Consider the following 115,343-nt stretch of genomic DNA (forward strand, 5'->3'; position numbering starts at 1 on the left):
CGTTTTCACTTTTTCGTTTTCACTTTTTCGTTTTCACTTTTTCGTTTTCACTTTTTCGTTTTCACTTTTTCGTTTTCACTTTTTCGTTTTCTACTTCTTCTTTTCAATCATTTTCTTAGCTAATTCAGCGCCAATTAATGATTGTAGCAAATTCCCACTGTTCTTATTCCCTGTACTTCCTTCTATGTAGGTAGTCGGAAGTTTTAAGTCTTTCAATTCTTTAGCAACTCCCACTGCGGTTTTGTATTCCCATTCTGCTTTTTCTTGAGGTGTAAGTCCTGCGCTTACTAATTTTTGATTTTCATAGGCTTGAGCATCTGCGGCTAACTTTTTACTTTTTGCTTTGTATTGCTCAACTTCATATTGTTTCTTTTCTTTTGTTAAATTAAACTCAGCAACTTTTGCTTCTGTTTCAGCTGCAATGGTCTGTTGTATTTGTGCTTTTTCTAATCTAGCTCTTTCTTTTGCTTTTTCTGCTTCTCCTTTTGCTTTTTCTTTTTGTGCACGATAAAATTCTCTTTCAGCTTGTTGTTTTTCTAATTGTGTTTGTGCAACTTCTTCTTTTTGTAATTGTAATCTGTTGTCAAAAGTCTCTTCCCAATCAATTTCTGTAACCACAGCTTGTACTACAGTCAAACCGTATGATTTTAATGAGTTTCCTTTTACTCTTACAGGTTCGCCATTTTCCATTTTTATTCTGAATCTTTTTTGGCGTGATTCTTTATTAGGAATAGTTCTAGTTACAGTGCTGTCACCAATAATTTCTGGTTTTTGGTTTTCAGCATATTCTTCTAAAACATACATTCCATTTTCTAATTGATCCTGAAAATATCTATCGAAATCTGCAGCCTGACCGGAAATATAATCTTGAGCAGCCATAAGCTTACAAGTATTCTTTATAGATTGATCGATATTAGGTATAATTCTAGATCGTATTAAATTCTTTTCTGTTTTGTTTCTATCAGCAACTGATAAAAACTGTTTTTCATCTGAAATATCAATGCTTATCACAATTGATGTAGCAATCTTCCCCTTTACAGCGTCGTTAAATTCCCATTGACGTGATTTATCTACATAGGCATACTGACTTTGATCTCCTAATTGTCCCTTTTTATTTGGTATTACATATTTTACTGGGATTTCAAATTGTATAGGGATTAATCTTCCCCACATTTTAGTTTTTAAACCTTGTTGAAATACTGCTTTTTGTCCACCCCATGGATATTGAACAGCGTAAGCAGTTCCAGGTTCAGCATAAAAGAATATCCCAGAGGTTATACTTAATAATACACCTGTAATAATCACAGTAATACTTTTCTGTGTTGTTAACCATTCTAAATCTTTTGTTTGTTTAAAGAAGGGTTTTATTACTATAGATGTAAATCCTAATAGGATTAATAAAATTCCGAAAAATGTTAGCATAGTTAGTTTAATGTTTTAAATAGTTGTTATTAAAAAATAGTTTGAATTACACTTGATATAAGTTCAATAAAAGCTACTGTTAATTTTAATATGATAGTTATCATTTTTTAAGTTGTTTTTTAGTTAGTAATTAGATCAATTTCGAAATTGTTTGATGAATATATGACGAACGAAATATCATTACCAAATTTTTGAAATAGATTTAATCTAATTGAATTTACATATGAAGTCAAAAAAACAATAAAAGTTATAATTTGTAACTCTGTTTACTTGTGCAATGTTTTTAATTAAAACTTAAAATATCGATACTGTTTATTTATGTAATGAAATAAAGGGTGTTTTTTGGTTGTACTTTAAAAGCAAAGGAAAAATGATGTTTTAAAGAAGGAGAAAACTTGATTTTATCTTTTTGAGTAAATAAATCATTCAAATTTTCAAGATTAAAATTTGATGTTTTTTTGTTGTTGAAAATTGAAATTTAAACAACGTATAATTGTCTATATTCGCAATAAAAATTTTTAATTATATGAGTATTTTATATGTTCTTGTAGGGTTGGTGTTGCTAGTTTTTGGAGGTGATTTTTTAGTGAAAGCTTCAGTTGGGCTTTCTTTTAAGTTGAGCATATCAAAAATGGTAATAGGTATGACAGTGGTGTCTTTTGCTACTTCTGCTCCTGAATTATTGGTTAGTTTACAAGCGGCTTTAGATGGCTCGCCGGCTATTGCTATTAATAATGTGATAGGTTCCAATATTGCTAACATAGGTTTAGTTCTTGGTGTTACTGCTTTAATTGGGCCGATAGTAGTGAGTAAAGATTTTTATAAGTTAAATTGGCCTGTAATGATGCTTTTTTCGTTAGCGATCTTTTATTTTCTTCAAAATGATAATCAATTAACAAATACTGAAGGGATAACTTTATTTTTAGGTTTAGTTGTTTTCTTGGTAGTTTTAATTAAATCAGCAAAAGAAGATGATTCAGATTCAGATGAAGTTGATGATAAATTGGCTAAGATAGGTTATGGAAAAATATTCTTTTGGTTGTTAATTGGAGCTGTGGCATTGTATTTTGGTTCGGATTTATTAGTTAAAGGAGCTAAAGATTTGGCAGAAAGTGTTGGTGTTAGTGAAGGTGTGATTTCTATTACAATGATAGCGATAGGTACAAGTGTTCCTGAATTGGCAGCTTCTGTTATTGCGGCTGTAAAAGGAGAGAAGGCAATTTCATTAGGTAATTTAATTGGATCTAATATTTTTAATATAGCATCAGTTTTAGGTTTAACATCTATAATTAAGACTATTCCTGTAACTGAGCCTCAAATTTTAACTAGGGATATTTATTGGATGTTAGCTTTTGCTTTTGTAATTCTACCATTAGTTTTTATTCCTGAAAAGTTTAAATTAACTAGATTAAAAGGAGCTGTACTCTTTTTGGGGTATTGCGTTTTTATCTTTTTAGCATTTATATAGTAGATGATAGCACAAAAAAAGCTCACATAAGTTATGTGAGCTTTTTTGTTTTTTATGTTGAGATATTATTTAATATCAGCACTTTTTACAGTTTGAACGATTCTTCCTGCTACTTTGTAAGGGTCAGCATTAGAAGCCGGACGACGATCTTCTAACCATCCTTTCCATCCTTTTTCTACAGTAATAATTGGAATACGAATAGAAGCACCTCTATCAGATACACCATAACTAAAATCGTTAATAGAAGCAGTTTCGTGTAATCCTGTTAAACGTTGATCGTTGTACTCTCCGTAAACAGCAATGTGTTCTTTTGTTACAGGTCTGAAAGCTTCACATACTTTTTCGTAAACTTCTTTACTTCCGCAAGTTCTTAATAAAGTGTTAGAGAAGTTAGCGTGCATACCAGAACCATTCCAGTCACCTTTAATTGGTTTTGGGTGATATTCGATGTAGTATCCGTACTTTTCAGTTAATCTATCTAATAAATAACGAGCAACCCAAATTTCATCACCTGCTTTTTTAGCTCCTTTAGCGAATAATTGGAATTCCCACTGACCTGAAGCAACCTCTTGGTTGATTCCTTCAAAGTTTAATCCAGCAGCAATACATAAATCAGCATGCTCTTCTACAAAATCACGACCGTGAGTATTTTTACCACCTACAGAACAATAATACATTCCTTGAGGTCCAGGATAACCACCAATAGGGAATCCTAAAGGTAATTGAGTGTGAGTATCCATAATGAAGTATTCCTGCTCAAATCCAAACCAGAAATCGTTATCATCATCATCAATACCAGCTCTACCATTAGTTTCGTGTGGAGTTCCATCAGCATTTAAAACTTCAGTCATAACTAAATAACCATTATCACGTGCAGGATCTGGGTAAATAGCTACAGGTTTTAATAAACAATCAGAGTCTCCTCCTTCAGCTTGTTTTGTTGATGATCCATCAAAAGACCAAATAGGACAGTCTTCTAATTTTCCGCTAAAGTCTTCAATAACTTTAGTTTTACTTCGCATGTTTTGAGTTGGATAATATCCATCTAACCAAATGTATTCTAACTTAGATTTAGCCATGATTTTTTATAACGTTAATTAGTTTATGGTGCAAAAATGTATAATTTTTAATTTACCCCCAAATTTTTAAGGGGTAAAAAAGCTTTTTTTTAAAAATAAATAATTTACCCCCTATTTTTTTAGGGTATTAATATTAATTTAGCGCAAAATTATTAATAATGGCTACAATTAGATTTAATGCATTGCAAGAAACAATGAATAGGAAACCTATTTTTGTTGAGGAAAAGGAGAGACGTTCTAAGTTATATGCTGAATTTGTGTTTAATGAAAGGTCAATGTTGCAGTATATGACAAGTGAAGCTTATAAGAGTGTAAGAGATGCTGTTGAATTTGGACATAAAATAGATAGAAAGATTGCAGATCAAATAGCTGTAAGTATGAAAGATTGGGCTTTATCTAAAGGAGCTACACATTACACACATTGGTTTCAGCCGTTAACAGGTTCTACAGCAGAAAAACATGATGCTTTTTTTGAGACTATAGAAGGAGGTAATGCAATGGAATTATTTGATGGAGGAAAATTAGTGCAACAAGAGCCTGATGCTTCTTCTTTTCCTCATGGAGGAATTCGAAACACTTTTGAAGCTCGAGGATATACAGCATGGGATCCAACTTCGCCAGCCTTTATATACGATACTACTTTATGTATTCCGACAGTTTTTGTTGCGTATACAGGCGAAGCTTTAGATAATAAAACTCCGTTATTAAGAGCGTTACAAGCTGTTGATGATGCTTCAACTGCTGTTTGTAAATATTTTGATAAAAATGTAACTAAAGTTTCTGCTACTCTAGGTTGGGAACAAGAATATTTTTTGATAGATAAAGCTTTGGCAGCTTCTCGTCCTGATATAATGATGACTGGTAGAACTTTGTTGGGGCATGCTTCAGCAAAAGGACAACAATTAGATGATCATTACTTTGGTTCTATTCCAACTCGTATTTTAAACTTTATGCGAGATTTAGAGCAAGAATGTATGTTGCTTGGAATTCCTGTAAAAACAAGACATAATGAAGTTGCGCCGAATCAGTTTGAGGTTGCGCCAATTTTTGAGGAAGCAAACTTAGCTGTTGATCACAATTCATTATTAATGGATTTGATGAAAAAGGTTTCTCAAAAGCATAATTTTAAAGTTTTGTTTCATGAAAAGCCTTTCAAAGGAATTAATGGATCTGGAAAACATAACAATTGGAGTTTAAGCACTAATACTGGAGTTAATCTATTGAGTCCAGGAAAAACTCCAATGAAAAATCTTCAATTTTTAACCTTTTTTGTGAATACAATTAAAGCTGTTTACGAATATGAAGAATTGATAAGAGCTTCGATAGCTAGCGCGGGAAATGATCATCGATTAGGTGCAAATGAAGCTCCGCCAGCCATTATATCTGTTTTTATTGGATCTCAACTTTCTCAGGTTTTAGATGAATTAGAGAATGTAACCAAAGGAAAACTTTCTCCCAAGGAAAAAACAGATTTAAAACTCAATATTATTGGTAAAATTCCAGAAATTTTATTGGATAATACAGATAGAAATAGAACATCGCCATTTGCGTTTACAGGGAATAAGTTTGAATTAAGAGCTGTTGGTTCTTGGTCGAATTGTGCTGGTCCAATGACAGTTTTAAATACGATTATAGCGAAACAACTTAAAGATTTTAAAGTAGAAGTTGATAAGTTGGTTGATGGTAAAGGATTGAAAAAAGATGAAGCGGTTTTTAATGTTTTACGTGAATATATAAAAGCTTCAAAAGATATTCGATTCGAAGGTGATGGTTATGGTGATTCTTGGGGAAAGGAAGCAAAGAAAAGAGGGTTGAGTAATCATAGAACTACACCAGAAGCTTTAAAAGCAAAGATTAGTGATAAAAGTATTGCTGTTTTTGAGGAAATGAAAGTGATGAATCGTGTGGAGCTAGAAGCTCGTCATGAAATTGAGTTAGAAGAATACGCTAAACGAATTCAAATAGAAAGTAGGGTTTTAGGAGATATTTCTAGAAATCATGTAATTCCTACGGTAATTCAATATCAAAATACATTAATAGAAAATGTAAAGGGATTAAAAGAAATCTTTGGTAATGATTATCAAAAATATGCTTCGGAACAAATAGATTTAATTAAGAGAATATCGAATCATATTGTAGAAATTAATTCTATGATTGAAGATATGACCGATCAACGCAAAAAAGCAAATAAGTTATCTGGTCAAAAGAATGCAGAAGCGTATTGTAATAAGGTGAAACCATATTTAGAAGATATTCGTTATCATGTAGATAAATTAGAATTGTTAGTAGATGATAACTTATGGCCATTAACAAAATATAGAGAGTTATTATTTACTAAATAAGATGTTTTGAAGATTGTACCTTTTACACAAGAGCATTGGAAACAAGTAGTTAAAATTTACGAAGAGGGAATTCAAACAGGAAATGCTACTTTTCGAACTCATGTTCCAGATTGGGAAACTTGGAATTCTAATTGTCACAAACATAGTCGATTTGTGTTTATTAGTAAAGAAGAAGTTTTAGGTTGGTGTGCGTTGACTCCAGTTTCTGCCAGATTTGAATACAGAGGTGTGGCCGAGGTAAGTGTTTACATTAAATCATCTGTAACAGGAAAAGGTATTGGTTCCTTATTAATGAATAATTTGATCAAATCTTCAGAGGTAAACGGAATTTGGACTTTATATTCAAGTATGTTTCCTGAAAATATAGGAAGTGTTCGTCTTCACGAGAAATTCGGATTTAGAAAAGTTGGTTTTAGAGAAAGAATTGCTGAGCAGAATGGAGTTTGGAGAGATACAGTAATATATGAACGAAGAAGTAAATAACAGTAAATTACTTTGGTAGTCTTACCTTTTAAAGTAATTTTGCACCCAACAACAACACAAAATAATGAGTCAAGAAGTTTCTAAAAGATACGCACAAAGAGGTGTTTCTGCATCTAAAGAAGATGTGCATAATGCGATTAAGAATATCGACAAAGGTTTATTTCCTAAAGCATTTTGTAAAATCGTGCCAGATTATTTAACGAATGATGATGAACATTGCTTAATTATGCATGCAGATGGTGCTGGAACAAAATCATCTTTAGCATATATGTATTGGAAAGAAACTGGAGATGTTTCTGTATGGAAAGGTATTGCTCAAGATGCGTTAATCATGAATATAGATGATTTATTATGTGTCGGAGCTACAGATAATATTATGTTATCTTCTACTATAGGAAGAAACAAGAATTTAATTCCAGGTGAAGTTTTATCGGCAATTATAAATGGAACGGAAGAGTTAATTACTGAGTTGAAAGAATTTGGTGTTACAATTCATTCAACTGGTGGTGAAACTGCAGATGTTGGAGATTTAGTACGTACAATTATTGTAGATTCTACGGTAACTGCTCGTATGAAGCGCGAAAATGTAATTGATAATGCGAATATTCAAGCCGGAGATGTAATTGTAGGGTTGGCTTCTTTTGGTCAAGCTTCTTATGAAAAGGAATACAACGGAGGAATGGGAAGCAACGGATTAACATCTGCTCGTCACGATGTTTTCAATAATTATTTAGCTGAAAAATATCCAGAAAGTTTTGATGCTGCTGTACCTGCTGATTTAGTATATTCTGGAAATGTTAAGCTTACTGATGAAGTTGAAAATTCACCAATTGATGCTGGTAGATTAGTGCTTTCTCCAACAAGAACATATGCACCAATTATTAAGGCGATTTTATCAAAATATAAATCAGATTCAATTCACGGAATGATTCATTGTTCTGGTGGAGCGCAAACAAAAATTTTACACTTTGTAGATAATCTTCATATTGTAAAAGATAATATGTTCGAAATTCCACCATTATTTAAATTGATACAAGAGCAATCGAAAACAGATTGGAAAGAAATGTATCAAGTATTTAACTGTGGACATCGAATGGAGCTTTATGTGAAACCAGATGTTGCTGAAGAAATTATTAAAATTTCGAAATCATTTAATGTAGATGCTAAAATTGTTGGTAGAGTAGAAGCTTCAGATAATAAGAAGTTAACTATAAAAAGTGAATTTGGAACTTTTGAATACTAAAATATTGTAAGCCTCATTTATGAGGCTTTTTTTATATTTTGAATTTACTTATTTCTTCTGATTTAATTCTGTTAATCGTTTTTTGATGAATTCAATTAAAGGTTCTAAATCTTGTTGTTTTTCATGTCTTTTAACTATTTGTCCATTTTCCACCCAACATGATGGGAAATGTTTCCAAAAGCGCGAAATAAAAATTTTAGCAGTATTATCTTCATCACTTTTCACAAAATCATAGTCAATTAATATTACTGGGATTTTTTTATCCGTGTTTTCCGATATACGAGTTAAAATCTTACTTCCTATGCTGAACGTGTAACCACTCCAGCTAGCTACTCCGCAAACCAAAGCATAATCTATAGATTCGATATTAAAATTTTCATCTCCTTGAATTAATTTATAATCGAATTTCCCATTGTTTAATACTTTACTTAATATTCCTTCTTCAATTAAAACTCTTCTGTTTTTAGCTTTTTTTATTTGGTTTTCATTCTGTTGTGTCAATGTATTTGTTTTAGTTTTTTTGATTTTATAATCAGGTTGTTTTACCGGTCTAAATTCTAGTAGTTTTTGTAGACTTTTGAAGTTTTTCATCATGTAAGTAAAGTCTTGTTTGCACAAATAGAACATTCCATTTGTTTTTCTAATTACAAGCTCATTACGATTTCTGAAAAAATCAACAACGCTATCTATTTTTTTATGATTAGAAGAGAATAAAGTTTTATTTTTTAATAAGAAGTAAGTATTGTTGAGATAAATTATCTTTTTATAATAGGGTTTATATATGATTTCATTCTTTTTGTTGATGACCCCATATGTAACAGGATAATATTTTTCCTTTTTAGGAGAGAAAATGAAATGTGTTGAATCTGTTTTCTTAAGATATGAATAGTTAGTTCCAAATTCTTTATTAAACTGAAGTAAGATATTATCTGTTTCAGACTTGTTTTCGATTTGTGCATTTAATACAGAGCAAAAACAAATTAGCGTAATTGAGAATATAGTTTCAAGTAAATGGTTTATGTCAGTTTTTTTATAAGACATAATGAGTTGAATTATTGTTTTTTACTTGTCAAAAATAATAAAACTCCAAGTTCATATTGTTTTAAAATGAATTTGGAGTAATGAATTCTTAAAAGTGTTTTTACTAACTAATTCGTACAGTTAAATACCAACCACCATCATTGTCTGCTGACCAATTATCATTAGCAGCTATTTGTAATACTGTGTCTTGAGCTGCTGTTATGGTTCCAGCTGATCCTATGAATACAGGTAATCCTCCAGCTTGAGCAACCAAACTATTTTTAGTTAAACCAGGAGCTGGAGCACCATGATCTGCAGTTACATTGAATTCGCCATTTGGGCTAAAAGGCCAACTTCCCCATGGTCCGAAAGTTATAATTCCTGAAGCTGTGATATGTACGGTCTCACCTTTTTTAATTTCAATTCCTGTGCTTTTCCATCCTTGATGTTTTGCTCCAATTCGCTCACTAAAAACTCTACCAGATGCAATATTTAATTCTTTATTTTCAGTTTTCAACATGCTAGAAACTCCATCTAATAATCCTATAAAAGTTTTTAAGCTTTTAATCCAGTTTTTAGGTAAGATAAGTGTGCCTTGAAGCGCAATCAAAATAGGTCTAGTAATTTTATAAATCTTATCTATTTCTATAAGCATATCTTTAGAAACAATCTCTTCTTCTAATACTGGTTTTATTGTTAAATTCTCTTTATTGTCATCTATAAGTTGATTGATTTTTTCAAAATCCATAATTAATGTTTTTAATTTTTTTTGATTTCTAATTTATACGAACAACCTTTTGCAAAGTCTGAATACCGGGTTAAGAAATTTTGGATCTTTGCCTCTACCGTGAGGGTCAAAACCAACAGCACCAGTTCCGTATTTTAGGTGAATTCTTTCTCTATGTCTAATTCCGTTCAGTTTTTTAGCTAAAGCACTTTCAAGATATACTACTGTATCGTTGTCATGATGACCTCTAAAATCTTCATAAGTAATTCCAAAACAATAGTATTTATGTCGATTATTAATGTCATTTTCGTTATGATTTAGCTGGTGTAAAACTTCACTATATGGCATTATAGATTGTGGTCCTGGTGATGGAGCGAAAAAAAATGATGGAGCTATTCCTTCGTGTGGACTACAAATAGTGATTAGATTTTTAACATGAAAGCCTTTCGAGATCATTGATCTAGCTACAATTCCCCCCATGCTGTAAGCTACTATAGTACAATCGTTGAAAGATAAACCTTGTTTTGCTATTCTGTTTAAGATAGATTGGGCGCCCATATCAAATGAATCTCCAGTTTTATATGATATGTTCCATGTTCTATATTTTTTACCTCTAAGTTGACGTAATAGTGTCTGATTTATTTCATTCATCATTTCTTTATTAGAACTGAAAAAACCAGTAGGATTGAAACCATGTAATAATATCACGTCTTTAACTTTTGTATTCGATTCGGTTGATAAATCATTAGAATCAATTCGTTCTATACTAAAATCTTCAATTACTATCTCGGTAGTTTCATTTATGTAGTTATAATTCTCCATTTTCAATTATTTTGTATTCGTTTAATTATTCAATTTGATCAAATAGAATTTTAATTCGAAGTAAAATTATTTAGAAAACAGTTTTTTTATATACATACAAATAGGTAATTGTTTGTGAGGTAGTTGTTTAAGAGGGTTTCTGTGTTGAGTGATGAATGATGAAGTGTTTAGGTTTAATTACATAAACCTTCGATTAAATCTATGTTTTTTAGCATAATCCATGTTTTGTGGTTGTATTTTTTAGGGGAAAATTTAAAAAGAAGAATGTTTTTCTGATCAGTTTTACAATACGTATTTTCTATAATTACATTTAGCTTTAATCCAGTATTTGTAGCAAATCTATCATAAGTTGTAATTACTCCTTTGTATGTAGTTTTATCTTTGTGTAGCTTCGCTACTGCTTTATGTTTTTTTAAGTCTTTATTGTTTTCAATATTGTTTAAACCGTCAAAATATAGCTGTAAGTTTATCTCTAATTCATCTTTAGTAATTTCTCTATTTAAATCAATATTCCATACATAAACATAAGACCAAAAGTTTTGATGATCTGGATTCCTCCATCCTTCAGGTGGAAATCTAACTTCTGCTATTCCTTTGTAAATTATATTCTTAGCAAAAGGGATCGGAAATGAAAAAATTTCTTTTCCCCAAGAATTGTCCAATTCAATAATAGAAGATTTAGCGTTTTTGTAGTTATAATGTTGTTCTTTCTTTTGAGGAAAAAGAAGTAAAATTTGAAGCAAGAATAATAAAGTTAATACTGTCTTTTTCATAATTATAATTTTATTATAACTTCAAATCCTAAAGCATCAGAAATAGCATAATCTTTTACTTTGCTAGTGTAGTTTACATTCCATTTTCTTCGGTCTATTTTAAAACGCGTATTCATTTCTTTTTTATCAAAATCAAAATTAGCTCTGAAATTAATAGGTTTTGTAATTCCTAAACTTGTTAATGGAAATTTTTCAACATCAAAAAAATCCGGATCTTTTAAGTGATTAATTAAACTCTCTTTTCCTTCTTGTTCTTTAATATCACTGTTAGTCATCGAACTCATATCTATTATAAATTCACCGCCAGTAATTTTATCTCCTTTTTTTATAAAGAAACCTTCCTTAAATTTTATATAGCCGTCATGTCTGCCAAAATGAAATGTAAGTTCTCCAGTCCACTTAATTGTGCTCTGTTCAGTGTTTATACTTATTTTTTCTTGAGCATTACTGTTTAAAATTAGGGAAACTAGAGTCACAAATAGGATAATAATTTTTCTCATTGATTTAGATTTTTAAATTCTGAGTAAAACTATTTTTGATATTCGTGAAAAGTGTCAAACGATTGTAAAAGAAGTGTAAAAAACTTGTCAATAAATTCTTAATTACAATTTGATTTTTAGTTTTTAGTAATTTCAGATAAAATTAAATGAGTTGTTGTGTCTCCATAATCAATTAATTTATCTATGAATTCCTGTAAATGTAATTGATTTCTTAAAGCTACTTTCATATGAATATTTTGTGATCCAGTAATTCGATAAGCTTTTTTAATTTCCGAAAATTGAAGAGAATCTTTCATAAAGATCTTCAGTTTTCCACTATATAATTTCAGTATGATAAAAGCTTCTATTCCGTAACCAATTTTTGCGTAATCTATATCTGCTGAATATTTTTTAATTACTTCATTGTCTTCAAGCTTTTGAACTCTTTCTCGAACAGCAGAAGGAGATAAGTTGATTTTTCTGCCTATGTCGGCAAATGATATTCTAGAATTTGCTTGTATTTCTTTAAGGATAGAAAGATCTATTTCATCAACCATTGAATCGTTTGTTTGTTTAGTTTAAAAAAATGAATTCAACTTGATATTTCATAAAACACAACTGAATTAATTTCCTACTAAAGTAATGGGTTTTTAATTTTGATTCAAAATTTTATTGATTTTTCTATCATGGCTCTAAGTGTTTTTTTAATATTGATATTAGCAATTTTTCTAGGTTTTTTTATACAAACAGTAGTTGGTTTTGCTGGTGCTTTAGTTGCTTTGCCAATTTTATTAATAAGTATGAGTTTGCAGGATGCAATTGCTTATTTGGCATTGTTTTATTTGTATTCTAGTATCATTTTAGTTTCTAAAGAATGGAAGAATATAGATAAATCGGTAATTTTTAAATTAATTTTAGCTACAATTATAGGTGTGACTATAGGTATTTGGGTGTTGCAATTTGGAAAACCTTTAGTTCTTAAAAAAATGCTCGGATTCTTTATTTTATTATACGTTATCTATACTACATTTCTAATTAAAAATGAAGGAGTAAAAAATCCAAAACTTGGGTTTGTTTTCGGTTTGTTTGGTGGTTTTTTTTCAGGATTATTTTCTACAGGCGGACCTTTATACGTTATGGTTGTGAAAAACGCTGTTGTAGATATGAAAGTGTTTAGAGCTACAATGATCGGTGTTTTAGCTTTGATTACAATTACCAGAGTGCCAATTCTATTTGTGCAAGATATACTTACAGTGAATCATGTTTACGATTCGCTACTTGTTATTCCTGTTTTTTTATTAGCAACATTTTTAGGTAAGAAACTTTATTCTAAACTTAATGAAAAGGCGATGAAAAATATGGTTTTAAGTTTGCTTTTTATTTCAGGTATTGTTTTATTGATAAAGAGCTAAAACTACTTTATTTTATCAAAAACAAAATCAATTGCAAAGTCGTTATTAGCAACTTTAGCTTTTAATTGTTTACCTTCTAACCAATAGGAAATTACCTTAGGAAATTCATTACTTGGATTTGTACAAGTTAATGAGTTTTTAGTTAGTTCAGTGATCTCAAATAATGTTGGATTTTGATTCACACCTGTTACTTGTAAATATTTATTTCCTTTAAATTCAACGATTGATAAAATCTCTTTAAAAACAGTATCTTTTTCTTGAAGAGAATATCCAATTCCATTAAAATTCTGATTCCATATTTCAAAAGTTTCTTTAGAACCTTCGTTATTAACACGTTTCCATTTTCCTATTAAAAAATCCGGATTTGTTACTTCTTGCTTGCAAGAGACGATTATCAAAAGAAAAAAAATAAAAAATAGCTGTTTCATATCAAACAATTTTTGTTCATACACTGATTTCCAGTACAACAAATTTAAAGAAAAGTCGTAAATTCGCACACCAACGAAAAGAATAATGCTAGATAAATTACAGATTGTTAAACAACGTTTTGATGAGGTATCAGATTTAATCATTCAACCGGATATTATTTCTGATCAAAAACGTTATGTTCAGTTAAATAAGGAATATAAAGATTTAGGTAAAGTTGTTAAAAAAGCGGACGAATATCAAACGCTTTTAAACAATATAGATGAGGCTAAAGAAATCATTGCAGATGGAAGTGATGCAGAAATGGTTGAAATGGCTAAAATGGAGATGGATGAAGCTAAAAATAGAATTCCAACTTTAGAAGAAGAAATCAAATTTTTATTAATTCCTAAAGATCCTGAAGATGGTAAAAATGCTGTAGTTGAATTACGTGCTGGAACAGGAGGAGATGAGGCAAGTATTTTCGCTGGAGATTTATTTAGAATGTATTCTAAATATTGTGAAGGTAGAGGTTGGAAAGTTTCTATTGTAGATTATAGTGAAGGAACAAATGGTGGATTTAAAGAAATTCAGTTCGAAGTTTCAGGTGAAGATGTTTACGGAACTTTAAAATTCGAGGCTGGAGTACATCGTGTACAACGTGTACCTCAAACAGAAACTCAAGGTAGAGTTCATACTTCTGCTGCAACTTGTATGGTTTTCCCTGAAGCTGAAGAGTTTGATGTTGAAATTAATCCAAAAGATGTTCGTATCGATTTCTTCTGTTCATCTGGACCTGGAGGTCAGTCTGTAAATACAACATATTCAGCAGTTCGTTTAACACATATTCCAACAGGATTAGTTGCACAATGTCAGGATCAGAAATCTCAGCACAAAAACAAAGAAAAAGCATTTAAAGTATTACGTTCTCGTTTATATGATTTAGAGTTGGCTAAAAAGCAAGCTGAAGATGCAGCAAAAAGAGGTTCTATGGTAACTTCTGGTGATCGTTCGGCTAAGATTAGAACATATAATTATCCACAAGGTCGTGTTACAGATCATAGAATTGGATTAACACTTTACGATTTACAAAATATTGTAAATGGAGATATTCAAAAAATTATAGATGAGCTTATGCTTGCTGAAAATACTTCTAAATTAAAAGAGTTAGGAGAAACAATTTAATAAAGACGCAACCAAAAGGTTGCGTTTTTAGTTTACGAAATATTACTAATGAACTACAGTAGAGATAAAATCATTAATATCGCTTTTTATAATGTTGAAAATCTATTTGATACAATAGATGATCCGTTAACTAATGATGACAAATTTACACCAACAGGTGAGCGAAAATGGAATCATAAAAGATATTTTAAAAAGCTTCAGAAAATTAGTTATGTAATTTCTCAAATAGGGAAAGATTCATCTAATGAAGCTCCAGCAATTGTTGGTTTAGTTGAGGTAGAAAATACTAAAGTATTGAATGACTTAATTCATCAAAAAAAACTTTTCGAATATGGTTATAGATATGTTCATTTTGAATCAAAAGATGAACGAGGAATTGATACAGCTTTACTCTACAGAGATCAATTTTTTGATCCTGTAAATAGTAGAAAAATTCAATTCGATTTTATTGATGAAAATGGAGAAAGAGATCATACAAGAGATGTTTTATTAGTTTCTGGTTTTTTAAATGGAGATTTAATTCACATTATCGTAAATCATTGGCCGTCTAGAAGAGAAGGTGAAGAGATTACTAGACATAAAAGAATAAAAGCAGCTAAAGTAGTTAAACAAGTAATTGAGGAAATAAAAGAAGAAGATCAACAGGCAAAGATTATTATTATGGGAGATTTTAATGATAATCCATCTTCAGAAAGTATTAAAGATTATTTAGTTTCAGAAGATTTTTATAATCCGATGTTAAATCTTCATGCTAAAGGATTAGGTTCTTTAACGTACAAAAAAGAATGGTTTTTATTCGATCAAATTATCGTTTCTAAGAACTTATTAGATGGTGAAGTTGAACACAAGTTCATAGCAGCAAAAATTTTTAATAAAAGATGGCTAAAAACTCATAAAGGAAAACGTAAAGGAAGTCCATTTAGAACATATATTGGACCATGGTATAAGGGAGGTTTTTCAGATCACTTTCCCATTTATGCAAGTTTTTTAAAAAAGTAACCTAAAAAATAGGAATAAAAAAAACCAGCTGATAAAGCTGGTTTTTGTTTTATTTCTCTACTCTACTACTACTCAACAGTAACAGATTTTGCTAAGTTTCTAGGCTGATCAACATTCTTTCCTAACATTACTGCAATGTGATATGATAGTAATTGAAAAGGAATTGTTGTTAATAACGGTGTAAAAGCTTCTTCGGTTTCAGGAATTTCAATTACATGATCTGCAATTTCTTTTACAGTTTCATCACCTTCAGTAACAATTGCAATAATCTTTCCGCTTCTCGATTTAATCTCTTGAATATTACTTACTACTTTTTCGTAGTGACCTTTTCTTGTAGCTATAACAAAAACAGGCATATTCTCATCGATTAAAGCAATAGGTCCATGTTTCATTTCAGCTGCAGGATATCCTTCAGCATGGATGTAAGAAATTTCTTTAAGCTTTAAAGCACCTTCTAATGCAACTGGAAAATTGAATCCTCTACCTAAATATAAACAGTTTGTTGCGTCTTTATAATGATATGCAATTTCTTGAACCTCTTTGTCTATTTTCAATAAATTCTCAACCTGACTAGGAATTTGCTGCATAGTTTGTAAATACTTATTTACAGCAGTTTTAGATAAAGTACCTTTCGCTTGAGCTAACTTTAATGAAATTAAAGAAAGTATTGTAATCTGAGTTGTAAATGCTTTTGTAGATGCAACTCCGATTTCTGGTCCTGCATGAGTATAAGCGCCAGCATGAGTCTCTCTTGCAATAGAAGATCCTACAACATTACAAATTCCAAATACAAAGGCTCCTTTAGATTTAGCAAGTTTAATTGCTGCTAGTGTATCAGCTGTTTCACCAGATTGTGAAATAGCAATAACTACATCTTTTGGAGTTATAATAGGATTTCTGTATCTAAATTCAGAAGCATACTCTACTTCAACAGGAATTCTGGCCATGTCTTCAAGAAGATATTCTCCAACTAATCCAGCATGCCAAGATGTACCGCAAGCGATAACGATGATTCTATCTGCATTTAAAAATTTAGAGATATTATCATCAATACCAGCCATTCGAATAATCCCCTCATTAGCTAGCATTCTTCCTCTGAATGTATCAGTAATAGCTTTTGGTTGTTCGTAAATTTCCTTTAACATGAAATGATCATAACCACCTTTTTCGATTTGATCTAAATTCAATTTTAATTCTTGAATTTTAGCATCAACTGGTTTGTCGTTATCTATTTTACGAACACGTATTCCTCTTCCTTTTTTTATGATTGCAAGTTCACCATCTTCTAAGTAAACAGCGTCTTTTGTAAATTCTATAAATGGAGAAGCATCAGAAGCAACAAAAAACTCTTCATTGTTTTTTCCAACACCAATAGCTATTGGACTTCCCAAACGTGCTACTACTAATTCGTTAGGTTTTGTTTTGTCAAAAACCGCAATAGCATATGCTCCAATAACGTTAGTTAAAGCTAATTGAACAGCTTTACCTAATTTGCAACCTTCTTTGTCTTTAATTTCTTCAATAAGATTAACTAAAACTTCAGTGTCAGTATCACTCTGAAATTGGTAACCTCTAGAGATTAGTTCTTTTCTAATGGTGTCATAATTTTCAATAATACCATTATGAACAATGACTAAATTTCCAGATTGAGAAAAGTGTGGATGAGAATTGACATTATTAGGAACTCCGTGAGTTGCCCATCTTGTATGACCAATACCAATTTTACCTATTTTTCTAGATTCATCGTTATTGGTGATAACTTCCAAGTCAGAAACTTTCCCTTTAGTTTTTGATAGTTTCATTTCCGAACCATCATACATCATTATTCCAGCACTGTCATATCCTCTGTATTCTAGTCTCTTTAAACCATTAATTACGATTGGATAAGCATTTCTTTCTCCTATGTAACCAGTAATTCCACACATAATTTTTAGGCTTTAATTAATTGTCGTCTTTTTCTTCTGTAAATGAAATAGTCAATTTAGCTCTCTTTTCACCGTTACTAGCAGAATTATTTAAAATTGTAACTCCTCTAGGATTCCAGTTGTAAGTTTCTACATTCAAACTTCTTAGTATTCCTGTGTTTGGATCAACTGCTAAATCTGTAGGTGTGTTGAAAACTCTTAAAACTAAAGGTGAATTTTCTTGAAGTTCACCAGAAATTAAATCAGAAACATAATCCGTTATTCCAAAAGAATAAGAACTAGGTTTAGAATCTTCTAATTGTAATGTACCTCCGAATAAAATTGGTCCTTCAGTTATTGCGTCTTTAATTTGTTCGTCACCATCAGCAGTTTCTCTATATAGTAACATACGTAATGGAACTGATGTTGTATCTCTAGATGCATCAATATTGAAAGTTAGTGTGGCGTCATTAACTAGGATATTTCTATCTTTTAAATCCTGAAGATCAGTGGCGTTTAAAATATTAATTCTTGCCATACTTCCTGCAGTTCCTTGAATGTTGAAGCTATTAGCAGGAGGTGTATTTTGAACTGGAGACATTGTATATTTACTATTTCTAACTCTATTCAATGGGAAAGAGTAGTTTCTAGCTAATGTGTCTTTTAGTGTAAGAGCTGTTTCTCCTTCTTTAATCTCATAACGAGTTATTGTGTAATAAAACTCAACTGAACCAGAGTTTGTGTTTCCTGTTAACTGGAAAGGAACCATTGCTCCTTCTGTAGCGTTAGTTTCAACTTTAATTCCTTTAAAGTAGTTGTTAAAAGCTACAGAGTTTTCAAATTCAGGTCCGCTAAAACGATCCCAGAACATGGTTTTCATTTTATCAGTATCCAAAGGAACTACTAAAAACGGGTTTGGAGCAGCACTCGTATTTCCATTGTTTAACTTAATAGTATCTAAATAAGTACCGCTAACATTTCCCATAAGATCACTAACGCTTCTTGTAATAACATACATTGTATCGTTAGGATTTGGCATGAATTCGAAACCTAAATCTTCATTTAAAATTTCTGTTCCAGCATAATTGAAATCAGATTGAAAACTATTAGTTTCTGTTGGGTTACTAGGATCTAAAGTGTTTAAAAATGTTTCATTAACAATTACTGATAATGGCATTTTTTTAGTAGCGTCTCCTAATACAGAATCTAATCTGAATTTTGGAAGGTTGTCAGAAGTTGTTCTAATGTTTGTTGCTGTATATGGAAGTTTTAAAACTACTCTATCCAATTGAAAGAAAGAATCAACTTTTCTTAAAGGAAATTCATCATCTACATCTACAGCACTTTGTACATCTGCAGTTTTAGGGTTTGGTGTAGAAACGCTTAATTGACTCACAAAAGAAGCGTTAATTGATTTATAATCATTGTTGTTATAAACTCCTAACCAGTATTCGCCTAAAGAACCAATTGCTATATTATCTGCTCTAACAGAACTGATATCTACAGGAGTAATTTCTACTTCAAGAGTTACCTTGTCTGTACTGAATTCGTTATTGCTAATTACATTTCCTCCTATTTCTCTAAAATCTTTCTCACAAGACATCACCAAAAGAAAGCTTATGAAAGCTAGAGATATATAAAAAATCTTTTTCATTATTTAAATTTGATAAATTAAGAATCTTGAAGCTCTAATACGTTTTCTCTATAAAAATCTAGATAAGCTTCAGTTAAATACTCTTCAGATTGGTAGTCAAGAACAGTAACGCCACTTTCAGAAATGAATTGTTCTAAATCTTCAGAAAAATCAGAACTTCCTTTAATAATAGCATCTGAATTTAAGATTGCGTTTCTTAAAATATTTTCTTGATTTGGAGTTTGAAGATGAGATACAGTGTCGTTGTCTATTTTATCAAACTTTACTTTATCAATAAGTTTAGGATTTAATTCTCCTGGGAATTCATTACTGTATAAAGAAGTAACGATTTTACTTTCACTGAATAAAGGTTCTTCTTTGTAAAATTCTTTTAAGTATAAAGGTAATAAAGAAGCCATCCATCCGTGAACATGAATAATATCTGGTGCCCAGTTTAATTTCTTTACAGTTTCTACTACACCTTTAGCAAAGAAGATCATTCTTTCATCATTATCATCGAATAACTTATCATCTTCGTCTGTGTAAATAGCTTTACGCTTAAAATATTCATCGTTATCAATGAAGTATACTTGCATTCTTTCTTTAGGAATAGAAGCAACTTTTATGATTAAAGGCATATCCATATCGTCGATGATAAGATTCATCCCTGATAAACGAATCACTTCGTGTAGTTGATGCCTTCTTTCGTTGATTACCCCAAAACGAGGCATAAAAATTCGCGTTTGAACCCCCTTAGAATGTGCATATTTAGCAACATTAAACGCCGTAGATGATAATTCTGTTTCTGGTAAATATGGAATTACTTCCGAAGAAACATATAATATTCTCTTATCCTTCATTAAATCGAACTCTTTATAAAGCGGCAAAACTACGAAATTTTATGCTAAAATCCTGTTAAATTGCTAATTTTGCTCTTGTTCTAATAATTTTACACATGAAAATATTCAAGTCTAAATCAGATTTAAAAAGCTATATCTCACAAAAAAAACAAGAAGGAAATTCAATCGGATTTGTGCCTACAATGGGAGCGCTCCACAAAGGACATTTATCTTTGGTAAAGAGAGCGATACAGAAAAATGATATTACAATTGTGAGTATTTTTGTAAACCCTACACAATTTGACAAGAAAGAAGATTTAGATAATTACCCGAAAACGTTTGAGAAAGATGCTGAATTATTAGAAAGTGTAAATTGTGATGCTGTATTTGTGCCTGCCGTTAGCGAAATTTATGGGGATAATGTGAATTCTGAGCCTTTTGATTTTGATGGATTAGAACATCAAATGGAAGGAAAATTTAGAGATGGACATTTTGATGGTGTAGGAACTATCGTTAAAGCTTTATTTGAAATCGTAGAACCAAATGTTGCGTACTTTGGAAAGAAAGATTTTCAACAACTTCAAATCATTAAAAAAATGGTGGAGAAGTTAAATCTTCCGATCAAAATAAAAGGAATGCCGATTTTTAGAGAAAAGGATGGTTTAGCAATGAGTTCTAGAAATACAAGGTTAACTCCTGAGCACAGAGAAGCTGCACCTTTTATTCATAAAACTTTAAAAAAAGCTAGAAAAAAAATTGGCACAAAAAATGTAACGGAAATAACGAAATGGTTAGAGAATCAATTTAAAAAACATCCACTTCTAGAATTAGAGTATTTTATTATAGCTGAAGAAAAAACTTTACAAACTGCTGAAAATTTTGATGCTACAAAAAGATACCGTGCATTTATTGCCGTATTTGCTGGAGAAATTAGATTGATAGACAATGTCCGATTCAAAAACAATTAAAATAATTAAAGAATAAATTCCTTAAAAACAGTATTTTTGTCGCATGTTAGTACAAGTTGTAAAATCTAAAATTCACCGAGTTAAAGTAACTGGTGCAGATTTAAATTATATCGGGAGCATCACCATAGATGAAGATTTAATGGATGCCGCTGGAATCATAGAAGGAGAGCGAGTTCAAATCGTAAATAATAATAATGGAGAACGTTTAGAGACTTACGCAATTCCAGGACCAAGAAAAAGTGGAGAAATTACACTAAACGGTGCAGCAGCTAGAAGAGTTCAAAAAGGTGATACTTTAATCTTAATTGTATACGGATTCTTAGAGTTAGAAGAAGCAAAAAAGTTTAAGCCTCAATTAGTATTTCCTAATGAGGAAACAAATTTATTAGAGTAGTTTGAATACTTCACAAAAGAAAATTTTAAAAATCATTTTACCTCTCATTTTGGGAGGTTTTTTAGTATGGTATTCTTTGTCAGGAATGGACAAAGACAAAATGATTGGTTACGTAAAATCTGCTAATTACGGTTGGATTATTTTAGGGCTTTTTTTCGGAGTTCTAAGTCATTTATCTAGAGCGTATCGTTGGAAGTTTTTGTTACAACCAATGGGGTATAAACCAGATTTTGGTAATAGTACCATGGCAGTTATAATTGCTTATTTGGTAAATTTAGCCGTGCCAAGAGCTGGCGAAGTTTCTCGTGCTTTAGTCATGACAAATTACGAAGATATACCTTTTGAAAAAGGATTTGGAACTATCGTTGCAGAACGAATGGCAGATTTACTAATGATGCTTATAGTTATTGCAATCACTTTATTTGTTCAGTTTGATTTCATTTATAATTTATTAACTAAGAACTTTAATCCAGTTAAAATTATTATTCTTTTAGCCGGACTAATTGTTGGTTTTTTAATTTTTACTAGTTACGTAAAGAAAGCAAATTCAGGAATTGGATTAAAAATCAAAAACTTTGTCAACGGATTAATAGAAGGCGCTACTAGTATTTTTAAGATGGAAAATAAATGGGCATTTATTTTTCATACTGTATTTATCTGGGTAATGTATGTTGCTATGTTTTGGGTAACCATTCCATCGATAGAGGGTTTACAAGTTCCTTTTGGAGCAGTTTTAATCGGTTTTATTGCAGGCGGATTTAGCATTGCAGCAACCAATGGAGGAATAGGATTATATCCTATAGCTGTAGCTGGTGCATTTATGTTATTTGGTGTTGAAAAAGATCCTAGTGAAGCTTTCGGTTGGATAATGTGGACTGCGCAGACTTTAATGATTGTAGTATTTGGCGGACTAGCTTTTTTACTATTACCTATTTATAACAAAGCAAAATAATACTACATTTTACTATAGTATACATGTAGTATTATATAAGTTTTTCTATTGTATTTTAGAGAAATAGATAAATGTCGTGCTTATGTCGTCTATAAAGCTTTGGTTATTTTTTGAAAACTTAAAATTAGAAAATAGTTTTGCTATAAATTTGAAATTGAATGGATAAACTTAGTTTTGGAAAAGAGTTAGTCAGAATAAGAAAAGCTAGAGGTTTAACACAAGCTGAAGTTGCAGAAAAATGTAACTTAACTATTAGAACAATTCAAAGAATTGAAAATGGTGTGGTAGAACCAAGAGCTGCAACAATTAAAATTATTGCTGAGTTTTTAGAGATTGATTTTTTTGAAACTTCAAGTCAAAATTCAAATTTCAATAGGCACAAAGAATCGTGGCAAATAAAAAAACTATTTGATCTAAAAACCAATACAATGAAAAAAGTTTCAATTCTAATTACTACAAGTTTAATTGCTATTTATTTTTTAGTAACTGCTTTCAATAAAAACAACAACATTAAAGGAGAGTATTCTAAAAATGATGTAACAACAAAGGTTAAAAATGAAACCTTGTCCAAGGATTATGTTGTAGTCGGTAAATTTGGTGAAATTCATAAAGATTGGGCATTAGTTCAAAAAGGTAATAAGTTTGGTTTTATAAATAGAAAAGGAGAAATCATTGTTCCTATAGAATATATTGCCATTGGAATGTTCGGTGAAATTCATAGAGATTGGGCATTAGTTCAAAAAGGTAGTGAGTTTGGCTTTATAAACAAATCAGGAAAAGTTGTTGTTCCTATCGAATATAATGCGATTGGAATGTTCGGTGAAACTCATAGAGATTGGGCATTAGTTCAAAAAGGTAATGAGTTTGGCTTTATAAATAAAGTAGGAAAAGTTGTTGTTCCTATAGAATATATTGCCATTGGAATGTTCGGTGAAATTCATAGAGATTGGGCGTTAGTTCAAAAAGGTAGTGAGTTTGGCTTCATAAATAAAGTAGGAAAAGTTGCTGTTCCTATTGAATATAATGCGATTGGAATGTTTGGAGAAATAGCTTCAGATTTAGCTTTAGTTCAAAAAGCGAGTAGATTTGGGTTAATGAATTTTAAAGGAGAAGAAATAATCTCATGTAAATATGAAAGTATACAAGTAAAAGGATCTACTGCAATCGTATACATTAACGGAGAAACTGAACGAATACAAATTAAAAGATAATATGAGGTTGATGTGTTTTTATTTCTTGTTAAGGAATAATAAATGTATTAGTTTTGATATTGTTCAAGTATAATCGATTTCATGCCAAAAACAAAAACAACTTTTTTCTGTCAGAATTGTGGAGCGCAACACGCGCAATGGATAGGACAATGTCCGAATTGTAAACAATGGAATACAGTTGTAGAAGAAGTAATCCAAAAGGAAGAAAAAAGAAATTGGAAAACCCCTTCAAATACACAAAAAGTTGTTTCTAAACCTAGAAGAATTCAAGAAATTGAATTGAATACAGAAGAGCGAATTATTACTCGAAATAATGAGTTAGATGTGGTTTTAGGTGGCGGATTAGTAAAAGGTTCTATAACCTTATTAGGAGGTGAGCCAGGAATCGGTAAATCAACATTACTGCTGCAAGTTGCTTTGCAAATTCCGCAGAAGGTATTGTATGTTTCTGGAGAAGAAAGTCAATCACAAATTAAAATGCGAGCTGAGCGTTTGCAAAATGAAGATTCAAATTGCTTGATTTTAACAGAAACAAATACACAACAAATCTTCAGAAATGTTGAAGAAGTTCAGCCTGATGTTTTAGTCATAGATTCTATTCAAACATTATACACGAATAATATTGAAGCTTCACCGGGAAGTATTTCTCAAATTAAAGAAACTTCCGCTGAGTTGATCAAATTTGCAAAAGAAACAAATACACCGGTTTTATTAATCGGACACATTAATAAAGACGGAAATATAGCGGGACCAAAAATCTTAGAACATATGGTAGATGTTGTACTTCAGTTTGAAGGAGACAGAAATCATACCTATAGAATTTTACGTTCTCAAAAAAACAGATTTGGTTCTACAGCCGAATTAGGAATTTATGAAATGTTATCCGACGGTTTACGTGAAGTTAAAAATCCGTCAGAGATTTTAATTTCAGAAAAAGATACCGATTTAAGTGGAACAGCAATTGCTTCAACTTTAGAAGGTGTTCGTCCGTTAATGATAGAAATTCAAGCTTTAGTAAGTACAGCAGTTTATGGAACTCCACAAAGATCTACTACCGGTTATAATTTAAAACGTTTGCACATGATTCTAGCTGTTTTAGAAAAAAGAGCAGGATTTAAACTTGGTGCAAAAGATGTGTTCTTAAACGTAACTGGAGGTATTTATATCGACGATCCTGCAATAGATTTAGCTGTTGTGGCAGCAATTCTTTCTTCAAATCAAGATATTGCAATTAATCCAGATGTATGTTTCGCTGCAGAAGTAGGTTTAGCAGGAGAAATTCGTCCTGTTTCTAAAATCGATCAACGTATAGTTGAAGCAGAAAAGCTAGGGTATAAAACATTTGTAACTTCAAAATACAATAAGATTACATCTAAAAATCATTCGATTAAACTCATTTTAGTGGGTAAGATAGAAGACGCTTTTGCTACATTGTTTGCATAATTTTTTTACTTTGTTGAAACCCTTTATTTTTTTCTTCGTTATTAAGGGTAAATCAACCTAATCGAATACGTGTCTAAACAAATCGACATATTAATTTATCAATGTAAAAAAGGCAATAGAAAAGCCCAAATGCATATTTATGATAAGTATTGTAATGCCATGTTTACTGTTGCATGTAGATACTTGCCAGATGAAGAAGCTAAAGATGCTATGCAAGAAGGATTTCTAAAAGCATTTTTAAATATTCAAACATTTAAAAAAGACAAAACTTTTGGAGCTTGGTTAAAGCGAATAATTATCAATCAATGTATTGATCAATTAAAAAAGAAAAAAATAAAAACAAGTTTTATTGAGGAGGTTCAATTAGAAATTGTTGATGATGAAGATTGGTTGTTTGATACGCAAATCACAAAACAAGAAATTTTACAAGCAATAGATCAATTGAGTGAAAAATATCAATTGGTAGTGAAATTATATCTATTAGAAGGTTACGATCATTCTGAAATTTCTCAAATTTTAGGAATCGAAGTGAAAACTTCTCGAACACAATTGAGAAGAGGTAAATTACAGTTAAGAGAATTATTAAAAAAGCATTTCAATGAAGCGAGACATTAGAGAACTTTTTAAAGAAGATGAATTCGAAAAAGAGTTGCCTGAAAATCATAGAATTGAATTTTTAGAAAAACTTAAAGCAACCAACGAAAAGAAAAAATTTCCTTTCAAAAAAATCGTTGGTTATGTGGCTTCGGTGGTTGTTTTAATTTCAGTGTATCTGTTTCTTCCAAAGAATAAAATTGATGAGAAAAATCAGCAATTATTATTACATGTTCAGCAAATAGAAACAGAATATTTAAAGAATATTAATACAGAATGGAATAATTTCTTAGAGCTAACAAATGACGAAAAGTTGATAGAGAAATACGATGAGAAATTAAAGGAATTATCAGCAGATTATAAAGTGTTGTCATCTAAGTTGAATGAAAAACCCAATGACATTAATGTGTTAGAAGCTTTAATATCAAATCTTCAAAAAAGATTACAAACATTAAAAGATATTCAAGAGCATATAAAAAGTTTAAAACAAAAAAAAGTTACCTATGAAACGATTGTTATTTAGTTTGATTTTTCTGAGCAGTTTTGTGTATGCTCAAAAGGAAATAGTTTTTGATAAAAGTATTAATGTAGAGAATTTTAAAAGTCTGGATTTACATTTTGAGAATATAACTCTAGATATCAGAGAGTCTAAGGATGAAAAAGTGCATTTAGATTTTAAATTAGAATTAGATAATTTTTCAGAAAAAGAGAAAGAAGCATTTATTAATCAAATAAAATTCGAACAAAATATTTTCAATGATAAATTATCATTTTCAATTAAGAGTAAAGAAGAGATTACTAAAAGACAAATGTTTCCAGATGAAAGAATTACTGAGGGAGATTTGTCAAAACTCTTGCATTCAACAATGAAAAAATACGTCAAGTTTAATGCAAAAAGAAAAACTAAAGTTGAAATTATTAAAGGACATAATGGTTTTTTTAAACAGTATTCAGAATACTATAAACTAAGAGAGAAACTGGCTAAATCAAGAAAAGTAAAGTATTTAAAAAGTTTTTTCACCATATATATTCCTGAAAACTTGTTAGGTAATTTAAATATAACAGCAAAAGAAAGCAGGTTTAATTTTGGTGAATTAGAGTTGAAAAACTTGAATTTGTTTACTGATGGTGGATATTTAAACATATCGAAATTAACTAAATCTAAGATTACATGTTGGAATGGAAGTGTGTTTTTAGGAGAAGTTGATAGCAGTATTATTATAGGAAGAAGTACAACAAATATTTTAATTGGGGGAATTGCTAATTCGAATTTAATTGCCGAGTATACAAAAGTTGAAATAGGAGAAGTTGGTGAGTATAATGATATTAAAGATTTTAATAGTAAAGTGTATCTGTACAATTTTGCAGATCGTTTTAAAAAGTTCAATTTTAAAGGTGAATATTCAGAGATTCATTTTTATGAGCCAGAGAAAGAGTATACAATAGTTTGTAGAGGTCACGATACCACTTATTTTTTTGATAAAGACACTATTGTAAGTCAACCTTCAAAAACAGGTAAAAAGAGTAAAATGATGGAAAGAAAGAGAAAGGACAATAAAGAGATTTCTGGAGATATGCAATTTGATATTGTACACACAAAATTCCATTATCCAGCCCAAGTAAAAATTAATAAGAAATAACTATGAAAAAGCTATTAACTCTATTGTTTTTATTGCTTTGCATTTATATTACAGAAGCACAACAATCAAAAAGTGATTTAAAATTAATCTCTGGTTATGGTTCGAAAAACCAAGAATTGAATGATGTTCTAAGGTTTGAAGGGATTAATTATTTAAAGCTAAAGTTTGTTGGGAAAGAATTAAAAAACAAAAGTTATACTTTATATGTAAAAGAAATTTGGGATGGGAAAATTGTGAAAGATACAGTTGTTTTTGACAGTAAAAACTTAGGAGTAAAAGCGTTTGAAAAAGTAAATGATTCTGTTTTAAAACTTAAAGTAATTTCTAAATTGACTTCTGAAAAGAAGTTGAAACTGAATTTTAAATTTCCAAGATTTGGAATCACTAAAGAGTACAAAGCTATAGATTCTAATGATTATAGTTTGCGAAATATGGTAGATGAAAGTAATATGGAAATCAGCTACAATAAAAAGTTTTATTTACTAGCTTATATTCTACCTTATGAAATATCAGACGGATCTAAATCTTGGTGTGAAGTCGGAACAAGCGGAAAAGATATTGAGAACTGGGGAAAGAAGTTTGGAATAAAACATTACCTCATTTTTGAAATGAAATTCGAATAAATTTCTAACCTTGACTTTAAATAAAATCAAGGTTAGAAAAGTTTTTATTTAAAACTTTAGCATTGTCAATCGACAGCCATTTATCTAAAATTGTGGCATACACTTCTCTAAAGTCTACAGTGTATTTTAAATCTCCATTATCGTCCAAATCATTTAAATTCGGAAGACGATTGTACATTCCGTTTTTCTTTAAATTTTTTCCAATCACAAATACATTATTCGCAGTTCCATGATCGGTTCCGTTAGAGCCATTTTGTTTTACACGTCTACCAAATTCAGAAAATGTAAGAATTAATGTATCGTCAAATGTGTTGTTACGTTTTAAATCTTTTACAAAAGCATCAATACTTTCAGCATAAACTTTTAATAATCGCGCTTGTCTGTTTTTCTGATTCGCATGCGTGTCAAATCCAGTTAAACCAGCATAATAAATCTGAGTATCTATTCCAGAAGAAATAAACTCAGCAATTGTTTTTAACTGTTTCCCGAATGCATTTTTAGGATAATCTACTGAAGACGATTGTGTTTTTGTTTTTTCATAAATGTACGAAGCTGAAGATTTAGCATCAATCATGGTGTTGTATAAGTAACCTAAATTGTGCTCACTTAAATGTTTGTCATTCGTATAATTATTGAAAACATTGTCAAAAAAAGGCTGATTTAATAAACGGTGAAATAACTTCGGATTTGTAATTGCCAATCCGTTTTGATGATTTCCTTTCAACAGTAAAGAAAGACTTTCGTCTACTTCTATAGCACGATATGGTTTAGAATTTGTAACATCTAAAAAACGACCAACCCAACCCGACTGTAAATATTCATTACTATCACTAGCCGTTTGCCAAATATCTGTTGACCTAAAATGTGATCGATTCGGATTTGGATAGCCTACATTATTAATAATCGATATATGTCCATCATCAAATAAACTTTGCAAAGGAGCTAAACTCGGATGAAATCCTACTTCACCATTCAATTGTAATAATTGATTTTTCTGAAGTGCTATATTTCCTCTGTTTTGATAGTAACGATCATTTCTAAAGGGAACAACAGTGTTTAATCCGTCATTTCCGCCTTTTAATTGAATAATCACTACTTTTTTGTAAGAATTTACTTGAGAAAGTGTTGTTTCAAAAGCTTTTAAAAACTGAGGAACTAAAAAAGCTCCACCTGTAGCTAGCGATGTTCTTTTAATAAAATTTCTTCTTTTCATGATCTTGCTATTTTAACATAATTGAAACTCTGGAAGTGATAATAACTGAATACAAAACTCCTTTTTAGGTAGCTTATAATATTGTTTCAGTAATTCTTTGGTTCCGTTACTTATTGGAGCTGTAATTAATACATCAACAAGTTCTTCGTTAGAAATATTACTGTATTTTTTTTCAAAGTTCTCCCAATCGGTAGTTGTTTTTATAAAAGTTTTACGCTTTCGTTTTCTCTTTTTAAAATCAGTAATTACAGCTTTAAAATCATCTTTATCAGAATATGTGATTTCAGAATTATTTAATAGTACAGAAGCTAAACGAAGCCGTGTAACAATAGTGTTACTATCTATCCAATTTTGTCCGCCTTTCCAACCGGCAACATTTGGAGGTAATAGTAAAATCTGACCTAATAATTTCTGAATAAGTAGTTCTTGTTTTTCTTTTTGAAATGTAAACGGAACAATGTGATAAGTACCTACGATTAATTCTATTGGAGACTTAATTTTTGTTCCAATATTTGTTTCATCGTAAAACCAATCTGACGAAAGAATATGTTTCATCAGGTTTTCAATATTGTAGTCTGTAAAGAAAATAGTTGTTAGTTCTTCTACTCTATCATTATCTAGTTTATCATTTACAAAATAACTGTAGATTTTCTTGCATATAAAACGTGCACATTGTTTTTTGCTTAAAACAATATCTATAATATCGTCGCCAAAAAAGTTTCCTGTTTCACCTAAAAAGGTTTTTTCGTCATAATCATGTTTTCGTTTTCTTAGTTTAAAGTTTCCTTTAAAGTCATGATTATATCCTGTGAAAGCTCTAGCGGCTTCTTTAATATCGGTTTCTGTATAATTTCCTTGACCTAATGTGAAAAGTTCTAACAACTCTCTGGCAAAGTTCTCATTTGGACTATCTTTTTTATTCTGTTTGTTGTTTAAGTATTTCAACATGGCCGCTTCTTTAGAAATCGCTTTTACAAAAGCTCTAAAATCACCGAGTGCATATTTTCTAAGCGTATTGTTGTATTGTAAAACATGTAAAATATTTTTGTCTTCACAAATAAAATGATTTGCCCAGAACAAGGTCATTTTTTCTCTTAATATTTCTGAAGGCTTATTTAAACGATCGATCCAAATACCATTAAGTTCTTTTACTTTTTTTCTGCTGATTTTCATTAGTTCTTGTCTTCTTTTTTTGTTTTTAATATCTTTTGAAGAAAGACGATCAGCAAAACTGGTGTCGATGTATAATGGAGTAATTTTTTTTGAAGCTTGAAAAATATCATGAATCACTTCAGCTTTTTCTTTAGTTTGAAGTGCTTTAATTTCTTGAGGTTGTAAACCAAAACCAATTCTATGGTAAAGATGGAGTATATGATTTGTTTTCATAATATTAAGACAGTATTAAGGAAAGAAGGTTTAATATAAAAATAAAAAACCTCGCTAAATTTAGCGAGGTTTTCAATATTATTTAAAGTAAAATTACTTTTTGTTTACTTCCTTAATGTACTTTTCTAAAGCCATAGTCATAGAAGGTGTTTCTGGGGTTGGAGCAGAAATATCTACTCTTAAACCACGTGCTTCTACAGCTTTGATTGTTGAGTTTCCAAATACCGCAATTCTAGTATTGTTTTGTTTAAAATCTGGGAAGTTTTCAAATAAACTTTCAATACCTGATGGGCTGAAGAAAACTAATACATCATAAAATACATCTTCTAAATCAGATAAATCACTTACTACAGTTCTGTATAAATCAGCTCTTTGCCAATTTACACCTAGCTTATTTAATTCATCTGGAATTAATGATTTTAATTTATCAGATGATGGTAATAAGAATTTCTCATCTTTATGCTTTTTTATTAATTTACATAATTCTGGGAAAGTTCTAGTTCCAACATAAATCTTACGCTTACGGTATACTACGTATTTTTGTAAGTAGTATGCTACAGCTTCAGACTGGCAGAAATATTTCATGCTGTCTGGCACAGTAAAACGCATTTCTTCAGCAATTCTAAAGAAATTATCAACTGCATTTCTACTAGTTAAAATGATAGCAGTAAAGTTACTTAAGTCTATTTTTTGCGCTCTTACTTCTTTTACAGGAATTCCTTCTACATGAATAAATGAACGAAAGTCAACTTTTACTTTTTGTTTTTCAGCTAAATCAAAATAAGGTGATGTCTCAGTTTTTGGTGCTGGTTGAGACACTAAAATCGTTTTCACTTTCATAAAACTCTCTTTATATAGTTGTTGTTTTATAAATTATTAGCAAAGGAGCTAATTCGAGGGTGCAAAAGTACAAAATAAAATAGAAGAAGTGATTAAAAATCAGCTTTTTGTTGTTTTTAGCAATTAAAAATCCCCTAAAAGCCAATAGTAAAAGCATATAAATAATTAAAACTCTACTATTAGAATACCAATATTGATACAATACTAAAATAGGATATAACCAGAGGCTAATTGCATATAAATATCCTGTTTTAGAAAATAAAAAGTACCGTGTATCTTCTTCAATATCTAATGTTAAAACAATTAATTTTACTAAGATGTATTTTGTTAATATAAACCCAGTAACAAAAAGGAATGTGTATAAAAAAGAAAAATTGAAACCAGCAATATTATTCGCTAGTAGTAAATGTATGGTAAGCGAATAAATAAGTAAGCTAAATAAGAATATTAATACATGAAATACTGTGAAAACAGAGGGGTTTTTACTTGAACGGCTTTCAATAAAACCTTGAGAGAAAAAAGCAATGGAATATCCCAAAAGTAATTGGGGTTTGTATAATTTCATTAAAGCAATCATTACCAATCCAACTAAAAAAACTAGTGTGATCCAGTCGGTTGATACGAAATTTCTTTGCAATATTTCCATAAAGATTTAAGAAGTTCAATTAACACAAAATTAGTAATAAATTAGTTTATCTTTGTCCAAGTTTTTAACGAAATAAAGTTTGATGTCTGACACACTAGTCATAATCCCTACTTATAATGAGAAAGAAAATATCGAAGCGATCATAAGAGCTACTTTCGATCAAGAAAAAGTTTTCGATATTCTAGTTGTAGATGATAATTCTCCAGATGGAACAGCTACCATAGTAGAAAGTTTAAAAGCTGAGTTTCCAAATCAATTATTTATAGAGAAGCGTGAAGGAAAGAATGGATTAGGAACTGCCTATATTCATGGTTTTAAATGGGGATTAGCAAAAGATTACAAGTATTTAATTGAAATGGATGCAGATTTTTCTCATGATCCAAAAGATTTAATTCGATTGTATAATTCTTGTGCTATAGATGGTGGAGATGTTGCAGTTGGTTCACGTTATTCTGTAGGAGTTAATGTGGTAAATTGGCCAATGAATAGAGTGTTACTTTCTTACTTTGCATCTAAATATGTGAGATTTGTAACAGGAATTCCTGTTCACGACACTACAGCTGGTTTTGTTTGCTGGTCGAGAAATGTGTTAGAAACGATAAAACTTGACAAAATTAAATTTGTAGGATATGCTTTTCAAATAGAAATGAAATACAAAGCATGGAAACATAAATTTAAAATCAACGAAGTATCTGTGATTTTTACAGATAGAACTTTAGGAGAATCTAAAATGAGTGGAGGAATTGTTTCTGAAGCTTTATTTGGAGTAATAAAAATGAGATTAAAAGGCTTACCAAAATAAAATGAAAAAATCATACTTAATCCAAAACGCAAAAATTGTAAACGAAAACCAAGTGTTTACAGGTGATGTATTAGTAAAAGATGAACTTATTGCTAAGATTGCTGAAAGTATAACGCCATCGGGAGATGAAATTATAATTGATGCTAAAGGAAAATACTTAATTCCAGGTATGATTGATGATCAAGTTCATTTTCGTGAGCCAGGATTAACTCATAAAGCGAATATAGCCACAGAAAGTAAAGCAGCTGTAGCTGGAGGTATTACTTCTTTTATAGAAATGCCAAATACATCTCCTCAAGCTACAACGCAAGAACTATTAGAAGATAAATTCGAAATAGCGAGTAAAACTTCATATGCAAATTACTCGTTTATGTTTGGAGGAACAAATGATAACCTTGAAGAGTTATTAAAAACAAATCCTAGAAATGTTGCTGGAATTAAATTATTCTTAGGTTCTTCAACAGGAAACATGTTGGTAGATAATGAAGAGGTTTTAGAAAAAATATTCTCATCAACAGATATGGTAATTTCTGTACACTGTGAAGATGAAGGTACAATTAGAAAAAATACTGCTGAGTTTAAAGAAAAATATGGAGATGATATTCCAGTAAAATTTCATCCAATTATTAGAAGTGAAGAAGCATGTTATTTATCATCATCAAAAGCCATTGAATTAGCAAAGAAAACAGGTGCAAGATTACATGTTTTTCATTTATCAACAGCTAAAGAAACAGAGCTTTTTAGAAATGATATTCCTTTAAAAGATAAGAAAATTACTGCTGAAGTATGTATACATCATTTATGGTTTACAGATGCAGATTATGATAGAAAGGGAACACACATTAAATGGAATCCTGCGGTAAAAACGCAAAAAGATAAAGACGGGCTTTGGAAAGCTTTATTAGATGACAGAATTGATGTAATTGCCACAGATCACGCGCCTCATACTCTTGAGGAAAAAGCAAATGTATACACAAAAGCTCCAAGTGGTGGACCATTAGTTCAGCATGCAGTTGTTGCTCTTTTTGAAAAAGTAAAAGAGGGAGTAATTTCAATAGAAAAAGTTGTAGAAAAAATGTGTCATAATCCTGCTATTCTTTTTCAAGTTGAAAAAAGAGGTTATATTAAAGAAGGTTATTACGCAGATATTGTACTTGTAGATCCTAATGATTCTTGGGAAGTTTCTAGAGATAATGTATTGTATAAATGTGGTTGGTCTCCTTTTGAAGGCGTTACATTATCATCTAAAATAACGCATACGTTTGTAAACGGTAACTTAATGTATGATAATGGTGTGTTTAATGAAGAAATTAAAGGTCAACGTTTATTGTTTGAAAGGTAAATGAAAAATTTAATTCTATTTGTTTTATGTATTAGTTTGTGTTTAGCGTGTACAGGAAACACAATATATAAGGAACCTGATAATTTAATTCCTAGAGATTCTATGGTTTCCTTACTAACTGATATGCATATTGCTGCTGCTGCAAAGCCAATAAAAAATTTAGATCAAAAAAGAGATTTAAATTATATGCTGTTAGTGTATGATAAATATAAAATAGATAGTCTTCGTTTTGAACAAAGTAACACATTTTATACTTCTAAAATTGATGAGTATGATAAATTACTTAAAGATGTAAGGAGAAGTTTAGAAGCTAAGGCAAGTGTGTATCAACTTGAGAAAAACAAAAGAGATTCAATCAAGAAAAGTAAGTTGAAGATTAAAGATTCAATTGAAGTTAAAAAAGGAGTCAAGATTAAAAAAGATAGTTCGAAAGTTCAAAATGAAGATGAGTAAATCTTTAATCTAATCTGCGATTATTTTAAATAGTCAGTACAAACATCTTTAATTACTTTTTCAATAGGTTCAAAATTGAAATCTAAATTATTTATAATCTTTTCTGAACTATAGTATTCCTTGTTATGAGCCGAACGAGCAGAGTTTTTTGTTAAAAAAGGTTGTTTTCTTGTGAGTAAAGTAAGTAACCAGTCTATTCTCCAAGCAATAGAAGTTACAAATGGGTTAACTCCAATACTAGGTTTTTTAACCTTAAAATTGGTACCGATGCTTTGAAAAATTTCTTTAAAAGATTTATTTTCTGAAACTAAAATAAAACGTTCGTTTATTATATCTGAATTAGCTAGTTCTATTAAGGCTTTAGCAACATCTTTTACACCAACAAAGCCAGTAATGCCTTCAGTGTAAAATTTTAATCCTTTATGTACTTGGCTAAACATTTTACCAGATCCTTCTGTGTAAAAACCGCTTCCTAAAATAACACCAGGGTTTACAATTACGACATTCATGTCTTCTTGGCTTCCCCTCCACACTTCCATTTCTGCACCATATTTACTAATGGCATAACCGTGTTTATCTTTTGTGTCTATCCATTCATTTTCTTCATTTACAATTCCATTATTAATAGCATCTCCAACAGCAGCTATGGAACTAACAAAGCAAAATTTATGTATGTTGTTATCTATTGAAAAGTTAATCAAGTTAGCAGTTCCTTCAATGTTTACTTTTCTCATTTGCTTATAATCTTTTGGATCAAAAGAAACTAACGCAGCACAATGATAAACATAGGTGTAAGATTTTGAGAATACTTTTTCTAAAGAAGGAATATCTGTAATATCAGCCTGAATCCAATGAATCTTTTCAAATAATTCATTAAAGTTTTCAGTATAATAAGAGAACACTTTTTTAGTAGCAGCTATCTTTTCTTTTGATCTATAAATAGCAGTGATATTATCATTTTCTGTAGAAAGAAAATATAATAAATGAGATCCTACCAAACCTGTTCCTCCAGTAACTAAAATCATAATTCAAAAATATGGATAAAAAAAGATTGCCTAAAAGCAACCTTTAAATTTTATAATGATTTGTTGTTATGATTGAACAGGAATATTATTTATTTGAATTTTAACATCAAATTCTATTTGTCCATTCGATCCATTACCTTCTACAATTCTAGTAATTTTAATAAGTCCTTTATTCTCGTAAGAATCTTGAAACTCAATAATATCACCAACACTTAATTCAGTAACAGATTGTGTTGTTGGTTTAGCAACGCTGTTTAATTCAGATTCTAAAGTAATTGCATCAAAATCAGCAGCTGTTAAAACAGTAGATTTAGCAAAGAAACACTCTTTTTTATCTGCATCTGCAATAGCTGTTAAATCAAAAACATCCGTTGGATAATTTTTTACAGAAGCAAAAGAAGCCTTTCTTGTAGTTCCATAGAAATAACCAAAATCCCAAGTGCTTCCTGTTGTAGAGGCCTCACTAATTTTATGAATACTATTGTTGTAAAAAGTCATAAATGTAGATGAAGTTTCATCACCTAATGGAGCTGCTAATAATCTAGCAGAATAAGTAGTTACTGCAGCTGGTGGATCAACTGGTTCTGGGTCAATAATTTCTTCACTACCACAGCTCGTCAAAATAAATAAATTCGTAATTAAAGCTAAAAATAACGGGAATTTAAGTATGTTCTTCATTTCTCTAAATTTTATTTAAGTTATCAAATTTAATTTTTAGACCATAAAAAATAGAAGAAGTCACATAAAAGAAACATTAATTTTTTCTTAAGGTTTAAAAACATAAATTAATACAATGGTTTCTAAAGATTCTTATGAAATTAAAATTTTGTAAATGGTATATTTGTCTTTTCAAAGTAATTTACACCAATGACTGAAAATTTAGTAAAAGAACTAGAGTGGCGTGGAATGATCCACGATATTATGCCAGGAACAGAAGAACAACTTCAAAAACAAATGACAAGTGCCTATATTGGGTTCGATCCTACTTCCGATTCACTTCATATAGGAAGTTTAGTGCCTATTATTTTATTAGTGCACTTAGAAAAAGCAGGACATAAACCTATTGCTTTAGTTGGTGGAGCTACAGGAATGATTGGTGATCCTTCTGGTAAATCTGATGAAAGAAATTTACTAAATGAAGAAACGTTAGCAAAGAATGTGGCAGGTATTAAAGCAACTTTAGCACGTTTTTTAGATTTTAATAGTGAAAAAGAAAATGCTCCAGTTTTAGTGAATAATTACGATTGGATGAAAGATTTTTCTTTTATAGAATTTGCTAGAGACGTAGGTAAGAGAATTACTGTAAACTACATGATGGCTAAAGATTCTGTAAAAAAGAGAATTTCTGGTGAAGCTGGTAGCGGAATGTCATTTACTGAATTTACTTATCAATTAATTCAAGGATACGATTTTTACCATTTACATAAAACACATAAATGTGCTTTACAAATGGGAGGTTCAGATCAATGGGGGAACATTACTACAGGAACCGAATTAGTAAGAAGAATGAACCCAGGAGAAGATGCAAAAGCATTTGCGATGACTTGTCCATTAATTACAAAAGCAGATGGTTCTAAATTTGGTAAAACTGAAGGTGGAAATGTTTGGTTAGATGCTAGCAAAACTTCAGTATACAAGTTTTACCAATTTTGGTTAAATACTACAGATGTAGATGCTGAAAAGTATATTAAAATATTTACGTTTTTAGATAAAGAAACGATTGATAATTTAATAGAAGAACATAAAGAAGCTCCACACCAAAGAGCTTTACAAAAGAAATTAGCAGAAGAGGTTACTACTTTTGTGCACTCTAAAGAAGAGTTAGACAAAGCAATTGCTGCTTCTAATATTTTATTTGGCAAATCTACAGACGAAGATTTAAAAGGTTTAGATGAACAAACGTTTTTAGATATTTTTGAAGGTGTACCTCAGGCGATTATCGAGAAAGCTGAAATTGAAGCTGGATTAGATATGATTGGTGCATTAGCAGCAAAAACACAATTCCTAAAATCAAACGGAGATGCTAGAAGAGCTTTAAAAGAAAACTCGATAGCGGTAAATAAAGTAAAAGTAAAAGAAGACTACAAGATTACATCAAATGATTTAGTCGCAAACAAATATGTAATTCTTCAGAGAGGTAAAAGAAATTATTTCTTATTAAAAATAGAATAATTAAGAAGCTATCTTAATATCAAAACTTAAAGGGCATCGCTTACAGTTGATGCCTTTTTTCTTATACTTATTACAACACTTGCTTTTAGGTTTTAAACAGTTACTAGCACAAGCTGTACTACAAGCACTAATTTGAGGTAGTGTCTTAACTATTTCTTTTTTAGGTGTGTAAAAAACAATCATACTTTCTGTAAATTCGGTACAAATATAATTATTTATTTAGAATAAATTAAAATAAAATTTTATTTGTAACGAAATGAGGAAATTAATCTACTTATTACAGAAATCAAAAGCTATTTAAAAGACAACTATGAAAAGATTAATTTTAGAAAGTAAGTTTACAACTCATCAAAAACTTCATGTTTTACTTTGTACAGGATTTCCAATAGTGGCAATCATTAATCTAATCTATAGAGTAAAACCATTTTTTTTAAAAAGTTTAATCGTACTATTTTTTATAATCCTATTAATAGCTATGATATGTTCTATTTTCCTAAAGAAAGGAATTGTAAAAGAAAATAATAATCTGTATCAAGCAACTTTCTTGTTCGATAAATTATTACAGAAAAAGAAAGTCGACTTAAATCAGAAATCTAAAGTTTCTATTTTAAAATTCAAACGAAGTCAAAAAATGGCTTGGTTTTCAGTAGCAAATCCAGATGCTTCTTTAACTTATTTAAGATCAGATGTAACGTTGTTGAATGAAAAACATACTACTAAAGATGTTTTGGTTTCGTTAGATGACGAAGAAAAAGCAAATCAAGTAGTTGCTTTTCTTGAAGAATATTTTCAATTCGAATATGAGATTTATAGTCCAGATTTCTCTTAAAATTCCCACTAAACAAACAAGATGCTAAAAAGAATTATAATTATTATATCGTCATTAATAGGAATCATTATTCTCTTAGGAGGAATAAGTTTATATTATTTTTTACAACAACAGAAAAAGTTAAGTGAAGGTGAACTATATTTTGGAGAAAAAAAATCCATTACAATTCCGTTTTATTATTCAACATCCGGACATATACTTATTGATGTAAAGTTTGATAACAGTAAAAAAGTATATCCTTTTATTTTGGATAGTGGAGCTTCTAACTTTATTTTTAAGCATCATTCAAATGAGTTTGAGTTAGAATCAAACGGAAAAATGATAGGTAGAGGAGCAACAGGTAACTTTTTTCTAGCGAGTGTTAAAAAAGTAAACGCAATTGAAATTGGTCAAATGCGTATTGAAAATTTGAATTTTAAAGAACTTGGTTTTAATTTTAATTGTACTGATGAAATTTATGGGTTAATTGGTAATGGAACCATGAAAAACGTAGATTGGCAAATAGATTTTGAAAATCAGCAAATAACAATAACACAATCTTTAAATGATTTGAAATTCAATGAAAACAAAATAGAAATACCATTACATGTGAACAAATCTAGTTTTCATATCAGAACATCAATTCAGTTCTCAAAAGAAAAGAAATCGAAGTCAGTAATTATAGATTTAGGAAACAACGGTGTACTTTCTTTAGTAGAAAAATCAGTGTTAAAGGATTCTTTAAAATTACAAACCAGAAAATATCTCGGACGAAGTTCAGAAGGTTTAGGTGGAGAATCTAAATCTAGTGATACAGAAAAACTAGTACTTTTAGATTCTCTGTATTTCAAAAAAACTCCGTTCAACATTCAAAAAATTCCTGCTCTTATGTCTCCAACTTCAGCTAATTTGTTGGGATTAGGTTTTTTCAAAAAGTACAAGACAACACTAAGTTGGAAATCAAAGAAAATGATTTTAGAACCTTATGATAGTATTCCGAATTTTATATGGAAATCTACTGGTTTAGGAACAAAATTCGATGAAGAAAGTAATAAACTGATTGTAAAAAGTATTCTAGAAAATTCTTCAGCAGATAAAATGAAAATTCCTTTAAATGCAGAGGTTTTATCATACAACGATGAATCAATGAATTCAGAAAAAGCACTTTGTGAATATAGAAATAAAAAAAACACATCAGATTCCTTAAAAGTCAAGATAAAGCATAATAATTCTGTTAAAGAAATAATGATAGTAAAAGAGCTTGTTTTTCAGTAAAAATAGTGAAATTTAATTGCTGTTGTTTTAAAACTGATTTACCTTTGCAAGCCGATAAATAAGCTTTTTTTGAAGTTAAAATTAACAACATATTTCTTTGTACTGTTGTATTTAATTGCAATGTTGCGACCAATAGCTCCTTTTGTAGAGTACGCAATTAATTACGATTACATCGCTAAAGTTTTATGTATTAACAAAGACAAACCAGAACTTAGTTGTAAAGGTAAATGTCAATTAATGAAAAAGCTTAAGCAACAACAAGAAGATGATTTCAATTCTTTACGAATAGCTATGGAAGAATATCCAATAGGTTTTGTTTCTGTATTAGAAGTAAAGAAAAGAGATGATTACCAGCAAAAACAAAAAGCTAACTTCGGTTATCATAAAAACTATAAGTTTTTATATTATCCTTCAGTTTTTCATCCACCCACCGCATAATTTATTTATTAGGAAGTTCAATAACGGACTTACATCTTTTTAAGATTGATATTGCTATCAATCAAGAAACTTATGTACAATAAATAAAATTAACATGAATTATTATTCTTTCCGATATCGTGAGAGTTTACTATTCATGCAGATTTCTGAATAGATTCAATTTTAAAATTCAGAAATCAAAAATTATAATCGATGAAAAACAAATTAATGATTGTTGCTATTTCGTTAATAGCAATGGTAAATACATACGCACAAGAAAAAGAAAATTTATGGACAGCAGGAAGACCTGATGGTCATGCGCCAATCTCTGTTATGGGAGATCATTATCACGGAAAAGGTGATGTAATGTTCTCTTACAGATATATGAGAATGAATATGGAAGGTTTATTAGATGGAGCTTCAGATATTTCAAATGCAGCTGCTCACAATCGTGGTTACATGGTAACACCACTTAATATGCCAATGGATATGCATATGATCGGAGTAATGTACGGTGTAACTGATAAAATCACAGTGATGGCTATGGCAATGTACATGCAAAATGAAATGGATTTACAAATGCGTATGCCAACAGGAATGACAAATCAATTTGCTACAGCTTCTTCTGGTTTTGGAGATATTAAAATCGGCGCTTTATATAAATTCATCAATAAAGATCGTCAATCGTTACATGCAAACGTTGGTTTATCAATTCCTACAGGAACTTTAGAAGCAAAAGATGTAACACCAATGTCTACTCCAAACGAAATTCAATTGCCTTATCCAATGCAAATCGGTAGTGGAACTTTTGATGCAGAATTAGGCTTAACATATTTAGGTCAAACTAATAACTTCTCTTGGGGAACACAGTTAAAAGGATTGTATCGTTTTGGAAGAAACGATTTCGATTATTCTTTAGGAAACCGCTATAATTTAAACTCTTGGTTTGCATATAAAACGACAGAGTGGTTAAGCTTTTCTGCTAGAGGAGAAGTAGTTGCAGAAGAACGAATTAATGGAACAAATCCGAATTTAAATCCGATGATGGTAACTACTGCAGATACTGCAAATTCTGGTGGTCAATATATTAATGGAGGAATTGGATTTAATATTTACATTCCTGAAGGAAGATTTAAAAATATACGATTCGGATTCGAATATGCACAGCCATTATTTCAAGAACCTAATGGAATTCAATTAGAGAGAAGAGAGACATTAAGTTTCGGACTTCAATACGCATTATAAGCCACAAAAACTTAACGAAATAATATTAAAATGAATACTAAAGTAATAATCCTAGTTTTAGGATTAATATTAGCTTGTGTACATATTTCAGCACAAAAAATATATAAAGGAAAAGTAGTAGACGCAAATCAAAATCCTATTTTTGGAGCTTCAGTAATCTTAGTAAAAAACTCAAAAAGAGGTGTTGCTACAGATTTTGAAGGTGGATTTATGATTAAGCTTAGTGATAATCGAGTGAAAATTTCGATGGTCGGTTTTGTTACTAAAACTGTAAAATTATCATCAGAATTTAACACAATTATTTTACAAGAAAATCTTCAAAATTTAGATGAAGTTATTGTATCGGCAAGTAGAGAAATTCAGCAAAGAAGAGAAGTTCCTGCTTCTATTGGAGTTTTAACAAGTAAGCAAATTGAAGAAACAAAAGCTTTCGGAATTGAACAATTAGTAAATCAAGTTCCTGGAGTTTTTATGAGTTCTTCAAAAGCAGCGAGTAACGAACAACATTTTATGGCAGTTCGTTCTCCTATTTCAACGAGATCTTTATTCCTATATGTTGAAGACGGATTACCAATTCGTCCTGTAGCTGTGTTTAATCACAATGCATTATTGGAAATGAACAATACTACCTTCGAAAAAGTAGAAGTTTTAAAAGGCCCGGCTTCTAGTATTTACGGAAGCGAAGCTATCGGTGGAAGTTTTAATTTTATTACAAAATCACCTAGAAAAGATTTTGGAGGTTCTGTAAGCATTCAAGGAAACGATCTTGGAATTACAAGATATGAGGCAGAAGCTTCTACAACTGCAAATGAGAAATACGGATTTTATGTTGGAGGACATTATATTCAAAGAAATAATGGTCCTGTTGGGCATTCAGATTATGAAAAATTTGCCATCACATTTAAGAATGAAAATAATTTCTCTGAAACTTTACGTTGGATAAATTCAGTAAGTTTTATCGATTACAGGTCAGATATGACTGGTTCTATTTCTGAACAAAACTTTTTAGCTGGAAACTATGAAAGCGATCAAACATTTACAGAACGTGAAGCACAAGCATTACGTTTTAGATCTACTTTAGAGAAGGTTTGGAACGATCGAAATAAAACTTCTGTGAATTTTATTTACAGAAACAACATCATGAATCAACTTCCATCGTATCGAGTTCGTCAAGATAGAAACATGGGCCAATTAACAGGAACAGGTTCGGGTGAAATTAATTCAAATCAATTTAGAAGTTATGTTGGTTTAATTCAACATAAATTAGATTTTAATTTTAAAGATGCTTCTTTAGTAGTAGGAGCTACAGCTGATTTTTCTCCGCAAGATTATGTTGCAGAAACTTTAGATGTGGTTGTAGATACACAAACAGGAAAGAACATCGATTTTACAATAAATTCTGGAGATTACATTTTAAATTATAATGCTGATATTTTTAATTATGCAGGATATGCACAGTTCGAAATTTCACCAATTGAAGCTTTAAAAGTGACAGCAGCTGTTCGTTTCGATGAGTTTAGTTACGATTATAATAATTTAATTGAAAGTCAGGCAGGAGTTGTAGATACTAAAGTAAATTATAGTAGTGTAGCACCGAAATTTGGACTAAACTATAACGTGAATAAGAACTTAGGTTTCTATAGCAATTACTCAAAAGGATTTACACCACCACAAACATCAACATTATTCAGAAATAGCAGAAACAGTAATACAGGTGCTACAATTTTCGATTTAAAACCAGCGAAGTTCGATAACTACGAAGTTGGAGGATATTTTACAATTCCATCGAAATTAAAAGTAGATGTAGCTGTATACAGATTAGATGGAACAGATCGATTAATTTCTCTTAGAGATGTGTCGGGAGATTTTGTTCAGTTAAATGCTGGTAAAACAAGATCGCAAGGTGTAGAACTTGGTCTTAAATATCAAATATTAGAAAATCTTTCGGTGAATTATAGCGGAAGTTATGCAACACATAAATACATTTCGTTTTTCGATAATGGTGTAGATTATTCAAATACAGATATGCAAACAGCACCAAATTACCTATCGATGTCTAATATTACGTACAAGCCGCTAAATAATTTAACATTAACGTTAGAGCACGAGCAAGTTGGAAGTTACAATACAAGTTTCGAAAATCAAGTAGTTGTTGGAACTGATACTGCAGGAAATGATATTTTAGGAACATCAACTTACGATGGACATCACGTGTTCAATTTCAGAGGAAGTTTTAAGTTCTATGATTTTGAATTCTGGGGACAAGCACTAAATATTTTTGATGAATTATATGCTGTGCGAGCTAGCTATAATGTCTGGAGAAGAGAAAATAGCTATAGTATCGGTAATCCTAGAGCTTTTCATTTTGGAGTGAAGTATAACTTTTAAAAATGAAAAATAGAAAATTAAATCAATGGTTATGGAAATGGCACTTCATTGCAGGTATCATTTCCTTGCCGTTTGTAATTGTTTTGTCAATTACAGGTGGAATCTACTTGTTTAAATCAGATGTAGAAAACGAAGTTATTCAAGGAATACAAAGAGTAATTTCTGAAGAAAAAAGTGAACGATTGAGTTATGATCAACAATGGGAGATCGCTCAGAAAAACTCTAAAAGAAAATTAAATTCAGTAGTTCTTGATGAAACTGATCTTAGTACTGAATTTATTGCTGGAAGATTTGGAGGAAAACAATCTGTATATATTAATCCGTATTCAGGAGACGTTTCGGGTACTTTTCAAGCAAAAGATACTTGGATGTATTCCGTAAGAAAGTTACATGGTGAACTTTTGGGAGGAAAAGTAGGAACGAAAGTAGTTGAGCTTATTGCAAGCTGGATGGTCATTTTAATTTTATCAGGTTTATACATTTGGTTTCCTTTTGTAAGAGGAATTAAAGGTGTTTTTACAGTACGATTAAAAGAAGGAAAGAGAATTCTTTTTAGAGATTTACATGCAGTTACTGGTTTCTGGATTTCTATTTTATTACTGATCGTTTTAGCAGGAGGTTTTCCTTGGACAGATGTTTTTGGAGGGAATTTTAAGAAAGTTCAGAGATGGACAAATACTGGGTATCCTAAAACCTGGAGTGGTCGTGGATTAACTTCTACAGTTAAAGAAAAAAGATTGTCTTTAGATGAAATGATCAATATTGCAAATGCACAAAATTTGCCAGGCAGAATTACAATAGGTTTGCCAAAATCAGCAAAAAGTACATTCTCAATTTCAAATAAAGCATTTCCGCTTGCTGAACAAAAAATGATGCACTTCGATCAATATTCTGGTGAACTAGTTAAGTCTCATAGTTGGAGTGATGTTGGAGTCTTAATGCGAGCTAGAATGTGGTTAATGGCTTTTCATCAAGGAGAGTTTGGCGGGTGGAATTGGTACTTAATGTTTGCCATAGCAATGTTATTAACTTTAATGAGTACTGCGGCAATTTTCTCTTATGTATTCAGAAAACAAAAAGGAAAATTGAGTGTGCCTAAATCACCAAAGAGTTTCAAACAAAACTATGGTTTAGTCATTGCAATACTATTTTTAGGGGTAATCTTTCCTTTATTCGGAATAAGTATTGTATTGATTTGTTTATCAGAGTTTTTAAAAGGGAGGGTGATTTCTGTAAAATCATGATTTTCACAAAATTTTAATAAAGTTAGGTGTAAGGTTTTATAAATTATAGGACGAACCCTTAAATTATAATTTAAAACAATCAATCATGAAAAAATCGATTTTATCAATTATTGTGTTTGCTGTAGCTTTAGTGTTTTCAACAGAAGCTTTTGGGCAGGAGTTTCTTGAGTTAGATAAAAGTCCAATGGATGCTTCAGTTTATCCGACAAGTAAAAGAGTTTTAGATAAGTTAGTAAAAGTTGTATACAGCCGTCCATTTTTAAAAGGAAGATCATTAGCTAAATTGGCTCCTGCTGGGAAAGTATGGAGAACAGGTGCTAATGAAGCAGCAGAAATTACATTTTATAAAGATGTTACTTTTGGAGGTAAACCTGTAAAAGCTGGTACTTATTCTTTATTTGCTATTCCAGGTGATAAAGAATGGACAATTATTTTAAATACAACTTTAAATGTTTGGGGATCTTATTTCTACAATCAAAGTGAAGATTTGGTTAGAGTTACAGGGAAAGTTTCTACATCGAATACGTCATTAGAAAATTTCTCTATTGTTTTTGATGGAAAAGGAGAAAATGCAAACATGCACTTAGGATGGGGAACTACTGTTGTATCAGTTCCTGTAAAAGGATAATGTTTTAAGTGTTTTTAATAGAAAGAAAACAATCTCATATTAATAATAATTAGCAATGTATTTATATGAGATTGTGTTTTGCCATTATACTTAAGATATTCTATTTAATATTATTTTTATTTGACCTTGATGACTTATTTCATCATCTATGATATGACGTAACAAATAATAGTTATTACCAAGAATTTCTCCATTATTTGTTTTAACTTTTTTAAATAACCAGTTATCATCTACTTTTCTTAGAGATAATAGAGTTTCTTTTCTGAATTTATTTAAATATTTAAAGTAGTAATCAAATTCGTAACCATATACAAGTCTTTTATTCATGTTAAATGGAGCAGCTCTACTGATTTCTTCAAATACTTTTTCATCGAAATCATCATAACTGAAATTATTTAGTAAAAACTTGAATTCTAATGCTGCTATGTGTAAAAGTAGTGTGCCAATACTATTGCTCATAGAATCAAAATTAAAGTCCAAATTTTCTTGTGATAAATTTCTTGTTAACTTTATTAAGTTCTCTCTAGTATAAATCATTTGGTTAACTAAAATCCCTACTTGATTACTATAACCTTTAGAGGAAATAATTTCATTCATATAAAATAATAGTTTATTATATGTAAAAAAACATCACTTATTTTAATAAGTGATGTTTCTTATAGTTTTTTCAAGTTAAGATAAATAAATCTTATCTACCTTGATCTCTAATGTCAGTGTCTTTAGTCCCTTCAGACCACTGGCATACACCTTCAAAAGATAAACGACACATTGCACCATAAGTTCGCACTTCTTTAAAATCAGTTGTTGCAGCACCACCTTTAATTTTACTTGCTTGTAAGTCTGAAATTACTTCTTTGTTTAGGTTTAATTTGAATTTTTTTTTCATAATAATTAATATTTAAATTTATTTAATATTAGAAATTGTCTAGGCTTAATTGATAAAACCTGAGAAGGTGAAAATTAATTTATAAATTTAAATTGAAGTTTTGTTCTCTATAACAATTTTTCTAATATTGCGACAATATATAAAAAAATAAATATTGGAAAGAGAGAAATTAGAAAAAAAACTACATGAAATTTATGAAATTCTCAAAATAAAATATAAGAACGAGAAGGAAATAGGTGTTTTATCTGGATTGTCAGGTATTTCACTTTTTTTCTTTTATTATTCAAAAGTTTTTAATTCAAATAAAAGTTTATTAACAGGAATCAATATTCTAGAAAGTTGTGAATCAATAATTAATAAAGAAAACTTTAAAAATACCTTTTGTTCAGGTTTAGGTGGCTTTGGATGGGTTTTAGAACATTTATCCTCTGAAGGTTTTTTAGAACCTGATAATTGTTTACCTGTAGAAGTCGAAGATTATTTATACGATATAATGATGTTTGAGATGAGTAAAGGAAATTATGATTTCTTACATGGTAGTTTAGGATATGCGTTTTATTTTCTTAAAAGAAGAAAAAATCCTGAAAATAGTAATAATGATAGGGATAGGTATAATTTAATATTATTTGAATTTATTTCTTTATTAGAAAAATCTGCAACTATAATAGATGAGAATAATATAAAATGGGATTCAATTATATTATCAAGAAATAATAAAACAAAAGAAGTTTATAATCTAGGATTATCACATGGAGTTCCAAGTATTATTAGATTTTTGACTAAGCTTTGTGAAATCGAAGAATTTGAAATGACTTCTAAAAAATTATTGCAAAAAACAGTTAATTACTTAATTCAATTTAAAAATGATTCTAATAACAAAATCTCCTTGTATCCACATTGGATAGATAATGGAAAAAATGAACCTATAAAAGGAGGTAGACTAGCTTGGTGTTATGGAGATTTAGGAATTGGTGTCAGTTTATGGTATGCCTCAAAAGTGTTAAATGACTCTGGCTTAAAAAAAGAATCACTTAACATATTGGAACATTCATCTAAAAGAAGAGATTATACCGAAACATATGTAAAAGACGCAGGAGTTTGTCACGGATCTTTTGGGAATGCAATTATATTTCAAAGAATGTTTAAAGAAACAGGAAGTCCAATTTTTAAAAAAGCAACTAAATTTTGGATCAATGATGGTTTAAGTAGAAGTGATTATAAAAACGGTTATGCAGGATTTATGCAAATAAATAACGAAGGAAATACGTATACTGATTTATCATTGCTAGAAGGAATTTCGGGTATAGGATTGTCTATTATGATTTATCTTACTAAGAGTAATGATAAATGGGATGAATGTTTATTAATAAGTTAAATGATGAGTAAAAAGAACCCATACAAGAGTTTTTCTAATTACGTTCTTAGAACCCCACTTTTTCCTTTAAGCTTTTTTGAGGATTTCACATCAAAGAGTGAAATATCTAAAGCAGATTGTGAAAGAATATGGAAAATGCCTGCTGTAAAAGAATCCTTTTTTTTAGCTTCTCCTGATTTAGTTAAAGAAGTTACAAAATGGATGAAGGGAGAAAAATTAGATATAAAAAAAGAAAATAAGCTAAAGTATTCTTTTCTTAAGTATATATCTAGAATGTCAACTAGGTGTACACCTTTCGGTTTGTTTGCAGGTTGTTCTTTAGGTAATTTTGATGATAAAACAGCAATAAATCTATATAAAGGAACATTTAATCAAAGACATACCAGGTTTGATATGAATTATCTTGTAGCACTAGCTCAAGATTTAGTGAAAAATATAAAGATTAAAAATCAATTGCTTTTTTATCCAAATTCAAGTATTTATGAAGTAGGAGATAGGTTAAGATATGTTGAATATAATTATGTTGAGGGTAAGAGGCATCATCAAATTGCGGAAGTAGATAACTCTATCTATCTTGAGGAAATACTTTTTAAAGCATCAAAAGGAGTCTTATTATCTGATATAATTTCTATGCTTTTGAAGTATGATGTTTCTTTCGAAGAAGCGGATTTTTTTGTAGATCAATTAGTGGATAGTCAGATACTAATTAGTGAATTAGAACCTTCAGTTTCTGGTCCAGAGTTTTTTGAACAAATGTTTTCTGTTTTAGAATCATTAGACGGAATTGATGACATCATAAAAATATTAAGAGAGGTTAGTGTTAAAATATCGAAATTAGATAAAAAAATAGGTAATGATTTAGAATTATACTACGAGATTATTAATAAATTGAAAGAGTTAAACATTGATTTTGATGTTAAATATTTATTTCAATCAGATATGGTTACAAATACAATATCTAATACTTTAGATCAAAAAATCATAAATGATATAAAAAAAGGATTTATATTTTTAAGCAAGCTTACAGCATACCCAAAAAAACAAAGTGATCTTCATAAATTTAAAGAAGCATTTTATGATAGATATGAAAATGAAGAAGTAAAGTTATCAACAGCATTGGATGTAGAGTTAGGCATAGGTTATATTCAAAATAATGGAATAACAGATGTAAATCCTTTAGTAGATGATTTAATGTTAACAACTAAGTATTCTAATAAAGATTTTTTAGATATTAAATGGAGTCCAATTTATAGTGAGTTTGTTCAATTAATAAATAAAGCTTTAAAAAATAATGATTACATTATAAAATTAACAGATAGAGATTTTAAAGATTTTGATGCTGATTTAAATAATCTTCCAGATACAATTTCTACGATCGTAGAAATTGTTGAAAAAGATAAAATTAGGTTTAGTGGTGCAGGAGGCTCAAGTGCAGCTAATATATTAGGACGTTTTTGTCATAGTAATCAAGAAATAAAATCTTATGTAGAGCAAATCATTAATGTTGAAACAAAAATGACGAAGGATAAAATTTTAGCTGAGATAGTTCACCTACCAGAATCTAGAATGGGAAATATTTTATGTCGTCCTGATTTTCGATCCTTTGAAATTCCATATTTGGCAAAATCTTTAAAATCTAGTGATAAAACAATCTATCTTGAAGATTTAATGATTTCTGCAAAAAATAAGAATAAAGTAAAATTATTTTCCAAGAAATATAATAAAGAAATAATACCACGTTTAACTTCTGCTCATAATTACAGAAATAATTCTTTACCAGTTTATCATTTCTTATCAGATATGCAGTTACAGGATATTAATGGTTTGGGACTAGATTTAGGCCCTGTAATTCGTGAATATGAATTCATACCTAGGATAGAATATAATAATCTTATTTTAAGTGAAGCTACTTGGAATTTATCAAGAAAACATCTACAATCATTAATAAAGTTAATTGACGAAAGTGATGAATTACGAAAAAAAGTGAATTTATTTAAGAAAGACTTAAAAGTGCCTGATTATGTAAAGTTGGTTGATGGAGATAATGAATTATTAATTAATTTAAATAATTTGACTTCTATTAAAATGTTTTTAAATACAGTCAAAAATAGAGAAAGAGTTACTTTAAAAGAGTTTCTATTTTCTGAAAAGTCAATTATAACTGATAAACATAAGGGGGTGTATACAAATCAAGTAGTTGTTTCATTTTACAATGAAGAAAAATTAAAAAATATTGAAAAACAAAAAAGACAATAATACAGTTAAAAGGAATTTTTTTTTAGGTGATAATTGGATTTATTATAAGATTTATTCAGGATATAAAACATCAGATAAAATACTTCTAGATATTGTAGAACCTGTGGTTACTGAATTAGTCAATAAAAACCTTATTGATAAATGGTTTTTTATTAGATATTCAGATCCAGAAAATCATCTCAGATTAAGATTTCATTTTGAGAATAAAGTTAACCTTCTTTCTATAATTGACATTATGCACATTCATTTTAATGATTTTATAGAGAAAAAGCTTATTTGGAAAATACAAACAGATACATATAAAAGAGAAATAGAGCGCTACGGTGTTAATTCTATATCTATATCCGAAGATATTTTTTATTATAATAGTGTTATGGTAATCAGGTTTTTAGGTTTTAATCGGGAGATTGAAGATAACGATGTTCGTTGGTTGTTTTCTTTGAAGTCTATAGATTCTTTACTTAATAGTTTTAATTATAGTTTAAAAGACAAAGTCGATTTATTATTAAAGTTAAGTACTTCTTTTAAACAAGAATTTAATTCTTCAAAGTTTTTGATTAAACAATTAAGTAAAAAGTATAGGGATAAACAGAATAAGATTAACTTATTTTTATCAGAAGAGTTTAAAAACGAATCTTATAGTTCAACTATAATAAATATTATATCTAAACATGATAATGATATTAAAGATTTGGTTTACAAGATAAATATTATTAATGATTCTGGAAATTTAGATATAGATCTAAATGATCTAATGAGTAGTTATATTCATATGCTAATGAATCGTTTGTTTACTTCTAAGAATAGACTTCATGAAATGGTTTGTTATGAGTTTCTGTATAGATACTATAAATCAAAACACGCTCAATTACAAAATTGATTTATCATAATTATTTTTAGAAAATAAGATCGTTAGTAATACTTTAAACCGAGATTTTAATTATCTCGGTTTTTGAAGTTGTTAGGCTTCTAAAACCTCAATAAAATCTTGATCTTGCCAGTACGGTTCAAAGTCAGAATCTGTTTGAAATTGTGTGGCTTGTTTTCCTAAATTTAACGACTGTTTAATCATATTCAACATGTCTTCTTTCTTTTCATTTTTAGCATAATAACACGATAAGTTAAAAGCTAAAACTTCATTACTTACATCTTTAGCTTTAAAATCTTTTGGTAATAATTTTTCAAATACTAAAGATTCTACTTCTTTATCTTTAGCCATTATAGCTAATACAATAGCGTTTGATGCTACATCATCTGTCTTATGAGACATTCCAACAACAGGAAGTAAGTTTTCTACAAAATTTAAGAATACATTTTTAGCTGAATTGAAATCTCTACTCATTAAAGAGTTAATCAATAATTTAGTAGTGAAATTAGACATGTCAAATGAGTAATCGTTTAACTGTTCTTCAGAAACTATTTTTTTACTTTCAGTGATAAAAATAGAATTATCACCATTTGCTAAAGATTGCTGAAAAGCTTCTTTTAATTTATTATTCTGATTTTTTGCTGCTGCCTTTTTTAATTCTGCTTCTTTCTTTTCAGCCAATTCTCTAGCGATATCTTCTTTAGATTTTCCTTGTAGCTTATATTTAAATTCTAGCGCAAAACTTTCATAAGCATCTTTGTCAATATATTTCTTTTCAGTATTAGAAACTTTGTTGTCCAAAATTTTAATAAGCATTTGAGTTACTTCTTCATTATCTTCAGAAATATCCTCTAAATAAGTAGTTAATTTTTCACGATCTAATGAAAAAAGTACTTTGTTTAAGTTGTCTAATGTTCTGTAACTTTTTGCAAAAAATGTATAGTCGAAAACCTTGTGTAAAAGATCAAAAGAAAGTTCTTGAATGTTGAAGTTCTCAAATGAACGTTCTAAATCATAATCGTTAAATAAATATGACGGTAAATCACCATTTAATACATCTTTCAACATCATTTCAAAGTCAGAAGCACTTTCACCTATTACAGCCTTATGAGTTCGTGAAGCAATATTTTTAATCTTTTCAATTACTTCTCTGATATCATTAGAAATATTTTCTTCTAAAACGTCATCAATAATATCTAATATGATTGATTCATCAACATTTTCAAATATGAAATTGGTAAAATCACCTACGATCTCAGCTTCATAAGTATTATCTTCTTTCATCTTACTGAAAGCAGGAGCATACAATTCGCATATTCCATCACCGTATTCTGGATGTTTTATTCCGTTTCCTACAGAAAGTATTAGTTTTGCTAAAGATTCAGTTTCAAATTGTGGTAAGAAATTATCAATTAATTGATCGTGAACAGTAGAGCCAAAGTAACGATGACCAGCATCATAATATTTCATACAATTTATAAAAGCGTCTACAACATGATTTTGTCCCGCTACAGATTTACGTTTTATAAATTCACGAATCACAATAGTAGTTACTTCGTAACTATCATACATTCCAGTATCAGCAAAACTAACAGAAATCAACTTTTTTAAAGTTTCTTCGCTCAATTTTTCAGCATAAGAAGTTACAATAGTATCAAGTACAGGTATTTTCAAAGTGCTATCATAAGCATCATGTTTGTTTACCTTAAAAACAAACTCCATATCACCAATGGAATTCAATACTTCTTCGATTGTAATAAGGTTACTTTCCTTATTTTCTAAAACAGCAATAATTTCTTCTGGAGAAAATTTCTTTTTTGAAGCCTCATTTTTATCTCTTTCACTCCATTCTTCTTCAGTAAGATGAGAAGACTTTACTATTTTCAGATTTTCAAAATTATATAAAGGTAAAAGCGCATTTTTTACATTAAAATTACTTTTATCCAATGTACATCCTTTAATGTTTAAGTGTTCTAGTTTTGTTAGTTTATGTAAAGGTTCTAAACCAGTAATTTTTGAACTAGAAATATCTAAATATTCTAGATTGATGAGTTCACTAAGAGCATCTACATTGTTAAGATCGTATGAGTTTTTAACATCTAGTTTTTTGAGATTTGTTAGGTTTTTAAGAGCGTCAATTGTATTTAATTTAGCTTGAGTGATATGTATTTCTTCTAAATGACTTAGTTCTGCAAGCGGATCAAGGTTTTGAATAGGGCAAAATTCTAAACGAATCTCTTTTAAGTTTTTTAATCTGGAAATTGCAGTAGGTAATGTATTTGGTTTGTCTTCTATAAATAACTCGTCTTCAAAACTTTTTTCCTCTCTACCTTTAAAACAGAATTTAAAGTTAATTTTTTCAAGATTTTTCCAGTTTTTAATTTCTTCAGGTAAGGTTGTTAACATGTAAAAGTTTTTTAGTGTAACCTCTTTTACATTAGAAATAGTGGCAAATTGTATTGGTAACTCATCAAAGCCTAAACCATGAAGTTCTAAAGATTTTAGATTCGTTAAGTTTTTAATTTCGTCGGCAACATGTGTTAATGTACCTTGTTTAATTGATAACTTTTGTAATTTGGCTAATTGCTCAATTTCTTTTGGAATAGAAAATTCAGCGTTTCCAAAAGCCAATGAGAGTTCTTCTAAATCAGGAAAGTTTTTACAAAGCGGTACTAAATCAATATGCGCTAATTGAATGCCAAGATGTTTTATTTTCATTCCTAAAAGTTCGTTGATACGAACTCCAGAAATATGTAAAACGTCTAACTCTAATTTTTTAAATCCTTCAGGAAAAGTAGACCATTCTTCTATATTGGGTAAGAAATGAAGCGATTTTATATTGGTGAATTTTTCTATCTCTTCTGTGTAAGCTTTTTTACATTCTTCACCTTTTAAGTAAAGATCTGTGACTTCATTATAATTATTAAGAGCTTCTTCTATTGTAGTACATTTCATATGCTAAGTTTTTGTTTTAGAGAGTTAATTTCCACTGCTTATATAACAATGCCAAAACTAGCAGAATTGTACAAAGAAAACCACCCTGTTTTCCGTGAAAAACAGGGTGTGTATTTATAACTTATTCTTACTTAAATGTAAAACGAATGTAGCATTAAATCCAAAATGGAAGTTTCCATCGTGAAAGTTGAAGTTATTCGTAGTTTGAGTAATGAATGCATCTTCTGCGAATGTTCGGGCATTCGTCATATGAAACTGTAACATTAAATGACTTAACTCCCAATTTACACCAACCATAAAAGGATTATATGTTTTAACCGTTTTAAAAGGATTGAATACCGAGTAATATTCTGATACTATAGATACATGTCCTCCTATTTTATAACGCCCACCAAATCCAATTCCATATTGGGATCCCGGATTGTTATTCATAGGTTGCTCACTTCGTAAAATTAAAAATGGACTTGCTTGAAGTGATAATTTAGGATTGAACTTCCTTGCTATTAAAATTTTTGTAGTAAAACTATAATTACTTGAAGATGAGCTGGGCCCATATAGATTTCTACTCATCATGTTATCTGTCATAGAGATAGTTTGTAGAGCAACCATGCTAAAAGGATTTCCCTTTTTTGTTTGTCTCAAAAACTTATACTTTAAATAACCATCAGCAATTTCATCCCAATTACTATAACTAACACCGACAGCAAAATTATCAGAGATGGCGTAATCTAAACCAAAACGCATATTTACTTCATCTGCAAGAAAAAACTGAGTTTCTCCATTAGGTCTGTTCCAGTATCGGTTATACCAAGATATTTCTAAAGCACCTTTTTTACGAGTCTCTACAGAATGACCCAAACCTAATCTGGTAGTTTTAAAAGTTGCCATTTCATATGTTGGATTGTTAGGATATTCTTTATCTAATTTATCCAAAAGTCCCTGTGCATAACTAACAGACTTTACTAGTAATGCTAGAGTAAAGGTAAATAATAATTTAGTTATTCTCATAAGGTAAATATTGGAAATTAAATTTTACAAGTACAATTTTAGCAATGTTATTCGATAAAATTGGTGGTATTTTTATATTAAAATCATGAACAGGTAGGTTAAATTCACCAATAAGGTTGTAACTATTTGGTGTTTTCTGAATTGTTGTTTTTATTTCAATTTCTTTTGTAACTCCATGAATAGTAACTTTCCCTTTAATGAGTTGTGTTTGAGGCGCAGCATTTTCAAGACCTTCTAAAAGAGTTCCCTCAAAGGTTGCTTTTGGAAAAATATCAGATTCAATATAACTTTCATTAAAATGCTCGTGCATTAAATCTTTCTTAAAAACAAATGCTCGCATCAGCATGGTTGCTGCTATTTCCTTTTTATCAAAGTCAAGAATACTTAAAACCTGATTGTTTTTAGCTTCAATATTTTCTACAGAAGCATAGGAAAAAAAGGTAACCTGACCTTGCCGAGCAATAAATTGCTGTCCTAAAATATCTCCTACCTTAAAAAAGGAAAGAATTACTAAAAGTCGTAGTTTATTCATGGTTCTTTTGTGTGTCTAAAAAACAATTTAAAAGGATAACATCTTTTAAATATCCTTTACAAATTCCTTTTATATACAATTGTTGATTTACTTTTATAGTGTTTGTGTCGATTGTTTCTTTATCATCTAAATCACAAATAATACTCGAATTGTTATTACTACTTAGAATAATAGTTCGTCTGTTATTTAAATGAGAAATTTTTTTTACGTTGCCATAAATTGTAATAATTTTATTGGTGTATTTTTTATCGGATTGTTTTTCGTTTTGTTCGAATTCTGTTAAAAGCTGTGTTGCTGAAATTGTAAATTCCGATTCAGTATTTTTAACACTTTTATTAAATAATATAACTCGATAGGTTAAATAACCTAAGACCAATAAAAAAATACTTATTAAAAAGAAACTATATTTTTTAGCCATGAAGCTATATTTAATTTCTATCAAAGTAAACTAATTATTTTAATTAATTTAGAATAATTTTGGATGAAAAGGAAAATAGAACCATGAAAAGGGAAAAATGATTATTGATCATTTTTATACAAGACCAAATGAGAAAAGACAAATTATATCTATTTACTGTTTTATCAATTACAGTTGTTTTTTTAATAATATCTGTTATTGCGGCCAAGTATTTTATTAAGGCTAGTGCGAATCAATTAATAGAAGTACAAGTTGAAACAAGTAAAAGAGAGGCAAATGAAATTGCTAGTATTATAGATTTTCAATTGGCAAATAACTTGAATAAAGAAGCTGTTCTAGAAAATTTACAAACGACTATTTTAGGAACAAACTCTAATGCTTGGTTTATTTCGGTTTTAGATTGGTCTGGAAAAAAAGTGTGCTATCCAGATAAAACGAAGTTAGGAGAGATTGAAAAATCGAACTCAGATTTATTACAATCGCTGAAAGAAAAAAACAACTCAGAAGATTTATACGATATTTTAGTTGCTAATAGAACTTCAAAAAGCAATGATGAAAATGTAGAGGTTATTCATACAACTCCAGTAAAAAGTACCGATTTATTAATCGCTGCAAATGTAAATGTGAGTAGTATCGATAAACAATTACAACAGTTAAAACGTAACTTTTATTTAATTTTCTTGTTAATGGGAATATTAGTTATTGTTCTATCTTCTGTAGCTGTACGAATTATAGGAAGTAAATATGAAAAGCAATTAGAAGAGAAGTATACTTCTTTAGAATCTGAAGTTATTAATTTGTCTAAATTGAATACCGATTTGGTAAATTATAAAGAGAAAAAAGAAAAAGATTTAGAAAGAGAAGCTAAAATTGCTACCGAACTCGCTACTCAAATAGAAGAAAAAGAAGAAATTGTTTCTGAACCAAGTGAAGTTGAAGTAAGTGAACCAAACAGAAAAAGAATCTTAACGTATATGCGAAATGAATTAGTACCAGTACTAATAAACGAAATAGCATATGTATACACAGAAAATACAATTACTTACGTTGTAAATTTTGATGGAAAGAAATCTACATCTAATGCAAGTTTAGATGATATGTACACCAACTTCGATCCAACACTGTTTTTTAGAGCTAACAGACAATATATAATAAGTATATCTGCTATTGATAAGATTATAAAGTATGGTAAAAGTCAATTAAAGATTGTTTTAAATTCTAATGCTAATGAAGAAATTATTATTAGTAAAAATAAAGCAGCAGAGTTTAAACAATGGTTGAATATGTAAAATTTTTCAATGCTTTTTTTTCCGCTTTAACCTCTTTTTTTAACCTCTCACAAAGTTTAATACTTCCAGTTTATTAGGTTTTAAAGTTATTTGGGATATAATTGAAAATCGAAAAAACCATGAAAAAATTAATTCAACAAACCTTAAGTGCGTTAGCATTAGTGTTCTTTTTATTTAGTTGTAGTGAAGCTGAAGATCAAACTCCAGAAACCTTAACTATAGAAAATAAGATTGAAATTTTAGAGGACGGAAATTGGTTGCTTAAAGGTTTTGAAGACCGAGTAATGTATGCATTTAAAGAAGGGAAACGTGAAACTTTTTACGGAGAAAATGGAGAGTTTTCTCAGCCAATACCGGCTACAAATGATTATTTTCCAACAGGAACTAAGTTAACTATTGATTTGAACTTCGGTAATATTAAAACCTATGATGTTCAATTAAGTTGTAACAATAATATCGTAGAGTTATACGATGAAAACGGAACTTTAAATAGTACACTTTACAAACAAAATTCAGATTACGAAAATTGTTTAAATTAAACCAAGTTTTTATATTCTATTATCTAGGATAGTGCCTACCCAGCACTGTCCTTTTTTTATATCTTAAATTTATCTTTGAATTGCTTTAGCTAAAACTTTTATAATCCTGAAATTACCGTAAATTTGCAGCTTAAATTACGTCGTTTTTTTAATGACAGGAATAAAATTAAAGAATGCAATACAATCACCAAGAAATCGAAAAAAAGTGGCAAGAGTTTTGGGCAAAAAACCAAACTTTTAAAGCGAGTAACACTTCCGATAAGCCAAAATATTATGTGTTAGATATGTTTCCTTATCCATCTGGAGCAGGATTACATGTTGGACACCCATTGGGATATATCGCAAGTGATATTTATGCGCGTTACAAACGTCATAAAGGATTTAATGTATTGCACCCACAAGGTTACGATTCTTTCGGGTTACCAGCAGAACAGTATGCAATTCAAACAGGTCAGCATCCTGCAATTACTACAGAAACAAATATTAAAACCTATCGCGGACAGTTAGATAAAATCGGATTTTCATTCGATTGGTCTCGTGAAGTTCGTACATCAAACCCAGAATATTATAAATGGACACAGTGGATTTTTATCCAATTGTTCAATTCTTGGTATAATAAAGATTCAGATAAAGCAGAAGATGTAAGTACATTAATTGAAAAGTTTGAAGCTGAAGGAAATACAACTGTAAATGCAGTTTGTGATGAAGATATCATTACGTTCACTGCTGATGAGTGGAACGGTTTTTCTTCAACAAAACAACAAGAAATTTTATTACAATATCGTTTAACATTTTTATCTGATACTGAAGTAAACTGGTGTCCAGCTTTAGGAACAGTTTTAGCAAATGATGAAATTGTAAACGGAGTTTCAGAACGTGGAGGTCATCCTGTTGTTCGTAAAAAAATGACACAATGGTCGATGCGAATTTCTGCCTATGCACAACGTTTATTAGACGGATTAAATGGAATCGATTGGCCACAACCATTAAAAGATATTCAAACCAACTGGATTGGTCGTTCGCAAGGAGCAATGGTTTCTTTTAAAGTTGATGGACACAATGCTAATATCGATGTGTTTACAACGCGTCCTGATACGATTTACGGAGTAAGTTTTATGACATTAGCTCCAGAACATGAATTAGTAGCAAAAATTACTACTGATGCACAACGTGAAGCAGTAGAAACTTATGTTGAAGCTACGGCAAAACGCTCAGAAAGAGATCGTATGGCTGATGTAAAAACAATTTCTGGAGTTTTTACAGGAGCATATGCAATTCATCCATTTTCTGGAAAACAAGTACCAATTTGGATTGGTGATTATGTATTAGCAAGCTACGGAACTGGTGCTGTAATGGCAGTTCCTTGTGGTGACCAACGTGATTACGATTTTGCAAAGCATTTCGATTTAGAGATTCCAAATATTTTTGAAGGTGTAGATATTTCTGAAGAAGCTTTTGCTGATAAAGAAAAATCTGTTATTGCGAATTCTGATTTCTTAAATGGTTTACCATACAAGAAAGCGATGAAAACTGTAATCTATGAAATGGAACAACGTGGATTTGGTTTCGGAAAAATAAACTATCGTTTACGTGATGCAGTATTTAGTCGTCAACGTTATTGGGGAGAACCATTCCCAGTATATTACAAAGACGGAATGCCTCAAATGATTGAAAAGCAACATTTACCTGTAGTTTTACCAGAAGTTGAAAAGTATTTACCAACAGAAGATGGTAAACCGCCATTAGGAAATGCTGATGTTTGGGCTTGGGACATAACTACAAATGCTGTTGTTTCAAACGATAAAGTAGATAATGAAACTGTATTTCCATTAGAACTAAATACGATGCCAGGTTGGGCGGGAAGTTCTTGGTATTTTAATCGTTATATGGATGCTACAAATGATGGTGATTTTGTGAGCAAAGAAGCGGTTGAATATTGGAAAGAAGTTGATTTATATATCGGTGGTTCTGAACATGCAACAGGACATTTATTATATGCACGTTTTTGGCAAAAGTTTTTATTCGATTTAGGTTTAGTTCCTGTGGATGAGTTTGCGAAGAAGTTAATCAACCAAGGAATGATTTTAGGAACTTCTGCTATCGTATACAGAGTTGCAGGAACAAACAAATACGTTTCTTTAGGTCTTAAAGACAACTATAAAGCCGATGAATTACAGGAATTACGTGTAGATGTAAAATTAATTAATTCTTCAGATGAGTTAGATTTAGAAGGATTAAAGAATTGGCAACCACAATATGCAGATGCTGAATTTGAGTTAGAAGACGGAAAATACATTGTAGGTCGTGAAGTTGAAAAAATGTCTAAACGTTGGTTTAACGTTGTAAATCCTGATGATATTTGTGAGGAATACGGAGCAGATAGTTTACGTTTATTTGAGATGTTCTTAGGACCTTTAGAGCAATTCAAACCTTGGAAAACCTCTGGTATTTCTGGAGTGTATTCTTTCTTAAAGAGACTTTGGAAGTTATTCCATAACGGAGAAAACTTTGAAGTTTCAGAAGGTGAACCAACTAAAGACAACTTAAAAACATTACATAAAACAATTAAGAAAGTAGAAGAAGATATTGAGAATTTCTCTTTCAATACTTCGGTTTCTACATTCATGATTGCGGTGAATGAGTTCACTGCTCAAAAATGTAATAACAAAGCAATTCTAGAAGAGTTATTAATCTTAGTTTCTCCTTATGCGCCACATATCGCAGAAGAATTATGGAGTAAATTAGGGAATGAAAACTCGATTGCTTTTGCAGCTTTCCCTCAGTTTGATGGAAAACACTTAGTAGAGTCTGAAAAAGAATATCCAATTTCTTTTAATGGAAAAATGCGTTTCAAGCTTAATTTACCATTAGATATGTCGAAAGAAGATATTGAAAAAACAGTAATGGCTCACGAAAAAACACAAGAACAATTACAAGGTCGTACACCTAAAAAGGTGATTATTGTACCTGGAAAGATTATCAATATCGTAGGATAAAATATAAGTTTTTAAATTATGGATAAGTAAATCTGAGTCAATTCTGAGTTTATTTAATATATTTGGATCATATGATAAAGAATTAACATCACTATTGCTGTGAGTTTCTATAATATTTCAATGTATCCTGTATTTTAAATGCAGTAAGGCTACAGATGTATGTATCTCAATATCTATAAAAAGTGAGATTAATTAATAATTTAAAAACTTTAAAAATGTTAGAAAAAATTTTAAAAATGCAAGGTTCAACTTTGTTAAATGCTTATGAACAAAGAGAAATTAAAGGAGGTAGAGTAACTGCTATAACATCAATAGACTCAGAAGGTGGTGGTTTTTGTAGTGATGCTTGTACCAGCGATAGTGATTGTGGATATGGACAAGAGTGTTTTACAGGGAAGTGTGATGGTGATGATACAAAAATGTGTAGAGTAGCAAGATAGTAATATTTAGCACCATCATTTATTCAAAATGATGGTGTTTTTAATTTAAATAAACAATTGAAAAAAAACTTTTTATTAACCGTTATTAGTTGCTTACTTCTTTTAAGTTGCAAAGTTGACAAAAATGAAATTACTGTTGAATTGAAATCTGCGATTAATGATTCGTTAAAATTCAATCCCATTTTTGAAGATTTGTATGCTGAAACATATGCAGAATACTATCCTGAATATTATAAAAAACAATTAAAAGATTTTAATTTTTCAAATAACGATTCTATTGTAATCACAACTTTCAATTCTGATTATAAAAACTTTTATTTCGATTTATACAATGACAATTTTATAAGCAAAGAAAAATTATTTGATAAAAAAGTTGATACAATTTTTGAAGGAAAAAAAGTAGAACAAACTCAACTTTTAGTATTGTCAGATTTTAGTGGAAAGACTCAAGATATTTACATTAAAACAAATAAGGAGAACAATTATAAGTTTTATTACTCATTTCCCAAGAACTTTGAAAATTTATCAAATACGCAAGAGATAATTCAAGAATTACCTTTTTACGATTTTTCATATTCAACATATAATGAGGAGAATAAAACCACTTTTCGAAAAAAAATAAAGATTTTTCCTTCACTTAAAAACACAAATTATATTTCATCAAATAGTTCGTTAGCTCAAAAATCTAGGATAACAATTTCATTAAGAGATTATTGGAGAGGTACGTTTAAGTATAAAAGTCAAAAATTTGATGTTGCTGTCCAAGGGTTCAACAGTTTGTATTCTAGTGTTCTAATAAAAAATGATTCTTTAAGTTTCAGTTATACTAATTATCCTTACAACACAAACTTTAGTTACAATATTAAAGATACCATTAATCTTAATGATGATTTATTTGTTTTTGATAGTATAAATAATGATTTATCAAAGATTAAATTTAAAAAAATAGACTCTGCTGATCCTTTTTTTAGTCATAGAATTAGAACGAAAATAAAAGATTTTAAATATGTCGATCTTGAAGATCAAGATTTAAAACTTTCTAGTTTTTTAGATAAAGAATACTTACTTATTTACTTTTGGGGAACTTGGTGTAAACCTTGTGTGAAAAGTATTCCTGATTTAGTCAAAATTCAAGAAGATTATAAAGATAAAATGAATATTGTGGGAGTAGCCTACGATAAAAATAAAGATAGAGTTAAAGAATTTGTGAATAATAATAACATTACTTGGAGTAATCATTTTACAAATAAAAGAAAGGGGATTATTAGAAATTTAAAAATTACAGAATATCCTACTTTAATACTTATTAATAAAGATATGAGAATCTTGTATAGAGGTGTTGAAAAAGAGGAATTAATTAGTGTAATAAGCAAGTTATAGTATTGCTTAATATTTATTAGTTTTCTTGTTTTTTGATTTTAATCTCTTTTAAGTTGCTTTTTTGTTAAGAATTTACTAACTTATAAGCTAATTATTTAAGCTTTTGTTATTTGTTAACGAGCTTAATTTAAAAGGTTTACAAGATGAAAAAATTAATTCCCCTAATGCTCGTTTTCTTGAGTGCCTTTCAAATTCACTCACAAAAGTTAATTCAAGACGTATCAAAAACTACTGTTGTATTTAAAATTAAATACTTCGGTTCTTATGTAGATGCCTTATTTACAAAAGTAGACATTGATGGTAATTTCGATCAAAAAGATTTAGAATCTAGCTTTTTAAATGCTACAATAGATGTAAATTCATTCGATACTAATAATTCATATCGAGATGAAATTTTATCAAAAGATTACTTTGATGTTAAAAACCACCCAACAATTACTTTAAAATCAACAGAGATTGAAAAAGTAGCTATTAATTTATATAATCTTAAAGCTGATTTAAATATTAAAGGAATTACAAAGTCAGTAACTTTACCTTTAATCGTTTCTGAAAACGGAAATAAGATTAGTATTAAATCAGGTTTTACCATTGATAGATTAGATTATAAAGTAGGAAAAAGTAGTTTTCTATTATCTAGAAAGGTAATTACTAATGTGAATTTTTTGGCGGTTAAGTAAATTAATTCAATACTCATTTAAGTTTATATAATCTTAAAATTTACTTATTAAGACGTTTGTAAGTTTAAATAAATTGTAATTTTTCTTATCTTGAAAGTAGTTTAATCAAATGAATTTATTTCAAGATGAAAAGGTTAATTATGTTTGTTTTTCTAAGTTTTTTAACTTGGAATACTACTGCTCAAAAATTTATTCAAGACAAATTAGCTACCAAAATAACATTTAAGATTAAAAACTTTGGTTCCTATGTCGATTGCCAATTTTCTGATGTAAATTTCGATGTAAGCTTCAATAAAAATGATTTAACAAATAGTTATATCAATACCACTATAGCCGTATCTTCGGTAGATACAAATAACAAGTCGCGAGATAAAAGTCTAAAAAAAGAGAAGTATTTTAATGTAGCAAAATTTCCTAATATCATTTTAAAATCTACAAAAATTGAAATGATAGATACTAATTCGTATAATTTAATAGGTGACCTCACAATTAAAGGAACTACAAAATCAATTACTATCCCAATCATTTTATCACAAGATGGAAATAAATTAAGCATTAATGCTGATTTCGAAATTAATAGACTAGATTATAAAGTTGGAAAGAGTAATATTATTTTATCTAAGAAAGTAATAGCAAAAGTAAATTATCTTGGTAAAAAATAAGGTAGTTATTATTGGTGGAGGTTTGGCAGGTTTAGTAAGTTCCATCCATCTTTCTAAGAAAGGAATATCCGTAACAGTTATTGAAAAAAATACATATCCAAAGCATAAAGTTTGCGGAGAATATATATCGAACGAGGTTTTACCTTATTTAAAATCCTTAGGTTTTAATCCGTTTGAGTTTCAAGCTAAAGAAATTACTGATTTTACGTTATCGACTTCGAATAATACGACTATAAAAACAAAATTACCATTAGGTGGCTTTGGAATTAGTAGATATACATTAGATTATGAATTAGCAAAGCTCGCTACGGAAAATGGAGTTGAAATTATTCACGATTATGTGAATCAAATTGATTTTAAAAACAAAATTTTCAGCATAACTACAAAAAACAACAAAACTTTTACAGCAGATATTGTTATTGGAGCGTATGGAAAGCGTTCTAATATTGATATTAATTTAAAACGTTCTTTTATTCAGCAGAAATCACCTTTTCTGGCAGTAAAAGCACATTACGAGGGGGAATTTCCAGAGGATAAAGTTTCATTATACAATTTTAAAGGAGGATATTGTGGAGTTTCTAAAGTAGAAAACGATCATATTAATATTTGTTATATCACAAGTTACGATGCTTTTAAAAAATATGCTGACATTGATGAATTTCAAAATAAAGTCCTTTTACAAAATAAACAACTACAAAAAATTATAGGGAACTCTAAATTAATGTTCTCAAATCCGTTAACCATAAGTCAGATTTCTTTTGCTGAAAAACAACCTGTAGAAAATCATATGCTTATGTGTGGCGATACAGCAGGAATGATTCATCCGCTTTGCGGAAATGGAATGGCTATGGCAATTCATTCTGCACAAATAGCTTCAGAAACTATCATACAATATTTCAGTAAAGAGATTTCAACGAGAAAACAGTTAGAAGAAATGTATACTCGAGAATGGAATAAGGCTTTTGATAAACGTTTACGAATGGGAAGAAAACTTGCTGCTTTGTTTAATATGGATTTCTTTTCGGAAATGATTACCTTAGGCTTACGACTATTTCCATGGATTTTACCCATCATTATTAAAAAAACACATGGGAAATACCTCAAACCAATACAATGATCAACACCAAATATAGAAGCAAAGAAGAAGAAATCATGGATGATTTCGATATGTCTGGTGAAACCTTAATTAAAACACTAGACATCATTGCTAAAATTAATCGTGTACTAGGAGGTAATATGTTAACCTTAAATGGCGTAAAAAAACTCTGTAAAGATCAACCAAAAGAGAAAGTGATTTCTATAATCGATTTAGGTTGTGGTAATGGAGATATGTTAAGAGCAATTGCCAAATTAGGAAGAAAACAAGGCCATAAATTTGATTTGATAGGAGTAGATGCAAATCAAACTACAATAGATTATGCGATTGAATTATCAAAAGAATATCCAGAGATTCGGTATTTGAAACAAGATATCCTGACTGATGAATTTAAAAAGCTGTCTTATGATATTTCACTATTTACACTTTTCCTGCATCATTTTTCAGATAAAGAAATAGCAAATTTATTACCCATAATTCAAGATCGAACCAAGTTAGGTTTAGTAATAAATGATTTACATCGGCATAAATTGGCCTATTATTTATTCAAAATCATTACGTTATTTATTAAAAATAAAATGGTGAAGAACGATGGTTTGGTATCTATTTTAAGAGGATTTAAAAGAAAGGAACTAGAGAGTTTTGCTAAGAACTTATCTGGTAAAAGCACAATTACTTGGAAATGGGCATTCCGTTACCAATGGTTAATAAAGCATCATTAAATATTTATGAGCGTACGAATTACATCAGTTGCAAAGCAACTTCCAAAATACACAAGAGACACAAAAGAAATTTTACCGTATTTAAAAGTATGGTTGTCTGATCAAGAAGAGCGTTTTCAAAGAAAGGCAATTAAAATTTTTGAAAATGCAGGTGTAGATCGACGTTATTCAATTATGGATGCAGAAGATGTTTTTTTAAACACTTCTTTTGAAGAGAAAAATGAAATCTACACCAGAGAATGTACAAAGTTAGCAGAACAAGCTTTAGTAAAAGCTTTGGCGAAAGCAAATCTTGCCGCAAATGAAGTTGATTATATTATCACAGTAAGTTGTACAGGAATTATGATTCCGTCTTTAGATGCCTATCTAATTAATAGTTTAGAAATGAAACAAGATATTGTTCGTTTGCCCGTGACAGAAATGGGGTGTGCAGCTGGAGTTTCAGGAATTATTTATGCGAAAAACTTTTTAAAAGCAAACCCAAATAAAAGAGCTGCAGTAATCGCTGTAGAATCGCCAACGGCTACGTTTCAGTTAGAAGATTATTCGATGGTAAATATTGTAAGTGCGGCCATTTTTGGAGATGGAGCATCAGCAGTTGTTTTATCGTCTTACGAAGATGAAGTTGGTCCGCAAATCTTAGATGAAGCAATGTATCATTTTTATGATGCAACACATATGATGGGCTTCAATTTAAAAAATACCGGATTACAAATGGTGTTAGATAAATCTGTTCCAGAGACCATTTCAAATCATTTTCCGAAGATTATTCATCCTTTTTTAGAAAAGAATAAACTAAGTATATCAGATATAGATCATTTAGTTTTTCATCCTGGAGGAAAAAAAATCGTACAAACTGTAGAAGATCTTTTTGGAAAATTAGGAAAGAATATAGACGATACGAAAGAGGTTTTAAAATTATATGGAAACATGTCCAGTGCTACTGTTTTATATGTTTTAGAACGATTTATGGATAGAGATTTACCAAAAGGAGATAAAGGATTAATGTTGAGTTTCGGACCCGGATTTTCAGCGCAACGAATTTTATTAGAATGGTAAGAGAATTTGCACATAAAAATGAGTGGGCTGTTATTTTAGGTGGTTCTAGCGGATTGGGTTTAGCAACTGCTAAAAAACTAGCAAAACACGGTTTGAATATCTGTATTTTACATCGAGATAGAAAATCTGATATGTCACGCATTGAAAATGATTTTGAAATTATTCGTAATGAAAATGTTCAATTATTAGCTTTTAATGTAGATGCATTGCATACTGAGAAAAGAGCACATGTTATTTCAGAATTAAAAGAGAATTTAGGGGCAACAGGAAAAATTCGAATATTTGTACACAGTATTGCCAAAGGAAATTTAAAACCTATGGTTGCTAAAGATGAATCACCACAATTAAAAAACGATGATTTTAGTCTAACTATCAATGCCATGGCGATTAGTTTATACGATTGGGTAAAAGCATTATTTACATCAGAGTTATTTGCCGATGATACGAGAATTATAAGTTTTACTAGTGAAGGAAATCAGAAGGTTTGGCAAAATTATGCAGCTGTTTCTGCGGCTAAAGTAACTTTAGAAGCAATTACTCGAAACATTGCTTTAGAGTTTGCTCCTTATGGAATTAAAGCGAATTGTATTCAAGCAGGTGTTACCGATACAAATTCATTTCAACGAATTCCAGGAAGTGAAACCATAAAAAACCATGTATTAAAAACGAATCCTTTTAAACGATTAACCACGCCAGAAGATGTGGCAAATGTGGTATATTTATTAAGTAAAGATGAAGCCAAATGGATTAATGGAAGTATTATTCCTGTTGACGGTGGAGAACATATAGTGTAACATGACAAGTGAACAAATCATAACAGTATTACCTTATGAAAAACCTTTTTTATTTGTTGATGAAATCATCAATATTTCTGAAGAAGGAGTAACTGGTCAATATATATTTCAAAAAGAAGAATTTTATTATCAAGGACATTTTAAAGATAATCCAGTAACACCGGGAGTAATATTAACCGAAGTAATGGCGCAAATTGGAGTAGTTTGTCTCGGTATTTATCTTTTAGGAAAAGAAAGTGTGTTAGAAGAAAAACCAGCAATAGCGTTGACATCTCATGCTATCGATTTTTTTCTTCCTGTATTTCCGGAAGAGAAAGTAACAGTTATTTCTGAAAAACAATATTTCAGATTCAATAAATTGAAATGTCATGTAAAAATGCTGAATGCTAAAGGCGAACTAGCGTGTAGAGGTGAAATCGCCGGAATGTTAACGAATAAAAAATAATCAGTTGAATAAAAGAGTTGTAATAACAGGTTTAGGTGTTGTTGCTCCCAATGGAGTCGATATACAGTCGTTTACAGATGCGATTAAAAATGGCGTTTCTGGTATTACATTTCATCAAAATTTAAAAGATTTGAATTTTTCGTGTTGTATTGGCGGACTTCCAGTAATTACCGAAGAGAAAAAACTAGATTATTTATCGGCTTTAGAATTGAGAGGTTTTAATAGCTCTGGAATTTTATACGGTTGTATTGCAGGAATAGATGCTTGGAAAGATGCTGGTTTTACAGTTGATAAAGAGAGTGATTTAGACTTTGATGCAGGAATTGTTTTTGGAACTGGAACTTCTGGAGTTGAAAAATTTCGTGAAGCTATTTATAAAGTTGATGCTCATAAAGTAAAACGTTTGGGTAGCACAGCAGTTATACAAACGATGGCTAGTGGAATTAGCGCATACTTAGGAGGTAAACTCGGTTTAGGAAATCAAGTAACTACAAATTCTTCTGCTTGTACAACCGGAACGGAAGCGATATTAATGGGTTACGATAGAATTGCTTCAGGCAAAGCAAATCGAATGTTAGTTGGTAGTTGTAGTGATGGCGGACCTTATGTTTGGGGTGGTTTCGATGCCATGCGTGTAATGACATATAAACACAATGAGAATCCAGAAGAAGGATCTCGACCAATGAGTGCAACAGCATCTGGTTTTGTTCCAGGAGCTGGAGCCGGAGCTTTGGTGTTAGAATCTTTAGAAAGTGCGTTAGAAAGAGGAGCAACTATTTATGGAGAAGTTTTAGGTGGAGCTGTGAATTCTGGCGGGCAAAGAAATGGAGGAACAATGACTGCACCTAATGGAATAGCTGTACAACGATGTATTACAGACGCAATTCGAAATTCTGGAATTACTGTGGATGAAATTGATGTGATTAATGGACATTTAACGGCTACATCAAAGGATGCTTTTGAAATTCAAAATTGGTCAGAAGCATTAGGAAGAAAAGGAACAAATTTTCCTTATATCAATTCATTAAAATCAATGATTGGTCATTGTTTAGCTGCTGCTGGAAGTATCGAAAGTGTTTCTACTGTTCTTCAGTTACACCACGATTTTATATTTCCATCGATAAATTGTGAAGATATTCATCCAGATATTTTAGCTGAAATAGATCAAGCACAAATTCCGAAAGAAAAAATAGAGACAAAAATTAATATTATAGCCAAAGCAAGTTTTGGTTTTGGCGACGTAAACGGATGCGTAATATTTAAAAAATACAACGAATAAGTATATGACAAACGAAGAACTAATACCTAAATTAAAAGAAATCGTTAAACCTTATATTCAAGACCAAGCAGCTTTTGATAATTTAACGGAAGAAACTGATTTTATTAATGATTTAAAAATCAATTCTGCTAATTTAGTGGATGTAGTTTTAGATGTAGAAGATGAATTTGATATCGAAATAGATAACGATGCTATGGAGCAAATGCTAAATGTAAAAAATGCAATAGCAATTATTAAAGACAAATTAGCTTCGTAATGATAGGGAATGATATTGTAGATATCAACTTTACACGAAAGCAAAGTAATTGGCGACGTGACGGTTTTTTAGATAAGATTTTTATAGCTGAAGAACAAGAACAAATACTGAAAAGTAAATGTAGTTTTACTACAGTTTGGCAATTGTGGAGTATGAAAGAGAGTGTCTATAAAATCTATGTTCGAAAATATAAAGAACGCTTCTTTGCTCCTAAAAAACTCGTGTGCACTGTTACTGATTCCTCTAAAGGATCGGTAATCATAAATGATGAAAAGTATCTTACAAAAACAATCATAGATAAAAATTATATCTACACCACTGCAATTTCTGGTGTAAGTAATTTATCAAGAGTCGATACTTTTTGTTTCCCTTTAAAAGGAAATGATATTAGTATACAACGAGCAACAGTTTACAGTCAATTAAAAAATAGAATTGCAGAAAAATATAATCTGAATCCTGAAATTATTCAGATAGAAAAAACAGCATTAGGTATTCCAGAAGTTAAAGTCAATAATCAAACTTTAGGAGTTAATATATCACTTACCCATCACGGTAATTATGGCGCAGTTTCAATCTTAAATCTAAACTCATGAAAGAATTTATCGCTTACGCAAAATTGCAATTTTCAGTAGATAAAAAACTAGTTTTAACCTATGCAATTGTATACTTTATATGGGGAACCATAATGAATAATTTTGGTGCAGCTGTTGAAATTGCAAGATTCACCTATTGGTGGCAAGTGATCACGTGTTATATCTTTTATATGATTCCGATATCGTTGCTTTTACGCGGTTTACCATTTCATATGCAATATGCTTACGGATTAATAGCAATGGGTGTATTGGAGTTTTTAGGTTATGCGTTACAAACTTCTTATGCATATCCTGATAATATTTTAGATAAACTTTTTAATATCAGAAATTTCAGCTTAGGAATGACCATGTTTTTTGGTTTGTATTTTCCTGTCGGAAATAAGATGGTTGGTAAAATTTATAGCGCTATCTTTGGCGATTAAAATTGAAATATTATTATGCCATTTCATGAGATTTTAGGGTATTTAGCAGCATTTTTAACTACGGCTTCTTTTTTACCTCAGGTATATAAAACATGGAAAACAAAATCTACAGAAGGATTATCACTAACCATGTATACTATTTTTCTAACAGGAATTATTTGCTGGTTAATTTATGGTATTTACTTAAATAGTTTACCTATAATTTTAGCAAACACAGTTACAGGAGTTTCAGCAGTTATGCTAATAATAATGAAGCTTAAATACAAATAGTAAACTATATTTCATGTCGCGTAAACTTCATTTAAGAACTAGAAAAACACATCGTTATTTAGGTCTTTTTATAGGAATTCAGTTTTTATTCTGGACAATTGGAGGATTGTACTTTAGCTGGAACAATATGAAAGACGTTCATGGTAAAACATTATTAGACAAATCGGAGCACACTTTTGCTTTTCAATTCAATGAACCAGTTCGTAAACTTTTAGGAGTTATAAAAGAACCTATCAAAAATATTGAAGGAATTGTAGTGAATCAAGATAGTCTTTTACGAGTTAAAACTGTTTCAAAAAATTACCTTTTAACGTTAAGTAATAGAGTGTATGCTATTAAAGATAGTTTAACTAAAGATCAAATTTCTTCTTTTGTGAAAAGTAGATTAAAAGAAGAAATTCCTATTCGTAAAGTTTCATTACTAACAAAAGAAAACGTTCCTAAAGATCACGAATATAGAGAAAAACCATTGCCAGTTTATGTTGTAGAATTAGAACATTCTACGAATACAAAAGTGTATGTTCATCCTCAGTTAGCTAAAATTACTTCAGTAAGAAACGATAATTGGAGGCGTTTCGATTTTTTATGGATGTTACATGTTATGGATTTTGAAACTAGAGATTATATTACAAATTGGACATTGCGTATTTTTTCTGTTTTAGGGTTAGCAACAATATTATCTGGTTTTTATTTATTTTATTTAAGTTCATCAACAATTAGAAGGTTTAAAAAGAAGTTTTAGACAATTATACTTATTTCATTTTTTATACTATATTCGCGCCGTTAAAAAAGCTATGTTGTTATGAAAAAAATGCTAATCATGTATTTCAACAATTAATTCGACGAGTTTTTATTTCTAAATAAAAGAGATCTAAACATTTGAAATGCTAATATTATTGCACTAGATGTTCAATAATATTAGTTGAAAATGTTGTGTGTATAATATCGTCGGAATATGTCGAAAAAAGACGTTAAACAGGAGTAGATACTTATAGTAAAAACAAAAAATGATTCGAAAAATTACTACAATTTTAATAGCGAGTACAATCTTATTAACTACAAGTTGTGCTAGTATCGTAAGTAAATCAAACTACCCTATTTCAATTAATAGTGTGCCTGAAGATGCAAATATTACAATTACTGATAAAAAAGGAGTTGAAGTATTTAAAGGAAAAACACCAGCTTCATTAAAGTTAAAATCTAGCAGCGGTTTCTTCTCAAAAGCGAGCTATCAAGTAAAGTTTGAAAAAGAAGGATTTGACACTAAAATTGTTCCACTTCAATGTAAATTAGATGGTTGGTATTTTGGTAATATTTTAATTGGAGGATTATTAGGAATGTTAATTATAGACCCTGCTACTGGAGCTATGTATAAATTAGAATCTGAATTCTTAAATGAAACTTTAACTCAGTCTACAGCTAGTGTTGAAAAAGAAGGTCTTAAAGTTTATTCATTAGAAGAAATTCCAAATGAATGGAAACAACACTTAGTTTCTTTAAATAAATAAAAAGTATTTTGAGCTCCAATTTTTATTGGAGCTTATTTTTTTAGTATTTTCATTCTCCATATATAAGTACTTATTTATTGAACATTTGTAAAAAAATACAGAACGCAAACTATTATCCTACGGTAGAAGATATTCCAGAATATATTTGGAAAGAATTGAACTGTACAAACGATTTATATTTCAGTCCTAATTACTTATCAGCAATTTCAAAATACCAAAATGATATAGATTTTTGGTATGTAGTTTTATTTGATGATCATTATAAACCTATAGCTTTTTCTACGGTTCAGGTTGTGAATTTTTATCTAGATAGTGTGCAAAATGAACTGCAAAGTATTGTTGAATTTATAAAAAGGATAGGTCGAAAATTACGTGTATTATCAGATCAAAAACCTCTAAAGATTTTAACCTGCGGAAATACTTTTGTTAGTGGTGAACATGGGATTTTTATAAAAGAAGGTCAAGATAAGCAGAAAGTAATTAAGCAAATAGCAAAGTCTGTACTTCAACTGGTTAATGATGAAAGTCATTTTAGTTATAAAGTAAGTGGATTTATGCTTAAAGACTTTGAGTATGAATCTCTATTTATAAGTGATGAGCTTTTAGAGTATAATTATCACTCTTTTAATGTTGAACCTAATATGCTAATGCAGATTGATGAAGATTGGTCTGATTTTGATGATTATTTATCAGCAATGAAAACAAAGTTCCGTGTAAAAGCAAAAAAAGCTATGGAACTAAGTTCAGTGTTAAAGGAAATAGATATTACCGAAAGTAATATTGACCTTTACTTGAAAGACATGGAAAAGCTTTACAAAAGTGTATCGTCTAAAGCAGGTTTTAATTTAGGTGAGTTTAATATTCTTTCTTATGCTGTGTTAAAAGAAAATTTAAAAGGAAATTATATTATTAAAGGATATCTTTTAAATAATAAACTAGTTGGTTTTTTATCAGGAATGATCAATCAAGGTAATTTAGATGCTCATTTTGTTGGTATTTCTTACCAGTATAACAGAAAGTATGCTGTTTACCAACGAATGCTTTACGATTATGTAAATATTGCTATTACACATAAGTTAAAACAAATTAATTTTGGTAGAACAGCAAGTGAAATAAAAAGTTCAGTAGGTGCACAGCCTCAGGATTTAACCATTTATTTTAGACATAAAAACAGTATACCAAACAAAATTTTAAAGTGTTTTATTGATAAAATACAACCTACGCCTTTTCAGCAAAAGCATCCATTTAAAGCTAAAACTCTTGTCAAGCAGAGCTAAAAAGAGTACTTTTAAGGTATAAAATCAACCTTATGAAGAATACTACAGAGCTCGTAAATATTCTTACGCTTGAAGATCAGGGAGATAACAATTTTAGTGGAATAAGTAAAGATATTGGTAGTCCAAATGTGTTTGGAGGTCAAGTTTTAGCACAATCATTAAATGCGGCATACAGAACAGTAGATTCTAAACGAATTTTACATTCTTTACATTCTTACTTTTTAGAGCCAGGGAATTTAGAATTACCAATTATATACAATGTGCAAACGATTCGTGATGGAGGAAGTTTTTCAACAAGAAGAGTTACTGCACATCAAGGTGAAAAAACCATTTTTATTTTGGCGTGTTCTTTTCATAAAAGAGAAGATGGTTACGAACATCAAATGCCAATAAAGAAAGAAATAAAACAACCTGAAGACTTGTTAAGTTGGACAGATATGTTAGATCAATTTGGTGATTTTCTACCTAAGAAAATGAAAGCTTTTTTAAGTATAGAAAGACCCATAGAATTTAAGCCTGTTCAAGTGGTAAATCCTTTCGATCAAACTGATTTGCCTCCAATTGTTGATGTATGGTTTAAGCTAAAAGGAGAATCAAAAGATTTAAGTTTAGCACAAAAACAACAAATATTAACTTACATATCAGATTATAATATTTTAACAGCTTGTTTATATCCTAACGCAAGTAAAGCTCATTTTGGTAATACACAAATGGCTAGTTTAGATCATTCAATGTGGTTTTATCGTGATTTCGATTTTAGTGATTGGATGTTGTTTTCAATTGAAAGTCCAAACTCATTTGGAGCTAGAGGATTTGCTTGTGGAAACATTTATACAAGAGATGGAAAATTAGTTGCTTCGGTAGCACAAGAAGGTTTAATGAGACCTGCAAGAAAACAATAAAATTTATGAATCCTTTTTTATACGTATTATCAGTAAACGGTTTATTATTTCTATTCAGTATAGTATTTTACTTTTTACCAGCAAAAAAGATCAATTCTTTTTACGGTTATAGAACATTTCGTACAATGCAAAATCAAAAGATTTGGGACTTTGCTAATGTTTATTTTAACAAACAGTTTTTATTATATTCTGGAATTTCTTTTTTAGGAGCTTTTGCAATGGCCTTTATAAATCCTAAATTAAGTTGGCAACCTATGGTTTTATTGGTATTGTGTTTAGCTGTGTCTGTTGTGAAAACAGAGCAAGAGTTGAATAAACATTTTGACAAAGAGGGAAAGAAGCTTAAAAAATAGGCTTATTTATATTCTTCTTTTAGCAGTAAAATATCATCAATAATTTTTTGCATATTTTTAAATTTAGTTCCGTCGTAAATACCACGAATTCGTCGTTCTTTATCAATTAGGATAAAGTTTTCTGTGTGAATAAAATCTCCTTCACCACCATCACCTTCGTCTAAAACTGCGAAATAGCTTTTTCTAGCTAATTCGTAAATATGCTTTTTGTTACCGGTAACTACATTCCATTTTTTGTCTATAATTCCCATACGCCTGCTATACGCTTTTAAAGCTGGAACAGAATCTTTTTCAGGCATTACAGTATGCGATAAAAAACGAATATCATCATCATTTTTAAAATGTTTTTGTAATTCTACCATATTAGTAGCCATCGGAATACAAATTCCTTTACAAGTAGCAAAAAAGAAATCAGCAACATAAATCTTTCCTTTGTAATCTTCTTGAGTAATTTTTTCTCCATTCTGATTAATCAATTCAAAATCTGCCACTGTATGATTTTTAGTAAACATACGAATCGATTTGTCTACCAATTTTGGGTTAACATCTGCAGGATTGTAAATAGGTAGTTTTTTATCAACTTTAACCAAGAAATAATAACAAGGCAATGCAACTATTGTAAAGAAAATTAAGAAAATAAAAGTGTATTTCGATTTTTTTAAAAAAGCAATATTCATTGTATGTAATGTAATTATAATGCAAAAATACGGCTTAAAAAAAGGGTTTCCTAAAATCTTTGTTAAAACATGAAAAGAAGAAATAAGCAATTTTTAGAACTCTACTTAAAAGTGTACATTTGTTAAATTTTATAGTAAAGACACTACAAACCATTTATGGAAATATTTATAAAAGCATCACAGTTTATTTTAAGTTTATCATTACTTATTGTTCTTCATGAATTAGGACATTTTATACCTGCTAAACTATTTAAAACCAAAGTAGAAAAGTTTTACCTGTTTTTCGATTACAAGTTTTCATTATTTAAAAAGAAAGTTGGGGAAACAGTGTATGGTATTGGATGGATTCCTTTAGGAGGATATGTTAAAATTGCTGGAATGATTGATGAAAGTATGGATACTGAACAAATGCAAGGTGAGCCTCAACCATGGGAGTTCAGATCTAAGCCAGCATGGCAAAGATTAATCATAATGTTAGGTGGTGTAATTGTAAACTTCATTTTAGGAATTTTAATTTACATCTGTTTAATGTGGGCTTATGGTGAAAAGTATTTACCAAATGAAAATGTAAAAGACGGACTTTGGGTTCAAGATGAATTGGCTGAAAGTTTAGATTTAGAAACTGGTGATAAAGTGATTTCTGTAGATGGAAAGGATATTAAAAGATTCAATCAAATTCCTATTGAATTAATTAATGGTGAGCGTTTTGTTATTGAAAGAAATGGTCAGCAAATAGATAAAAAAATTCCAGTAGATTTTATATCTAAGTTAGTCGATAGAGATAGAGATGCAGGAAGCTTCATTTTGCCTAGATATCCTTTTGTTATTTCTTCAATTAGTAAAGAATCAGCAAACCTAAAATCTGGATTACAACCAAAAGATATTATCACATCTATTGGAGGTACTTCTATCAAATATTTTGATCAAGCTAAAGAGGTTTTTGCAGCTTTAAAAGGAACAAAAACTACGATAAAGGTAAAGAGAGGTGAAGAGTCGAAAACTATCGAAGTACAGGTTAATGATGAAGGAAAACTAGGTGTTGGACTTGCGCAATTACCATTAAAAGATTTAGAGAAGTTAGGTTATTACGATTTAGAAACGAAAACATATTCTTTTACTGAAGCAATTCCTGCTGGTTTAAACAAATCTTGGAGTACTTTAACAGGTTACGTAAAGCAATTAAAGAAAATATTTAATCCGAGTACAGGAGCTTATAAAGGTTTAGGTGGGTTTATCTCAATAGGAAGCATTTTTCCATCAGAATGGAGCGCACAAACATTCTGGAATATTACAGCATTTTTATCTATTATGTTAGGTTTTATGAACTTATTACCTATACCTGCTTTAGACGGAGGTCATGTAGTATTTACTTTATGGGAAATGATTACAGGAAAAAAGCCTGGAGATAAATTTTTAGAATATGCACAACTTGTAGGTTTTGTTATTTTATTAGCATTATTAATCTTTGCCAACGGTAATGATGTTGTGCGTTTGATAAGTAGTTGGACGAAATAAATTTCGTCCAAACCATACTTTAAACTGTAACTTTAGCCTTTAATGAAAAATTAAAGGTGCTAACCCAATAATAATCATTTCTACAATCTAAACAATTGTAAAATTTTAAAAAAAATATATGCTTGGCTATACCAGATCTTCTTTTTCTTATACGGTTAGTTGAACCGCAATGTGGACAGTTTTTCATGAATTTTTGTTTAGTAGTTAGTATATGTTCTCCCTAGCTTTTAAAATTAATCCAAAAAAAATATAAAGTATAAAAAAAAGAAGGAGATTTTTCCCCTTCTTTTTTCTTTATGAAATATTGTTAATTTTATTAGTTCTTGTAATGGCTTGTTCGTTTTTCCAATCAATCCATTTCTGACCTTTTATTCGTCGCATTATATTATCGATAGTTCGCATAATAAACACATTATAAACAGCTTTTCCAAGATTTTTTGGGTTTCTAGCTATTGCACGAAGACTCATAGAAAAACCAGGTGTTATGTAGCGCATATAATGCCAATAACCTTCTGGCATATATAAAACGTTTCCATGTTCTAACTCTGCAACATGACCTTTAGCGTGTTTTAATGCTGGCCATTTGTCAAAATCAGGGTCATTAAAGTCGATATCTTCTCTTGTAATTAACGAATGTGGTATTTTATAAAGATGTTTATTTTGCTTTTGATCGAACAAAATGCATTTCTTTTTTCCTTCAAAATGAAAATGAAAGATATTAGCTAAATCAATATCGTAATGCATGAAGGTATATGAATCTCTTCCTCCAAAGAATAACATTGGTAAACCTTTCATTAACCGTAATCCAAAATCAGGGTAAGAAAAGTCTTTTTGAAGCACAGGTACTTCTTTTAAGATGTTCCATAGGAAAATTCGAAACTTAGTAGGTTCGCGCTTTAACAAATCTACATATTCACTCATTTTCATTTTAGCGTGAGGTTCGTTAAAACCATCTTTATAATCTACTGGTCTATCGTCGTATAAAGGAACAGTTTTATCACCGGCAACCTCTTTCATATATTCTAAAGACCATTTAGAATATGCAGGCCAATCTTCAATAAAACGCTCAATAACTACAGGTTTTTGAGGCTTGAAATAGTTCTTGATAAAGTCTTCTTTAGTAATAGTTTCAACTCTATCTATTTGTTCCAATTGTAATCCCATTAGTCAAATTTTGATAACCGCAAAGTTAAGAAAACGTTACGAAACCTTTTTTAAAAGTAATTGTTAAAATAAATTATCCTATTTGTATTATCTATTTTAAGCTTTTACTTGTTTAGCTTCTTGTTTTTTAACCTCATTTCTTTCAATCGTATGACTTGGTCTTGTCCATTTTGGTTTTTCACCTAAATCTTTATATTGAGAATCTTCAGCCTCAATTGTCTTAGGTTGCATTTTCTTGATAAATGGCTTTTGAGGATTTAACCCAAGTAATTCGAATAACTTCATGTCTTCGTTTACATCTGGGTTTGGAGTAGTTAATAACTTATCTCCAGCAAAAATAGAATTCGCTCCAGCAAAGAAACACATAGTTTGTCCTTCTTGACTCATTTGAGTTCTACCAGCAGATAAACGTACTTGAGTTTCTGGCATTACAATACGAGTTGTTGCTACCATTCTTACCATTTCCCAAATTGAAACAGGTTTTTGATCTTCTAATGGAGTTCCATCAACGGCAACTAATGCATTAATTGGTACAGATTCTGGTTGTGGATTTAAAGTAGATAATGCAACTAACATTCCTGCTCTATCTTCAATAGCTTCACCCATTCCAATAATTCCACCAGAACAAACCGTTACGTTCGTTTTACGAACATTGTCAATAGTTTCTAAACGATCTTCAAAACCTCTAGTTGAAATTACTTCCTTATAATATTCTTCAGATGAATCTAAATTGTGGTTATATGCATATAAACCAGCTTCAGCTAAACGGTGTGCTTGATTTTCAGTAATCATACCTAAAGTACAACAAACCTCCATATCTAGCTTATTAATTGTACGAACCATTTCTAATACTTGATCGAATTCTGGTCCGTCTTTTACATTTCTCCAAGCTGCTCCCATACAAACTCTAGAGCTTCCAGAAGCTTTTGCACGTAATGCTTGAGCTTTAACTTGGTTAACACTCATTAAATCATTTCCTTCAACATCTGTATGGTATCTTGCTGCCTGTGGGCAATATCCACAATCTTCAGGGCATCCTCCTGTCTTTATAGAAAGTAATGTAGATACCTGTACTGTATTTGGATCGTGGTGTTTACGATGAATAGTTGCTGCGTCATATAACAGCTCCATCATAGGCTTATTATAAATTGCTAAAATTTCTTCTTTCGTCCAGTTATGTCTAGTCTCACTCATATAGTCGTCATTGTTTGCGTTATCAAAAGTAGGAAAACTAATTGTATTATTATACTATTTTGAAATTAAAACTGATACAGCATTTCCTCCAAAACCAACGGCATTTATTATTATTTTTTGAATCTTTTTAGGATTCTTTTGAGCTTGAGCAAAAGGAACTTCTATTAATTTTTGATGCGTTAACATTAGTAAACCTAATTCAAAATTTAAAAGTCCAGATGCTCCAAAAGTGTGTCCTAATTTCCACTTATTTGTAGTTAAAAAAGGTTCGTGATCTCCGAATACTTTTTTAACCGCATTTATTTCTGATGAATCTCCTTTTATAGTTCCAGGTGCGTGCATTACAATTGCATCTACTTCGTTAAGGTCGATGTTTTTACACGCCATTTTCATCGATTTTTGAAAACATTCAGCATCAGCAGTAACAGATGTGTTATGTTTTAAAACTTCAGTAGCATAACCGATACCTTCAATTTTTGCTACAGTTTTATCAGAAATTTCATTTTCTAAACATACAACAGCAGCGCCTTCACCTAGTATCATGGTATTTTTAGTTTTGTTTAAATCAAAAGCCTTACAAGGATAACCTTCAGTTTCTTTTGAATACACTTTAAGCGCTTTCATTTGCGCTACTGTAAATTCAGTTAATGGAGCTTCACTTCCACCAACTAAAAATTTATCACATAAACCAGCTTGTAACCAAGCAACTCCATTCAAAAGAGAATGTAATGCTGTAGAACAAGTAATAGAGTGAGATATTTCTGGCCCACTACTTTTTAAATCATGAGCAATCCAAGAAGAAATATTTCCTAATGTAGTTGTTGGGGAACTTAAGGTTGAAGAAGTTCCATTCTGTAAAAATTCTTCATGATATTTTTCGAATAAAGCTGTAGCACCTCTAGAAGATCCGATATTAATTCCAAAGTCGTCACCAGTTTTCCAGTCTGCTTTTTCTATAGCTTTTCGTGAGGCATAGATAGCAAACAGAACAGTATTGTCTAGATTTTTATATTTATTATCAGACTTCTTTAATTCTTCAATAGCTTTTAAATCTTCATCTGAAATTTTAGAGACCCATTCAGAGAAGTGCTTAAACTCTTTTTTGGTCATTCGATGATGATCATCCAAATAACTTGTCCATACTTCTTCTGAAGTTTTTCCTAATGGAGAAATTGAAGCAAAAGCTGAGATTGATATTGGTTTCAAAACAAAAAAATTTCAGCAAAATTAAGCTTTATCTAATAAAGAAACTTTAATTTATATCTGTTTTAGCTTTAATTAATAAAAACTAAACAACTTCAAATAAAATGTTGTAACAACATCGCAATAAAATAGTCTAATTAAAAAAAATTAGATGAACGAAAGATCTCAACAAAGTTGGTTAAGTAGGAATTGGCCTTGGGCATTACCAGTAGGATGTTGTTCTGGTTGCTTAATAATGATATTAGTATTTGTTTTTGGATTCGGAGCAGCTATATTCGGTGTTGTTAGTGAATTTGTAGATGCTTCTCCGATAGATGAAGTTACTGAAATTGCTAAGCAAAACGATAGAGTTGTGGCTTTATTAGGTGATGATATTGAATCGAAAGGAATTCCTAATGGAAACATTTCTATAAATAACGATAGCGGAGAAATAGACTTTTCAATTCGAATAGTTGGAGAAAAAGGAGAAGGAACTTTAATTGTAAAAGGAATTCGTGTCGATAAAAAATGGGTGTACGAAGATTTATATGTGTTGATTAAAGAAACAGGAGAACAAATCAACTTATTAGAAAAAGAAAAGATTCTAGAGCGTATCTAGAATCTTTTTGGATTTTAAAATTTTAAATAAGCTAAGTAACCAACTTGAAACTGACTAAAGCCATTTGTTTCTTGATTAGCTGTGTTTGTATATCTATATCGAAAAAAAAACTTATTATCACTGTTTATATTAGGAGTGTAAAATGTTGAAAGTTCTATTCCATGTAACCATTGTCCATCATTTTGTACTGTAGAAAAACCGTTAAAATCATCTCCTTTAGGAATTAAGATTTTGTTTGGCCTATATATTAGTGCACCGCCAAAACGTTCTTCAGGTCGAATTCTTACTTTGACTTCAGGATATACATTAAAGAAACCAACATTTTCATTAAATTGAGTACTAGTATTAATAACTCGTGTTCTACCATAATGAACACCTCCGTTTAATTCAAAACGTAATTTAGAATTAGGTACATCGAATGTAAAAGCATTTAAATCAAAGCCAATAGAAGTGTTTTTATAGCGTATTAAATCTAAATATGAAATGGTGTTATTGGATAAGGTTAACTCTTCCTCTCTATCTTCAATTCTAGCCCAGTTAAAACTAGGTTTTACATAATTTACCCAACCTACATTTCTACCTCTCGATCCTCTAATTAAATAACGCCTAGTCCAAAGAGGAATTAATTTTTCAATTTCAACTTGAATTAAACCGTTAGGGTCAGCTTCATTTAAACCAATAAAATCACTAAAAAATCGAGCGCCTAAAATTTTTGAAGATTTTTCTTTTTTTAGCTCTAAGCTAAATTCTTTATTCAAATCATCTTGAGGAAGAGAAATAGTTTGGTTTTTTGGACTAAAATCTAAACGGTCATTTTGATGTTTCTGTACATACATTTTTATAACATCTGTTACAGGTATAGAAAAAATTGCTTCTCTACCTTCATAATATGTTAATTCGTAATTGTGTAAATCATCAAAGTCTGTTCGAGAACTAAAACCTAAAGGAAATGCATTAACGAATTTTAATTCTTTATCAGTGATTTCTAAAATATCTTTTACCAAAGGTTCTTTATAAAATTCATTAAGAAATTGCTTGATTTCTTCATAAGATAAGTAATCTTTGGGTTTACTATCAATGTAGTTTTTCCAAACCAAACTTTCAGGAATATATGCCTGCTTTACTTTACCAGTCATAGTAATATGTTCTATAAATCCATTGTTAATATCTAGTTGAATATTCTCTGCACGATATTCAAAAAGAGGAATATCGATAATTTGATCTTTAATGACTATGATTAATGAGTCTTTAGATATTTTTAATTCTTTTAATTTTCTTTTTACAGTATCAGTTCCTTTTTGTTTTAAACTATCTAACCTTTTATCAGCTTTAAATAACTCTTCGCTTAGAGTTTTGTTTTTAGTGATTACATTTTTTATTTCTTGATATCTAGAGTTTTCTGATGCTAATTTTTCTAAAACTGATTCTTTTTGACTTTGTAATACTTTTATTTGATCCTTAATTTTTTTTCTGTATTGAATTATGCCTTCTTTATTAAGATTAGATGGTTGTTCTATAGTACGAGCAGTATTACTATTTATTAAATTTTGTAGACTATCTCTCTTCTTTTCTTGAATTTTAATTCTCTTTATTATTTCATCACGAGATTCTGATATCGCAATTTTACTTTTTAATTTTACTATTATATTTTCAATTGAATCTTTATGAATTGTAACTTTTTCTTCTATTCTTTTATTTCGTTCTTTTATTTTAGTTATTTCAGTTTCTGCATCTCGTATCTTTCTTTTTGTTTCAATGTATTCTGATAAAAGGTTATTTTCTAACAGTTTTTTTATCCTATTTGCATTATATTCCTTTTTAAGAATTTTTCGTATTTCGTGTCTTTCAAATTTCTTTAATTCATCAAATTTGTTGTTCTTGATATAAGCAACAAAGTCAGGGTTTTTAAAATTTGCAGTGTCTAAATCAGATTTCTTTTTATTATCAATGCACCTTGCGAGTTTATAAAAATCTGTACTACCAGAAATTTTTGTGATATTTACATCTAAAGCATATTTCAATGTTCCAGCTACAGGTTCCGTATCGTATTGAAATGCTGTTATTATAAGTGCGTTGAAAAACTGATATATATTACGGGTTTCTTTTTCATAATCTTCTAAATTTACTATTTCATTTTCAGAAGTAACTTTATCATCCTCTTTGCCTTCATAGCTATTTATAGCAGTTATTGCTTCTTTAAGTTTACTTTTAAAAATTGTTTCAATAAAAGGAGAAACATCAAAACTAATATTTTCCCCTTCCTTGTTTTTAAATGATAAATTCTTCTCGTTTTTTAAAGAAAAAGTAATGTTATTAGCAGATTTTGCAGAAGCATAAATCAATATAGTTTTTCCTTCTTTAGTAAATGTATACGGCTGAATTTGTTTCTGGCAAAAGGCAATACAACCTATAACTAAGCATAATGCAGTTAGTTTAAGTTTCATGATAGATTAAGTTTGGTTAATTAATAACCAACTAATCTATAGTGATCTAAAATTACTTATACAGGAAAAACACCCTTTTATTTAAAAATACCTACAATAAGGTATTTAAAACATGTATTATAGTGTTGTATATTTTTTCTAGCTGTTCATCTGTAATAACATATGGAACCTGGATGTAAATCGTGTTTCCTAAAGGTCTTAAAAACACACCTTCTTTCATAAAAGCAGATAGTAATAAGTCTCTTAACGTTCCATAACGTTCCATATTTGTGTCTAAATCTAAAGCGAAAATTACTCCAATAGATCGGGTTGATTTTACTTTAGCGTGTGTTTTAATTTTTTCACTAAATGCAATATGTGATTTACTAATTCGCTGAATACTTTCTTGAATTTCTTCTGAAGTTAATAAGTCTATACTTGCAATTGCAGCCGCACAACCTATCGGATTCGCTGAATACGTATGACAATGAAAATATCCTTTTGCAATATCGTTACTTAAAAAAGCATCGTAGATTTTCTGAGTACAAGAAGTAATTGCCATTGGAACTAATCCACCAGTTAAAGCTTTACTCAAACAAATAATATCTGGTTTTGTAGCTACATGATCTGAAGCAAAGTTTTTTCCTGTTTTACCAAAACCAGTCATTACTTCATCTGCAATAGTTAAAATATCATTGTTTTTACAATATTCAATAATTTGATTTAATCCTTCAATATTATGAATTTTCATTCCGGCAGCTCCTTGAACAATAGGTTCGTAAACAAAAGCAGCTATTTTATTGTTGGCAATAATTTCGGTTAACTGTTCTAAGATTTCAGCATGATTCTCTCCATTTGGCACTGGAATTCTATGAATGTTAATTAGAAAATCTTCAAAAGGACCATTATAAACTGAAAGTCCAGATGTAGACATGGCTCCGAAAGTATCTCCATGAAAACCATTTTCAAAAGCAATAAAAGTAGTACGCTTATTTCCAATATTGAAATAATACTGTAAAGCCATTTTTATAGCAGATTCTACAGCTGTTGAACCATTATCGTTAAAGAAAATTTTAGCTTGATTTTCAGGAAGAATTTGAATTAGTTTTTCTGAAAGTTTTACAGCAGCAGGATGTGTAAAATCACTAAACATGATTTGATCTAATTGCTGCATTTGCTGATAAACACGATTGGTAATAAAATCGTTACAATGGCCAAACATACATGTATACCAAGAGGAAATAGCATCGATATATTCGTTACCATGTTCATCTGTAAGAATACATCCTTTAGCTTTTACAATTCCTAAACTATTCGGGTGTGTTTGGTGTTGTTTTAAAGGATGCCAAATGTGTTTTTTATCGCGTTCTTGTAGTGTCATGGTTTCGTTCTATTAATTAACGTCATGCTGAACTTAATTCATCATTAATGATGACTTTGAAATAAATTCAGGGTAAGGTTTACTAATTTTTAGCAAAAATAGTTGTTTTAATAAGATCTAGAGATTGTCGTCATGCTGAACTTGTTTCAGCATCACATAAAAAAGTAAGCTTCAGATATTCTAATAAAATTAGATTATTACAACTTATCTTTAAACAGTTCAGCGTATTCTTTAATTACATTTTGATCAATGTAAGGCTCTTCTTCAATTCTTCCAATTACAGGAACTCCGCTCATTTTTTTAATGATGCTTTCTGTAGTTGGGTGCTCATCTCCACTAAAAATTAAAGAAACATCAAATCCTTTTTCTTTCAGTAAATTTAAAGTCAATAAGGTGTGATTAATACTTCCTAAATAATGACGAGAAACTACAATAACTTTATAATCAGGTTGAATTAAATCTAAAATAGTATGGGCATCGTTTAACGGAACTAAAAGTCCACCTGCACCTTCAATAACTAAATTATTTTGAGTTCCTGGAGCTTTAATTTGATTGATGTCAATCGTGATTCCATCAATTTCAGCAGAAGCATGCGGACTCATTGGCGTTTTTAACGCATAGCTATTTGGATGAAAAACAGATTTTTTATTCGTTACTAATCTTTCTACTTTATGTGTATCTGAATAGTCTAAATCGCCAGATTGGATTGGTTTCCAATAATCAGCTTCTAAAGCTTCGGTAATAATTGCTGAAGCAACAGTTTTTCCTACTTCTGTAGAAATGCCGGTGATAAAATATTTTTTCATTTAAAGATTGTTTTACAATCGTTACAAATTAATTTTCGTGGTTCAAAAAATGGGAAAAGCATGTGAAAGAAATTCTTTCGCTGTACATCGGCTACCAAAATCCTAGTAGAGTTACAATTCGGACAATGAATGGCATTACCTTTATTGTCGGTTTCATAAGTTCTGATATCGTTATAAATTTCTGAAGCTCTTTTTAAATCTTGATTAAAAACTAAAAGTTTTACACCACCAATAGCCTGACTAATCAATGGATCTGAATCTATTGTTGTTTCATCCATTAACATGGTTCTAATGTTTTCAGAATCTAACTTAGATTTCACCAGTTGAGCTTCAGTGGAATATTCAAAAACAGCTAAAATTGTATAATCTTCTCTCATTTCTCTATTTTAAACAAAGGTAGCAAGTTGTTCTAGAATAGTTGTAATGTCTTTTTTAGAATTAAAACTATGCAAACAAAAACGTAATCGTTCTTGACCTTCAGGAACTGTTGGAGAAAGAATAGGTTTTATATTGAATCCGTTTTCTTGTAATTGTAGTGCAATAGCTTTTGTTTTTTCTATTCCAGAAATTACAGAGCAGTGAATAGCAGAGTTACTTTCAATAAAAGAATTGTTTAATTGTAATCGTATCACTTCACTTTTAAAGAAATTGATATTGTCTTCTAGTTGCTGAATGATTTCAGATTTTAAATGTAGGTAAGCAACTTGAATTGTGGCTAATGCATGAGGTGACAAACCTGTGGTATAAATAAAGCTTCTAGAAAAGTTAATCAAATAACTGTATAGTTTTTCACTTCCTAAGATTGTTGCTCCATGACAACCTAAAGCTTTTCCGTAAGTTATAATTCTAGCAAAAACTTCATTTTCCAATTGTAATTGCTGAACTAAACCTTCACCTTTTTCTCCGAAAACACCTAAAGCATGAGCTTCATCAACAACCAAATATGCATTATGTTTTTTTGCAATAGTAATTAATCCGTTAAGATTTGGTGTGTCACCATCCATAGAAAATACTGATTCTGTAACAATGTAAATGGTGTCATGCTGAACTCGTTTCAGCATCTCATCTAGGTTTTCTAAATCATTATGCTTGAATTTGTAGCTTTTTGCATTCGAAAGTTGAATTCCGTCTCGAATAGAAGCATGGATATATTCATCGTATAAAATCACATCACCACGTTGTGGAACACAAGAAAAGAATCCGACGTTAGCATCGTAACCAGAATTAAAAAGCAATGCTTTTTGCGAGTTATGAAACTGAGCAATATAGTTTTCAGTTTCTTGATATAATTGATGATTTCCAGAAATTAAACGTGATCCTGTAGCTCCATTGATTTTGATGTTTTTATCTAATAACAACTGATGTGTTTTATTGAAAACAGATTCAGATTGTGCTAAACCTAAATAATCATTAGAATAAAAATCAATACGATTGGTATCAGATTTTAAACTTCTTAAGGTGTTAGAAGTTGTTCTTTGAATGAGTTTTTGTTCTAGTTTCTTTGGAAAATTCATCAGTACAAAAATAACAAAGAGTTTGTAGATATAAATTACAATCTTATTGGTTAAGTTTGTGAATAATGAAAAATTGTATGAAACAAGTTTTATCAAAAATAGCCGAAGTACGAAAATCAAAAAGTAGTTTATTAAGTTTAAATGCTGAAGGTTTGACTTCTATTCCAAATGAAATTTTCGAATTAGAACATCTTACCAATCTTAATCTTAGAAATAACAAAATTGAAGAAATTCCTGAAGAAATTAATAAACTAAAGAATTTAAAAGTCTTGTATTTAGATAACAACTTGATACAGAACTTAGATGCTAGCTTTTTTAATTTTACCAATCTTGTAGTATTAGATTTAAGTACTAATAAGCTTAAAGATCTACCAGATGATATAAAAGCATTTAAAAACTTAAAAAGACTTTATCTTTCGGATAATAGATTAGAAAAAATACCAAAAAGTATTGGTAAACTTAAGCAACTAGAACATTTATATGGTTACAAGAATTTAATTTCGGAATTACCAGATGAAATAGGAGAATTAGAGAATTTGAAACACCTAAATTTTTTTAACAATAAACTTTCACATTTAGATATTGATTTAAGTAAACTTTCGAAATTATCATATGTTGAATTAGGATTCAATAACATATCAAAACTATCGAGATCAATAGGAGAATTACAAAGTTTAGAAACCTTATCATTATTTGATAACCAGATAAAAGAACTTCCTAAAGAAATTTCGAAACTAGCTAATTTAGAGGGGCTAAATATTTCGTTTAATCAATTGGAGGAGATTTATTTAGACTTAAATTCTATGAAAAGCTTAAATAATTTACATCTGTTTAAGAATAATCTAAAATCTCTGACAGGAATAAACTTATTAGAAATTTGTTCTAGAAATCAACATTTCAATTCTAATTTGTTGATCGATGAAACGCAAGAAGAATTACTAAAACAAACAATTAATTACAGTAAATATCCTAAAATTGGTGTTGTAAACTTAAAGAATAAAGAATTACCTAAAGATCATTACAAACAGGTTCCTTATGAATTATCTAGAAGATATGGATTAGTGGATCCCAGATGGGAAGAAATGCGAAAAAGGTTTAATAAAAACTAAACACGCTTAATCACATTCGTTACAATACCCCAAATCACAAAATTATTTTCTTCGGTAATTTTAATAATTGGATAATCTGGATTTTCTGGTTGTAACCAAACTTCATTTCCGTCTACACGTAGTCTTTTTACAGTAAACTCTCCGTCTAAAAAACAAACCGCAATTTTATTATTTGTTGGAGGTATACTTCGATCGATAACTAATAAATCGTTATCATCTAAACCAGCACCAATCATCGATTGTCCACTAACACGAGCAAAAAAAGTAGCTTCTTTATTGCGTATTAATTCTTCATCTAAAGAAATTCGTGATTCCTTAAAGTCATCAGCAGGTGATGGAAAACCAGCAGAAATTCCAGTATCAAAGAAAATAGCACCTTTACTTTCTGTGCTTTTCGGACTAAAGAATGTTAATGTTACACTCATTTTACAACTATTATATCGTTAATGTTTGTTGTGTATTTAGGAGTTAATCTTTCTTGACGCATTTTCCAAGTTCTTTGCAGATCTTGGTTGGCTAATTTAACACTATTTGACTTATATTTTTGATTTATAAGATCAATAGCATTCATAAGAGGTTTTTGTTTAGGATCTTCTTTGGTGAATAAATCGAGCTGAAAGTTATCTTCAGGAACCAAACCTGTAACAATTACACCAGCTCTTTTATATTTTATACCTGGTTTAAATATGGTTTTAACAGCCTCAACAGCACATTTACTAATAATTAGTGATGAATTGGTTGGATTTGGAAGAATTACTGTTTTACTTACTCGATGTTGTTCTAAATGTTCTTTATGACGATCACTACGAAGTAAAACAACAATCATATGACAACTGTGTTTTTGCTTTCTTAATTTTTCTGCACAATTAGTCGCAAATGTAGAAACACGTTCTTTGATGTTTTCAATGTCAGAATAGGTATATTCGAAACTACGTGTTGTAGCAATTGCTTTTTTATCCTTTTCTTCGTCTAATTGCATTGTTGGTTTACCCAGTAAATCTTGTTGTAATCTCCAAACGACAATAGAATATTTTTTGCGAACTGTTTCACTATCCAATTGTGTAAAATCGTAAGCTTTTACACAACCAGCGGCTTTTAATTTTTTCTGAAGTCCACGACCAATTCCCCAAACTTTTTCAATGGGCATCCATTTTAAAGCCTTAATTCTTTTTTCTTCAGAATCAATAACATAAACGCCTCCGGTTTCTTTAAGGAATTTTCGAGCAATTTTATTAGCTACTTTACTTAAGGCTTTCGTTGGAGCTATACCAACACAAGTTGGAATTCCAGTCCACTGCAAAATGCGATTTCGAATTTGATTTCCGTAGTCATCTAAATCATAATTTTCGAAACCTTTAAATTGAAGAAAAGCCTCATCAATAGAATAAATTTCAACATCGGGAGTAAATTGAGCTAGAATTTTCATCACTCGATCACTCATATCTCCGTACAACGGATAATTAGAAGAAATTACTTTAATGTTGTGTTGTTTACAATAGTTTTCCCATTTAAAAATAGGAGCTCCCATTGGTAAACCGATTGTTTTGGCTTCATCACTTCTAGAAATTACACACCCATCGTTATTACTTAAAATAGCTACAGGTTTGTTTTGCAAGTTCGGATTAAAAACTCGCTCGCAAGAAGCATAAAAATTATTACAATCAACTAAAGCAAACATTATTGCAAATTTAATCATTATATAATAGTTTTTAAATTATACTATGATATTCATATGCTTTAAACTTTTCCTTATTTTTGTTTTTATGTCGAAAAAATTAAAAATTGATGGTATTGATAAAATTATCATCAAAAGGTTAGTAAAAGACGCAAGAACTCCTATTTTAAGTATAGCAAGAGAAGTTGGAATTTCCGGAGCTGCTATCCATCAAAGATTACGCAAATTAGATGAATCTAATCTAATAGATGGATACAAAATGGTTTTAAACCCCGAAGCTTTAGGATATACAACAACAGCCTTTGTTGGAATTTTTTTGGAGTCTGCGAGTTTGTATTCCTCAGCAATTAAACGATTGAAAGATATTCCTGAAGTTGTTGAGAGTCATTATACAACAGGGAATTATGCAGTATTTATTAAGATTATGTGTAAAAACAATCAAGATTTAATGCATCTGTTAAATAAAGATATCCAGTCCATAAAAGGAGTCTCAAGAACAGAAACATTCATATCTTTGGATCAACAAATAGATCGACAAATAAAAATTTAAATCCCTATAATGAACGAATTTATCGAATACTTTAAACTAGGATTATTTCATGTTTTAGATATCAAAGCATACGACCATATTCTTTTTTTAATTGTTCTAGCAGTTGTTTATCAGTTTAAACAATGGAAAAAAGTATTATGGTTAATCACTTTATTTACCATTGGTCATTCTATAACATTGGCTTTATCTGCTTTTGGGAAAATTAATGTAAGAGCAGATTTAGTTGAGTTTTTAATTCCGTTAACAATTTTCATTACAGGATTAATGAATGTCTTAACAGCCAGAAAAGCTTCAGTAGGAAAAGAAAATCAAAATTTATTTTTCGCATTATTCTTCGGTTTAATTCACGGTTTAGGTTTTTCTAATTACTTTAAAATGATGGTGAGTAGAGGTGAGGATAAATTGGTTCCATTATTAGAATTTGCATTAGGAGTGGAAGCTGCTCAAGTAATTATTGTGGCTTTAATTTTATTGTTTGGATCACTTGTGCAATCTATTTTTGGAGTAAACAGAAGAGACTGGATTTTAGTTGCATCATCAATAGTAATTGGTTTTGCTTTACAAATGATGGTAGATCGTGCTTTTTGGTAAAAATTAACGTGAAAAACTTAATTTTCTCCGTATTTTAGCTCTCCTATGACTTTAACAAAAAAAGAATTAAAGTATGCTAAAGCCTATTTGAAAATAGCTGAAGAATGGGCGCAGCTTTCTTATTGTCAACGTAAAAAAGTAGGTGCAATTATCGTGAAAGATCGTATGATTATTTCAGATGGTTATAATGGTACTCCTACAGGTTTTGAAAATGTATGTGAAGATGAAGATGGAAAAACCAAATGGTCGGTTTTACATGCAGAAGCAAATGCAATTTTAAAAGTAGCTGGCTCTACACAAACTTGTAAAGGAGCCACGTTATATGTTACCTTATCTCCTTGTCGAGAGTGTAGTAAATTAATCCATCAATCAGGAATTACAAGAGTTGTGTTTTCTAATAAATATAAAGATATTTCTGGATTAAAATTTTTAGAAAAAGCCGGAGTAGAATTGATTTATTTACCGAATGAATAAAAATTACTTACCAATATATTTTGCTATAGCAGTAACCTTTGGAATTTTAATTGGTTACTTTTTTAATGGTAATTCTTCACGTTTCAGAAAAACATCCGCAAACGAACAAAAAGTAAAACGACTAATCAACTTTATTCAACAAGATTATGTTGATGATGTTGATACAGATCAGTTATTAGATGGAGCGATAGCAGAAATGCTAACAAAGTTAGATCCACATTCAGTTTATATTCCTAAAGAAAACTTACAAGCAGTTACGGAAAGTATGCAAGGTAATTTTGTAGGTATAGGAGTTCAATTTCGATTAATTAATGATTCGATTACTGTGATTCACCCTATGGAAGGTGGACCAAGTATTAAAAAAGGAATTTTAGCAGGAGATAGAATCTTAATGGCAGACAAAGATACTTTGTATGGAAAACGATTAAGAAATAGGGAAATTTTAAAAAGATTAAAAGGAGCTCCAAACTCAGAAGTAAATTTACAGGTATATCGAAAATCAAACGATAGTTTATTTAATATTACTATTGGAAGAAGTAAAATAAATATTAAAAGTGTAGATGTAGCTTATATGCTAAATGATAGTATCGGTTATATTAAATTAGATCGTTTTGCACAAAATACTTATCGAGAATTTAAAACTTCATTAGATGATTTATTAGCAAAAGGAATGACCGATTTGGTTTTAGATTTACGAGGAAATGGTGGAGGATTTATTCATATAGCAAATAAAATAGTGGATGAATTTTTAGAAGACGATAAACTAATTGTTTTTACTAAAAATAATGGAGGAGAAGTTGTAGAGTCTTTTGCCACTGAAAGAGGAGATTTCGAAGAAGGTGGATTATATGTCTTAATTGATGAAAACTCAGCTTCAGCATCTGAAATTGTAGCCGGAGCATTACAAGATAATGACAAAGGAACCATTATTGGAAGAAGATCTTTTGGAAAAGGATTAGTACAAGAAGAAATGGATTTAGGTGATGGTTCTGCGGTACGATTAACTACAGCACGTTATTATACACCTACAGGAAGATCGATACAAAAACCATATAATAAGAATGGGTTAGAGTTAAAAGATCCGAATGCTTTACAGAACAGCATCAATTATGGAGATGAAGTAGAAAGTCGTTATAGAAACGGAGAATTATTTAGTAAAGATAGTATCAAATTAATAGATAGTTTACAATACAAAACTCCTAAAGGAAAAATTGTTTACGGAGGTGGAGGTATTGTTCCAGATGTTTTTGTAGCAATCGATACTACAGCATACTTACCAGCAATTTTCTTTACACCAATGAATGATTTCGCGTTTAATTATGTAGACAATCATAGAGATGAACTTAATAAATTATCTTTTGATGAGTTTGTCAATGAATTTGATAAAGACAGAAAAATATCAGATCGCTTTTTCGATGAAGTAAAAGATATTAGAACATCTATGCAAACGAAAGAGAAATTAAGAAAACTATTAAAAATTAATATCGCCAGAGAATTATTTAATGATGAAGGTTGGTATCGACTCAATCATTTAGATGATAAAATGATAAAACAAGTTTTCGAACTTGAGAAAAAATAACAGAACTCGCCTTAGGGCGAGTTTTTTTATGAAAAAAATGAAACTAAAATGTAACCTTTAAAAAAAGTATAGGTATTAATAATAGAAACTAATCAAAACTACCACAAAGTTGAAACATTTAACTGATGAGAAAATAATGATGGCTGTAGCCAATGGAGAGCTAAATAAGCTGTCTATATTATTCGACAGATACCATGTTCGAATTTATAATTTCTTTCAGAAAATGACACACAATAAAATGGTAAGTGAAGATTTAACTCAAGAAGTTTTTATTAAAATTTTAAAATATAGAACATCGTATAATAATGGAAACTTTGCGTCTTGGTTATATACAGTAGCAAGAAATATATTTTCGAGTTATTATCAAAAGCAAAAAAAAGAGCGAAGTAATATTATAGAAGATGATTTTTTAAACACAAAAGAAAAACTTTTTACAGACTCAAATAAAGAAGATTTAGAACATTTACAACGTTCGTTATTAAAGTTAAATGAAAAAGACAGAGAGTTAATAGTAATGCATAAACTTCAAGAAATACAATATGAACAAATTGCACAAATTGTAGGAAGTTCAGAAAATGCAGTCAAAGTGAAAACGCATAGAGCGTTAAAAAAATTAAAGGAAATTTATTTTCAATCAATAAATACAGTAAGTAACAAAAACTAAAGTATGATGGAGTGCAAAGATGTACAAGAACAATTAATGGCGTATGTAATGAATGAAGTTGCTGAATCGGAAAGAATAGCGATTGAAAATCATATTCAAACTTGTGATGCTTGTAAAACAGAGTTAGCAAATGTTCAATCTTTTTTAGATGTTATGAATGCTGTTGAAGAAGAACAACCAAGTAATAATTTGAAGCAACGCTTTGAAACTGCTTTACAAGAAGAAATAAATAAAGAAGAAACAAAAGTTGTTGCATTAACACCTCAAAAAGAATGGAAAAGTTATTTGCGAGTAGCAGCAAGTGTAGTAATATTAATTAGTGGCTATTTCTTAGGGAAATTATCTAATAATGAATCTACGATACAACCAAACAAAGAACAACAAGCTATATTTTTATTATTAGAAAATCAATCGGCAAGCAAACGAATTTTAGCGATCTCAAAAACGACAACGTATTCAGTAGAAGATACACGTATTATAGATGCTTTAATTAATAAAATGTTTGTAGATAAAAATACGAATGTACGTTTAGCAGCTATAGAAGCTTTAGCCAAGTTTTCAAGTTTAGAGAAAGTTCGAAATGCTTTATTAAAAGCGTTAGAAACAGATAAAGAACCTTCGGTTCAAATAGAGTTAATACAAGTTTTAGCAGAAATTCAGGAAAAAAGAGCGCTCGTTCCTATGAAAAAACTGTTAGATCTTGAAGAAACTCCAGATTATGTCAAACAAGAGTTAGCGTATAATATGCCAACTTTAATTTAATAAAATTATGAGAAAATTAATAACAATAGCAACATTGCTTTTAATGTCTGTAGCATACGGGCAAAAGAAAAGTTTTACTTACAAATTACAGGGAATTAAAACAGTAAAAATAGATACTGATACAAAAGTTAAAATTACAGCATCAGGAACTAATGAATTAATTATAAAAGAAAAAGGATACGATAATCACTGTGGTGATTGTGAACACGATCAAGATAAACATCATAAATCTTTAAAAGAAAAAACGAAAGGTTTAAAAGCGATTTATCCTGGAGGTGAAGATAGTACAGATGGTATGGGATTCTCTATTGAAAAGTCAGGAAATGTATTGAATATAGTAGATTTATTATCTCATGTAAAACGTAATAATTTATTCATAACATTACCTAAAAACATAAATATCATTTTTGATACGCCAAACTTAGGAGCTGTAGAAGTAATAGGTTTTACATCTGAAGTTGAAGCAAAAACAAACGTAGGTGCTATTGTAATGAAAGATGTTACAGGACCAATTACAGTAAATGCTAATGCAGCAAATGTGAACATAGAATTTTCTAAGGTAAATCAGAGTTCTCCAATTACAATCTTTTCTAATGTAGGTGAGATAGATGTAACAATACCAGAAAATACTAAAGCAAATTTAGACTTGAGAACTCGTGGAACTTTTTATACCAATTTTGATATTGAAATGCCAAAGAAAGACGGATTGAAAGCTGTTAGAGGAAGCCAGAAAATCTCAAGTGCTCTTAATAATGGAGGTGTTCAGATAAAATTGAAATCTACAATGGGGAATATTTATCTCCGTAAAAAATAATACTACCTTATTTAGCTTAGAAAGTTAACCCAAAAAACAATTAATTTTTAAACTACTAAAAATGAAAAGAATACTTTTTTTCATAGGAATACTATTGACTTTTAGTAACCTATCAGCTCAGAAAAAAACAGAAATTAAAAACGCAACTTCAGGAATAGAAACTGTAGAAGTTAATGTGAAATTTGCTCAGAATATTCAGATTAAAAACTGGAATAAAAATGAAGTTTTAGTAACAGCTTCAGCAAACTTAAACGATAATAAAGACAATAAATATTTCTCACTAAAAGGTGAAAAATTAGGAGGCATTTATTTAATAAAGTCAGATTATGGAAATTTCTTCAACAGAAATAGAACCGTGCTTTCAAAAAAGAAAAACAATGATTGTGAAAATTGTAATTACTGTGATTCTCATAATGAAGTAATTGTAGATTACACGATTTATTTACCTAAACATGTAGATTTAAAAGTGAAAAGTATTTCTGGTAATGTAACAGAAGTTACTTATAAAGGTAAACTAATGTTGGATTTAATTAGTGGGGATATTACTGTGAAAGAACATTCGAAAAACATGAAATTAAAAACAATTAGTGGAGATATTGACGTTTATGTTGCTGATGCTGAATTTAAGGCACAAACTTTAACAGGAACAGTGTATTCAGATTTAAAAATCGATTTTGATAATAAAAGAAGACGCGATGCACATCAAAAAATCTATGGTAAAGTGAAAAACGGAACAGCGTCTTTAGAGTTAAAAACTATTAGCGGAAATATTTTCTTAAGAAAAATCTAAAGGCTAAATAATTAAAGGTTTAACTCAGTTTTAAGAAATCAAACAATCATTAATCGAGAGTTTTTTTAAATTGCATAACTAAAACCAAACTAAAACAAATTTATATGAAAAAATTGCTCTTCGGATTAATGGTTGTTACTGTTATTTCTTGTGCTAATGAATCTAAAACTTATAAAGGTTTACCAGTTTTAAAAGCGAATTCAAAAACAGTTGATGTTCAGTTTAATAATAATTGGTATAAAGGAGCTTGGGGAATTACAACTAACAAACAAAAAGATACTTTACGAATAAGTTGTTTAAATGCTAGCGAACCGGTAGTTTTTGCTTCAGAAATAGATAGTATTTCATTTTCAGTAGAAGGAAATAAAAACTATGAGTTTTATGCACAATATAAAGATTCCTCATACGCACACATGCTAATAATCGGAGAAGCTTATCCTAAAGAAACCATAACTTTTAATACTTCTGATGTAAATAATTCTTTACAGATTAAATATTCAGAAAGTGAAGATGTTCCTTATTTAAAAGATTTGGAAGAAAAATATCCTATACACGATGTAATTGCTAATAAAACTTCTGATCTTGATAAGATTTTAAGCGTATTAAATTGGACAAATAGTAGATGGAAGCATAATGGAAACGTATCGCCAAGTAAACCAGATGCAATTACTATTTTAAATGAAGCGAAAGAAGGAAAAAACTTTCCATGTTTTGCATATGCTGTAGTGTTAAAATCTCAATTAGAAAATGCAGGTTTTAAATCACGTACGATTTATTTAAAAACAAAAGATGTTGAAACGAGAAAAGGATCGCCAGGTCATGTGGCAACAGAAGTATATTCTCCAGAGTTAAACAAATGGATTTTTATTGACGGACAGTTTAATATTATGCCAGTTCTAAATGGAAATCCGTTAAATGCAGTCGAACTTCAAGATGCAATAACGAATAATTATGAAGCTTTAATAATGAAAAGTCTTGCTGAGGTTTCTAAACGAGAATATGTAGAGTTTGTTTACGATTATTTGTATCATTTCGATGTAAGTTTAGATCAACGTTATTTAGAAAACACAACTTTAAAAGCTCATAAAGTTTCAGGAAAAAGCAATTTAATGTTAGTGCCAACTGGAAGTAAAAACCCCACCAAGATAGATTTTTGGAAAATGACTTTAGATGATTATTTATACACTAATTCATTACAAGATTTTTATGCAAAACCAGTGTAAACAATTCAAATAACCAAAAAAACAAACCACCGAAATTAAATACGATTTCGGTGGTTTGTTTTGTAGAAGTATTTACTCCACTAAAAAACCTTCTAAAACATCGGCTATTTTACGGTTATCAGAAAGTTGAGGGATTTTATTTTGTCCGCCGAATTTACCAATGGATTTCATGTATTCATGAAAACCGCCTTTTTTAACTTTTCTAATCAGTAATGGACGTAATACTTTTCCTTCAATTAAATCTTGATAATAAATATTTTGTTGCTGCATAGAAGTATCAATTTTTGCAGCCATTTCATCTAAATTTTCTGGTTCATTTTCAAACTCAATAAACCACTCGTGATATGGTAATCCAGATTCTGGATTTACTTGTGGAGCTACAGTAAATTCACTTACATTTACATTTGTTCCAACGATGGCATCATTTAAGGCCTTTTCTACTTCTTTACCAATAACATGTTCACCAAAAGCAGAAATAAAATGCTTAATTCTTCCAGTAACTTTTATTCGATACGGAGTTAGAGAAGTAAACTCAACAGTATCTCCGATATTATATCCCCAAAGTCCGGCAGTAGTATTTAAGATGATAACGTAGTTTACACCCAATTGTACGTCTTTTAAGGAAATACGCGTTGGATTTTCATCAAAGAATTCAGTAGCAGGAATAAACTCATAAAAAATACCAGAATCAAGCTGTAATAGCATTCCTTTTTCTTTTTGAGAATCTTGAAATGCAATAAAACCTTCAGAAGCTGGATATAGTTCGATATAATCGATTTTTTTACCAATTAAAGCTTCGAATTTATTCTTGTAAGGTTCAAAGTTTACACCGCCGTAAATGAAGAAATTGAAGTTAGGGAAAATTTCAGAAATTGTTTTTCCTGTTTTATCAATTAACTTTTCAAAATACATTTGAACCCAAGAAGGAATTCCACTAATTACACTCATGTTTTCAGGTAATGTTTCTTCAACTACCTTATCTACTTTTGTGTCCCAATCTTCAATGCAATTCGTTTCCCAACTTGGTAACCTATTTTTCAATAAATAATTAGGTACATAATGCGCTACAATTCCGCTTAAACGACCTAATTTAATTCCATTCATATCATCTAAAACCGGACTTCCTTGTAAAAAGATCATTTTTCCATTTACAAAAGAAGCATCTTTAGTTTCATTAATGTAAAATAACAAAGCATTTCGTGCCGATTTAATATGTGTTGGCATCGATTCTTTTGTGATTGGAATATATTTTGCACCAGATGTTGTTCCAGATGTTTTAGCAAAATAGATTGGTTTTCCTTTCCATAAAATATTTTCTTCACCAGCGACCATTCTATCTACATAAGGACGTAAACCTTCATAATCATTAACAGGAACACGTTTTTTAAAATCTTCATAAGAATTAATCGAAACAAAATCATGATCTTTACCGAAAGCTGTTTTACATCCTTCAGAAATTAAATATTGAAAAACTTTATCTTGAGTTTTAATTGGTTTAGAAGCCCATTTTCTTACTTGTTTTACCGCTCGTTTTGCGAAAGGAATAGCTAATAAAGATTTTAATGACATAGAGTTTTATTTTGCTTGAAGCTTGAAGATTTTACTGCTAATTATTACTGAAAGTTAATGTAGCTAGTTGGATTTACAGGATAACCATTGTTCCACAACTCAAAATGAAGGTGAGGTCCGGTTGTTAATTCACCTGTAGAACCTACACTAGCAATAACTTCACCAGATTTTACAAAGTCACCTTGTTGTTTTAGTAATTGTCCGTTATGTTTATATACAGAAACATAATTATTAGCGTGTTGTACTGTAATAATATAACCAGTTTCTGCTGTCCATCCAGAAAGAATAACAGTTCCGTCTGCAATTGATTTTACAGGAGTTCCTGTTTCGGCAACAATATCTATAGCGAAGTGTTTATTGGCAGCATTAAAAGATTGTGTTACATTTCCGGTAATTGGAGCAAAGAATACAATTTTGGCTTTGTTTGCTGTTCCAGCTGATAACGCATAACGATCTTTACGTTCTATTTCTTCTCTAAATTGTAAATCTTGTTCGGTAGCTTCTAACTTTTTGTAATCGATAGTCGCTTTGTCTACTTCGTTTCTAATAGAATCAATAGCTTCTGGTTCTACATCGCCAGTTAAAACCGGACGAATAGCTTGGGTAAATTTTTCTAAGACAGCTAAACGAATACGTAACGAATCTGCTTTATAAGTTAATCGACTTGCGTCTTTTTTTAGTTTTGTTGAAGAATAGCCAGGAATATATTCTTTTAAAGAAGTAAAGGCGATTAAAAACGTAGTAAGTGTAATTAATAGAATAGAAAAAATACCGCCGAATACAAAAACATTTAAACGCGATAATTTTAATGAAAAACGTTCTTGAAACGTATCTTCATTTAAAACTACCAATCTGTATTTATCGGTCAGCTTTTGTTTTAACTTACTCGGTTTTTTCTTGTTTTTAGCCACGAATACTAGGTTTGGATTCTCAAATATACAACGAAAAAATAGGACAACTATTTTTTATAAAAGTTCATCTCATCTATGTATTGCCAAACTTCAGCAGTTAGTAATGGTTTAATATTTTTATTTTCCTTTATAGCATTACGAATCATTGTAGAAGAAATCTCAACAATTGGGGCATTTACACGATGAATTTTCGGGTGATTATCAAATTGAGTTTCTACTTTTCCTTCAGAAATTCTCGGATAAACATATACTTGATGTTCTTGCAAAATTACCTCGTAGTTTTTCCATTTATGAAGACTTTTTAAATTGTCTTCTCCCATAATTAAACTGAAATTGTAATTTGGGTATTTATCAGAAATATGTGCTAAAGTATGAACTGTATAATTCGGTTGAGGTAATTTAAATTCTATATCTGAAGGAGAAATTTTATCGTAATCTTCAGTAGCTTTAAATACCATTTCTAAACGATGATGATTATCAAGAAGAGAGCTTTTTTTCTTGAAAGGATTGTGAGGTGTAACAACCATCCAGATTTCATCCAAATCAGAATTCTCTACCATATGATTGGCAATAATTAAATGCCCAATATGAATAGGATTAAATGTTCCGAAGTATAATCCGATGTTTTTCATGAACTCTTTTGACTTCTAATTTTTATCTAAACCAATAAAGTCTGAAACTAGATCTTCTGCTTCTTGTAAAGCTGTACTTAAATCGTAGTTTTTAATAATAGTATCAAACTGAGGCGCAGTAGCTAATTCAACAGAAGCTTTAGCAATTCGCATGTTGATTTTATCTTCGCTTTCTGTTTTTCTTTCCTTTAAGCGTCTTTTTAATTCATCAACACTTGGTGGTTTTACAAAAACAGCTAATGTTTCTTCAGGAAATTTCTTCTTAATACGTAATCCACCAGCAACATCAATATCAAAAATCACGTGTTTTCCTTCAGACCAAATACGTTCTACTTCTGTTTTTAAAGTTCCGTAGAAGTTTTCAGTATATACTTCTTCCCACTCTAAGAATTCTTCAGCTTTTATTTTCTGAATAAATTCATCTCTTGAGATAAAATAATAATCAATTCCATCTTTTTCTTCTCCACGTGGAGCTCTAGAAGTAGCAGAAATTGAAAACTCTAAATTAAAACGTTCCTGTGCTAATAAATGACGAACAATTGTTGTTTTACCAGATCCAGATGGTGCTGAAAACACAAATAATTTTCCTTGAAACTCTTTCGCCATTATAATACGTTTAATATTTGTTCTTTAATTTTTTCTAACTCGTCTTTCATTTGAATCACTACTTTTTGTAACGGAGCATAGTTTGCTTTCGATCCAGTAGTATTAATTTCTCTTCCAATTTCTTGAACGATAAATCCTAATTTTTTTCCGTTAGAGTCACTAGTATCTAAAGTTTGTAAGAAATAATCTAAGTGATTTGCTAAACGAACTTTTTCTTCGTTAATGTCTAACTTTTCTAAATAGTAAATTAATTCTTGCTCAAATCGGTTTTCATCAACTTCAACTTTTAATTCATCTAAAGCTTTTCCTAAACGTTGTTTTACGTTTTCAATTCTTTCACCGTCCATTTCATGAACTTGAGCCAAACAACTTTTAATATTGGTAATACGTTGTTTAAAGTCAATCTCTAATGAAGCAGCTTCATCAATTCTATATTGAACAATATCTTTTAAAGCAGTATCGATATGACTTTCAATTTCACTCCATTCATTTTCATCTAATTCTTCACGCTCAGTTTTTAAAGCATCTGGCATACGAACAGCCATTTCTAATAACTTCACATCGTCAGAAGTACCAACAACTACAATATCTCTAAGTTGATCGATATATTTATTTACAACAGCCTTATTTATAGAAGAAGAAGTTTCATCAGCAGTGATTTCAACATAAATAGAAAAATCAACTTTACCTCTTACTAATGCTGAAGCTAGTTTTTTTCTGATGCTTAATTCTTTCTCTTTGTAGTATGAAGGAATACGGGTATTGATATCTAAATTTTTGCTATTAAGTGATTTAATCTCAATAGTTACTTTTTTAGTAGGAAGTTGTAATACGGATTTACCGTATCCTGTCATTGATTGAATCATAGGTTGTTTTTAATTGGCTGTAAAGATACATTATTTGCTTGTACTCTCGGCAGTTTGTTTAGAAACCAAGTATACACCAATAAATATTAAAATACTTGCTAAGATTTTAATCGTATTTAATTGATCACTTCCTACCAATAATGCATAAATACTAGCGACAACAGGTTGTAAATAAATGAAAACACTTACTGTTGTTGGTTTTAATTTTGATAATGCAAATAGATTGAAAAGATAAGTGATACAAGAAGCAAATATGACAACAAATCCTATTCTTAAATAACCTGATGTAGGAATAATCGTCCATTGTACTTCAGAGAATTCAGCTATTCCAAAAGGAAATACAAAAATACATCCGAAGAAATATAGCCATCTGATAAATGTAACCGGTTTATATTTTGCAACGACTTTTTTAACAATAACCAAGTACATTCCGTAGGATGCCGCATTAATAAATACTAAGAAGTTTCCTAACATCATGTTTTTAGCATCTGCACCTGGTTCTGTTCCGTAAACAATAAGAACGACTGCACCGATTAATCCGATAATAACACCGATGATTTTGGTTAATGTTGGACGTTCTTTAATTAAAATACTCGAAAAAATAAGCACTAAAATAGGTGAAGTTACCATCATTACAGATGCACTAATTGGTGTTGTATAATTTAAACCTTTAAAAAAGGTAAGCATGTTTAATGCAATACCGAAGAAAGCTGATAAGGCAATGGTTTTATAATCACCTTTTTCAATTTTATCGTTTTTAATAAATAAACTTAAAAACCAAAATACAGCAGCAGCACCAAATACTCTAAGAAAGATAAAACCAAAAGGTTTTACATAATGAGGCATTACTTCTTTGGCTACGGTAAAAGTAACTCCGTAAATAATAGTAACAATAGAAACTGCTAATAACGCTATAACTCTAGTGTTCATTTTACTCGTTTATTTGAATTAAGCGGCAAAGGTCGAACAATTTTTTAATTAGAGTGTTGAAATGTTTGAATATTAATTTGAATATTAACTAGAAGATGTTTTTTGATAATATCTTATTCAAGAAATTAATTTGAATTAAAATTCTGTAATAGAAAATTTAATAATTCCGATTGATATTTTTCTCCTCCTTTTTCAAATAAATCTAAATGTCCACCATCTTTCACTGGAATAAACTTTTTATCGTTTGATTTAAGGTTTTCGAATAACTCTTTACCAAAATTAAAAGGAATATTCTGATCTGCATCTCCGTGAGCAATCAAAACTGGTTGCGTAATATTTGTAACTGATTGGATAGGTTTTACTTTATTTGGATTAAAATTAGCAATTTGTCCTGCTCTTTTTAAACTGAAATCGGATAAGAATTTTATTCCAAAACCTTTGAGTAAGTTCTTTTTGTATTGAAAAACAATTTCATTTAATGTTGTAAATGTACTTTCTATAATACCAAATTGAATACGTTTATCTTTTTCTAAAGCTTGAATAGCAATGGCGCCACCTAAAGAATTTCCCCATATTCCAACTTTTAGGTTATGTTTTTTTTGTTTGATGAAATCTACAATTTTAGACACATCATGTTTTTCATAAAAACCATAAGTACAGTATTTTCCTTCACTCTTACCATGAGCTCTTCCATCAAATAAAATCGATTCAATTCCTAATTCAGCTAATTTTTTTGATAGTTCTAAAAAATGTTCTTTACAACCTCCAATGCCATGAATAAAAATCAAAATTCCTTTAGAAGTTTCTTTATTAGATTTAACCCAATGTCCTTTTAAAGTTAAACTGTCTTTAGTGAGAATATCTATTTCTTCACTTTTTAATTTTAAATCTTTAGGTTGTTTATTTATACTAATTCTTTGCGGTTGTATAATAGCGTATGGAACTACAGAATGAAAAATAAAATATATTCCTAAGCTTATAAAAACCAAGAATAGAATTAAAAATTTATATCTCTTTTTCACAATTTTGTGTTGTTTTATTCTTTAGGTTTTCTCAGAATTTTCTCCATTTTACGTCCCTTAGCTAATTCATCAATAAGTTTATCTAAATAACGTGTTTGTTGAGTTAGTTTGTTAGTAATCTCTTCAACTCGATATCCGCAAATTACACCTTTAATTAAATCAGCATTCGGATTTAGATTTGCTCTTTCAAAGAAAGTTCTAAACGTTACTTTTTCATCAATCAAATTTTGTATCTGTTCAGAAGTAAAACCTGTTAACCATGTGATTACTTCGTGTAGTTCATCTACTGTTCTGTCTTTCTTTTCAACTTTAGTAACGTAATGCGGATAAACAGAAGCGAATGTCATATTAGCAATTCTTTCGTCGTGATGTGCTGTCGATTTCATGAGTATGAGATTTAGAATTCAAGAAAATAAGATAAAATAAATTATTTAATCTTCCTGAATGTCAAACTGATTCTTCCTAAATCGGTATTTGTTTTAGGTATGGCGTGTTGCCATTCTTTTTGCACAGTATCGGTCATATAGAATAAAGAACCAGAAGTTAAAAGATAATCTTTAGTAACTTCTTTTGCATTAATTTTTCTGAATCGAAGTGTACGGGTTTCACCTAAAGAAATAATTACAACACCAGTGTTTTCGTAAAGAATATCGGTTTGATCTGAATGAAATCCCATACTAGATTTTCCATCCAAATAAAAATTAAGCAAACAATTATTAGGTGTAAAACCTAACTTCTCTTCAATATTTCTGATAATAGTTTTTAGCTCGGGAATGAACTCTTGATCTGGATAACTAATTTGAGAGTAATTATAGGCAACACCAAAACTAGCTGTTTTTCGAGCTGCCATTCTTTCATCCCAATTTACGTTTGTAATTAAATGATTAAATAGTTCATTAGGATTGGCAATACAATTCTCAATATACGTAATACCTTCAATCATATTACTGAATCATTTTTAAGAAGTGATTTACATACTCTTTTTCATGATTGTAAATACCTCTAATATGCTTACCGTTAATATCCCAAAAAAGACTGTTGTTTTTTGGTGCATTATTATAAAGTTTTTTTCCTAGTTCATACCTAACTTGTTTGTCAGTTTTACTATGTGCAATTACAATTGGTATTTGTAACTCTTTAATTTCTTCTTCTGCAGGAAAATCATTGTTCATAACAATAGGAACTAACCATTTGAAATTTTCTAAATGTAAAGCTCCCGCATATTCTTTACCAATATCAGGAAAAGAACTAAAAGTCCCCTCTAAGAATAAACCTTTAATTTTATTTTGTCTTTTATTAGCTGTCATAGTCGCAAATGCACCACCGAGTGATTGTCCCCAAATTACAATAGGTTTCTCTTTTACATTTGGTAAAGCAGCGATCTTGTCAAACATGGTTAAAGCATCTTTTTGTATAATAGTAGAGTTTTTGGCTTCACCTGTAGATTTTCCAAAGTCTCTACGTTCGTAGCAAAAGATTTGAAATCCTTTGTCTAACAAAGGTTGATATGATTTTTGAACAGACATTAAATGCATTCCTTTTCCTGAAAAATGAAATATTGTTCCAATTGTAGGAATAGAATCTGGTTTAAAAAGAGCTGCGTGAATTTTGGTGTTTTTAGCAATATCAAAATAAAATTCTTCATGATTAAAATCAGATTTGAATTCGCTGTATTCTAGTCCGTTTACATGATAAATCATACCATCAGAAAATCGTGAAAATCTTAAATATAAAAGTCCTAGGATAATAATGGTAACTATTACAATTAGTAACCATTTTAAAATTTTAAAAAGTTTAGTCATCGAAAGTTTTTTTAGTAAGACGGATGAATTTAAAAGTAGGTTACAAAAAATTACGCTTTTACCACTTTTGTTTCAGAAATAGAATCGTGCCAACCTTTACTTTCTGACCCTAGAAAAGAAAAGGGTTCAAAAGGAATAAATCTGCATAAACTTCTTAAAAGTATAGTATTTAAACTAGGTTTGTTACCATTTTTATCGACTACCTTAGTTTTTGTTATGTATTTAGCAAGAGATCTACCGGTAGTTGCCTCGAATGTAGTGTAGTAAATCATACTAAAAACAAATCCCATTAAATATTCGAGTAATAAATTTTGTTGGTCAAAAATGGTTAATGAATCTGGTGAAACAACAAATAAAACTAATCCTAAGATTATACCAAAAATAAATGAGAAAATGTAGTTAAAAATAAGATCGAGAATAAAGTTAGCAAATCGAATTCCTTTATCTACTGGCTCGTGAATATTTTCGAATTCTTTAAAAAGTGCTTCATTTTTTAAGGTTATATCTTCTGAAAAAGAATCGCATGAGTTTTCGAATTCAGCAGGAGCATTAGTTAGTCCGCAAACAATTCCTTGTTTAAAATCTAATTTTTGGTTTTTACAAATTTTACAGAAGCTTAAACGTTCTTCTCTAGTCATAGTTTTTCAATTTTTGTTAGTTTAATAGCAAGCACAAAAGTAATAAAATATTGATATTAGCATTCTATTTAGATATAAATTTAGAATATGCCTTAATTTTTTCTAATAATCTGTTATTCAGGTATTCATTTTTACCACTCAACTCATTTGAAATTAATTGAGCTTCTTTTAAATAATTCTCAATTTTATCTTGATTCCAATGTTTAGGAGGTTCTTGTAAATTCGTAATTCGATCAGCTATTTTAACAATACCAATTTCTTTAGACAGTTTATTAATTCTATCTAAACTATCACGCATACGTTCCTTTTTAGTATTTAAACTTTCATTTTTGGTGAGAGCTAATACGCCTTCAGCCACAGTTGCTCCAAAATTTGATGAAATTTCTTCAAAACTAGTATCAGTATCTTCAATAGTATCGTGAAGAATAGCAGTTTGAACAGCCAAATTTATATCAAAAGACTTTGTATGATTGTAAGCAATAATTACTTCCATAACTACATTAGAAATATGTAATAAATAATTAGCCTTGGTTCCTGGTACTTGTTGATGACAGTGTTTTTCTCCTGCAAATTTCATTGCTCGTTGATATAGTTCTTGAATCATTGAGTTTTGTAGTGATTTTATTAAAATTGAAAATGAATTTTGTTCTGAAAATATAAAATATTCATTTAAAAGGTATAAAAATTAGTCAGTGTATTTCCTCAAAACTGATTAAGGTTTTTCCGTTTTAAAATTGGAGTTTTAGTCAGTTTAACTTCAGTTGTTATGCTGTAATTATTTGTTGGTAAGGTTGGTAGGTTTGTTTCGGGTATAAACTAATTAATAAATTTTTAATCAACCAAATTATGGAACGAGTAATAATTACTGGTAATGACAAGCCAGAACTAGTTGTAATTTTTAAGAAAGAAGCTAAGATTAGGCAAAAGACTACAACAGAGTTAGTTTCAAAGAAAATTTCTGCAGCAGCAATTAAGCCAATTCAGAGTATCATTAAGAAACGAAAATCGAAAATTCACCCTTTATTCAAAAAAAGTAGAATTCCGAAAACTGCAGGGAGTGTATTTAGAAAATTAAAATATGATCCTAAATCATTCTTTTTAATTGAAAGTGATCAAAAAGATTTAGAGCAATTAAAGAAAGAGTTTTTAGCTAATGATTTGGTAGAAGCGGCATATATAAAACCACCAGCAGTAGATCCTGGACAAGCAGATACAGCTACTCCAGATTTAAGTGGAAATCAAGGATACCTTAATCCAGCGCCACAAGGAGTAGATGCAAAATTTGCATGGCAATTCGGAGGAGGTAGAGGTGAAGGAATTGATATTATAGATATTGAACAAGGATTTAATTTTGATCATGAAGATTTACAAGAAGGTTTTGGTGGTTTATTAGCTGGAAATAATACAAAAAGTTCAGAAAATCACGGAACAGCAGTGTTGGGAGTAATGGGAGCAGATGATAATGGTTTTGGAATAACAGGAATTTCTCATAATTCTCATATTAGTGCTATTTCTCATAATGGTTTAGGAACTTCGCAAGCTATTATAAATGCTGCAAATCGATTAAATGCTGGTGACATTATTTTATTAGAAGTACACAGATCTGGTCCGGCAGCAAACGGTGTCAGACGAGATGGATATATAGCGATAGAATGGTGGCCAGATGATTTTGCTGCTATTGTTTATGCTACTTCTAAAGGAATTATTGTTGTTGAAGCTGCTGGTAATGGTGCAGAAGATTTTGATACAGATATTTACAATCATCCAGAACCTGGTTTTCCTTTGTCTTGGAAAAATCCTTTCAACTTAAAAAATCCACAGTCAGGAGCAATTATAGTAGGAGCAGGATCACCAAGTAGTTCAACGGATCGAACGATCTTAAGTTTTTCAAATTGGGGATCTCGAGTAGATGTTCAAGGTTGGGGAAATAGTGTGGCAACAACAGGTTATGGTAATTTACAAGGAGATTTATATACAAGTATAGATCCTTTTAATAATTGGGGAGCAGATGCCGGTTTTCCTAAGGATTTAAGCAGTGATATTGGTTATCTTGGAAATTTGGGTGATGGTATTGATGCCGCTTTATGGAGTGGAACAAACAACAAAGTTTATTTCTTTAAAGAAGAAAGATATGTTCGTATGGATGCCAATACACATACAATTGATCCTGATTATCCAAAAGATATAAAAGATAATTGGCCAGGTTTACCATCAGATTTCCAAAGGGATTTAGATGCTGCATTATGGAATAATAAAAGCAACAAAGTTTATTTCTTTAAAGGTTCTAAATATCTTCGAATAGATCCGAATAACAACTGGAAAGTAGATGCAGGATATCCTAAAAATATAGCTGGAAATTGGTCGGGTTTACCTGCTCATTTTATTACAGGAATCGATTGTGCTGTTTGGAATGATAAAAATGACAAAGTTTATTTCTTTAAAGGAAATCAGTATGTACGTATAGATCCCAATAATAGTTGGAAAGTAGATACAGGTTATCCGAAACCAATTTCAGGGAATTGGAATGGTTTCACAAATGCTTATCAAAGAGGAGTAAATTCAGGGTATTATAGTCCGATTGATAAAAAACTATATTTCAGTAAAGTTGAAGATAATTATTGGTATACAAACAGTTTCAATGGAACGTCAAGTGCTAGTCCGGTTGTAACAGGAGCGATAGCTTGTATACAAGGAAGATTGAAAGCCAGAGGTAAGACGCTTTTAACACCAACAACAGCAAGAAATATTATGAGAAACACAGGTTCTGATCAAATGCGTTTTAGTGGAAGTGTTGAAGGAAAATCACCATCGAATTGGAAAGGTTTACCAGCTAGTAATTTTGGTAGAAGTATTGATGCTGCTTTATGGAATGGTAAAAGTGATAAATTATATATGTTTAAAGGAAGCCAATATGTAAGAATCGATCCTAAAACAAATTGGAGTGTAGAACCCAAATATCCAAAACCAATTGAAGGAAATTGGCCTGGTTTCCCATCGAATTTTGAAAGTGGTGTAGATGCTGCATTTTGGAGTGATACTAATAACAAAGTATATTTCTTTAAAGATAGCGAGTATATAAGAGTAGATCCTAACAATAGTTGGAATGTAGATTCTGGTTATCCGAAACCAATTTCAGGAAATTGGCCAGGTTTACCAGCGAACTTTACAAATGGACTAGATGCTGCAATTTGGAATAGTAAAAATAAAAAGATTTATTTCTTTAAAGATGATGAGTATGTTCGAATAAATCCAAGTAATAGCTGGAGTGTAGAAGCCGGTTATCCGAAACCAATTTCAGGAAATTGGTCTGGTTTAGATGCTAATTTTACTAACGGAGTTGATGCAGTTTTATGGAGTGGAACAAATAAGAAAATTTACTTTTTCAAAGGAGAAGATTATGTGCGTGTAGACCCAAATAATGGTTGGAAACAAGATGCTGGATATCCTAAGTTAATTGCTACAAATAGAATTGGAAAACGACCAGATTTAAAAGAAGCTTTTGCAAACTTAGATATCGATTCGAATTGGCCAGGTTTTCCAAATAGTTTTGGTCAAAATTTAGACGCTGCATTGTGGGCGCATAAAAATAGCAAAGTATATTTCTTTCAAGGAAATCAGTATGTTCGTGTTAATCCAGCTAACAATTGGGAAGTAGATTCGGGTTATCCAAAATCAATTTCAGGGAATTGGCCTGGTTTTCCAGCGAGTTTTACAAATGGAATTGATGCTGCAGTTAGTAACACAGTAAATAACAAAATTTATTTCTTTAAAGGAAGTGAATATATCCGTGTAAATCCAAATAATAGCTGGCAAGTAGATCCAGGTTATCCAAAACCAATTTCAGGAAACTGGACAGGTTTTCCATCAAACTTTGAGAATGGAGTAGATGGGGCAATTTGGAGTGGAACAAATAATAAAGTTTATTTCTTTAAAGATAATGAATACATTAGAGTAGATCCAAATAATAGTTGGAATGTAGATGCTGGTTATCCAAAACCAATTGCAGGAAATTGGCCAGGAGTAAGTGCTCCATTTACCAACGGATTAGATTGTACATTATGGAACGGAAAAAGTAATAAAATGTACTTCTTTTCTGGAAGTGAATACGTGAGAATAAATCCAGCAAATAACTGGAAAGTTGATAAATATTATCCGCGACCAATTATTAAGTAGTTTGTTTAAATTTAAGTATGGAGTATACACTACTCCATACTTTTCTTAATTTTAAGAAATGATTTTCAGAAAAATCTGTCGTCTATTAATTTTATATCTAGGGTTGAGTTGTTCAACTTCAAAAAGTAAAGATTCTATAGATACAAATAATCAAATTAAAATGGATGAAATAATAGTTTACGTCGATGCAAAAGTTAACATGAAATATGACGGAAAATTCATAAGCGAAAATAAAAAAGAAGCATTACAGATAAACGAATTATTTGTTAATACAAAAGTTACTGTACAAGCTTTAACAGAGATACAAACTGAATTAAAAACCGATGCTATTTTTAGAGTATTAGTGCCAAATAATGAAACAGAACAATTGCTAGAACAATTACAAAAATTAACATTTGTAACAGGTGCTTATCATAAACCTAAAGCAGAAGATCCAGATACTATGGATTTCGATTAGTTTAGTTTGTTCAACAATCGTTTACGTTCTTTTTGTTTGAACTCCATATTTTCTTTATTCATTGTAATCAAGAGTTTTTTAGCATTAGTTTCATCTTCTTTTATTAAAGATAGAATCGTTAAATACCAAAACGTTTCGTCTTTAAATTCAAATGAATTTTGAGTTAGGTTTTGTAATATATTTTCAGCTTTAACATATTGCTTATCATTTAATAATGCCATGGCTTTATAGAATTCAATTTCAGGAGATTTCTCTTCGCTTAAAATAGCATCAAACTTTACAATAGCATTTTTATAAGACTTACTTTCATAAGCATTAAAAGCTTCGTCTAGTTTACTTTCAGAATTTCCTCTTGTAATAGGATGATGAACATTAGGATATTCTTCTAAATAAGATTCATAATTTTCACTAGACAAAAAGAGAAAATAATAACCAGTAATAAATACAACTAAAGCTGCTGCGATTTTAAGAAAAATAGGCTTTGGTTTCTTTTTGCCTTCAATATCTTTAATAAGATTACTAATTTCTTTGTCTTCATTCACTTGAAAAGCGATCATAAGATCTTCGTGAGCTTTTAAAGCAACTTGAAATTCTTCATTAGTTTCTTTTAATGAGTTAAATAGTTTTTGTTCTTCACTATTTAATGCATTCTTAAAGTGTTTTTGTATGATTTCGTCGTAATTATTCATTTTTCACTAACTCTTTAAGTTTTTTCATACATCTAGATTTATGACTACTCACTGTATTTGCATCTTTGTAATCGGTAAGATTTACAATTTCTTCAATATCTAAGTTTCGAAAATAAAACAGCTTTAAAAGAGTTCTACAAGATTCCGATATCTTTTGTAAAGCTTTACTTAATGCAATTTGCTCAATTGTTGGAGTTACAGTATCAATTTCAATACTTTCGTAGGCTTCATCTTCTCTGTCTTTTACTAAATGTATTTTTTTATTCTTTTTAAAGTGATTATAAATCTTGTTTTTTCCAATACCAAACAAGTAGGTTTTTATAGAGCTTTTGGTAATGTTTATTTTATTCTGTGTGAAACTTTTATTGAATGCAATAATAGTATCATGATAAATGTCTAAAGCATCTTCTTCACTTAACTTGTAAGTTAAAGCATACTTTAAAAAGTCGGCTCTATAATTCACGTATACCGTTCGTAAAGAATCTCTATTACCTTCTCTTAATTCTTGTTGAAGTGATATATCGTTAATGTTTCTATTCATTAGTTGCTGAGATACAGTAAATATTAACAGAAAATTTTTTTTTCTGGAAAATGTTAAGATTCGAAATAATTACAAAACTAATATATGAATATAAAAACGAAACAATTGAATAACAATTAAAAGCAATTCATATGAAATATAGATTACTACTTTTTTTTATGACATTATCTGCAGGACTTTTTGCTCAACAAACCTTTGTGCCAGATGATGCTTTTGAACAGTTTCTTATCAACGAAGGTTACGATACTGTTTTAGATGATTATGTACTTACAGATAATATTAAAGATGTTACTTTTTTACCTCTGAATAATAAAGGAATTGAAGATTTAACTGGATTAGAAGATTTTTCTAGCTTAACAAGTTTACAGATTTTAGGTAATCCTTTAACTTCAGTAGATATAAGTGTAAATACAACATTACAATATTTAACTGCAGGAAATTCACAATTAATAACATTAAACGTGTCTAATCTTACAGAGTTAATTCGAATAAATCTTGCGAATTCTTCTATAACAACACTTGATGTTTCTACCAATGAAAAATTAGAAATATTAAGCTTAGAAGATAATACAGAATTAGTCGACTTAAACATTAACGGAGCTGTTAACTTAGAAACTCTTAGAAATGTTAATAATGATAAATTGGAGACTATTAATCTTTCAACTAATACTAAATTGAAAATGTTTTTCGCTTATTACTGTGAAAAATTAGATAACCTAGATTTTGCGAATAATACACGTATTACAGATATTATTTTTAATGAAATGACTAGTTTATCAAACGTTTCTATTAAAAACGGAAGGAATAACTATTATCTAGAAAGTTTAAGAAATCCTAATTTAAGATGTGTTGAGGTTTCTGATGCAGATTATGTGAATTCAAATTGGTCGAGAACAAAAATAACAGGAGCTTTACGATTCGATGAATACTTAGTCTTCAGTAACGATTGTGGAGGATCTTCAACTCAAGAAATTACTGAAATTCCTGATAGTAATTTTGAAACTTATTTAGAATCTATAGGTGCTGGTAATGGAGTTACAGGAGATAATAAGGTATCAACTTCGGCTATTCAAGCATTAACTACTTTAGATGTTAGCGGGCAAAGTATTACTAATCTTTCTGGGATCGAGGAGTTTACTGCTTTAACAAATTTAAATTGTAGTACAAATGAACTTACAAGTTTAGATGTTAGCACATTAGTGAATTTAACAGATTTAGACTGTTCTTATAATGATATTGGTGAGTTATCGATTATTAAAAATTTAGAGTTGGTAAACTTAAACTGTAGTGCAAATCAAATTGCAGAATTAAACACTTTATCAAACTCAAAGTTAGAAAATTTAAACTGTGAAGTTAATGCTATTGAGTATTTAGATTTAGTAAACAATTCTCGATTAACTAAGTTAAGTTGTAATGATAATGCTTTGGTTGGTTTAAACATAAAAAATGGAAATAATTCTCGAATTTCTAATGAAAACTTCTCTGTTTTTGCAAATCCAGATTTAACCTGTATTCAGGTAGATGATGAGAACTATAGCACTACAAGTTGGTTTCAAACTGATATGCAAACAAACTTTAATGAAAACTGTACACCAGTAAATGACGATTGTTCTTTTACGATTCCAATTGTTTTAGGACAAGATACACCAGGAAGCACAATTAGTGTATCTGGAGCAGCAACAAATCCGAATTGTGCTCAAAATGGAACAACAGTTTTTGATGTTTGGTATTCATTCACAGCTCCAGAATCTGGAAGTATGAATATCACTATTTCTGCAGGCACATTAATTTCAAAAATTGCATTGTATGAAACTTGTACAGATACAACTCCATTAAATTGTGATGAAGGAAATTTATCAGTAGATAATTTAAATCCTGGTCAAGAATACTATTTACAAGTTTGGTTAGAACTATCTAGTAGATTTCAATCTAAATCAGAATCTGGAGGTTTTGTTTTAAAGGCCGAAGATACTTCAAGTGTATTATCTACTGAAGATGTAGTTTCTGATATAGATTTCTCCATATATCCAAATCCAACTTCAGAATTGATAAAGATTAAAAATTCAAATTCAAATTCAATTCAATCTATAGTTGTATTCAATAGTAATGGGAAAGTTTGTTTGAAAGAGAAAAATATAGAAAATATGCAAACAGAAGTTTCATTAAGAAAACTGCCTGCAGGTTTATATTTTATTCGTGTCGAAGATGAATTCAAAAATTTTATTCATAGAAAAATTATAAAGCAATAAATATGAAAAAAGTAGTTAGTCTGTTACTGTTTTTTCTATTCGTACAAACAGTTGTTAGTCAAAAAGTAAATTATAGTGGTGAAGCTTTTGGAGCTTGTGAAGCTGTAGAAGCAAGTGTGAGTAAAAACAAATTTTCAGTGTATATATCACAACATGAATTAAGAGAAGGTCTCGGAGGGAAATTTGAGTTGTCTGGAGGAAGATTAAATGTAGATAACAACAAAGTTCCAGATAATTTAGAATTGCTTATGGAGGTGGAATTTGTAAACGGTTTAAAGTTTCCTATTACACCTAAAGACAGTGTGTATATTAACTTAAGTGCATTAAATAAAGGTTATCGTGATGATATGA

The 115,343-nt window shown here is 30.0% G+C and carries 117 protein-coding genes (1 of these 117 running past the window's edge); 68 read left to right on the top strand and 49 right to left on the bottom strand.

Going from position 1 to position 115,343, the window contains the following annotated elements:
• Positions 1-90 precede the first annotated feature (90 nt).
• Complete coding sequence (locus tag Q1A46_RS08475) at positions 91-1,422, bottom strand: SPFH domain-containing protein (RefSeq protein ID WP_299676653.1); 1,332 nt, start codon at positions 1,420-1,422, stop codon at positions 91-93.
• Between the two features lie 526 nt (positions 1,423-1,948).
• Between Q1A46_RS08475 and Q1A46_RS08480 the strand changes: the two genes are divergently transcribed.
• On the top strand, positions 1,949-2,890 hold the full coding sequence (locus Q1A46_RS08480) for a calcium/sodium antiporter (protein ID WP_299676656.1): 942 nt from the start codon (positions 1,949-1,951) through the stop codon (positions 2,888-2,890).
• Between the two features lie 65 nt (positions 2,891-2,955).
• Here the strand turns inward: Q1A46_RS08480 and Q1A46_RS08485 are convergent, their stop codons facing one another.
• Entirely contained in the window at positions 2,956-3,969 is a 1,014-nt protein-coding gene (locus Q1A46_RS08485; protein WP_299676659.1) for a glutamine synthetase beta-grasp domain-containing protein, read from the bottom strand.
• A gap of 158 nt (positions 3,970-4,127) precedes the next feature.
• Between Q1A46_RS08485 and Q1A46_RS08490 the strand changes: the two genes are divergently transcribed.
• The 3 genes from Q1A46_RS08490 (at position 4,128) to Q1A46_RS08500 (ending at position 8,037) form a co-directional block, all read left to right on the top strand.
• Positions 4,128-6,311: a glutamine synthetase III gene (locus Q1A46_RS08490; RefSeq protein ID WP_299676662.1), complete on the top strand. Its 2,184-nt coding sequence runs from the start codon at positions 4,128-4,130 to the stop codon at positions 6,309-6,311.
• Between the two features lie 6 nt (positions 6,312-6,317).
• Positions 6,318-6,794 carry a GNAT family N-acetyltransferase gene (locus Q1A46_RS08495; protein WP_299676665.1) on the top strand — a complete coding sequence of 159 codons (477 nt, stop codon included), beginning with the start codon at positions 6,318-6,320 and terminating at the stop codon, positions 6,792-6,794.
• A 64-nt stretch (positions 6,795-6,858) separates the two neighbouring features.
• Positions 6,859-8,037, top strand: coding sequence for an AIR synthase related protein (locus Q1A46_RS08500; RefSeq protein ID WP_299676668.1), 1,179 nt, complete (start codon positions 6,859-6,861; stop codon positions 8,035-8,037).
• A 48-nt stretch (positions 8,038-8,085) separates the two neighbouring features.
• On the opposite strand, the gene Q1A46_RS08505 is transcribed toward Q1A46_RS08500, so the two are convergent.
• The 6 genes from Q1A46_RS08505 to Q1A46_RS08530 all read right to left on the bottom strand — a co-directional run bounded on the left by Q1A46_RS08505 (position 8,086) and on the right by Q1A46_RS08530 (position 12,415).
• The gene (locus Q1A46_RS08505) at positions 8,086-9,078 is read right to left on the bottom strand and encodes a hypothetical protein (RefSeq protein WP_299676671.1); all 993 of its coding nucleotides are present in this window, start codon (positions 9,076-9,078) and stop codon (positions 8,086-8,088) included.
• A gap of 103 nt (positions 9,079-9,181) precedes the next feature.
• Positions 9,182-9,805 (bottom strand): hypothetical protein, encoded by a 624-nt coding sequence (locus Q1A46_RS08510; protein ID WP_299676674.1) that lies wholly within the window; start codon positions 9,803-9,805, stop codon positions 9,182-9,184.
• Positions 9,806-9,838: 33 nt separating this feature from the next.
• Positions 9,839-10,606 (bottom strand): triacylglycerol lipase, encoded by a 768-nt coding sequence (locus Q1A46_RS08515; RefSeq protein WP_299676677.1) that lies wholly within the window; start codon positions 10,604-10,606, stop codon positions 9,839-9,841.
• A 173-nt stretch (positions 10,607-10,779) separates the two neighbouring features.
• Positions 10,780-11,379, bottom strand: coding sequence for a hypothetical protein (locus tag Q1A46_RS08520; protein WP_299676680.1), 600 nt, complete (start codon positions 11,377-11,379; stop codon positions 10,780-10,782).
• A 2-nt stretch (positions 11,380-11,381) separates the two neighbouring features.
• Complete coding sequence (locus Q1A46_RS08525; protein ID WP_299676683.1) at positions 11,382-11,879, bottom strand: YceI family protein; 498 nt, start codon at positions 11,877-11,879, stop codon at positions 11,382-11,384.
• 116 nt (positions 11,880-11,995) lie between these two features.
• Positions 11,996-12,415 (bottom strand): Lrp/AsnC family transcriptional regulator, encoded by a 420-nt coding sequence (locus Q1A46_RS08530; RefSeq protein ID WP_299676686.1) that lies wholly within the window; start codon positions 12,413-12,415, stop codon positions 11,996-11,998.
• 99 nt (positions 12,416-12,514) lie between these two features.
• Between Q1A46_RS08530 and Q1A46_RS08535 the strand changes: the two genes are divergently transcribed.
• Positions 12,515-13,270, top strand: a complete 756-nt coding sequence (locus Q1A46_RS08535; RefSeq protein WP_306420514.1) for a sulfite exporter TauE/SafE family protein — start codon at positions 12,515-12,517, stop codon at positions 13,268-13,270.
• Between the two features lie 2 nt (positions 13,271-13,272).
• On the opposite strand, the gene Q1A46_RS08540 is transcribed toward Q1A46_RS08535, so the two are convergent.
• Entirely contained in the window at positions 13,273-13,698 is a 426-nt protein-coding gene (locus Q1A46_RS08540; protein ID WP_299676689.1) for a hypothetical protein, read from the bottom strand.
• A gap of 85 nt (positions 13,699-13,783) precedes the next feature.
• On the opposite strand from Q1A46_RS08540, the gene prfA reads away from it, so the two are divergent.
• Both prfA and Q1A46_RS08550 read left to right on the top strand, forming a co-directional pair.
• Positions 13,784-14,860 carry a peptide chain release factor 1 gene (gene prfA, locus Q1A46_RS08545; protein ID WP_299676693.1) on the top strand — a complete coding sequence of 359 codons (1,077 nt, stop codon included), beginning with the start codon at positions 13,784-13,786 and terminating at the stop codon, positions 14,858-14,860.
• A gap of 48 nt (positions 14,861-14,908) precedes the next feature.
• Positions 14,909-15,859: an endonuclease gene (locus Q1A46_RS08550; protein WP_299676696.1), complete on the top strand. Its 951-nt coding sequence runs from the start codon at positions 14,909-14,911 to the stop codon at positions 15,857-15,859.
• Between the two features lie 68 nt (positions 15,860-15,927).
• Here the strand turns inward: Q1A46_RS08550 and glmS are convergent, their stop codons facing one another.
• Genes glmS through Q1A46_RS08565 form a run of 3 tightly spaced genes read right to left on the bottom strand, consistent with a single transcriptional unit; the run spans position 15,928 to position 20,256 of the window.
• Positions 15,928-17,784 (bottom strand): glutamine--fructose-6-phosphate transaminase (isomerizing), encoded by a 1,857-nt coding sequence (gene glmS / locus Q1A46_RS08555; RefSeq protein WP_299676699.1) that lies wholly within the window; start codon positions 17,782-17,784, stop codon positions 15,928-15,930.
• 16 nt (positions 17,785-17,800) lie between these two features.
• Positions 17,801-19,417, bottom strand: a complete 1,617-nt coding sequence (locus Q1A46_RS08560; protein WP_299676702.1) for a DUF4270 family protein — start codon at positions 19,415-19,417, stop codon at positions 17,801-17,803.
• 17 nt (positions 19,418-19,434) lie between these two features.
• The gene (locus Q1A46_RS08565; RefSeq protein ID WP_299677162.1) at positions 19,435-20,256 is read right to left on the bottom strand and encodes a glycogen/starch synthase; all 822 of its coding nucleotides are present in this window, start codon (positions 20,254-20,256) and stop codon (positions 19,435-19,437) included.
• Between the two features lie 95 nt (positions 20,257-20,351).
• Here Q1A46_RS08565 and panC point away from each other — a divergent pair, with 95 nt between their 5' ends.
• The 9 genes from panC (at position 20,352) to Q1A46_RS08610 (ending at position 28,060) form a co-directional block, all read left to right on the top strand.
• A complete protein-coding gene (gene panC / locus Q1A46_RS08570; RefSeq protein WP_299676705.1) occupies positions 20,352-21,203 on the top strand; it encodes a pantoate--beta-alanine ligase in 852 nt (283 codons plus the stop codon).
• Between the two features lie 43 nt (positions 21,204-21,246).
• On the top strand, positions 21,247-21,597 hold the full coding sequence (gene panD, locus Q1A46_RS08575; RefSeq protein ID WP_299676708.1) for an aspartate 1-decarboxylase: 351 nt from the start codon (positions 21,247-21,249) through the stop codon (positions 21,595-21,597).
• Position 21,598: 1 nt separating this feature from the next.
• Entirely contained in the window at positions 21,599-22,549 is a 951-nt protein-coding gene (locus Q1A46_RS08580) for a lysylphosphatidylglycerol synthase transmembrane domain-containing protein (RefSeq protein ID WP_299676711.1), read from the top strand.
• 158 nt (positions 22,550-22,707) lie between these two features.
• Entirely contained in the window at positions 22,708-23,760 is a 1,053-nt protein-coding gene (locus tag Q1A46_RS08585; RefSeq protein WP_299676714.1) for a WG repeat-containing protein, read from the top strand.
• Positions 23,761-23,841: 81 nt separating this feature from the next.
• Positions 23,842-25,203: a DNA repair protein RadA gene (gene radA / locus Q1A46_RS08590; protein WP_299676717.1), complete on the top strand. Its 1,362-nt coding sequence runs from the start codon at positions 23,842-23,844 to the stop codon at positions 25,201-25,203.
• 69 nt (positions 25,204-25,272) lie between these two features.
• On the top strand, positions 25,273-25,818 hold the full coding sequence (locus Q1A46_RS08595; RefSeq protein WP_299676720.1) for an RNA polymerase sigma factor: 546 nt from the start codon (positions 25,273-25,275) through the stop codon (positions 25,816-25,818).
• Complete coding sequence (locus Q1A46_RS08600) at positions 25,802-26,320, top strand: hypothetical protein (protein WP_299676723.1); 519 nt, start codon at positions 25,802-25,804, stop codon at positions 26,318-26,320. The genes Q1A46_RS08595 and Q1A46_RS08600 overlap by 17 nt, the downstream gene beginning before the upstream one ends.
• Positions 26,301-27,437, top strand: coding sequence for a hypothetical protein (locus Q1A46_RS08605; protein ID WP_299676726.1), 1,137 nt, complete (start codon positions 26,301-26,303; stop codon positions 27,435-27,437). The genes Q1A46_RS08600 and Q1A46_RS08605 overlap by 20 nt, the downstream gene beginning before the upstream one ends.
• A gap of 2 nt (positions 27,438-27,439) precedes the next feature.
• On the top strand, positions 27,440-28,060 hold the full coding sequence (locus Q1A46_RS08610; protein ID WP_299676729.1) for a hypothetical protein: 621 nt from the start codon (positions 27,440-27,442) through the stop codon (positions 28,058-28,060).
• Between the two features lie 16 nt (positions 28,061-28,076).
• On the opposite strand, the gene Q1A46_RS08615 is transcribed toward Q1A46_RS08610, so the two are convergent.
• The 4 genes from Q1A46_RS08615 to Q1A46_RS20955 form a co-directional block, all read right to left on the bottom strand.
• Positions 28,077-29,273, bottom strand: a complete 1,197-nt coding sequence (locus tag Q1A46_RS08615) for a DUF1501 domain-containing protein (RefSeq protein ID WP_299676732.1) — start codon at positions 29,271-29,273, stop codon at positions 28,077-28,079.
• Positions 29,274-29,285: 12 nt separating this feature from the next.
• A complete protein-coding gene (locus Q1A46_RS08620) occupies positions 29,286-30,659 on the bottom strand; it encodes a DUF1800 family protein (RefSeq protein ID WP_299676734.1) in 1,374 nt (457 codons plus the stop codon).
• Positions 30,660-30,752: 93 nt separating this feature from the next.
• Entirely contained in the window at positions 30,753-31,499 is a 747-nt protein-coding gene (locus tag Q1A46_RS08625; RefSeq protein ID WP_095068917.1) for a uroporphyrinogen-III synthase, read from the bottom strand.
• 10 nt (positions 31,500-31,509) lie between these two features.
• On the bottom strand, positions 31,510-32,145 hold the full coding sequence (locus Q1A46_RS20955) for a DUF4271 domain-containing protein (RefSeq protein ID WP_373456508.1): 636 nt from the start codon (positions 32,143-32,145) through the stop codon (positions 31,510-31,512).
• 82 nt (positions 32,146-32,227) lie between these two features.
• Between Q1A46_RS20955 and Q1A46_RS08630 the strand changes: the two genes are divergently transcribed.
• Genes Q1A46_RS08630 through Q1A46_RS08640 form a run of 3 tightly spaced genes read left to right on the top strand, consistent with a single transcriptional unit; the run spans position 32,228 to position 34,742 of the window.
• Positions 32,228-32,947, top strand: a complete 720-nt coding sequence (locus Q1A46_RS08630) for a polyprenol monophosphomannose synthase (protein WP_299676741.1) — start codon at positions 32,228-32,230, stop codon at positions 32,945-32,947.
• Position 32,948: 1 nt separating this feature from the next.
• On the top strand, positions 32,949-34,289 hold the full coding sequence (locus tag Q1A46_RS08635; RefSeq protein WP_299676744.1) for a dihydroorotase: 1,341 nt from the start codon (positions 32,949-32,951) through the stop codon (positions 34,287-34,289).
• Positions 34,290-34,742, top strand: coding sequence for a DUF4296 domain-containing protein (locus Q1A46_RS08640; RefSeq protein ID WP_299676747.1), 453 nt, complete (start codon positions 34,290-34,292; stop codon positions 34,740-34,742).
• Positions 34,743-34,762: 20 nt separating this feature from the next.
• Here Q1A46_RS08640 and Q1A46_RS08645 read toward each other — a convergent pair whose 3' ends face one another.
• Both Q1A46_RS08645 and Q1A46_RS08650 read right to left on the bottom strand, forming a co-directional pair.
• Positions 34,763-35,767: an NAD-dependent epimerase/dehydratase family protein gene (locus Q1A46_RS08645; RefSeq protein WP_299676750.1), complete on the bottom strand. Its 1,005-nt coding sequence runs from the start codon at positions 35,765-35,767 to the stop codon at positions 34,763-34,765.
• A gap of 66 nt (positions 35,768-35,833) precedes the next feature.
• Positions 35,834-36,445 carry a hypothetical protein gene (locus Q1A46_RS08650; protein ID WP_299676753.1) on the bottom strand — a complete coding sequence of 204 codons (612 nt, stop codon included), beginning with the start codon at positions 36,443-36,445 and terminating at the stop codon, positions 35,834-35,836.
• A 189-nt stretch (positions 36,446-36,634) separates the two neighbouring features.
• Here Q1A46_RS08650 and tyrS point away from each other — a divergent pair, with 189 nt between their 5' ends.
• The 8 genes from tyrS (at position 36,635) to Q1A46_RS08690 (ending at position 45,944) form a co-directional block, all read left to right on the top strand.
• Positions 36,635-37,939 (top strand): tyrosine--tRNA ligase, encoded by a 1,305-nt coding sequence (gene tyrS / locus Q1A46_RS08655; RefSeq protein ID WP_299676755.1) that lies wholly within the window; start codon positions 36,635-36,637, stop codon positions 37,937-37,939.
• Between the two features lie 310 nt (positions 37,940-38,249).
• On the top strand, positions 38,250-38,768 hold the full coding sequence (locus tag Q1A46_RS08660) for a hypothetical protein (protein WP_299676757.1): 519 nt from the start codon (positions 38,250-38,252) through the stop codon (positions 38,766-38,768).
• A 21-nt stretch (positions 38,769-38,789) separates the two neighbouring features.
• Positions 38,790-40,022 (top strand): aspartyl protease family protein, encoded by a 1,233-nt coding sequence (locus tag Q1A46_RS08665; protein ID WP_299676759.1) that lies wholly within the window; start codon positions 38,790-38,792, stop codon positions 40,020-40,022.
• A 69-nt stretch (positions 40,023-40,091) separates the two neighbouring features.
• The gene (locus Q1A46_RS08670; RefSeq protein ID WP_299676761.1) at positions 40,092-40,460 is read left to right on the top strand and encodes a hypothetical protein; all 369 of its coding nucleotides are present in this window, start codon (positions 40,092-40,094) and stop codon (positions 40,458-40,460) included.
• A gap of 192 nt (positions 40,461-40,652) precedes the next feature.
• Positions 40,653-41,684: a transporter gene (locus Q1A46_RS08675; protein WP_299676762.1), complete on the top strand. Its 1,032-nt coding sequence runs from the start codon at positions 40,653-40,655 to the stop codon at positions 41,682-41,684.
• Positions 41,685-41,714: 30 nt separating this feature from the next.
• The gene (locus tag Q1A46_RS08680) at positions 41,715-44,072 is read left to right on the top strand and encodes a TonB-dependent receptor (RefSeq protein ID WP_299676763.1); all 2,358 of its coding nucleotides are present in this window, start codon (positions 41,715-41,717) and stop codon (positions 44,070-44,072) included.
• A 2-nt stretch (positions 44,073-44,074) separates the two neighbouring features.
• Positions 44,075-45,316 (top strand): PepSY domain-containing protein, encoded by a 1,242-nt coding sequence (locus Q1A46_RS08685; protein ID WP_299676764.1) that lies wholly within the window; start codon positions 44,075-44,077, stop codon positions 45,314-45,316.
• 85 nt (positions 45,317-45,401) lie between these two features.
• On the top strand, positions 45,402-45,944 hold the full coding sequence (locus Q1A46_RS08690; RefSeq protein ID WP_299676765.1) for a DUF2911 domain-containing protein: 543 nt from the start codon (positions 45,402-45,404) through the stop codon (positions 45,942-45,944).
• Positions 45,945-46,034: 90 nt separating this feature from the next.
• Here Q1A46_RS08690 and Q1A46_RS08695 read toward each other — a convergent pair whose 3' ends face one another.
• Complete coding sequence (locus tag Q1A46_RS08695; RefSeq protein ID WP_299676767.1) at positions 46,035-46,541, bottom strand: DinB family protein; 507 nt, start codon at positions 46,539-46,541, stop codon at positions 46,035-46,037.
• A gap of 91 nt (positions 46,542-46,632) precedes the next feature.
• Positions 46,633-46,830 (bottom strand): hypothetical protein, encoded by a 198-nt coding sequence (locus tag Q1A46_RS08700; RefSeq protein ID WP_299676769.1) that lies wholly within the window; start codon positions 46,828-46,830, stop codon positions 46,633-46,635.
• Positions 46,831-46,984: 154 nt separating this feature from the next.
• Here Q1A46_RS08700 and Q1A46_RS08705 point away from each other — a divergent pair, with 154 nt between their 5' ends.
• From Q1A46_RS08705 to Q1A46_RS08715, 3 genes are read left to right on the top strand one after another with little or no spacing between them, the layout of a single operon-like run.
• Positions 46,985-48,205: a lanthionine synthetase C family protein gene (locus tag Q1A46_RS08705; RefSeq protein WP_299676771.1), complete on the top strand. Its 1,221-nt coding sequence runs from the start codon at positions 46,985-46,987 to the stop codon at positions 48,203-48,205.
• Between the two features lie 3 nt (positions 48,206-48,208).
• Positions 48,209-50,461: a lantibiotic dehydratase family protein gene (locus Q1A46_RS08710; protein WP_299676774.1), complete on the top strand. Its 2,253-nt coding sequence runs from the start codon at positions 48,209-48,211 to the stop codon at positions 50,459-50,461.
• Positions 50,439-51,341 carry a thiopeptide-type bacteriocin biosynthesis protein gene (locus Q1A46_RS08715; RefSeq protein WP_299676777.1) on the top strand — a complete coding sequence of 301 codons (903 nt, stop codon included), beginning with the start codon at positions 50,439-50,441 and terminating at the stop codon, positions 51,339-51,341. The genes Q1A46_RS08710 and Q1A46_RS08715 overlap by 23 nt, the downstream gene beginning before the upstream one ends.
• A gap of 81 nt (positions 51,342-51,422) precedes the next feature.
• Here Q1A46_RS08715 and Q1A46_RS08720 read toward each other — a convergent pair whose 3' ends face one another.
• From Q1A46_RS08720 to Q1A46_RS08735, 4 genes are all read right to left on the bottom strand, one after another.
• Positions 51,423-54,284, bottom strand: a complete 2,862-nt coding sequence (locus Q1A46_RS08720; RefSeq protein WP_299676780.1) for a leucine-rich repeat domain-containing protein — start codon at positions 54,282-54,284, stop codon at positions 51,423-51,425.
• A 114-nt stretch (positions 54,285-54,398) separates the two neighbouring features.
• Positions 54,399-55,292: a DUF5777 family beta-barrel protein gene (locus Q1A46_RS08725; RefSeq protein WP_299676783.1), complete on the bottom strand. Its 894-nt coding sequence runs from the start codon at positions 55,290-55,292 to the stop codon at positions 54,399-54,401.
• Positions 55,279-55,824: a YceI family protein gene (locus tag Q1A46_RS08730; protein ID WP_299676786.1), complete on the bottom strand. Its 546-nt coding sequence runs from the start codon at positions 55,822-55,824 to the stop codon at positions 55,279-55,281. Before Q1A46_RS08730 ends, Q1A46_RS08725 begins: the two co-directional genes overlap by 14 nt.
• The gene (locus Q1A46_RS08735) at positions 55,817-56,242 is read right to left on the bottom strand and encodes a hypothetical protein (protein ID WP_299676789.1); all 426 of its coding nucleotides are present in this window, start codon (positions 56,240-56,242) and stop codon (positions 55,817-55,819) included. The genes Q1A46_RS08730 and Q1A46_RS08735 overlap by 8 nt, the downstream gene beginning before the upstream one ends.
• Before the next feature lie 128 nt (positions 56,243-56,370).
• Here Q1A46_RS08735 and Q1A46_RS08740 point away from each other — a divergent pair, with 128 nt between their 5' ends.
• From Q1A46_RS08740 to Q1A46_RS08845, 22 genes are all read left to right on the top strand, one after another.
• A complete protein-coding gene (locus tag Q1A46_RS08740) occupies positions 56,371-57,531 on the top strand; it encodes a LytTR family DNA-binding domain-containing protein (protein ID WP_299676792.1) in 1,161 nt (386 codons plus the stop codon).
• Between the two features lie 119 nt (positions 57,532-57,650).
• The gene (locus Q1A46_RS08745; RefSeq protein WP_299676795.1) at positions 57,651-58,070 is read left to right on the top strand and encodes a hypothetical protein; all 420 of its coding nucleotides are present in this window, start codon (positions 57,651-57,653) and stop codon (positions 58,068-58,070) included.
• A 173-nt stretch (positions 58,071-58,243) separates the two neighbouring features.
• A complete protein-coding gene (gene leuS, locus Q1A46_RS08750; RefSeq protein WP_299676798.1) occupies positions 58,244-61,066 on the top strand; it encodes a leucine--tRNA ligase in 2,823 nt (940 codons plus the stop codon).
• Positions 61,067-61,281: 215 nt separating this feature from the next.
• Positions 61,282-61,506 (top strand): hypothetical protein, encoded by a 225-nt coding sequence (locus Q1A46_RS08755; RefSeq protein WP_299676801.1) that lies wholly within the window; start codon positions 61,282-61,284, stop codon positions 61,504-61,506.
• A 57-nt stretch (positions 61,507-61,563) separates the two neighbouring features.
• Positions 61,564-62,886, top strand: a complete 1,323-nt coding sequence (locus Q1A46_RS08760) for a TlpA disulfide reductase family protein (RefSeq protein WP_299676804.1) — start codon at positions 61,564-61,566, stop codon at positions 62,884-62,886.
• Between the two features lie 143 nt (positions 62,887-63,029).
• Positions 63,030-63,563, top strand: a complete 534-nt coding sequence (locus Q1A46_RS08765) for a YceI family protein (RefSeq protein ID WP_299676807.1) — start codon at positions 63,030-63,032, stop codon at positions 63,561-63,563.
• 125 nt (positions 63,564-63,688) lie between these two features.
• Positions 63,689-64,225 carry a YceI family protein gene (locus tag Q1A46_RS08770; RefSeq protein WP_299676810.1) on the top strand — a complete coding sequence of 179 codons (537 nt, stop codon included), beginning with the start codon at positions 63,689-63,691 and terminating at the stop codon, positions 64,223-64,225.
• Positions 64,212-65,342 (top strand): NAD(P)/FAD-dependent oxidoreductase, encoded by a 1,131-nt coding sequence (locus Q1A46_RS08775; protein ID WP_299676813.1) that lies wholly within the window; start codon positions 64,212-64,214, stop codon positions 65,340-65,342. The genes Q1A46_RS08770 and Q1A46_RS08775 overlap by 14 nt, the downstream gene beginning before the upstream one ends.
• On the top strand, positions 65,339-66,043 hold the full coding sequence (locus tag Q1A46_RS08780) for a methyltransferase domain-containing protein (RefSeq protein ID WP_299676816.1): 705 nt from the start codon (positions 65,339-65,341) through the stop codon (positions 66,041-66,043). Before Q1A46_RS08775 ends, Q1A46_RS08780 begins: the two co-directional genes overlap by 4 nt.
• Positions 66,044-66,049: 6 nt before the next feature.
• Positions 66,050-67,102 (top strand): type III polyketide synthase, encoded by a 1,053-nt coding sequence (locus Q1A46_RS08785; protein ID WP_299676819.1) that lies wholly within the window; start codon positions 66,050-66,052, stop codon positions 67,100-67,102.
• Complete coding sequence (locus Q1A46_RS08790; RefSeq protein WP_299676822.1) at positions 67,096-67,896, top strand: SDR family oxidoreductase; 801 nt, start codon at positions 67,096-67,098, stop codon at positions 67,894-67,896. Before Q1A46_RS08785 ends, Q1A46_RS08790 begins: the two co-directional genes overlap by 7 nt.
• 1 nt (position 67,897) lies before the next feature.
• Entirely contained in the window at positions 67,898-68,341 is a 444-nt protein-coding gene (locus tag Q1A46_RS08795) for a 3-hydroxyacyl-ACP dehydratase FabZ family protein (protein WP_299676825.1), read from the top strand.
• A gap of 4 nt (positions 68,342-68,345) precedes the next feature.
• On the top strand, positions 68,346-69,620 hold the full coding sequence (locus Q1A46_RS08800; protein ID WP_299676828.1) for a beta-ketoacyl synthase: 1,275 nt from the start codon (positions 68,346-68,348) through the stop codon (positions 69,618-69,620).
• Positions 69,621-69,624: 4 nt separating this feature from the next.
• A complete protein-coding gene (locus tag Q1A46_RS08805) occupies positions 69,625-69,876 on the top strand; it encodes an acyl carrier protein (protein WP_095068947.1) in 252 nt (83 codons plus the stop codon).
• Positions 69,876-70,469 (top strand): 4'-phosphopantetheinyl transferase superfamily protein, encoded by a 594-nt coding sequence (locus Q1A46_RS08810; RefSeq protein WP_299676838.1) that lies wholly within the window; start codon positions 69,876-69,878, stop codon positions 70,467-70,469. Before Q1A46_RS08805 ends, Q1A46_RS08810 begins: the two co-directional genes overlap by 1 nt.
• Positions 70,466-70,891: a hypothetical protein gene (locus Q1A46_RS08815; protein ID WP_299676841.1), complete on the top strand. Its 426-nt coding sequence runs from the start codon at positions 70,466-70,468 to the stop codon at positions 70,889-70,891. Before Q1A46_RS08810 ends, Q1A46_RS08815 begins: the two co-directional genes overlap by 4 nt.
• A 15-nt stretch (positions 70,892-70,906) precedes the next feature.
• Positions 70,907-71,161, top strand: coding sequence for a SemiSWEET family sugar transporter (locus Q1A46_RS08820; RefSeq protein ID WP_095068950.1), 255 nt, complete (start codon positions 70,907-70,909; stop codon positions 71,159-71,161).
• Between the two features lie 13 nt (positions 71,162-71,174).
• Positions 71,175-71,903, top strand: coding sequence for a hypothetical protein (locus Q1A46_RS08825; RefSeq protein WP_299676846.1), 729 nt, complete (start codon positions 71,175-71,177; stop codon positions 71,901-71,903).
• A 265-nt stretch (positions 71,904-72,168) separates the two neighbouring features.
• Positions 72,169-72,669, top strand: coding sequence for a PEGA domain-containing protein (locus tag Q1A46_RS08830; RefSeq protein WP_299676848.1), 501 nt, complete (start codon positions 72,169-72,171; stop codon positions 72,667-72,669).
• 77 nt (positions 72,670-72,746) lie between these two features.
• Positions 72,747-73,946: a GNAT family N-acetyltransferase gene (locus tag Q1A46_RS08835; protein ID WP_299676850.1), complete on the top strand. Its 1,200-nt coding sequence runs from the start codon at positions 72,747-72,749 to the stop codon at positions 73,944-73,946.
• 32 nt (positions 73,947-73,978) lie between these two features.
• The gene (locus tag Q1A46_RS08840) at positions 73,979-74,848 is read left to right on the top strand and encodes an acyl-CoA thioesterase II (RefSeq protein WP_299676852.1); all 870 of its coding nucleotides are present in this window, start codon (positions 73,979-73,981) and stop codon (positions 74,846-74,848) included.
• A 5-nt stretch (positions 74,849-74,853) separates the two neighbouring features.
• Entirely contained in the window at positions 74,854-75,201 is a 348-nt protein-coding gene (locus Q1A46_RS08845) for an SdpI family protein (protein WP_299676854.1), read from the top strand.
• A gap of 2 nt (positions 75,202-75,203) precedes the next feature.
• On the opposite strand, the gene Q1A46_RS08850 is transcribed toward Q1A46_RS08845, so the two are convergent.
• Positions 75,204-75,878 carry an SCO family protein gene (locus tag Q1A46_RS08850; protein WP_299676856.1) on the bottom strand — a complete coding sequence of 225 codons (675 nt, stop codon included), beginning with the start codon at positions 75,876-75,878 and terminating at the stop codon, positions 75,204-75,206.
• A gap of 156 nt (positions 75,879-76,034) precedes the next feature.
• Between Q1A46_RS08850 and rseP the strand changes: the two genes are divergently transcribed.
• Positions 76,035-77,393 carry an RIP metalloprotease RseP gene (gene rseP, locus Q1A46_RS08855; RefSeq protein ID WP_299676859.1) on the top strand — a complete coding sequence of 453 codons (1,359 nt, stop codon included), beginning with the start codon at positions 76,035-76,037 and terminating at the stop codon, positions 77,391-77,393.
• 294 nt (positions 77,394-77,687) lie between these two features.
• On the opposite strand, the gene Q1A46_RS08860 is transcribed toward rseP, so the two are convergent.
• From Q1A46_RS08860 to Q1A46_RS08870, 3 genes are all read right to left on the bottom strand, one after another.
• Positions 77,688-78,557, bottom strand: a complete 870-nt coding sequence (locus tag Q1A46_RS08860; protein ID WP_299676862.1) for a cupin-like domain-containing protein — start codon at positions 78,555-78,557, stop codon at positions 77,688-77,690.
• 96 nt (positions 78,558-78,653) lie between these two features.
• Positions 78,654-79,751: a biotin synthase BioB gene (bioB, locus tag Q1A46_RS08865; RefSeq protein ID WP_299676865.1), complete on the bottom strand. Its 1,098-nt coding sequence runs from the start codon at positions 79,749-79,751 to the stop codon at positions 78,654-78,656.
• 54 nt (positions 79,752-79,805) lie between these two features.
• Positions 79,806-80,957 carry a beta-ketoacyl synthase N-terminal-like domain-containing protein gene (locus Q1A46_RS08870; protein WP_299676868.1) on the bottom strand — a complete coding sequence of 384 codons (1,152 nt, stop codon included), beginning with the start codon at positions 80,955-80,957 and terminating at the stop codon, positions 79,806-79,808.
• A 148-nt stretch (positions 80,958-81,105) separates the two neighbouring features.
• Between Q1A46_RS08870 and Q1A46_RS08875 the strand changes: the two genes are divergently transcribed.
• Positions 81,106-81,552, top strand: coding sequence for a cytochrome c oxidase assembly factor Coa1 family protein (locus Q1A46_RS08875; protein ID WP_299676872.1), 447 nt, complete (start codon positions 81,106-81,108; stop codon positions 81,550-81,552).
• Between the two features lie 14 nt (positions 81,553-81,566).
• Here Q1A46_RS08875 and Q1A46_RS08880 read toward each other — a convergent pair whose 3' ends face one another.
• The 5 genes from Q1A46_RS08880 to Q1A46_RS08900 all read right to left on the bottom strand — a co-directional run bounded on the left by Q1A46_RS08880 (position 81,567) and on the right by Q1A46_RS08900 (position 87,676).
• The gene (locus Q1A46_RS08880) at positions 81,567-83,996 is read right to left on the bottom strand and encodes a hypothetical protein (protein ID WP_299676875.1); all 2,430 of its coding nucleotides are present in this window, start codon (positions 83,994-83,996) and stop codon (positions 81,567-81,569) included.
• 91 nt (positions 83,997-84,087) lie between these two features.
• Positions 84,088-85,356, bottom strand: a complete 1,269-nt coding sequence (gene bioA / locus Q1A46_RS08885) for an adenosylmethionine--8-amino-7-oxononanoate transaminase (protein ID WP_299676879.1) — start codon at positions 85,354-85,356, stop codon at positions 84,088-84,090.
• Between the two features lie 197 nt (positions 85,357-85,553).
• Entirely contained in the window at positions 85,554-86,162 is a 609-nt protein-coding gene (gene bioD / locus Q1A46_RS08890) for a dethiobiotin synthase (RefSeq protein WP_299676882.1), read from the bottom strand.
• Positions 86,159-86,539 (bottom strand): DUF2007 domain-containing protein, encoded by a 381-nt coding sequence (locus tag Q1A46_RS08895; RefSeq protein WP_299676885.1) that lies wholly within the window; start codon positions 86,537-86,539, stop codon positions 86,159-86,161. The genes bioD and Q1A46_RS08895 overlap by 4 nt, the downstream gene beginning before the upstream one ends.
• Before the next feature lie 9 nt (positions 86,540-86,548).
• Positions 86,549-87,676: an 8-amino-7-oxononanoate synthase gene (locus tag Q1A46_RS08900; protein ID WP_299676887.1), complete on the bottom strand. Its 1,128-nt coding sequence runs from the start codon at positions 87,674-87,676 to the stop codon at positions 86,549-86,551.
• Positions 87,677-87,753: 77 nt separating this feature from the next.
• Here Q1A46_RS08900 and Q1A46_RS08905 point away from each other — a divergent pair, with 77 nt between their 5' ends.
• On the top strand, positions 87,754-88,785 hold the full coding sequence (locus tag Q1A46_RS08905; protein WP_299676889.1) for a leucine-rich repeat domain-containing protein: 1,032 nt from the start codon (positions 87,754-87,756) through the stop codon (positions 88,783-88,785).
• Here the strand turns inward: Q1A46_RS08905 and Q1A46_RS08910 are convergent.
• Together Q1A46_RS08910 and Q1A46_RS08915 are read right to left on the bottom strand one after the other, a co-directional pair.
• Positions 88,782-89,210 carry a LexA family transcriptional regulator gene (locus tag Q1A46_RS08910; RefSeq protein ID WP_299676891.1) on the bottom strand — a complete coding sequence of 143 codons (429 nt, stop codon included), beginning with the start codon at positions 89,208-89,210 and terminating at the stop codon, positions 88,782-88,784. The genes Q1A46_RS08905 and Q1A46_RS08910 overlap by 4 nt on opposite strands.
• On the bottom strand, positions 89,207-90,463 hold the full coding sequence (locus tag Q1A46_RS08915; RefSeq protein WP_299677165.1) for a Y-family DNA polymerase: 1,257 nt from the start codon (positions 90,461-90,463) through the stop codon (positions 89,207-89,209). The genes Q1A46_RS08910 and Q1A46_RS08915 overlap by 4 nt, the downstream gene beginning before the upstream one ends.
• Positions 90,464-90,548: 85 nt before the next feature.
• On the opposite strand from Q1A46_RS08915, the gene Q1A46_RS08920 reads away from it, so the two are divergent.
• The 9 genes from Q1A46_RS08920 (at position 90,549) to Q1A46_RS08960 (ending at position 97,907) form a co-directional block, all read left to right on the top strand.
• Positions 90,549-91,010, top strand: a complete 462-nt coding sequence (locus Q1A46_RS08920; RefSeq protein WP_095068982.1) for an Lrp/AsnC ligand binding domain-containing protein — start codon at positions 90,549-90,551, stop codon at positions 91,008-91,010.
• 9 nt (positions 91,011-91,019) lie between these two features.
• Positions 91,020-91,601: a HupE/UreJ family protein gene (locus Q1A46_RS08925; RefSeq protein ID WP_299676894.1), complete on the top strand. Its 582-nt coding sequence runs from the start codon at positions 91,020-91,022 to the stop codon at positions 91,599-91,601.
• A gap of 45 nt (positions 91,602-91,646) precedes the next feature.
• A complete protein-coding gene (locus Q1A46_RS08930) occupies positions 91,647-92,075 on the top strand; it encodes a dCMP deaminase family protein (RefSeq protein WP_299676897.1) in 429 nt (142 codons plus the stop codon).
• The gene (locus Q1A46_RS08935) at positions 92,068-93,654 is read left to right on the top strand and encodes a S41 family peptidase (RefSeq protein ID WP_299676900.1); all 1,587 of its coding nucleotides are present in this window, start codon (positions 92,068-92,070) and stop codon (positions 93,652-93,654) included. Before Q1A46_RS08930 ends, Q1A46_RS08935 begins: the two co-directional genes overlap by 8 nt.
• Before the next feature lie 109 nt (positions 93,655-93,763).
• Entirely contained in the window at positions 93,764-94,318 is a 555-nt protein-coding gene (locus Q1A46_RS08940) for an RNA polymerase sigma factor (protein WP_299676903.1), read from the top strand.
• A 6-nt stretch (positions 94,319-94,324) separates the two neighbouring features.
• Positions 94,325-95,080 carry a HEAT repeat domain-containing protein gene (locus tag Q1A46_RS08945; protein ID WP_299676905.1) on the top strand — a complete coding sequence of 252 codons (756 nt, stop codon included), beginning with the start codon at positions 94,325-94,327 and terminating at the stop codon, positions 95,078-95,080.
• Between the two features lie 7 nt (positions 95,081-95,087).
• Positions 95,088-95,894 carry a hypothetical protein gene (locus Q1A46_RS08950; RefSeq protein WP_299676908.1) on the top strand — a complete coding sequence of 269 codons (807 nt, stop codon included), beginning with the start codon at positions 95,088-95,090 and terminating at the stop codon, positions 95,892-95,894.
• 61 nt (positions 95,895-95,955) lie between these two features.
• Positions 95,956-96,684 carry a DUF4097 family beta strand repeat-containing protein gene (locus Q1A46_RS08955; RefSeq protein WP_299676910.1) on the top strand — a complete coding sequence of 243 codons (729 nt, stop codon included), beginning with the start codon at positions 95,956-95,958 and terminating at the stop codon, positions 96,682-96,684.
• Between the two features lie 104 nt (positions 96,685-96,788).
• Positions 96,789-97,907 carry a hypothetical protein gene (locus tag Q1A46_RS08960; RefSeq protein WP_299676912.1) on the top strand — a complete coding sequence of 373 codons (1,119 nt, stop codon included), beginning with the start codon at positions 96,789-96,791 and terminating at the stop codon, positions 97,905-97,907.
• Positions 97,908-97,979: 72 nt separating this feature from the next.
• Here Q1A46_RS08960 and Q1A46_RS08965 read toward each other — a convergent pair whose 3' ends face one another.
• The 12 genes from Q1A46_RS08965 to Q1A46_RS09020 all read right to left on the bottom strand — a co-directional run bounded on the left by Q1A46_RS08965 (position 97,980) and on the right by Q1A46_RS09020 (position 107,487).
• Positions 97,980-99,476, bottom strand: coding sequence for a GH3 auxin-responsive promoter family protein (locus tag Q1A46_RS08965; protein ID WP_299676914.1), 1,497 nt, complete (start codon positions 99,474-99,476; stop codon positions 97,980-97,982).
• Positions 99,477-99,520: 44 nt separating this feature from the next.
• A complete protein-coding gene (locus Q1A46_RS08970; protein WP_299676916.1) occupies positions 99,521-100,387 on the bottom strand; it encodes a M23 family metallopeptidase in 867 nt (288 codons plus the stop codon).
• Positions 100,388-100,434: 47 nt separating this feature from the next.
• Complete coding sequence (gene nadD / locus Q1A46_RS08975; protein ID WP_299676918.1) at positions 100,435-101,019, bottom strand: nicotinate (nicotinamide) nucleotide adenylyltransferase; 585 nt, start codon at positions 101,017-101,019, stop codon at positions 100,435-100,437.
• Between the two features lie 15 nt (positions 101,020-101,034).
• Complete coding sequence (gmk, locus tag Q1A46_RS08980) at positions 101,035-101,625, bottom strand: guanylate kinase (protein ID WP_299676921.1); 591 nt, start codon at positions 101,623-101,625, stop codon at positions 101,035-101,037.
• The gene (locus tag Q1A46_RS08985) at positions 101,625-102,491 is read right to left on the bottom strand and encodes a YicC/YloC family endoribonuclease (RefSeq protein WP_299676924.1); all 867 of its coding nucleotides are present in this window, start codon (positions 102,489-102,491) and stop codon (positions 101,625-101,627) included. The genes gmk and Q1A46_RS08985 overlap by 1 nt, the downstream gene beginning before the upstream one ends.
• A 30-nt stretch (positions 102,492-102,521) precedes the next feature.
• Positions 102,522-103,421 carry a DMT family transporter gene (locus Q1A46_RS08990; RefSeq protein WP_299676926.1) on the bottom strand — a complete coding sequence of 300 codons (900 nt, stop codon included), beginning with the start codon at positions 103,419-103,421 and terminating at the stop codon, positions 102,522-102,524.
• Positions 103,422-103,546: 125 nt separating this feature from the next.
• On the bottom strand, positions 103,547-104,443 hold the full coding sequence (locus Q1A46_RS08995; protein WP_299676928.1) for an alpha/beta hydrolase: 897 nt from the start codon (positions 104,441-104,443) through the stop codon (positions 103,547-103,549).
• 14 nt (positions 104,444-104,457) lie between these two features.
• Positions 104,458-104,829 (bottom strand): DUF2200 domain-containing protein, encoded by a 372-nt coding sequence (locus Q1A46_RS09000; protein ID WP_299676931.1) that lies wholly within the window; start codon positions 104,827-104,829, stop codon positions 104,458-104,460.
• A gap of 41 nt (positions 104,830-104,870) precedes the next feature.
• Positions 104,871-105,386, bottom strand: coding sequence for an alpha-ketoglutarate-dependent dioxygenase AlkB (locus Q1A46_RS09005; protein ID WP_299676934.1), 516 nt, complete (start codon positions 105,384-105,386; stop codon positions 104,871-104,873).
• Position 105,387: 1 nt separating this feature from the next.
• Entirely contained in the window at positions 105,388-106,245 is an 858-nt protein-coding gene (locus Q1A46_RS09010) for an alpha/beta hydrolase (protein ID WP_299676937.1), read from the bottom strand.
• Positions 106,246-106,295: 50 nt separating this feature from the next.
• Positions 106,296-106,883, bottom strand: coding sequence for an RDD family protein (locus Q1A46_RS09015; RefSeq protein ID WP_299676939.1), 588 nt, complete (start codon positions 106,881-106,883; stop codon positions 106,296-106,298).
• A 64-nt stretch (positions 106,884-106,947) separates the two neighbouring features.
• Complete coding sequence (locus Q1A46_RS09020) at positions 106,948-107,487, bottom strand: HD domain-containing protein (protein WP_299676942.1); 540 nt, start codon at positions 107,485-107,487, stop codon at positions 106,948-106,950.
• A gap of 242 nt (positions 107,488-107,729) precedes the next feature.
• Between Q1A46_RS09020 and Q1A46_RS09025 the strand changes: the two genes are divergently transcribed.
• Positions 107,730-111,056: a hemopexin repeat-containing protein gene (locus Q1A46_RS09025; protein ID WP_299676945.1), complete on the top strand. Its 3,327-nt coding sequence runs from the start codon at positions 107,730-107,732 to the stop codon at positions 111,054-111,056.
• Between the two features lie 160 nt (positions 111,057-111,216).
• Entirely contained in the window at positions 111,217-111,513 is a 297-nt protein-coding gene (locus Q1A46_RS09030; protein ID WP_299676947.1) for a hypothetical protein, read from the top strand.
• Here the strand turns inward: Q1A46_RS09030 and Q1A46_RS09035 are convergent.
• Positions 111,510-112,202, bottom strand: coding sequence for a hypothetical protein (locus tag Q1A46_RS09035; RefSeq protein ID WP_299676950.1), 693 nt, complete (start codon positions 112,200-112,202; stop codon positions 111,510-111,512). The two genes, Q1A46_RS09030 and Q1A46_RS09035, sit on opposite strands and share 4 nt — an antisense overlap.
• Complete coding sequence (locus tag Q1A46_RS09040; protein WP_299676952.1) at positions 112,195-112,743, bottom strand: RNA polymerase sigma factor; 549 nt, start codon at positions 112,741-112,743, stop codon at positions 112,195-112,197. The genes Q1A46_RS09035 and Q1A46_RS09040 overlap by 8 nt, the downstream gene beginning before the upstream one ends.
• 131 nt (positions 112,744-112,874) lie before the next feature.
• On the opposite strand from Q1A46_RS09040, the gene Q1A46_RS09045 reads away from it, so the two are divergent.
• Positions 112,875-114,992, top strand: coding sequence for a T9SS type A sorting domain-containing protein (locus tag Q1A46_RS09045; protein WP_299676954.1), 2,118 nt, complete (start codon positions 112,875-112,877; stop codon positions 114,990-114,992).
• 2 nt (positions 114,993-114,994) lie between these two features.
• Positions 114,995-115,343: the start of a hypothetical protein gene (locus Q1A46_RS09050; RefSeq protein ID WP_299676956.1), read on the top strand. 524 nt of this gene lie beyond the right edge of the window; only the first 349 of its 873 coding nucleotides appear in the window; the start codon lies at positions 114,995-114,997; its stop codon lies off the right edge, out of view.

The organism is uncultured Tenacibaculum sp. (assembly GCF_947502995.1).
In the GTDB taxonomy this organism is placed as follows: Bacteria; Bacteroidota; Bacteroidia; order Flavobacteriales; family Flavobacteriaceae; genus Polaribacter.

Excerpts from the sequence above, each read along its gene's own strand:
- rseP (WP_299676859.1), top strand. The coding sequence starts at position 76,035 with ATGGAAATATTTATAAAAGCATCACAGTTTATTTTAAGTTTATCATTA.
- Q1A46_RS08560 (WP_299676702.1), bottom strand. The coding sequence starts at position 19,417 with ATGAAAAAGATTTTTTATATATCTCTAGCTTTCATAAGCTTTCTTTTG.
- Q1A46_RS08660 (WP_299676757.1), top strand. The coding sequence starts at position 38,250 with ATGAAAAGATTAATTTTAGAAAGTAAGTTTACAACTCATCAAAAACTT.
- Q1A46_RS08840 (WP_299676852.1), top strand. The coding sequence starts at position 73,979 with ATGAAGAATACTACAGAGCTCGTAAATATTCTTACGCTTGAAGATCAG.
- Q1A46_RS08720 (WP_299676780.1), bottom strand. The coding sequence starts at position 54,284 with ATGAAATGTACTACAATAGAAGAAGCTCTTAATAATTATAATGAAGTC.
- Q1A46_RS08525 (WP_299676683.1), bottom strand. The coding sequence starts at position 11,879 with ATGAGAAAAATTATTATCCTATTTGTGACTCTAGTTTCCCTAATTTTA.
- Q1A46_RS08650 (WP_299676753.1), bottom strand. The coding sequence starts at position 36,445 with ATGAAGAACATACTTAAATTCCCGTTATTTTTAGCTTTAATTACGAAT.
- Q1A46_RS08770 (WP_299676810.1), top strand. The coding sequence starts at position 63,689 with ATGAAAAGGTTAATTATGTTTGTTTTTCTAAGTTTTTTAACTTGGAAT.
- Q1A46_RS08635 (WP_299676744.1), top strand. The coding sequence starts at position 32,949 with ATGAAAAAATCATACTTAATCCAAAACGCAAAAATTGTAAACGAAAAC.
- Q1A46_RS08530 (WP_299676686.1), bottom strand. The coding sequence starts at position 12,415 with ATGGTTGATGAAATAGATCTTTCTATCCTTAAAGAAATACAAGCAAAT.
- Q1A46_RS08895 (WP_299676885.1), bottom strand. The coding sequence starts at position 86,539 with ATGAGAGAAGATTATACAATTTTAGCTGTTTTTGAATATTCCACTGAA.
- Q1A46_RS08790 (WP_299676822.1), top strand. The coding sequence starts at position 67,096 with ATGGTAAGAGAATTTGCACATAAAAATGAGTGGGCTGTTATTTTAGGT.
- Q1A46_RS08945 (WP_299676905.1), top strand. The coding sequence starts at position 94,325 with ATGGAGTGCAAAGATGTACAAGAACAATTAATGGCGTATGTAATGAAT.
- Q1A46_RS08480 (WP_299676656.1), top strand. The coding sequence starts at position 1,949 with ATGAGTATTTTATATGTTCTTGTAGGGTTGGTGTTGCTAGTTTTTGGA.
- Q1A46_RS09035 (WP_299676950.1), bottom strand. The coding sequence starts at position 112,202 with ATGAATAATTACGACGAAATCATACAAAAACACTTTAAGAATGCATTA.
- Q1A46_RS08755 (WP_299676801.1), top strand. The coding sequence starts at position 61,282 with ATGTTAGAAAAAATTTTAAAAATGCAAGGTTCAACTTTGTTAAATGCT.
- Q1A46_RS08490 (WP_299676662.1), top strand. The coding sequence starts at position 4,128 with ATGGCTACAATTAGATTTAATGCATTGCAAGAAACAATGAATAGGAAA.
- Q1A46_RS08475 (WP_299676653.1), bottom strand. The coding sequence starts at position 1,422 with ATGCTAACATTTTTCGGAATTTTATTAATCCTATTAGGATTTACATCT.
- Q1A46_RS08700 (WP_299676769.1), bottom strand. The coding sequence starts at position 46,830 with ATGAAAAAAAAATTCAAATTAAACCTAAACAAAGAAGTAATTTCAGAC.
- Q1A46_RS08675 (WP_299676762.1), top strand. The coding sequence starts at position 40,653 with ATGAAAAACAAATTAATGATTGTTGCTATTTCGTTAATAGCAATGGTA.
- Q1A46_RS08710 (WP_299676774.1), top strand. The coding sequence starts at position 48,209 with ATGAGTAAAAAGAACCCATACAAGAGTTTTTCTAATTACGTTCTTAGA.
- gmk (WP_299676921.1), bottom strand. The coding sequence starts at position 101,625 with ATGGCGAAAGAGTTTCAAGGAAAATTATTTGTGTTTTCAGCACCATCT.
- Q1A46_RS08820 (WP_095068950.1), top strand. The coding sequence starts at position 70,907 with ATGCCATTTCATGAGATTTTAGGGTATTTAGCAGCATTTTTAACTACG.
- Q1A46_RS08935 (WP_299676900.1), top strand. The coding sequence starts at position 92,068 with ATGAATAAAAATTACTTACCAATATATTTTGCTATAGCAGTAACCTTT.
- Q1A46_RS08990 (WP_299676926.1), bottom strand. The coding sequence starts at position 103,421 with ATGAACACTAGAGTTATAGCGTTATTAGCAGTTTCTATTGTTACTATT.
- Q1A46_RS08515 (WP_299676677.1), bottom strand. The coding sequence starts at position 10,606 with ATGGAGAATTATAACTACATAAATGAAACTACCGAGATAGTAATTGAA.
- Q1A46_RS09005 (WP_299676934.1), bottom strand. The coding sequence starts at position 105,386 with ATGATTGAAGGTATTACGTATATTGAGAATTGTATTGCCAATCCTAAT.
- Q1A46_RS08985 (WP_299676924.1), bottom strand. The coding sequence starts at position 102,491 with ATGATTCAATCAATGACAGGATACGGTAAATCCGTATTACAACTTCCT.
- Q1A46_RS08630 (WP_299676741.1), top strand. The coding sequence starts at position 32,228 with ATGTCTGACACACTAGTCATAATCCCTACTTATAATGAGAAAGAAAAT.
- prfA (WP_299676693.1), top strand. The coding sequence starts at position 13,784 with ATGCTAGATAAATTACAGATTGTTAAACAACGTTTTGATGAGGTATCA.
- Q1A46_RS08780 (WP_299676816.1), top strand. The coding sequence starts at position 65,339 with ATGATCAACACCAAATATAGAAGCAAAGAAGAAGAAATCATGGATGAT.
- Q1A46_RS08900 (WP_299676887.1), bottom strand. The coding sequence starts at position 87,676 with ATGAATTTTCCAAAGAAACTAGAACAAAAACTCATTCAAAGAACAACT.
- Q1A46_RS08605 (WP_299676726.1), top strand. The coding sequence starts at position 26,301 with ATGAAACGATTGTTATTTAGTTTGATTTTTCTGAGCAGTTTTGTGTAT.
- Q1A46_RS08785 (WP_299676819.1), top strand. The coding sequence starts at position 66,050 with ATGAGCGTACGAATTACATCAGTTGCAAAGCAACTTCCAAAATACACA.
- tyrS (WP_299676755.1), top strand. The coding sequence starts at position 36,635 with ATGACTGAAAATTTAGTAAAAGAACTAGAGTGGCGTGGAATGATCCAC.
- Q1A46_RS08880 (WP_299676875.1), bottom strand. The coding sequence starts at position 83,996 with ATGAAACTTAAACTAACTGCATTATGCTTAGTTATAGGTTGTATTGCC.
- Q1A46_RS09000 (WP_299676931.1), bottom strand. The coding sequence starts at position 104,829 with ATGAAATCGACAGCACATCACGACGAAAGAATTGCTAATATGACATTC.
- Q1A46_RS08875 (WP_299676872.1), top strand. The coding sequence starts at position 81,106 with ATGAACGAAAGATCTCAACAAAGTTGGTTAAGTAGGAATTGGCCTTGG.
- Q1A46_RS08600 (WP_299676723.1), top strand. The coding sequence starts at position 25,802 with ATGAAGCGAGACATTAGAGAACTTTTTAAAGAAGATGAATTCGAAAAA.
- Q1A46_RS08550 (WP_299676696.1), top strand. The coding sequence starts at position 14,909 with ATGAACTACAGTAGAGATAAAATCATTAATATCGCTTTTTATAATGTT.
- radA (WP_299676717.1), top strand. The coding sequence starts at position 23,842 with ATGCCAAAAACAAAAACAACTTTTTTCTGTCAGAATTGTGGAGCGCAA.
- glmS (WP_299676699.1), bottom strand. The coding sequence starts at position 17,784 with ATGTGTGGAATTACTGGTTACATAGGAGAAAGAAATGCTTATCCAATC.
- Q1A46_RS08850 (WP_299676856.1), bottom strand. The coding sequence starts at position 75,878 with ATGAATATTGCTTTTTTAAAAAAATCGAAATACACTTTTATTTTCTTA.
- Q1A46_RS08610 (WP_299676729.1), top strand. The coding sequence starts at position 27,440 with ATGAAAAAGCTATTAACTCTATTGTTTTTATTGCTTTGCATTTATATT.
- Q1A46_RS08765 (WP_299676807.1), top strand. The coding sequence starts at position 63,030 with ATGAAAAAATTAATTCCCCTAATGCTCGTTTTCTTGAGTGCCTTTCAA.
- Q1A46_RS09045 (WP_299676954.1), top strand. The coding sequence starts at position 112,875 with ATGAAATATAGATTACTACTTTTTTTTATGACATTATCTGCAGGACTT.
- Q1A46_RS08965 (WP_299676914.1), bottom strand. The coding sequence starts at position 99,476 with ATGTCATTAAAATCTTTATTAGCTATTCCTTTCGCAAAACGAGCGGTA.
- leuS (WP_299676798.1), top strand. The coding sequence starts at position 58,244 with ATGCAATACAATCACCAAGAAATCGAAAAAAAGTGGCAAGAGTTTTGG.
- bioB (WP_299676865.1), bottom strand. The coding sequence starts at position 79,751 with ATGAGTGAGACTAGACATAACTGGACGAAAGAAGAAATTTTAGCAATT.
- bioA (WP_299676879.1), bottom strand. The coding sequence starts at position 85,356 with ATGACACTACAAGAACGCGATAAAAAACACATTTGGCATCCTTTAAAA.
- Q1A46_RS08805 (WP_095068947.1), top strand. The coding sequence starts at position 69,625 with ATGACAAACGAAGAACTAATACCTAAATTAAAAGAAATCGTTAAACCT.
- Q1A46_RS08925 (WP_299676894.1), top strand. The coding sequence starts at position 91,020 with ATGAACGAATTTATCGAATACTTTAAACTAGGATTATTTCATGTTTTA.
- Q1A46_RS08565 (WP_299677162.1), bottom strand. The coding sequence starts at position 20,256 with ATGAAGGATAAGAGAATATTATATGTTTCTTCGGAAGTAATTCCATAT.
- Q1A46_RS09040 (WP_299676952.1), bottom strand. The coding sequence starts at position 112,743 with ATGAATAGAAACATTAACGATATATCACTTCAACAAGAATTAAGAGAA.
- panC (WP_299676705.1), top strand. The coding sequence starts at position 20,352 with ATGAAAATATTCAAGTCTAAATCAGATTTAAAAAGCTATATCTCACAA.
- Q1A46_RS08910 (WP_299676891.1), bottom strand. The coding sequence starts at position 89,210 with ATGAGTGTAACATTAACATTCTTTAGTCCGAAAAGCACAGAAAGTAAA.
- Q1A46_RS08510 (WP_299676674.1), bottom strand. The coding sequence starts at position 9,805 with ATGGATTTTGAAAAAATCAATCAACTTATAGATGACAATAAAGAGAAT.
- Q1A46_RS08905 (WP_299676889.1), top strand. The coding sequence starts at position 87,754 with ATGAAACAAGTTTTATCAAAAATAGCCGAAGTACGAAAATCAAAAAGT.
- Q1A46_RS08505 (WP_299676671.1), bottom strand. The coding sequence starts at position 9,078 with ATGTCTTATAAAAAAACTGACATAAACCATTTACTTGAAACTATATTC.
- Q1A46_RS08730 (WP_299676786.1), bottom strand. The coding sequence starts at position 55,824 with ATGAATAAACTACGACTTTTAGTAATTCTTTCCTTTTTTAAGGTAGGA.
- Q1A46_RS08620 (WP_299676734.1), bottom strand. The coding sequence starts at position 30,659 with ATGAAAACAAATCATATACTCCATCTTTACCATAGAATTGGTTTTGGT.
- Q1A46_RS08615 (WP_299676732.1), bottom strand. The coding sequence starts at position 29,273 with ATGAAAAGAAGAAATTTTATTAAAAGAACATCGCTAGCTACAGGTGGA.
- Q1A46_RS09020 (WP_299676942.1), bottom strand. The coding sequence starts at position 107,487 with ATGATTCAAGAACTATATCAACGAGCAATGAAATTTGCAGGAGAAAAA.
- Q1A46_RS08845 (WP_299676854.1), top strand. The coding sequence starts at position 74,854 with ATGAATCCTTTTTTATACGTATTATCAGTAAACGGTTTATTATTTCTA.
- Q1A46_RS09030 (WP_299676947.1), top strand. The coding sequence starts at position 111,217 with ATGGATGAAATAATAGTTTACGTCGATGCAAAAGTTAACATGAAATAT.
- Q1A46_RS08815 (WP_299676841.1), top strand. The coding sequence starts at position 70,466 with ATGAAAGAATTTATCGCTTACGCAAAATTGCAATTTTCAGTAGATAAA.
- Q1A46_RS08540 (WP_299676689.1), bottom strand. The coding sequence starts at position 13,698 with ATGAAACAGCTATTTTTTATTTTTTTTCTTTTGATAATCGTCTCTTGC.
- Q1A46_RS08685 (WP_299676764.1), top strand. The coding sequence starts at position 44,075 with ATGAAAAATAGAAAATTAAATCAATGGTTATGGAAATGGCACTTCATT.
- Q1A46_RS08950 (WP_299676908.1), top strand. The coding sequence starts at position 95,088 with ATGAGAAAATTAATAACAATAGCAACATTGCTTTTAATGTCTGTAGCA.
- Q1A46_RS08735 (WP_299676789.1), bottom strand. The coding sequence starts at position 56,242 with ATGGCTAAAAAATATAGTTTCTTTTTAATAAGTATTTTTTTATTGGTC.
- Q1A46_RS08485 (WP_299676659.1), bottom strand. The coding sequence starts at position 3,969 with ATGGCTAAATCTAAGTTAGAATACATTTGGTTAGATGGATATTATCCA.
- panD (WP_299676708.1), top strand. The coding sequence starts at position 21,247 with ATGTTAGTACAAGTTGTAAAATCTAAAATTCACCGAGTTAAAGTAACT.
- Q1A46_RS08795 (WP_299676825.1), top strand. The coding sequence starts at position 67,898 with ATGACAAGTGAACAAATCATAACAGTATTACCTTATGAAAAACCTTTT.
- Q1A46_RS08960 (WP_299676912.1), top strand. The coding sequence starts at position 96,789 with ATGAAAAAATTGCTCTTCGGATTAATGGTTGTTACTGTTATTTCTTGT.
- Q1A46_RS08930 (WP_299676897.1), top strand. The coding sequence starts at position 91,647 with ATGACTTTAACAAAAAAAGAATTAAAGTATGCTAAAGCCTATTTGAAA.
- Q1A46_RS08500 (WP_299676668.1), top strand. The coding sequence starts at position 6,859 with ATGAGTCAAGAAGTTTCTAAAAGATACGCACAAAGAGGTGTTTCTGCA.
- Q1A46_RS08690 (WP_299676765.1), top strand. The coding sequence starts at position 45,402 with ATGAAAAAATCGATTTTATCAATTATTGTGTTTGCTGTAGCTTTAGTG.
- Q1A46_RS08625 (WP_095068917.1), bottom strand. The coding sequence starts at position 31,499 with ATGAAAGTGAAAACGATTTTAGTGTCTCAACCAGCACCAAAAACTGAG.
- Q1A46_RS08810 (WP_299676838.1), top strand. The coding sequence starts at position 69,876 with ATGATAGGGAATGATATTGTAGATATCAACTTTACACGAAAGCAAAGT.
- Q1A46_RS08830 (WP_299676848.1), top strand. The coding sequence starts at position 72,169 with ATGATTCGAAAAATTACTACAATTTTAATAGCGAGTACAATCTTATTA.
- Q1A46_RS08585 (WP_299676714.1), top strand. The coding sequence starts at position 22,708 with ATGGATAAACTTAGTTTTGGAAAAGAGTTAGTCAGAATAAGAAAAGCT.
- Q1A46_RS09015 (WP_299676939.1), bottom strand. The coding sequence starts at position 106,883 with ATGACTAGAGAAGAACGTTTAAGCTTCTGTAAAATTTGTAAAAACCAA.
- Q1A46_RS08745 (WP_299676795.1), top strand. The coding sequence starts at position 57,651 with ATGAAAAAATTAATTCAACAAACCTTAAGTGCGTTAGCATTAGTGTTC.
- Q1A46_RS08915 (WP_299677165.1), bottom strand. The coding sequence starts at position 90,463 with ATGTTTGCTTTAGTTGATTGTAATAATTTTTATGCTTCTTGCGAGCGA.
- Q1A46_RS08680 (WP_299676763.1), top strand. The coding sequence starts at position 41,715 with ATGAATACTAAAGTAATAATCCTAGTTTTAGGATTAATATTAGCTTGT.
- Q1A46_RS08740 (WP_299676792.1), top strand. The coding sequence starts at position 56,371 with ATGAGAAAAGACAAATTATATCTATTTACTGTTTTATCAATTACAGTT.
- Q1A46_RS09025 (WP_299676945.1), top strand. The coding sequence starts at position 107,730 with ATGGAACGAGTAATAATTACTGGTAATGACAAGCCAGAACTAGTTGTA.
- Q1A46_RS08920 (WP_095068982.1), top strand. The coding sequence starts at position 90,549 with ATGTCGAAAAAATTAAAAATTGATGGTATTGATAAAATTATCATCAAA.
- Q1A46_RS08860 (WP_299676862.1), bottom strand. The coding sequence starts at position 78,557 with ATGGGATTACAATTGGAACAAATAGATAGAGTTGAAACTATTACTAAA.
- Q1A46_RS08695 (WP_299676767.1), bottom strand. The coding sequence starts at position 46,541 with ATGAATGAAATTATTTCCTCTAAAGGTTATAGTAATCAAGTAGGGATT.
- Q1A46_RS08955 (WP_299676910.1), top strand. The coding sequence starts at position 95,956 with ATGAAAAGAATACTTTTTTTCATAGGAATACTATTGACTTTTAGTAAC.
- Q1A46_RS08725 (WP_299676783.1), bottom strand. The coding sequence starts at position 55,292 with ATGAGAATAACTAAATTATTATTTACCTTTACTCTAGCATTACTAGTA.
- Q1A46_RS08640 (WP_299676747.1), top strand. The coding sequence starts at position 34,290 with ATGAAAAATTTAATTCTATTTGTTTTATGTATTAGTTTGTGTTTAGCG.
- Q1A46_RS20955 (WP_373456508.1), bottom strand. The coding sequence starts at position 32,145 with ATGGAAATATTGCAAAGAAATTTCGTATCAACCGACTGGATCACACTA.
- Q1A46_RS09010 (WP_299676937.1), bottom strand. The coding sequence starts at position 106,245 with ATGACTAAACTTTTTAAAATTTTAAAATGGTTACTAATTGTAATAGTT.
- Q1A46_RS08520 (WP_299676680.1), bottom strand. The coding sequence starts at position 11,379 with ATGAAAAAGACAGTATTAACTTTATTATTCTTGCTTCAAATTTTACTT.
- Q1A46_RS08665 (WP_299676759.1), top strand. The coding sequence starts at position 38,790 with ATGCTAAAAAGAATTATAATTATTATATCGTCATTAATAGGAATCATT.
- Q1A46_RS08825 (WP_299676846.1), top strand. The coding sequence starts at position 71,175 with ATGTCGCGTAAACTTCATTTAAGAACTAGAAAAACACATCGTTATTTA.
- Q1A46_RS08645 (WP_299676750.1), bottom strand. The coding sequence starts at position 35,767 with ATGATTTTAGTTACTGGAGGAACAGGTTTGGTAGGATCTCATTTATTA.
- bioD (WP_299676882.1), bottom strand. The coding sequence starts at position 86,162 with ATGAAAAAATATTTTATCACCGGCATTTCTACAGAAGTAGGAAAAACT.
- nadD (WP_299676918.1), bottom strand. The coding sequence starts at position 101,019 with ATGAAAAACATCGGATTATACTTCGGAACATTTAATCCTATTCATATT.